General features: G+C 69.5%; 93 protein-coding genes and 11 pseudogenes (1 of these 104 only partly in view). 56 read left to right on the forward strand and 48 right to left on the reverse strand.

The genetic code is table 11. From position 1 onward, the window contains the following. Both OO62_RS00985 and OO62_RS00990 read left to right on the forward strand, forming a co-directional pair. Nucleotides 1-389, forward strand: the end of a protein-coding gene (locus OO62_RS00985) for an alpha/beta hydrolase (protein WP_033265275.1). The gene continues 526 nt to the left of window position 1, outside the view; only the last 389 of its 915 coding nucleotides appear in the window; the start codon falls outside the window, past its left edge; its stop codon occupies nt 387-389. Between the two features lie 37 nt (nt 390-426). Continuing rightward, the gene (locus OO62_RS00990; protein WP_033265134.1) at nt 427-1188 is read left to right on the forward strand and encodes a MerR family transcriptional regulator; all 762 of its coding nucleotides are present in this window, start codon (nt 427-429) and stop codon (nt 1186-1188) included. 71 nt (nt 1189-1259) lie between these two features. Here the strand turns inward: OO62_RS00990 and OO62_RS00995 are convergent, their stop codons facing one another. Next, a complete protein-coding gene (locus OO62_RS00995) occupies nt 1260-1829 on the reverse strand; it encodes an SRPBCC domain-containing protein (RefSeq protein WP_078616974.1) in 570 nt (189 codons plus the stop codon). 140 nt (nt 1830-1969) lie between these two features. Between OO62_RS00995 and OO62_RS01000 the strand changes: the two genes are divergently transcribed. Beyond that, nucleotides 1970-2377, forward strand: a complete 408-nt coding sequence (locus tag OO62_RS01000) for a winged helix-turn-helix transcriptional regulator (RefSeq protein WP_078616955.1) — start codon at nt 1970-1972, stop codon at nt 2375-2377. 35 nt (nt 2378-2412) lie between these two features. Here OO62_RS01000 and OO62_RS01005 read toward each other — a convergent pair whose 3' ends face one another. Then, the gene (locus OO62_RS01005; protein ID WP_033265135.1) at nt 2413-2997 is read right to left on the reverse strand and encodes a helix-turn-helix domain-containing protein; all 585 of its coding nucleotides are present in this window, start codon (nt 2995-2997) and stop codon (nt 2413-2415) included. A gap of 122 nt (nt 2998-3119) precedes the next feature. Between OO62_RS01005 and OO62_RS01010 the strand changes: the two genes are divergently transcribed. Together OO62_RS01010 and OO62_RS01015 are read left to right on the forward strand one after the other, a co-directional pair. Further along, nucleotides 3120-3956: an EamA family transporter gene (locus OO62_RS01010; protein ID WP_033265278.1), complete on the forward strand. Its 837-nt coding sequence runs from the start codon at nt 3120-3122 to the stop codon at nt 3954-3956. A gap of 18 nt (nt 3957-3974) precedes the next feature. Next, nucleotides 3975-4472 (forward strand): hypothetical protein, encoded by a 498-nt coding sequence (locus tag OO62_RS01015; RefSeq protein WP_129322933.1) that lies wholly within the window; start codon nt 3975-3977, stop codon nt 4470-4472. Nucleotides 4473-4723: 251 nt separating this feature from the next. On the opposite strand, the gene OO62_RS01020 is transcribed toward OO62_RS01015, so the two are convergent. Beyond that, complete coding sequence (locus OO62_RS01020; RefSeq protein WP_033265137.1) at nt 4724-5182, reverse strand: winged helix-turn-helix transcriptional regulator; 459 nt, start codon at nt 5180-5182, stop codon at nt 4724-4726. A 121-nt stretch (nt 5183-5303) separates the two neighbouring features. On the opposite strand from OO62_RS01020, the gene OO62_RS01025 reads away from it, so the two are divergent. After that, a complete protein-coding gene (locus tag OO62_RS01025; RefSeq protein WP_051732458.1) occupies nt 5304-6533 on the forward strand; it encodes an MFS transporter in 1230 nt (409 codons plus the stop codon). A 28-nt stretch (nt 6534-6561) separates the two neighbouring features. Here OO62_RS01025 and OO62_RS01030 read toward each other — a convergent pair whose 3' ends face one another. Then, nucleotides 6562-7509 (reverse strand): LysR family transcriptional regulator, encoded by a 948-nt coding sequence (locus OO62_RS01030; RefSeq protein ID WP_078616956.1) that lies wholly within the window; start codon nt 7507-7509, stop codon nt 6562-6564. Between the two features lie 173 nt (nt 7510-7682). On the opposite strand from OO62_RS01030, the gene OO62_RS01035 reads away from it, so the two are divergent. The 4 genes from OO62_RS01035 (at nt 7683) to OO62_RS01050 (ending at nt 11373) form a co-directional block, all read left to right on the forward strand. Beyond that, complete coding sequence (locus OO62_RS01035; RefSeq protein ID WP_033265138.1) at nt 7683-8582, forward strand: oxidoreductase; 900 nt, start codon at nt 7683-7685, stop codon at nt 8580-8582. A 149-nt stretch (nt 8583-8731) separates the two neighbouring features. Further along, a complete protein-coding gene (locus OO62_RS01040) occupies nt 8732-10222 on the forward strand; it encodes an MFS transporter (protein WP_063738950.1) in 1491 nt (496 codons plus the stop codon). 236 nt (nt 10223-10458) lie between these two features. Continuing rightward, nucleotides 10459-10812, forward strand: coding sequence for a hypothetical protein (locus tag OO62_RS39405; protein WP_033265139.1), 354 nt, complete (start codon nt 10459-10461; stop codon nt 10810-10812). 114 nt (nt 10813-10926) lie between these two features. After that, on the forward strand, nt 10927-11373 hold the full coding sequence (locus OO62_RS01050) for a MarR family winged helix-turn-helix transcriptional regulator (protein WP_033265140.1): 447 nt from the start codon (nt 10927-10929) through the stop codon (nt 11371-11373). 556 nt (nt 11374-11929) lie between these two features. Here the strand turns inward: OO62_RS01050 and OO62_RS01060 are convergent. From OO62_RS01060 to glyA, 11 genes and pseudogenes are all read right to left on the reverse strand, one after another. Next, on the reverse strand, nt 11930-12148 hold the full coding sequence (locus tag OO62_RS01060) for an EF-hand domain-containing protein (protein ID WP_033265142.1): 219 nt from the start codon (nt 12146-12148) through the stop codon (nt 11930-11932). 143 nt (nt 12149-12291) lie between these two features. After that, nucleotides 12292-12684, reverse strand: coding sequence for a hypothetical protein (locus tag OO62_RS01065; RefSeq protein ID WP_033265143.1), 393 nt, complete (start codon nt 12682-12684; stop codon nt 12292-12294). Then, nucleotides 12681-14990 (reverse strand): M56 family metallopeptidase, encoded by a 2310-nt coding sequence (locus OO62_RS01070; protein WP_033265144.1) that lies wholly within the window; start codon nt 14988-14990, stop codon nt 12681-12683. The genes OO62_RS01065 and OO62_RS01070 overlap by 4 nt, the downstream gene beginning before the upstream one ends. Nucleotides 14991-14998: 8 nt before the next feature. Continuing rightward, nucleotides 14999-15460, reverse strand: coding sequence for a hypothetical protein (locus OO62_RS01075; RefSeq protein ID WP_033265145.1), 462 nt, complete (start codon nt 15458-15460; stop codon nt 14999-15001). A gap of 296 nt (nt 15461-15756) precedes the next feature. After that, a complete protein-coding gene (locus tag OO62_RS01080; protein WP_033265146.1) occupies nt 15757-16500 on the reverse strand; it encodes an SDR family oxidoreductase in 744 nt (247 codons plus the stop codon). A gap of 321 nt (nt 16501-16821) precedes the next feature. Next, nucleotides 16822-17703 (reverse strand): annotated as a pseudogene (purU, locus tag OO62_RS36290) (formyltetrahydrofolate deformylase). Between the two features lie 4 nt (nt 17704-17707). Then, nucleotides 17708-18346 (reverse strand): sarcosine oxidase subunit gamma, encoded by a 639-nt coding sequence (locus tag OO62_RS01090; RefSeq protein WP_033265147.1) that lies wholly within the window; start codon nt 18344-18346, stop codon nt 17708-17710. Continuing rightward, entirely contained in the window at nt 18339-21281 is a 2943-nt protein-coding gene (locus OO62_RS01095; protein WP_033265148.1) for a sarcosine oxidase subunit alpha family protein, read from the reverse strand. The genes OO62_RS01090 and OO62_RS01095 overlap by 8 nt, the downstream gene beginning before the upstream one ends. After that, a complete protein-coding gene (locus OO62_RS01100) occupies nt 21278-21604 on the reverse strand; it encodes a sarcosine oxidase subunit delta (protein ID WP_033265149.1) in 327 nt (108 codons plus the stop codon). The genes OO62_RS01095 and OO62_RS01100 overlap by 4 nt, the downstream gene beginning before the upstream one ends. Nucleotides 21605-21627: 23 nt before the next feature. Further along, nucleotides 21628-22848 carry a sarcosine oxidase subunit beta family protein gene (locus OO62_RS01105; protein WP_033265150.1) on the reverse strand — a complete coding sequence of 407 codons (1221 nt, stop codon included), beginning with the start codon at nt 22846-22848 and terminating at the stop codon, nt 21628-21630. Further along, entirely contained in the window at nt 22845-24158 is a 1314-nt protein-coding gene (glyA, locus tag OO62_RS01110) for a serine hydroxymethyltransferase (RefSeq protein ID WP_033265151.1), read from the reverse strand. Before glyA ends, OO62_RS01105 begins: the two co-directional genes overlap by 4 nt. Nucleotides 24159-24252: 94 nt before the next feature. Between glyA and OO62_RS01115 the strand changes: the two genes are divergently transcribed. Then, nucleotides 24253-24918 (forward strand): GntR family transcriptional regulator, encoded by a 666-nt coding sequence (locus OO62_RS01115; RefSeq protein WP_033265152.1) that lies wholly within the window; start codon nt 24253-24255, stop codon nt 24916-24918. A 40-nt stretch (nt 24919-24958) separates the two neighbouring features. On the opposite strand, the gene OO62_RS01120 is transcribed toward OO62_RS01115, so the two are convergent. Further along, entirely contained in the window at nt 24959-25918 is a 960-nt protein-coding gene (locus OO62_RS01120) for an EamA family transporter (RefSeq protein ID WP_033265153.1), read from the reverse strand. 69 nt (nt 25919-25987) lie between these two features. Between OO62_RS01120 and OO62_RS01125 the strand changes: the two genes are divergently transcribed. Next, nucleotides 25988-26848, forward strand: a complete 861-nt coding sequence (locus OO62_RS01125; RefSeq protein WP_033265154.1) for a LysR family transcriptional regulator — start codon at nt 25988-25990, stop codon at nt 26846-26848. A gap of 81 nt (nt 26849-26929) precedes the next feature. On the opposite strand, the gene OO62_RS01130 is transcribed toward OO62_RS01125, so the two are convergent. Both OO62_RS01130 and OO62_RS01135 read right to left on the reverse strand, forming a co-directional pair. Next, nucleotides 26930-28051 (reverse strand): serine hydrolase domain-containing protein, encoded by a 1122-nt coding sequence (locus OO62_RS01130; RefSeq protein WP_033265155.1) that lies wholly within the window; start codon nt 28049-28051, stop codon nt 26930-26932. Nucleotides 28052-28203: 152 nt separating this feature from the next. After that, a complete protein-coding gene (locus tag OO62_RS01135; RefSeq protein WP_033265156.1) occupies nt 28204-28875 on the reverse strand; it encodes a DUF4097 family beta strand repeat-containing protein in 672 nt (223 codons plus the stop codon). A gap of 568 nt (nt 28876-29443) precedes the next feature. Between OO62_RS01135 and OO62_RS39410 the strand changes: the two genes are divergently transcribed. Then, nucleotides 29444-29614 carry a hypothetical protein gene (locus tag OO62_RS39410; RefSeq protein WP_157850123.1) on the forward strand — a complete coding sequence of 57 codons (171 nt, stop codon included), beginning with the start codon at nt 29444-29446 and terminating at the stop codon, nt 29612-29614. 189 nt (nt 29615-29803) lie between these two features. On the opposite strand, the gene OO62_RS40375 is transcribed toward OO62_RS39410, so the two are convergent. From OO62_RS40375 to OO62_RS01145, 3 genes and pseudogenes are all read right to left on the reverse strand, one after another. Further along, entirely contained in the window at nt 29804-30148 is a 345-nt protein-coding gene (locus OO62_RS40375; RefSeq protein ID WP_228332697.1) for a hypothetical protein, read from the reverse strand. A 110-nt stretch (nt 30149-30258) separates the two neighbouring features. Beyond that, nucleotides 30259-30714 (reverse strand): annotated as a pseudogene (locus OO62_RS41485) (baeRF2 domain-containing protein); the annotation flags it as partial. A gap of 323 nt (nt 30715-31037) precedes the next feature. After that, the gene (locus tag OO62_RS01145) at nt 31038-32270 is read right to left on the reverse strand and encodes a GNAT family N-acetyltransferase (RefSeq protein WP_033265157.1); all 1233 of its coding nucleotides are present in this window, start codon (nt 32268-32270) and stop codon (nt 31038-31040) included. 455 nt (nt 32271-32725) lie between these two features. Between OO62_RS01145 and OO62_RS39415 the strand changes: the two genes are divergently transcribed. Then, nucleotides 32726-33061, forward strand: a complete 336-nt coding sequence (locus OO62_RS39415) for a hypothetical protein (protein ID WP_129322931.1) — start codon at nt 32726-32728, stop codon at nt 33059-33061. 226 nt (nt 33062-33287) lie between these two features. Here OO62_RS39415 and OO62_RS01150 read toward each other — a convergent pair whose 3' ends face one another. Then, a complete protein-coding gene (locus OO62_RS01150) occupies nt 33288-33623 on the reverse strand; it encodes a helix-turn-helix transcriptional regulator (protein ID WP_033265158.1) in 336 nt (111 codons plus the stop codon). Nucleotides 33624-33842: 219 nt separating this feature from the next. Between OO62_RS01150 and OO62_RS41615 the strand changes: the two genes are divergently transcribed. Then, a complete protein-coding gene (locus tag OO62_RS41615; protein ID WP_078616957.1) occupies nt 33843-34322 on the forward strand; it encodes an STAS domain-containing protein in 480 nt (159 codons plus the stop codon). 325 nt (nt 34323-34647) lie between these two features. On the opposite strand, the gene OO62_RS01165 is transcribed toward OO62_RS41615, so the two are convergent. Beyond that, the gene (locus OO62_RS01165) at nt 34648-35316 is read right to left on the reverse strand and encodes an HAD family hydrolase (RefSeq protein WP_033265161.1); all 669 of its coding nucleotides are present in this window, start codon (nt 35314-35316) and stop codon (nt 34648-34650) included. 98 nt (nt 35317-35414) lie between these two features. Here OO62_RS01165 and OO62_RS01170 point away from each other — a divergent pair, with 98 nt between their 5' ends. After that, nucleotides 35415-35966, forward strand: a complete 552-nt coding sequence (locus OO62_RS01170; RefSeq protein WP_033265162.1) for a YciI family protein — start codon at nt 35415-35417, stop codon at nt 35964-35966. A gap of 215 nt (nt 35967-36181) precedes the next feature. Here OO62_RS01170 and OO62_RS01175 read toward each other — a convergent pair whose 3' ends face one another. Together OO62_RS01175 and OO62_RS01180 are read right to left on the reverse strand one after the other, a co-directional pair. Then, the gene (locus OO62_RS01175) at nt 36182-36595 is read right to left on the reverse strand and encodes a hypothetical protein (RefSeq protein WP_033265282.1); all 414 of its coding nucleotides are present in this window, start codon (nt 36593-36595) and stop codon (nt 36182-36184) included. Nucleotides 36596-36770: 175 nt separating this feature from the next. Beyond that, a complete protein-coding gene (locus tag OO62_RS01180) occupies nt 36771-37493 on the reverse strand; it encodes a helix-turn-helix transcriptional regulator (RefSeq protein WP_051732464.1) in 723 nt (240 codons plus the stop codon). 126 nt (nt 37494-37619) lie between these two features. Between OO62_RS01180 and OO62_RS01185 the strand changes: the two genes are divergently transcribed. The 8 genes from OO62_RS01185 (at nt 37620) to OO62_RS01220 (ending at nt 42434) form a co-directional block, all read left to right on the forward strand. Next, nucleotides 37620-38162, forward strand: coding sequence for a DUF2231 domain-containing protein (locus tag OO62_RS01185; protein ID WP_033265163.1), 543 nt, complete (start codon nt 37620-37622; stop codon nt 38160-38162). Nucleotides 38163-38232: 70 nt separating this feature from the next. Beyond that, complete coding sequence (locus OO62_RS01190) at nt 38233-38658, forward strand: hypothetical protein (protein ID WP_033265164.1); 426 nt, start codon at nt 38233-38235, stop codon at nt 38656-38658. A gap of 1 nt (nt 38659) precedes the next feature. Then, on the forward strand, nt 38660-39310 hold the full coding sequence (folE, locus tag OO62_RS01195) for a GTP cyclohydrolase I FolE (RefSeq protein ID WP_078616958.1): 651 nt from the start codon (nt 38660-38662) through the stop codon (nt 39308-39310). A 59-nt stretch (nt 39311-39369) separates the two neighbouring features. After that, the gene (locus tag OO62_RS01200) at nt 39370-39726 is read left to right on the forward strand and encodes an ArsC/Spx/MgsR family protein (protein ID WP_033265165.1); all 357 of its coding nucleotides are present in this window, start codon (nt 39370-39372) and stop codon (nt 39724-39726) included. Between the two features lie 135 nt (nt 39727-39861). After that, entirely contained in the window at nt 39862-40434 is a 573-nt protein-coding gene (locus OO62_RS01205) for a GNAT family N-acetyltransferase (protein WP_078616959.1), read from the forward strand. A 43-nt stretch (nt 40435-40477) separates the two neighbouring features. Further along, nucleotides 40478-40942, forward strand: coding sequence for a DUF5959 family protein (locus OO62_RS01210; RefSeq protein ID WP_033265166.1), 465 nt, complete (start codon nt 40478-40480; stop codon nt 40940-40942). Nucleotides 40943-41011: 69 nt separating this feature from the next. After that, nucleotides 41012-41707, forward strand: coding sequence for a GNAT family N-acetyltransferase (locus OO62_RS01215; RefSeq protein WP_033265167.1), 696 nt, complete (start codon nt 41012-41014; stop codon nt 41705-41707). Between the two features lie 76 nt (nt 41708-41783). Then, the gene (locus tag OO62_RS01220; protein WP_033265168.1) at nt 41784-42434 is read left to right on the forward strand and encodes a DUF1963 domain-containing protein; all 651 of its coding nucleotides are present in this window, start codon (nt 41784-41786) and stop codon (nt 42432-42434) included. Between the two features lie 207 nt (nt 42435-42641). Here the strand turns inward: OO62_RS01220 and OO62_RS01225 are convergent, their stop codons facing one another. Further along, nucleotides 42642-43076 carry a hypothetical protein gene (locus OO62_RS01225; RefSeq protein WP_033265169.1) on the reverse strand — a complete coding sequence of 145 codons (435 nt, stop codon included), beginning with the start codon at nt 43074-43076 and terminating at the stop codon, nt 42642-42644. Nucleotides 43077-43411: 335 nt separating this feature from the next. Between OO62_RS01225 and OO62_RS40385 the strand changes: the two genes are divergently transcribed. Continuing rightward, nucleotides 43412-43669 (forward strand): hypothetical protein, encoded by a 258-nt coding sequence (locus OO62_RS40385; protein WP_033265170.1) that lies wholly within the window; start codon nt 43412-43414, stop codon nt 43667-43669. A gap of 342 nt (nt 43670-44011) precedes the next feature. Then, the gene (locus OO62_RS01235; RefSeq protein ID WP_078616960.1) at nt 44012-46879 is read left to right on the forward strand and encodes a helix-turn-helix transcriptional regulator; all 2868 of its coding nucleotides are present in this window, start codon (nt 44012-44014) and stop codon (nt 46877-46879) included. A 24-nt stretch (nt 46880-46903) separates the two neighbouring features. Here OO62_RS01235 and OO62_RS01240 read toward each other — a convergent pair whose 3' ends face one another. From OO62_RS01240 to OO62_RS01275, 8 genes are all read right to left on the reverse strand, one after another. Then, nucleotides 46904-48091 carry a thiopeptide maturation pyridine synthase gene (locus OO62_RS01240; protein WP_033265171.1) on the reverse strand — a complete coding sequence of 396 codons (1188 nt, stop codon included), beginning with the start codon at nt 48089-48091 and terminating at the stop codon, nt 46904-46906. Next, nucleotides 48088-49119, reverse strand: coding sequence for a thiopeptide-type bacteriocin biosynthesis protein (locus tag OO62_RS01245; protein WP_033265172.1), 1032 nt, complete (start codon nt 49117-49119; stop codon nt 48088-48090). The genes OO62_RS01240 and OO62_RS01245 overlap by 4 nt, the downstream gene beginning before the upstream one ends. Then, nucleotides 49116-51734, reverse strand: coding sequence for a lantibiotic dehydratase (locus OO62_RS01250; RefSeq protein WP_033265173.1), 2619 nt, complete (start codon nt 51732-51734; stop codon nt 49116-49118). The genes OO62_RS01245 and OO62_RS01250 overlap by 4 nt, the downstream gene beginning before the upstream one ends. A 53-nt stretch (nt 51735-51787) precedes the next feature. Continuing rightward, entirely contained in the window at nt 51788-53809 is a 2022-nt protein-coding gene (locus OO62_RS01255; RefSeq protein ID WP_228332365.1) for a TOMM precursor leader peptide-binding protein, read from the reverse strand. A 78-nt stretch (nt 53810-53887) separates the two neighbouring features. Beyond that, the gene (locus OO62_RS01260; protein WP_033265174.1) at nt 53888-54070 is read right to left on the reverse strand and encodes a hypothetical protein; all 183 of its coding nucleotides are present in this window, start codon (nt 54068-54070) and stop codon (nt 53888-53890) included. A 179-nt stretch (nt 54071-54249) separates the two neighbouring features. Next, entirely contained in the window at nt 54250-55878 is a 1629-nt protein-coding gene (locus tag OO62_RS01265) for a SagB family peptide dehydrogenase (RefSeq protein WP_033265175.1), read from the reverse strand. Beyond that, nucleotides 55871-57844 (reverse strand): hypothetical protein, encoded by a 1974-nt coding sequence (locus OO62_RS01270; RefSeq protein ID WP_228332364.1) that lies wholly within the window; start codon nt 57842-57844, stop codon nt 55871-55873. Before OO62_RS01270 ends, OO62_RS01265 begins: the two co-directional genes overlap by 8 nt. Nucleotides 57845-58075: 231 nt before the next feature. Then, complete coding sequence (locus tag OO62_RS01275) at nt 58076-59959, reverse strand: ABC transporter ATP-binding protein (protein WP_033265289.1); 1884 nt, start codon at nt 59957-59959, stop codon at nt 58076-58078. Between the two features lie 386 nt (nt 59960-60345). Between OO62_RS01275 and OO62_RS01280 the strand changes: the two genes are divergently transcribed. Both OO62_RS01280 and OO62_RS01285 read left to right on the forward strand, forming a co-directional pair. After that, nucleotides 60346-61023 (forward strand): SGNH/GDSL hydrolase family protein, encoded by a 678-nt coding sequence (locus tag OO62_RS01280; RefSeq protein ID WP_033265290.1) that lies wholly within the window; start codon nt 60346-60348, stop codon nt 61021-61023. Between the two features lie 164 nt (nt 61024-61187). Next, nucleotides 61188-62576 (forward strand): MFS transporter, encoded by a 1389-nt coding sequence (locus tag OO62_RS01285; protein ID WP_033265176.1) that lies wholly within the window; start codon nt 61188-61190, stop codon nt 62574-62576. Between the two features lie 194 nt (nt 62577-62770). Here the strand turns inward: OO62_RS01285 and OO62_RS01290 are convergent, their stop codons facing one another. After that, nucleotides 62771-63388 (reverse strand): TetR/AcrR family transcriptional regulator, encoded by a 618-nt coding sequence (locus tag OO62_RS01290; protein ID WP_051732466.1) that lies wholly within the window; start codon nt 63386-63388, stop codon nt 62771-62773. 590 nt (nt 63389-63978) lie between these two features. Here OO62_RS01290 and OO62_RS01295 point away from each other — a divergent pair. After that, on the forward strand, nt 63979-64245 hold the full coding sequence (locus tag OO62_RS01295; protein WP_129322929.1) for a hypothetical protein: 267 nt from the start codon (nt 63979-63981) through the stop codon (nt 64243-64245). Nucleotides 64246-64784: 539 nt separating this feature from the next. Here the strand turns inward: OO62_RS01295 and OO62_RS36855 are convergent. Further along, entirely contained in the window at nt 64785-65162 is a 378-nt protein-coding gene (locus tag OO62_RS36855) for an N-acetyltransferase (protein ID WP_248782270.1), read from the reverse strand. Between the two features lie 440 nt (nt 65163-65602). Between OO62_RS36855 and OO62_RS01305 the strand changes: the two genes are divergently transcribed. Both OO62_RS01305 and OO62_RS38775 read left to right on the forward strand, forming a co-directional pair. After that, complete coding sequence (locus OO62_RS01305) at nt 65603-65911, forward strand: hypothetical protein (protein WP_033265179.1); 309 nt, start codon at nt 65603-65605, stop codon at nt 65909-65911. 87 nt (nt 65912-65998) lie between these two features. After that, nucleotides 65999-66126 (forward strand): annotated as a pseudogene (locus OO62_RS38775) (IS5/IS1182 family transposase); the annotation flags it as partial. 118 nt (nt 66127-66244) lie between these two features. Here the strand turns inward: OO62_RS38775 and OO62_RS36300 are convergent. Beyond that, nucleotides 66245-66719, reverse strand: a pseudogene (locus OO62_RS36300) (aldehyde dehydrogenase); the annotation flags it as partial. A gap of 450 nt (nt 66720-67169) precedes the next feature. Here OO62_RS36300 and katG point away from each other — a divergent pair. From katG to OO62_RS01335, 7 genes and pseudogenes are all read left to right on the forward strand, one after another. Continuing rightward, nucleotides 67170-69359 carry a catalase/peroxidase HPI gene (gene katG, locus OO62_RS01315; RefSeq protein WP_033265180.1) on the forward strand — a complete coding sequence of 730 codons (2190 nt, stop codon included), beginning with the start codon at nt 67170-67172 and terminating at the stop codon, nt 69357-69359. Nucleotides 69360-69644: 285 nt separating this feature from the next. Then, on the forward strand, nt 69645-69806 hold the full coding sequence (locus OO62_RS41620) for a putative leader peptide (RefSeq protein ID WP_358244851.1): 162 nt from the start codon (nt 69645-69647) through the stop codon (nt 69804-69806). Nucleotides 69807-70204: 398 nt separating this feature from the next. After that, nucleotides 70205-71269 (forward strand): ABC transporter substrate-binding protein, encoded by a 1065-nt coding sequence (locus tag OO62_RS01320; RefSeq protein ID WP_033265181.1) that lies wholly within the window; start codon nt 70205-70207, stop codon nt 71267-71269. Nucleotides 71270-71272: 3 nt separating this feature from the next. Continuing rightward, nucleotides 71273-72124 carry an ABC transporter ATP-binding protein gene (locus OO62_RS01325; protein WP_033265182.1) on the forward strand — a complete coding sequence of 284 codons (852 nt, stop codon included), beginning with the start codon at nt 71273-71275 and terminating at the stop codon, nt 72122-72124. Then, nucleotides 72121-73095 carry an ABC transporter permease gene (locus OO62_RS01330; protein WP_033265183.1) on the forward strand — a complete coding sequence of 325 codons (975 nt, stop codon included), beginning with the start codon at nt 72121-72123 and terminating at the stop codon, nt 73093-73095. The genes OO62_RS01325 and OO62_RS01330 overlap by 4 nt, the downstream gene beginning before the upstream one ends. 50 nt (nt 73096-73145) lie before the next feature. Next, nucleotides 73146-73372 (forward strand): annotated as a pseudogene (locus OO62_RS40390) (LLM class flavin-dependent oxidoreductase); the annotation flags it as partial. Nucleotides 73373-73402: 30 nt separating this feature from the next. Further along, entirely contained in the window at nt 73403-74302 is a 900-nt protein-coding gene (locus OO62_RS01335; RefSeq protein ID WP_033265184.1) for a TauD/TfdA dioxygenase family protein, read from the forward strand. 338 nt (nt 74303-74640) lie between these two features. Here the strand turns inward: OO62_RS01335 and OO62_RS01340 are convergent, their stop codons facing one another. After that, nucleotides 74641-75174 (reverse strand): DUF1648 domain-containing protein, encoded by a 534-nt coding sequence (locus OO62_RS01340; protein WP_033265185.1) that lies wholly within the window; start codon nt 75172-75174, stop codon nt 74641-74643. Nucleotides 75175-75182: 8 nt separating this feature from the next. Here OO62_RS01340 and OO62_RS38780 point away from each other — a divergent pair, with 8 nt between their 5' ends. The 7 genes and pseudogenes from OO62_RS38780 (at nt 75183) to OO62_RS01370 (ending at nt 79401) form a co-directional block, all read left to right on the forward strand. Then, nucleotides 75183-75635 carry a TfuA-like protein gene (locus tag OO62_RS38780; protein ID WP_206738455.1) on the forward strand — a complete coding sequence of 151 codons (453 nt, stop codon included), beginning with the start codon at nt 75183-75185 and terminating at the stop codon, nt 75633-75635. A gap of 259 nt (nt 75636-75894) precedes the next feature. Further along, nucleotides 75895-76116: a DUF7489 domain-containing protein gene (locus tag OO62_RS39420; protein WP_033265187.1), complete on the forward strand. Its 222-nt coding sequence runs from the start codon at nt 75895-75897 to the stop codon at nt 76114-76116. 289 nt (nt 76117-76405) lie between these two features. Next, nucleotides 76406-76879, forward strand: a pseudogene (locus OO62_RS01355) (PucR family transcriptional regulator); the annotation flags it as partial. A gap of 508 nt (nt 76880-77387) precedes the next feature. Further along, nucleotides 77388-77600 (forward strand): annotated as a pseudogene (locus OO62_RS01360) (ABC transporter permease); the annotation flags it as partial. Nucleotides 77601-77799: 199 nt separating this feature from the next. Further along, nucleotides 77800-78021, forward strand: a pseudogene (locus tag OO62_RS40395) (ATP-binding cassette domain-containing protein); the annotation flags it as partial. Between the two features lie 106 nt (nt 78022-78127). Further along, a complete protein-coding gene (locus OO62_RS39875; protein WP_169748604.1) occupies nt 78128-78412 on the forward strand; it encodes a hypothetical protein in 285 nt (94 codons plus the stop codon). Further along, a complete protein-coding gene (locus OO62_RS01370; RefSeq protein ID WP_033265189.1) occupies nt 78412-79401 on the forward strand; it encodes a glycine betaine ABC transporter substrate-binding protein in 990 nt (329 codons plus the stop codon). Before OO62_RS39875 ends, OO62_RS01370 begins: the two co-directional genes overlap by 1 nt. A gap of 84 nt (nt 79402-79485) precedes the next feature. On the opposite strand, the gene OO62_RS01375 is transcribed toward OO62_RS01370, so the two are convergent. Beyond that, nucleotides 79486-80448, reverse strand: coding sequence for an alpha/beta hydrolase (locus tag OO62_RS01375; RefSeq protein WP_033265190.1), 963 nt, complete (start codon nt 80446-80448; stop codon nt 79486-79488). Nucleotides 80449-80591: 143 nt separating this feature from the next. Between OO62_RS01375 and OO62_RS01380 the strand changes: the two genes are divergently transcribed. Continuing rightward, nucleotides 80592-81245 (forward strand): TetR/AcrR family transcriptional regulator, encoded by a 654-nt coding sequence (locus OO62_RS01380; protein ID WP_033265191.1) that lies wholly within the window; start codon nt 80592-80594, stop codon nt 81243-81245. A 787-nt stretch (nt 81246-82032) separates the two neighbouring features. Here the strand turns inward: OO62_RS01380 and OO62_RS01390 are convergent. Then, nucleotides 82033-82602, reverse strand: coding sequence for a YrhB domain-containing protein (locus OO62_RS01390; protein WP_033265193.1), 570 nt, complete (start codon nt 82600-82602; stop codon nt 82033-82035). A gap of 341 nt (nt 82603-82943) precedes the next feature. Between OO62_RS01390 and OO62_RS01395 the strand changes: the two genes are divergently transcribed. Beyond that, complete coding sequence (locus OO62_RS01395; RefSeq protein ID WP_033265194.1) at nt 82944-83735, forward strand: phytanoyl-CoA dioxygenase family protein; 792 nt, start codon at nt 82944-82946, stop codon at nt 83733-83735. A 651-nt stretch (nt 83736-84386) separates the two neighbouring features. Continuing rightward, a complete protein-coding gene (locus tag OO62_RS01405; RefSeq protein WP_033265196.1) occupies nt 84387-84776 on the forward strand; it encodes a VOC family protein in 390 nt (129 codons plus the stop codon). Nucleotides 84777-85546: 770 nt separating this feature from the next. On the opposite strand, the gene OO62_RS01410 is transcribed toward OO62_RS01405, so the two are convergent. Then, complete coding sequence (locus OO62_RS01410) at nt 85547-85891, reverse strand: ArsR/SmtB family transcription factor (protein WP_033265197.1); 345 nt, start codon at nt 85889-85891, stop codon at nt 85547-85549. Between the two features lie 91 nt (nt 85892-85982). On the opposite strand from OO62_RS01410, the gene OO62_RS01415 reads away from it, so the two are divergent. Then, nucleotides 85983-86960 carry a quinone oxidoreductase family protein gene (locus OO62_RS01415; RefSeq protein ID WP_033265198.1) on the forward strand — a complete coding sequence of 326 codons (978 nt, stop codon included), beginning with the start codon at nt 85983-85985 and terminating at the stop codon, nt 86958-86960. Between the two features lie 70 nt (nt 86961-87030). Here OO62_RS01415 and OO62_RS41625 read toward each other — a convergent pair. Further along, nucleotides 87031-87228 (reverse strand): annotated as a pseudogene (locus tag OO62_RS41625) (hypothetical protein); the annotation flags it as partial. On the opposite strand from OO62_RS41625, the pseudogene OO62_RS01425 reads away from it, so the two are divergent. Next, nucleotides 87189-87377: pseudogene (locus OO62_RS01425) on the forward strand (hypothetical protein); the annotation flags it as partial. The pseudogenes OO62_RS41625 and OO62_RS01425 overlap by 40 nt on opposite strands. A 181-nt stretch (nt 87378-87558) precedes the next feature. Then, nucleotides 87559-88014, forward strand: a complete 456-nt coding sequence (locus OO62_RS36860) for an SMI1/KNR4 family protein (RefSeq protein ID WP_106974784.1) — start codon at nt 87559-87561, stop codon at nt 88012-88014. A gap of 241 nt (nt 88015-88255) precedes the next feature. Here OO62_RS36860 and OO62_RS01435 read toward each other — a convergent pair whose 3' ends face one another. Continuing rightward, nucleotides 88256-89152 (reverse strand): NAD-dependent epimerase/dehydratase family protein, encoded by an 897-nt coding sequence (locus OO62_RS01435; RefSeq protein ID WP_033265201.1) that lies wholly within the window; start codon nt 89150-89152, stop codon nt 88256-88258. 145 nt (nt 89153-89297) lie between these two features. Here OO62_RS01435 and OO62_RS01440 point away from each other — a divergent pair, with 145 nt between their 5' ends. Beyond that, a complete protein-coding gene (locus OO62_RS01440) occupies nt 89298-90260 on the forward strand; it encodes a GlxA family transcriptional regulator (RefSeq protein WP_033265202.1) in 963 nt (320 codons plus the stop codon). Between the two features lie 258 nt (nt 90261-90518). Here the strand turns inward: OO62_RS01440 and eno are convergent, their stop codons facing one another. Further along, nucleotides 90519-91796 (reverse strand): phosphopyruvate hydratase, encoded by a 1278-nt coding sequence (gene eno, locus OO62_RS01445; protein WP_033265203.1) that lies wholly within the window; start codon nt 91794-91796, stop codon nt 90519-90521. A 170-nt stretch (nt 91797-91966) separates the two neighbouring features. Between eno and OO62_RS01450 the strand changes: the two genes are divergently transcribed. Next, nucleotides 91967-92389: a MarR family winged helix-turn-helix transcriptional regulator gene (locus OO62_RS01450; protein WP_033265204.1), complete on the forward strand. Its 423-nt coding sequence runs from the start codon at nt 91967-91969 to the stop codon at nt 92387-92389. On the opposite strand, the pseudogene OO62_RS41630 reads toward OO62_RS01450, so the two are convergent. Together OO62_RS41630 and OO62_RS01465 are read right to left on the reverse strand one after the other, a co-directional pair. Then, a pseudogene (locus tag OO62_RS41630) lies at nt 92386-93428 on the reverse strand (IS5 family transposase). The gene OO62_RS01450 and the pseudogene OO62_RS41630 sit on opposite strands and share 4 nt — an antisense overlap. A 108-nt stretch (nt 93429-93536) precedes the next feature. Then, entirely contained in the window at nt 93537-94457 is a 921-nt protein-coding gene (locus OO62_RS01465) for an NADP-dependent oxidoreductase (protein ID WP_033265206.1), read from the reverse strand. An 83-nt stretch (nt 94458-94540) separates the two neighbouring features. Here OO62_RS01465 and OO62_RS01470 point away from each other — a divergent pair, with 83 nt between their 5' ends. Both OO62_RS01470 and OO62_RS01475 read left to right on the forward strand, forming a co-directional pair. After that, a complete protein-coding gene (locus tag OO62_RS01470) occupies nt 94541-95110 on the forward strand; it encodes a TetR/AcrR family transcriptional regulator (protein ID WP_033265207.1) in 570 nt (189 codons plus the stop codon). A gap of 261 nt (nt 95111-95371) precedes the next feature. Continuing rightward, nucleotides 95372-95665, forward strand: a complete 294-nt coding sequence (locus OO62_RS01475; RefSeq protein ID WP_033265208.1) for a hypothetical protein — start codon at nt 95372-95374, stop codon at nt 95663-95665. Between the two features lie 175 nt (nt 95666-95840). Here the strand turns inward: OO62_RS01475 and OO62_RS01480 are convergent, their stop codons facing one another. After that, the gene (locus OO62_RS01480; RefSeq protein ID WP_033265209.1) at nt 95841-97013 is read right to left on the reverse strand and encodes an epoxide hydrolase family protein; all 1173 of its coding nucleotides are present in this window, start codon (nt 97011-97013) and stop codon (nt 95841-95843) included. A 103-nt stretch (nt 97014-97116) separates the two neighbouring features. On the opposite strand from OO62_RS01480, the gene OO62_RS37580 reads away from it, so the two are divergent. Next, complete coding sequence (locus OO62_RS37580) at nt 97117-97692, forward strand: CGNR zinc finger domain-containing protein (protein WP_077191378.1); 576 nt, start codon at nt 97117-97119, stop codon at nt 97690-97692. Nucleotides 97693-97808: 116 nt separating this feature from the next. Here the strand turns inward: OO62_RS37580 and OO62_RS39425 are convergent, their stop codons facing one another. Then, on the reverse strand, nt 97809-98036 hold the full coding sequence (locus OO62_RS39425) for a hypothetical protein (RefSeq protein WP_129322927.1): 228 nt from the start codon (nt 98034-98036) through the stop codon (nt 97809-97811). Between the last annotated feature and the right edge of the window lie 873 nt (nt 98037-98909).

Below are 98909 nucleotides of genomic sequence, written 5' to 3' on the forward strand. Positions count from 1 at the left end.
AGTTGCTCGTCGACTACCCGGAGCACATGCGGCAGGCGCTGCTCGACCTCAAGGTGAGTGACAGAGGGATCCGCGTCGGTATCGCCGAGCGCACCAAGTTGGCCGGACTCGCCACCGAATTGCAGGTCGGGCCGAGCACTCCCGACGTCCCGGTGATCGCGCTCACCGTGGTGGGCACCGATCCCGGCCAGCAGGCGCTGATGTCGGAGCAGACGGCGCAGGAGATGTATGACGGCAGGACAAGAATGGACGCGGCCCGGGTGAGCGCGGTCTCGCACGGGGAACAACGCATCCTCACCGACACCAGCCACCACCGGCTCTGCTTCGACCGCCCCGATGCCGTGGTCCAGGCTATCCGCGACGTCGTCGACCGGGCGGCTCGTCCCTAGACTCGGCCCGACCATGCCCGACGATCAGAGGTGACCGGTGCTTACGATCAGTCAACTCGCGGCGACTGCCGGCGTGACCGTGCGCACCGTTCGCCACTACCACCACTTCGGCCTGTTGCCCGAGCCCGAGCGCGATTCCTCCGGCTACCGCTGTTACGACGCGCAAGCGGCGGTGGATCTCATCCGGATCAGGACCCTTGCTGACGCCGGGGTTCCGTTGGCTCGTATCGACGCGCTGCTGCACGCACAGCCGACTGAATTCGCCTCGGCCATCACGGATATCGACGCCGCCTTGCAGCGCAAGATCGACCAGCTCGCCGCATACCGCCGCCGGATCGCCGAACTGGCAAGCGGCGAAAGGCTTGTGCTGCCACCCGAGGTGGTCGCCATTCTGGACCGGATGCGCAGTCTCGGGGTCAGCGAACGGCGGGTACGACTTGAGCGCGACTCGTGGATCCTGATACAGGCACTGGACCCCAGCTCCATGCCGCAACGGATACGGGACAAGAACGCCAGATTCGACGACCCCGAGACGACGCGCCTGTATCTCGTCTGTGATCAATCGGTCGACTGGGATCCGCACGATCCACGCCTGGACCGTCTCATCGACGATCTGGACGCATGGGAGATCAAGCACGCACGAGACAGCAGCGGCGGGTCAGGGAACCTGAAGCTGGTCTTCTCCCGGATCTTCGCCGAGGCGTCACCGGCATGGCAACGCATCCTTGAAGCGCTGGCCCACCGCGCCGAGCAACGCCGAACCGCCGAGCAGCGCCGAACCGCCGGGCACAACAGCTGAAGCCGGCACCCTGGTCTCGTCCGACGGTCGGGCGGAGGGCGCGGTGCCGCGGGCTTTCTTGGGGCAACTCCTCACCTATGGACGGGCGTCGTGCTGCTTCCCTGCGGCTGTCCCAGCGCCGCCACAAGGCCGTTCAATCGCAGGCGGGTGGCGCCGCGCAGGTGAGGGAAGTCGTGTTCGGGTTCCGCGGAAGGGGTGAGGAAGGCTGCTTGCTCGGTCCACCGCAGCTGGGTGCCGTCGAGGTGCGGTTGCAGTTCGACGGTCACCAGCGAGGCCCAGCGCGGCACGTCGTCCACGCGGGCGGTGTACGCGTAGACGATCCTCGACCCCGGCCTGATGTCGAGGTACCGGGATGCATACGCAAGCCGTTCGGGCGCGGCGCCGGGAACCGTGAAGACGCTGGACGCCGTCTCGCCACCGTTCACCGTGAAGTCGTGGTGGTAGGACACGTGACGGCCCGGCAGTTTGAACCACCGACGCCGGACCGGAGTATCGGCGAAGGCTTCGAACACCGCGCTCGGAGGCGCGGCGAGGTGGTAGTCGACCGTAAAGGTCTCGTGCCGTGCCGCCGGTACCGTCCCGTTGCTCTTCCCCTCAACTGGTGCGTCCGGTGTGATGGTTTCGACGGCGTCGGCGGTCATGGTTCCCTCCCAGGGCATCGCGGCGGATCGGGCGAGCGCCCATTGGTTACGATCCGTATGTAACGGGGTGCGGTCGCTGTGATCAAGGCTTCGCGCTTACGCACTTTCACGTCAGCTACGCACTCGGAGGGAACGGACACATGGATTCCGCACTGCGGTCCCAACTGGCGGCCGCCGGGGTCACGCCGGAGTGCGCGGCGACCATCGCACTCGTGCGGGACGTGCTCGCCCGTGTCGGAGACAAGTGGACCGTCCTGGTCGTCACCACGCTCGCCGACGGACCGCTGCGCTTCACGACCCTGCACGGGCGGATTGCCGGGGTGTCCCAGCGGATGCTGAGCCAGACGCTCCGCTCGCTGACCCGCGACGGCCTGATCACACGGACGGCATACGCCGAAGTCCCGCCTCGCGTCGAATACGCGCTCACCCCACTGGGGCGCTCGCTGAGTGACACCGTCAGCCACGTAGTGCGCTGGGTCCAGGAAAACCAGGGCGAGATCGTTCGTCACCGCGAGCTGTTCGACGGAGCCGATCCCGCGGCACCGTGAATCATCCGCCGGGTGCCGTTGTCCGTCTATGCGGGTCAGGTGGTGGCCGTGGGGCCGGGCGGAAGGTGGACGGTCATGATCAGGTGGCAGGTTTTGGTGCCGGCGCCGCGGTAGGTGTGGGGGGCGTCGGCATCGAAGGTGGCGGTCTGTCCGGCTTCGACGGGGTGTTCCGTGCCGTCGACGACGAGGGTCATCCGGCCGGCGGTGACGCTGACGGTTTCGACGACTCCGGCCTGGTGGGGGTGGCTGGGGTATTCCTCGCCCGGCTGGAGTTTCCAGCGCCAGACCTCGACCGGGGCCGGGCCCGAGGTCGTCAGCATGAGGCGGGCTTCGCTACCCTCGGCGCCGGTCCACAGAGGCATCACGGCCTCCGCGGTGACGACACGGACCCGGCCTTCGGCCGGTCCTTCCATCAGGGCGGAGACGGAGACGCCGAGGGTGTCGGCCAGCCGGACCAGGGTGGCGAAGTTCGGGTTGCCCTGCGCCTTCTCCAGCCCGACGAGGGCGCCCTTGCTGACCTTGGCGCGCCGCCCGAGTTCGTCCAGGGACAGACCCGCTCGGGTACGGGCCGTCCGGACGTTGTGGGCGAGCGTCCGCAGGGCTGCCTCTGTCTCGGCCATCCGAGCACCTTCCTCGCAGGTGGACCACTTCAATGCACCGTCCGGTCGTTTGGTTGACACTGCCCGGTCGGTTCGCTGTACGGTTCAGTCGTTCCATTGAAATGTTAAGGGATGTGCGTACCGTGCTCGCTCTGCTGCTGGCCCTGGGCAGCTCTCTCGCCTACGGCTGTGCCGACTTCCTCGGCGGCCTCGGCGCCCGCAAGGCTCACGTGCTGCGCACCGTGATGATCGCGGCTCCGTCCTCGCTCGCGGTCGAGCTGCTGCTGTGGCCGGTGCTCGGTGCCTCGTTCAGCCCGGGCGCGATCGGCTGGGGCGCTGCGTCCGGTGTCGCTTCGGCCGCCGCTTTCGTGCTGCTCTACCGCACCCTGGCGATCGGCCCGATGAACGTGCTCTCGCCCGTCACCGCGCTGGTGTCCGCCATGCTGCCCGTCGGTGTGGGCCTGCTGCAGGGCGAGCACCTGGGCACCGCCGGGCTGGTGGGGCTGCCGCTCGCACTGGCCGCGGTGGTGCTGGTCAGCGCCGGACACGGCGCCGGGTCGGCGCGCCCGTCGCGTACCGCGCTGCTGCTGGCCTTCGGCGCCGGCGCGGCCATCGCCATGCAGCTGGTCTTTCTGCACCAGGCGCCGTCCGACAGCGGGGTCGCTCCGCTGATCGTGGGCCGCGCGGTGTCCTCGGCCGTCACCCTGGCCGCGGCCGGGCTGCTGCACCGCAGGCTCGGGGCGGAGAAGCCCGCGTACGCGATGTCGGCCGCCGCGGGCGTGCTGGACTCGGTGGCGAACGTGCTGTTCCTGCTCGCCGCCCGCAGCGGGGACCTCGCCGTCGTCGCCGTGATCACCGCCCTCTACCCGGCCGGCACCGTCCTGCTCGCCCGCAGCGTCCTTGCCGAACGCATCCACCGCGGCCAACTCGTCGGCCTCGGCGCCGCCGCCGTCGCCGTCAGCCTCCTCGCCCTCACCTGATCCGCTTAGAGTGCTCGGGTGAGCAGTGCGATATCGCGTGAGGCGAGCAGGAACACCAGCCGGCAGAAGAAGCCGAAGCCGGCATGGGGATGGCGAGCCACCGGGCTGCTGCTCGGTCTCGTGCTCACCCTTGTCGGGGCCGGAGCGGTCTTCGTCAACGCTGTCCAGGGTGTGCAGGCAACTGGCCTGGTGGGCACAAGGGGCACCTTCACGGTCCACTACTGCACCGATATCAACCCCAGCAGGAAGAATTCCGACTACGAATGTGGTGGCGCTTTCACCCCCCACGAGGGCGCTGCCGGCGACAAGCGGAGCGGAACGCTGGAGAACGCGGAAGACTATCCCGCCGGTAAGAAGCTGGACGTGGTCGAGGGGTGGCCGGGCAGCGACATGCGCTTCCGGGAGACCGGTATCGGGGCGACTTCGAGTTCCGTGATGTGGCTCTGCTTTGGACTGGCGATCCTGGCGATGGGTGCTTTCCAAGTCCGCAAATGGGCCAAGAGCTTCAAGAAGTAGGCCCGGGGCAGGGTAGCAGTACCAGATAGCCGGCGACGGGCAGCTGGTTGCCTGGCGCCAGATCGTGCAGTAAGGCGTGCGTCATCACCGGGTTCCCGGCGGCACGGCGATCAACCTGGCATGTCAATAAGTCGATTGCCTCCCCCCCAGCGCCGGCCTCCCTTCGAACGCGACGAACGCCCCCTGCTCTTCGCCGAATTGACGAGCCACTCGCACGAGCTCGGGGCAGCCATTGTGCTGAAGTCTGCTTTCTATCGGGTCTTCTGCACGTGGGTGCTGTCGATGCCGAGGAGGGTGCCGTCGGCGCCGGTCGGTGCGATTTCCGGCACAGGGGTGCCGTGCCGGTCGACAAGGGTGGAGTGAGTCTCGCCGGAAGCGAAGGCATGGCGTTCTCCCCACTGCCGCAAGGTGAGGATGACGGGGAAGAGATTGCGGCCGGCGTCGGTGAGTACGTATTCCTGGCGGCGGCCCGTTGGCGCGGTGCGCTGGGCGAGGAGCCCGTGAGCGGTGAGCTTGCGGAGGCGGTCGGTGAGGATGTTGCGGGCGATGCCGGTACGTCGCTGGAACTCGGTGAACGATCGCGCCCCGTCCATCGCGTCGCGGACGACGAGCAGGCTCCACCTGTCGCCGACGAGGTCGAGCGTGCGGGCGACGGGGCAGTCGGGGTCGGTCCAGACGGGGTTCGGGGCGCGCACGGTGGTGTGCGACATGACACCTCCCGGTGGGTTGCGGATTGAAACCATCATGCCGTGCAAGCAAAACGGTTGCAATCTGCTACTGGAGCGCCGTACGGTCCAATCGGTTGCAAACTGCTACCGATTGGGGAGTGTGATGAACGTGTGGCGGCGGTTGCTGCTCGCGGTGGTGTGTGGTGTCGCTGTGGCGAGCGTCTACGCCGCGCAGCCGGTCCTGGAGGTGATGGGACGCGATCTCGGTTTACCGGCAGAACTCGCTGGGTGGATCGTCGCGACCGGCCAATTCGGCTATCTGGCAGGGCTGGTGCTGCTGGTGCCGCTTGGCGATGTGGTCGACCGGCGCCGACTCATCGCCGTTCATCTGGCGATCACCGCAGTGGGCGTGACCCTCACGGCCTCGGCGTCAGTGGCGTGGATGGCGTTTGCGGGGCTCGCGGCGGCTGGGGCGTTCGCGGTCGTGGTGCAGACCACGGTGGCCTATGCCGCGTCGGTGTCGCTGCCTGCCGAACGCGGACGGAACATCGGGGTCGTGACCTCGGGTGTTGTGGTCGGCATCCTGGGGGCGCGGGTCGCCACCGGCACGCTCGCCGAGGTGTGGGGCTGGCGAAGCGTCTATGCCGTGCTCGCGGTGCTGTCACTCGGGCTCGCGGCCGTCGTCCTCGTCGCACTGCCGCCCGAGGAACGCCCCAACCGACCGGCGAGGTACGGGCAGGCGGTCGTCGCACTCGGCGGGCTGTTCAGGCAGCGCCTCTTCCTGACGCGCGGGCTCATCGCGTTCTTCTTGTTCGCATCGTTCGGAACCCTGTGGAGCGGACTGTCCCTGCCGCTGGCAGGCGCGCCGTGGCAGCTGAACGAGAGCCAGATCGGGCTGTTCGGCATCGCCGGACTCGCCGGCGCCCTCGGCGCGGGACGCGCGGGACGGTGGGCGGATGCAGGACGGGCAATCCCGGTCACCGGCCTCGCGCTCACCCTGCTCGTCCTCTCGTGGGCGGCGATCGCACAACTGCCGTGGACACTCTGGCTTCTCATCGTCGGAATCGTGGCTCTCGACTTCGCGGTTCAGGCCGTGCATGTGAGCAACCAGCACCTGCTCACCGCCGCACACCCGGATCGCACCAGCAGCGTCATCGGCGGCTACATGATCTTCTACTCACTCGGCTCCGCCCTCGGCGCGGCCGCAACCACCGCCATCTTCACCGCCCACGGGTGGGCGGGTTCCAGTCTCCTCGGAGCCGGATTCGCCGCCTGCGCGCTGGCCGTCTGGGCGACCAACAGGCAACTGCCCCTTGATGGCGCGGAGCTCCGGTTCGAGAAGGCAGGCACGTGCCGGGCGGAGAGCAAGAGGCGGACCAAGGCGGACAGGTGATGAACAGATCCAAGTCCCTTTCCCGCCCTCACCCCGTGGCCGGGCCTGCGCCGCCCCCGCGTGCTCCGCCCGGCCCGTCGGCCCCGTCCTCCCGCAGCGCGGCAGCGAGTTCGCGCACTACCTCGGCAAAGCCCCCAACGAGGGGGCTGGGCGCACCCTCGTACCAGGCCAGGGCGACCCTCAGGGGTTCCACGTCGGTGAGCGGGACCCAGGACAGATCGGGGCGGGCGTAGTACAGAGCCATGCTCGACGGGGCGAAGCAGACCGCGGTGCCCTCGGCGACCTGTTCCAGCATCTCCTCGACGTTGTCGTTCTTCGGGCCCCAGCGCGGTGCGGAGCCGTCCGGTCGGGGGTTCACCGCCCACCAGTCGACCCAGTCGCGTGGCGCCCGCTCCGTCCACAGCAGCGGCTCGTCCTTGACGTCCAGGATGCCGATGCCCGTACGTCCCGCCAGCGGGTGTCCGATGGGCAGGCCGACGACCCGGGGTTCGGTGTGGACCACCTCGGCGTGCAGGTCGGTGAGGTCGGCGGGCAGCCAGACGAAGGCGACGTCCACCCGGCCGTCGCGCAGGGCGGCCGCCTCCTGGCCCCAGTCGAAGCGCTTCGGTTCGACCCGGACGTCCGGATTGCGGCGGGCGAACTCGGCCCGGGCCCTGGTGGTCAACTCGCCCGCGCCGCTTGCCTCGAAGCCGACCCGGAGCACCGCCTGCTGCAAGCACCGGTGGCGTTCCGCCGCGGCGAGGACACGGTCCGCCTGGCGTACGGTCCGGCGTGCCTCGGCCACCACATCGCGCCCGGCAGGGGTCTGGGTCACGCCGCCGGGGTGCCGCTCGAAGAGGGGGACGCCGAGTTCCGCCTCCAGCTTCCGCAGCGCGTACGACAGGGCCGGCTGGCTCACGTACAGCCGCGCCGCCGCCCGGCCGAGGTTGCCCTCCTCGGCGATCGCCACGAGATAGTTCAACTGCCGCAACTCCATGGGGAGATCGTAACCAGCGGCGATAAGCGCTCTTTATGGGCCGTGTTGATCTCTGTCTTGGACGGCGGGGCCGGGCAGCGGCCGTAATGGAGACGCACGCCGGGACAACCGCCCCGGCCGCGTTCGCGGAAGCCGGCGCCCGGTCGGCTTCCGGAACCACCTTGGAGACCCCCATGAGCGACAAGACCCGCACCGTCACTGCCCCCGCCGCCACCCCCACCCCCACCCGCTCCGCGACCGGCAAGGTCTGGCTGATCACCGGTGCCAACTCCGGTTTCGGGCAGGCGATCACGCGGGTGGCCCTCGCTGCCGGTGACACCGTGGTGGCTGCCGTCCGCCGCCCCGAATCCCTCGACGAACTCGCCGCCGCGCACCCCGGCCGCGTCGTCCCCGTCGCCCTCGACGTCACCGACCCGGCCCGCATCACCGCCGTCGTCGCCGAAGTGATCCTCTGGTACGGACGGATCGACGTACTGGTCAACAACGCCGGCCGCGGACAGATCGGCGCCGTCGAGGAGACCACCGACCGTGAACTGCGCGACCTGATGGACCTGCACTTCTTCGGCCCGGCCGCGCTCACCCGCGCCGTACTCCCGCACATGCGCCGCCAGGGCTCGGGCGCCGTCGTGCAGATGAGCAGCATGGGCGGCCGGTTCTCCTTCCCCGGCGTCGGCGCCTACTCGGCCACCAAGTTCGCCCTGGAGGGGCTGTCCGAGGCGCTGGCCCTGGAAGTCGCCCCGCACGGGATCAAGGTGCTGGTCGTGGAGCCGGGGGCGTTCCGGACCGGGTTCGCCGGCGGCGGTGCGCTGCGGCAGTCGGCGCCCATGGACGCGTACGAGGAGACGGTCGGCCCGGTCCGCGCCGGGCTCCCGAACAGCGACGGCAGGCAGCCGGGGGACCCCGAGAAGGCCGCCGCGGCGATTCTGACCGCGTTGGCCGCCGAGCAGACCCCGCTGCGGCTGGCCCTCGGCAACGACGCCGCCGACGCCATCGCCGCCCAGCTGAAGTCCGCAGGCCAGGAGGCGGTCGCCTGGGAGGCGGTCAGCCGGGGCACCGACTTCGACGAGGAGTGAGGGGAGCAGGCGTCAGGCCGTCGGGACCGTGCCGTATTCGTCGACTGCCGTGCATGGCAGGCGAGTTGAACGTCATTCAGTCATCGGTCGTTCCGGCTGCGCGGGATTCGCAGCACACCGAACACCGGCAAGACCGGGAAGGAAGATCCATGGACCGCAACGGTGAGGACGTGCGGGGTGGCGCCCCGTCCGGCCACGAGGCAGCCGGCACCCGGTCGCGGCTGGGCCTCCGGTCCACGGTGCTGGTTGCCTGTCTGGCCTTTTTCGTCATCACGCTGGACACCACCGTGGTCAACGTCGCCCTGCCGAGTATCGGTCAGCAGTGGGACGGCCAAGTCTCCGCACTGCAGTGGGTGGTCACCGCGTACACCCTGCTCTTCGCTGCCCTGCTCCTGTCGGCCGGGGCCATCTCCGACCGGATCGGGGCGAGCCGCGCCTTCACGATCGGGCTGTCCGTCTTCACCCTGATGTCCGCAGTGTGCGGGCTGGCACCCAACCTCACCGTCCTCATCGTTGCGCGGGCGATCCAGGGCGCCGGAGCCGCGGTGATGATGCCTGCCTCGCTCGCCCTGGTGCGCCAGGCGTACGACTCCCCGGCCCGGCGTGCTCGCGGCATCGCACTGTGGACCGCCGGTGGTGGTGCGGCGGTCGCGGCCGGCCCGGTTGTCGGCGGCGCACTCACCACCGGGCTCGGCTGGCGGTGGATCTTCTTCGTGAACCTGCCGGTCGGTGTCTTGGCGCTCGTCGGCATGCTCCGGGCGCCCCGCTCCCCACGAGGACACTCCCCGATGGACCCGGCCGGCCAGATCACCGCTGTACTCGCGCTGGCGGCGCTGGTGTTCGCGGTCATCACCGGAGGGTCGGGCGGGTGGACGAGCCCGACGACGATCGGCGGCTTCCTGGTCGCCGTACTCGCCGGAACCGCGTTCCTGCTGGTCGAGTCCCGGCAGAGCGATCCTGCAGTTCCGCTGACGCTGTTCCGTATTCCCTCGGTGGCCGTCTGCACCAGCGCGGGTTTCGCCCTGAACTTCGGCTACTACGGCCTGGTCTTCGTCTTCACGATCTTCTTCCAGGAGCACCGCGGAGCCTCGGCGCTCACCGCGGGACTGATGTTCATTCCGATGACGGCCTTCACCACCCTCGTCAACCTGCTGGCCGGCAAGCTGACCAACCGGTACGGGCCGCGCCTCCCGCTGATCCTCGGCCAGGTCATCCAGTCGGTCGGCATCCTGGGCCTGCTCCTCGTCCGCCGGGACACCTCCACTCCCTTGCTGCTGACCCTGCTGGTGCCGCTCGGCATCGGCGGCGGACTCGCGATCCCGCCGTTGACGTCGGCCATGCTGGAGTCGGTACCGCACGAGCGGGCCGGCCTCGCATCCGGAGTACTCAGCGCCGCCCGGCAGTTCGGCGGCGCGATCGGGGTCGCCCTGCTCGGTGCGCTGATCGCTGACTCCGCCCACTTCATGACCGGGATGCGGATCAGCCTGGTGGTCGGGGCGGCCGTACTGGTCGCCACCACACTCGGCGTGGCGCTCTTCCTGCCCGGCAGCCCGAAGCCCGCGGCTCCCTCAACGCCCGTGCCGGGAACCGAGGAACCTGCCACGCTCTCCTCGCACCCTGACGGCTTGGATGCGCGATGACAGGTGGGAGGGACGGTCGGGGTCGCGTCGGCCTTGATCGATGACTGACCCTGCCCGACCTCGTCGGTTGCGGCAGCCGGTGCGGTCGCACCGCTTCCCGCCTCATATCTGCACGAAATGAACGCCATGCCTGACTCGGCAGCCTAGGCGTGCCCGGGTCCCCGCAGCGCCCACGCTTCCGGTACGGCGAGGTCTTGCGTACTCCCACGGTGCCGGCATCGCGACCGTCTCTTCGCGTGCAGGTGCGCCAGGTATGCACTGAGCACCTCGTTCAGCGCGAGGTGCAGCGCGTGTTGGGCGTCGGCAAGGGTGTCGACGGGGCGCGCGGGCAGTGCACGCGCCAGGTCGTCCAGCGCGACGAAGGCCGCGTCGAGACGGACGTGCTCCGCCTCCAGTGCATCGGCAGCCCGAGGCGCCCGCTCCCGCAGGAGCTGGTGAATGAAGGTGTCTTCATGGTCGGCGTGTTCGCGCAGCTCCTCGTCAAGGCCAGGCAGCGTTCCGCTTGGTCGGCGGCGGTGCCGGGGCGGGAGATGTCCGCGGCACCCAGTTCGACGGCAAGGGCGAACAGGCGCGCACGCTGCCCCATGTGAACATTCCGGTAAAGGTCGATCTGGGGCATGGCTTGTCCCCGGTGTGGTCGCTCCGTATATAATGACAACATGTTGCGCTTATGGCAACATGTTGTCAAGCGTGAAGGTGTGCGGATGCCCGACGAAACAGCCCTGCTCATTGCCGATGTATTCGAGGCTGCCGGGGCCCTGCGCCGCTTGGGCGAGCGCACCGCCAGCGCTGAGGGGCTCACTCAGGCCCGCTGGCAGGTGCTGAGCGTGGTGTCCGACGACGCCCTCAGCGTTCCCCAAGCCGCGCGGAGGCTCGGCGTCAGCCGTCAGAACGTCCAGCGAGTCGCCAACGATCTCGTGAGCCTCGGTCTCGCCACCTACGAGTCCAACCCGGACCATCGCAGCTCGCCTCTGCTGACGCTGACGCCTCGGGGACAGGAGTCGCTCGCCCGCGTCACCGACAGGGCCGCAGCAGCGCACCACACCCTCTTCGCGGACATCCCCGATGAGGAGATCCGTACCACCCGAGCCTCCCTGCGTCGGCTACTGACCGCCCTTGACCGCGAGGAGGGACCGACGGGCAAGCGGTAGCCGCAGGGGGACATCGATCACGTCCGTTCCTGAGGTGCCACGGCTCACCGGGCAGGTCTGAACCCGCTGATTCCGGACTGCCCGGTCGTTTGAGTAGCAGGACTCATACGTCCGGGGGCGGGGCAGGGTTGGCTGTCGAGCATGGAACAGATGCCCTACCCGTACAGGGTTGAGCCGAGACACCTGACGGGCGACGATCGCGATCCTCGGGTGATCGCCGCCCCGGCCATTTCGACTGTCGTGACTCTGGCCGGCGGATTCGTGCTCGGGACGAGGCCCCAGCCGCAGACCGCAACGATCACAGCCTCGACGGGGTCGTTGTGTCTGGCTCGCCCTCTCCTGAGGTCCCGACACACCGACGAGGTTCTCACAGATGGTTCGCCAGAGTTCGCAGATGCCCTGATGACGGCACTGCGGGAGACCGGCGCTGACGCCGAAGCGAGGCAGCGGCCTGCCTGACCCGTAGTGAGTGCGCGGCTTTACCTGCGCAGCAGATTACGGGGATCGGGAGATGACGAACCGGGTCCGGCAGGTTCAAGTGCCGGACCCGGAAGTGTCAGCCATTCATGGCCGCCCAGAACTCCTCGAAGGACATCTGGCGGTCGCCGTTGGTGTCGAGCGAGTCGATCAGTTCCTGGGCCTGCGACTCGGTGATCTCCGAGCCCTCCAACTCCGCCACGACCTGCCGGTATTCCTCCGCGGTGACCTGGCCGTCCCCGTCGACGTCGTAACGCTCGAAGACCTTGCGCGCCGCCGTCTCCACGATGTCTGCCATGTGCTCCGCCCTTCTGTGATCTTCGCTGACGGGCCCAGGCTATCCCTCCGTTCGGAGCAACACGGGCGCGCCCCACCTGCCTAAGACCTGGCCCGTAACGATCGCAGGACGGAGTCCCAGCCGGCTGTCCACCGGCTGCTGAGTCAGTCAAGGCCAGTTGCCCATGACGTCAGAGTGCCGAAGTCGTCGATGGCGACCTCGGCGACATCCGGAAGGCGCAAGCCCGTATCGCTGACGGCCTCGCCCTGCTCCCGCCCGCCCGCGACAAGACGCGAGGGGTCTTCCTGGCCTCGCAAGCCAGGGGAGCACTGGATGCTCAAGAAATCGAACACGCCGCCCACCTGGCGGGACAATCCCTCGATATCGCCTCCCGAATCGGTGCCGAACGTTGCATCACGCAGGTACGTGAGCTGACGCGCCGCTTCGCCGAACACCAGGAAATCGAAGGCGTCGACAGGATCCTTGACCGGCTGCGTGCCGCATGACTGCCACCGGCGGCAGAACACGTCCCTGACGAGCGCGTCGCGGCATCTCACCGGCCGAGAGGGGGGCGACGACCATGCTCTCCGCACGCGATCGGCCGGACAATGCCCAGGCGCAGCCGGCGATCGCGCAACGCGGTCCAGGCCGGGATGAACAGCAGGGCCAGGGCCGTGGTCCAGGCCGTGATGGTCGGCGTCGCCGACACCGCGAACGCCACATCGGGCGTCACACGGCAGGCCGCGTGGCCGGTGCCCCACCGCATGCAGGCGAAATGGTCGCGTGCGGTGATGGCGGCCAGTGGCAGCAGCAGCCCCGCGCCCAGGGCGCCGAGAATTCCGTGCAGAGCGCGCAGTTCGCCGCGTGCGTGTCGCCACGCGACAACGAAGCCCACTGCAAGCTGCAGCAATGCCGCCAGCGCCAGCTGATAAAAGGTGAAGACGGCACCGACCCATTCGATCGGCCGGGGGAAGACCAGGGCGCAGAACAGGTGCCACAGCCACAGTCCGAGCCCGGCGGCGGCGCCGAAGACCGCGCCCTGTGCCAGAGCCTTTAGGGGGCGAACCTGCGGCGGGTCGAGGAGGGCCGCCGAGTCCTCGGCCGATACGGCCTGGAGCAGGAAGCGTTCGGGCCCTGCGGTGGATGCCCCGGCGCGGCGCTGCCCGGAGAGCCGTACGCCGAGCCGCGCGGCAAGCGGAAATCCGACCGCGACCACGACCAGAGCGATCACCCACTGCGGCGGCGTGAGCACGAAGGCCGTGGAGAACACGAACCCCAGGTAGTCCAGTGGCGTCGGCAGAAGGTTCAGAGGGCGGGGCAGCGGCAACAGCTGGAACCCCGGAGCTCCGGCGGCGTAGGCGTGCCCCAAACAGATGCTCAGCAGCGCGACGCCGACCGCGCACCCGCCGCCGACAAGCAGCAACGGGCGCCGACCGGCCAGCACCACGGGTGCCCACACCCGGGCAGTCGCCGCGTTCCACCGGACGAATCCGTAGCCGACGGCCCCGAGGATCAGCCACCACGACAGCTGGACCGGTAACGCGTCCGCGACGCCGAGGGACAGCGCCGTGCCGTGCATTTTGTCCCCGAAGGTCCCCACGATGAGCCCAGCCGCCGTGGCGAGCCCCGTGCGATGGGCGTCTTCCCACCGACCACGGTTCAGCCGTGCGGCCAGCACCGCATGCCAGATGCCCATCGCCACGCCACCGCCGAGCACAACGGAAGGGGCGACGGCGGACAGCGGGCTGCCTTCGTCCGTGAGACGGGCGGCCTCCTCGGTCCACTGCGACATCTGCTGGTAGACGAGTGAGCAGGTCAGAGCCAGCCCGAATGCTTCCCAGGGACCGAAGGCGAACAGCAGCCGCGGGTCGCTCAGGGCCGCCAGCCGCTTTGCAGCCGGGGGATGCGGGCGCAGCAAGGGAGAACGACGGCGGCCGGTCCGCTCGCGGCCGCACTGAGCGGCGAGCAGGCGTCGAAGGGAGGGGGCTCCGCGGGTCCAGACGGCGACCCGGGCGTCCGCGTACAACTCACGGCTGCGCAGCACCGCGGAGCTCGTGAGGGCGACGGTGGCCGCGAGTGCGCACATGGCGAGGATGAACTGCAGCTGGAAGAGCAGACTCGACGGCAGCAACAGCCATGCGACCAGCAGCGCGAAGGGCGCGCTGACGGCGAGCGGAATCGCGACGGCGACTACGAACAACCGGTAGCAGATGATCGTGAGGAAGGCGATGTCCACATCCCGGTTGCGCAGGTGCGCCAGTTCGTGCAGCACGATCGCGCGGAATGCCTCGGGGTCCCGCCGGTGCAGTTGCAACAGTCCGGCACTGAGCATCACATGGCGCCGCCCGACCCGACCGAAGGCGAGCCCGCTGGGTGCCCGCTGGCGCCAGTCGACGACGAAGCGCACCCGGCAGCGCAACCCGGCGACGGCGACCAGCTCATCGAGCGTTCGCCGGAGATCGGCAAGTCCGGTGGTCGGCAATGGCCGCAGGCGGCGCCGGCGGATCCGGTAGGCCGGCAGCAGCCAGTAGACAATGCCGACGGCCAGCCACAGTGCCCCAAGAGCCGCCAGTCCCAGGGCGGTCTGATTGCCGAGGCTCGGCTGCGGGCATGTGCTGGCGAACTTGTCGGGGTCGGTCGCTGTGTCATGGATGGTCGCGGCCGCGCAGGTCAGGGTTCCGGCGATGTCGTCGATATCGCCGCCAAGCCCGAAGTACGACGCCGTGCCGACCGCCCCGCCGAGCGTCGTCGCCATGGCCGTCGACGTGCTCAAGATGAGCAGCGCGAACCGCAGCGACGTCCCCGACGGCATCCGAAACGGATGCGGCATGCCCACAGCAGCACCGGCCGGCGCGCTGCTCATGAGGTGGCCTACTCCTCGTCCGGAGCCGACGGGGCCTGCATCCCGCCGACGATGGCGTCCGCCAGCAGCCTTGCCTGCGCCGGCGGCAGTCCCAGCGCCGTGGCCCGGTCGTAGGCGATCCGCCGCAGCCGCTCCAGCTCCTCGCCGCGGGCGGGCACCCCACCGTTCTGCTCGACGGCGCGTGTGGTGCCGGGCGCGGCGAACGGATTGGCCGCACCGCCGTCACCGCTACCGCTCCGCCGACCCGGTCGCCACCAGCTCCGCCGCCGTTCCCGGCGCAGCGCGTCGGTGGCGATGTTTCCCGCAACGGCCGACGCGACCGGCAGCGCGAACTGCGTCAAGGTCCCGATGACGACGGCGTCGATGCCGATCCCCAGCGGCTCCTGCCGGGTCTTCCGGTCGTCCCGCCTCGGATCGTCGAAGTACGCCTCGGCCGTTTCCTCGAAGAGGGCCGACTCCTCCGGCGCCAACCGCCGAACGGCCTCCCGCGCCAAGTCCCAGGCTCGTTGTGTCTCCCCGTCCCTCAACGCACCCACCGGCAGCCCCCCGCCTCCCGCTCGAATGTCCCTCCGCCCGAGTATCGTTCCCCAACTCGTGGCCGCCCAGTGGATGGCGGCATTTGGTCCTGGATCGGTTCGGTCAGCCATGACCGAAGCGCGGACACAGGTCTCCCCAGTGATCACAGAGCGGCGCACATCCGTGATCACCGGGGCCTGTGCCCGTACCGTTGCCGACGTCCCCCGCCGCGCCTACCCCGCGCGACCGTCTAGTTCGGCTGGCCGATCGGCCGGACCACCAGCGTGTTCACGTCCACGCCAGGTGGCTGGGAGATCGCCCACACGACGGTGTCCACCAGGTGCTCGGCGGAGATCATCGGGCCCGCCGCGTCGGCGCCGCCGGGGCGCTCGTCCCAGAACGGCGTCCGCACCCGACCGGGCGCGATCAACGTCGTGCCGACCCCGTACTCGGTCGTCAGCATGCGGACGTTCTCCGCCAGCCCGGTCACCGCGAACTTCGTCATCGAGTACAGGTTGCCGGGCGTGTTCTTGAAACCGGCGACGCTCCCGATCAGCACGACCCGGCCCTGCGCCGCCTTCAGCGCCGGGAGGGCCGCCCGCACCAGCAGCGCCGGACCCAGGACGTTGGTGAGCACCATGCCCCGCCACTCCTCGGGGTCGCCGGTCTCGACGGTGCCGTTGGTCGCGTAACCGGCGTTGGCGACCGCGTAGTCCAGCCGCCCGAACGCACGCACGGTCTCCTCGACCGCCGACGACACATGACCCCAGTCCCCGGCATCCCCCTCGAAGGTCAGCAGTCGGTCGCCCGCCCCCGCTTCCGCCGCGGCCTCGGTCAGGGAGGCCAGCTTCTTCGCGCTGCGCCCGGTCGCTGCGACCCGGTGGCCGAGGCCGAGCAGGCGGCGCACGGTCTCCGCCCCGATCCCGCTCGACCCGCCGGTGATGAAAGTGACGGGCGCTTCGGTGCGCTCGATGGACACGTTCCCGTTGGACATGGTCTCCCCGTGTGCCGGTGCGGTGCGCGCGGAAGTGCGGCGCCGTCGCTGCCCCGACGCTAGATCGTCCCGGCCCGCGCGTCCACGCCATTGCCGGTCAGGGACATTGGAGGCGTCTCCCAGCGCTTCACCCGCCAGGAGGCCGAGCGCTGGGAGTGAGTGGCAGGCACGGACGACGAGCGCGACGGTGGCGGGGACGCGCCGACGTGACGCCGCCGGGCGCCCCACCTGGACCTTGTCCACCGCTACGCACGTCGTTTCCACCGCCGTCATAGCGCCACCGCGGCGTGCGGCACGCGTTTCGCGGCAGGCGTCCGGCCGTCAGCGGAGCACCACCGTGCGCCTGCCCTGGACGAACACCCGGCCCTCGCAGTGCCACCGGACGGCTCGGGCCAGGGCTGCCGATTCCGCGTCGCGGCCGATGGCGGCGAGGTCGTCGGGGGTGTGGCTGTGGTCGACGCTGATGACCTCCTGGGCGATGATCGGGCCTTCGTCGAGGTCGGCGGTGACGTAGTGGGCGGTCGCGCCGACGAGCTTGACGCCGCGCTCGTGGGCCTGGTGGTAGGGCTTGGCGCCCTTGAAGCTCGGCAGGAACGAGTGATGGATGTTGATCGTCCGGCCGGCCAGCCGGGTGCACAGGTCGTTGGAGAGGACCTGCATGTAGCGGGCCAGTACGACCAGGTCGACGGCGAACTCGTCGACGATCTGCAGGAGTTGGGCCTCTGCCTCGGGCTTGGTCGCGGAAGTGACCGGCACGTGGAAGAACGGGATGCCGTGCCAGCTGACGAGTGCCTCGTGGTCGGGGTGGTTGGAGACCACGGCGACCACGTCGAGGGGCAGGTCCCCGCTGCGGGTGCGGAAGAGCAGGTCGTTGAGGCAGTGGCCGTGGCGGGACACCATCACCAGCACGCGGCGCCGGGTGCCGGCCGGTTCGAGGTGCCACCGCATCGCGAACGGGGCGGCCACGGCGGCGAAGTTCCGGCGCAGCAGCTCGGTGCTGTTCTCGTTGCCGGAGGTGGCGAAGCGCACCCGCATGAAGAAGTGGCCGTCGCGACGGTCACCGAACTGATGGTTGTCGATGATGTCGCTGCCGTGTTCCAGGAGGAACCGCGAGACGGCGTGCACGATGCCGGGGGCCTCGGGTCAGTCGACGGTGAGCACGTGCTCGACGGTGGCCGTGGCGGAAGCTGCGAGATCAGTCATGGTGTCAGCACTCGATTACGTTGACGGGGCCGCGGTACTCGCTCATCGCATCGAGGAGCCAGCGCGCCAGGTAGTCGGCGAACGAGGACCGCGGGAACAGCCGGTACGTGGGCGTGTCGTCGACCTGCCAGAGCAGCACCGCGACGGGGCCCACCGTGGTCGACACGGCCCGGCCGGGTGCGAAGGACCGGGGATGCAGGTCCAGCGGGCAGCCCTTCTCCAGGACCTGCCGGGCGGCCGGGCCGCTCAGCTCCAGCGTGGTGCGGTTCGCCGAGACGTCCACGACCGAGCCCGGGTCGCCTCCGAGCGCCGCCCGCAACTCGGCGGTCACAGCAGTCGATTCGGCCTGGGACAGCACGAGCCACTCGTCGGGACCGAGCCAGGCGACCGTGTGCGGGCCGGATGTGGTGGTGCGGCCGCACTCGCGGGGGAGTGGCGTACGCAGGGTCTTCTCGATGCGGGCGGCCGCTTCGGAAGCGGGGGCGACGCGCAGGTTCACCATGGTGAGGAACGGCCACTCGGTCAGCGTGACGCCGCGGGCGCCGGTGACGGCGGCGGCGCGCATCCGCTCCGCCAGATGTGCCAGGGGGCTCCTGCGCAGTGCGACGGGACCTGCGCCCGCGTCGATCGTCGGCTCAGCCATCTCGCTTGGTCCCTTCGGGGTCGTAGAGGACGGGTTCGGTGACCTGCACGGGTACGAGGGCGTCGCCGACGGGGGCGAAGAGGGTGTCGCCGACGCGGTCCCGGCCGGCGGCGACCAGGGCGAGGGCGAACGGGCGGCCCAGCGCCTCGCTGTGGTAACTGGAGGTGACGTGGCCGAGCATCGGCACCGGTCCGGCCTCGGGGGTGAGGGGCACGTCCGGCGCGATGAGCTGGGTGCCCTCGGGCAGCCGGGTCGTGCGGTCGCTGGGCAGCAGGCCGACCAGGTGCTTGCGGTCGGTACGGGAGGTGTCGGCGCGGGAGTAGGACCGCTTTCCGACGAAGTCCTTCTGCTTGGAGACCACCCAGGACATGCCCGCGTCCTGCGGGGTGACGGTGCCGTCGGTGTCCTGACCGACGATGATGTAGCCCTTCTCGGCCCGCAGGACGTGCATGGTCTCGGTGCCGTACGGCGTGATGTCGTACGGGCGGCCGATCGCATCCACCTCCTCCCAGACCGCCAGGCCGTACCACGCGGAGACGTTGATCTCGTAGGCGAGTTCGCCGGAGAAGGAGATCCGGCAGATGCGGGCCGGGACCCCGGAGGCCAGGGTGGTCTCGCGGAAGGCCATGAACGGGAACGCTTCGGCGGACAGGTCGACGTCGGGCGCGAGCTGGGCGACGACCTCGCGGGAGCGGGGGCCGACGACGGCGATCGTCGTCCACTGCTCGGTCACCGACGTGCAGTGGACGTCGAGGTCGGGCCACTCGGTCTGCAGCCACTCCTCCAGCCAGTCCAGGACCCCGGCGGCGCCGCCGGTCGTGGTGGTCATGAAGTAGCGGTTGTCGTCGAGGCGCAGCGTCACGCCGTCGTCGAAGATCATGCCGTCGGGCTTGCACATGACGCCGTAGCGGGCCATGCCGGGCTTCAGCTTCTTGAAGGCGTTGGTGTAGATGCGGTTGAGGAACTCGCCGGCGTCCGCGCCCCAGATCTCGATCTTGCCGAGGGTGGAGGCGTCCATGAACGCCACGCCGTCACGGGCCGCGCGGCACTCGCGGGCCACGGCCGTGTCCATGTCCTCACCGGGCAGCGGGTAGTACCGGGGGCGCTTCCACTGCCCGACATCCTCGAACTCCGCGCCGTGCGCGAGGTGCCAGCTGTGGAGAGACGTGGTCCGCTCCGGGTCGAACAGCTCGCCGCGCTCACGCCCGGCGAGGGCGGCGAAGGCCACCGGCGTGTAGGGCGCGCGGTAGGCCGTGGTGCCGATCTCCCCGGGTGACGCGCCCGCGCCGAGGGCCTCGGCGATCACCCCGATCGCGTTGACGCCGGACGTCTTGCCCTGGTCGTTGGCCGTGCCGAGCGAGGTGTAGCGCTTGACGTGCTCGACGCCGCGCATGCCGGCGCCGGTGGAGCGCCAGACGTCGGCGACGGTGACATCGCGCTGCAGATCGACGAAGTGGGTGTCCCACGTACCGGGGTCGCCGTCCGCACCGCTGCCGGAGCCGTCGTCGGAGCCGTTGTGGGGGGCAGGCACCAGCCACAGTTCGCGCACCGGGCCCGCGCCGGCCCCGGGCCGCGCCGCGCCGGACGGCGGCGCGGGCACCGGGACCGGGAAGCCGGCGTCCGTCGCGGCGCGCGCACCGGCCACCGCCCCTTCGGCCAGACAGCCGTCGAGGTCGTACGTCCCGCGGCCCGCACCGACGACGTGCTGGTCCCGTACGGTGCCGTCGGGGACGAAGGCGACCAGGTCCTCGTCCCAGCGCAGCCGGCCCTGGCGCTGACTGTGCAGGTGCACGACCGGGCTCCAGCCGCCCGAGACGGCGAGCAGGTCGCAGTCGAACGACTGCGGGGCACCGGTGAGTTGACCGTTCTCGTCGAGCGCCTGGGCGGTGACGCCGGTGAGCCGGCCGTCGCCCGCGGTGTCGACCACCGCGCTGCCCGTCAGTACCCGCACGCCGGTCGCCTCGGCGACCTCGGCGGCCCGGTGGGACAGTTCGGGGCGCGCGTCCACGACGGCGGCGATGTCGATCCCGGCGGCGTGGAGGTCGGCGACCGTGTCGTAGGCGCTGTCGTTGGTCGTGCTGACCACGGCCCGCGAACCCGCAGCCACGCCGTAGCGGTTGAGGTACGAGCGCACCGCCGCGGCGAGCATGACGCCGGGCCGGTCGTTGCCGGCGAAGACCAGCGGACGCTCGTGCGCGCCGGTCGCCAGGACCACCTGGCGGGCGCGGATGTGCCACAGCCGCTGGCGGGAGACGCCTTCGGACGGCGCGGGGGCCCCGGCTCCGAGGTGGTCGGTGCGCGCCTGAAGGGCCAGCACGTAGTTGTCGTCGTACGCACCGAACGCCGTGGTGCGCGGCAGGACGGTGACCTCGGGAGCGGCGTCGAGCGCCGCGCGGATGTCGGCGACCCAGGCGAGAGCGGGCTGCGCGCCGATCGTCTCGGTGCGTCCGGAGAGCAGCGCACCGCCGGGCTCGGGCTGGGCGTCGACGAGGATCACGCGGGCGCCGGAGTCGGCGGCAGCAGCGGCGGCCGCGAGCCCGGCCGGTCCCGCGCCGACGACCAGGACGTCGGTGTGGACGTACTTCTTGTCGTAGACGGCGGGATCGGGGGCCGGGTCGAGCCGGCCCATCCCGGACAAGGTCGTCGCGGCCAGCCCGTCGGACAGCTCGACAGCGGTGGCCGGCAGCATCCCTTCCGAGCACGGTCCGGCGATCTGGAGCAGTGCGTTGGGCTCCTCGACGCCGGCGGCGACGATGCCGCGCGGGCGGCCGCGGTAGAGGGACGGCGCGACCTCGGCGATGCCGTTGGCGAGCATCGCGGAGGCGACGGTGTCACCGGGGTGGCCGGTCAGCTCGCGGCCGTCGACGGTGAAGCGCAGGGTGGTGGCGCGGTCGACGCGGCCGGCGTGCGGCAGCCGGTGGGTCTGGTCGGTCATCGGTTCCCTCCGGCCGCTTCGGCGGTCTGGTGGAGATCACGCAGGGTGGGGAGCTCGGGGCGGGGCTCGTCGAGCCGGTAGACGGCGAGGACGTCGTAACTGACGGTGTCGCGCAGCACGTTGAACCAGCGGCGGCAGCCGAGGCTGTGCATCCATCGCTCGGCGAAGTGGCCCTTGGGGTTGTCGCGGTAGAAGACGTACTCGGCCCACTGCTCGTCGGTGAGGTCCGCGGGCGTCTCGGGGTACGGCACGTGGGCCTGTCCTCCGTAGTGGTACTCGGTCTCGTCACGCGGACCGCACCAGGGGCAGCTGATCAGCAGCACGGTGTCCTTCTCTCAACAGGCTTTCAGTGGGCCACGGCCGCGGCGCCGTGTTCGTCGACCAGTGCGCCCGTGGTGAAGCGCTCAAGGGCGAAGGGGGCGTTCAGCGGATGGGGTGCGCCGGTGGCGATGGTGTGCGCGAAGGTCAGGCCGGCGGCCGGGGTGGCCTTGAAGCCGCCGGTGCCCCAGCCGCAGTTGACGTAGAGGTTCTCGATCGGCGTGGTGCCGATGACGGGGGACGCGTCGGGCGTGACGTCGACGATGCCGCCCCAGGTGCGCAGCACGTGGGCGCGGGCGAAGACCGGGAAGAGCTCGACGGCGGCCGCCATCTGGTGCTCGATCACATGGAAGGAGCCGCGCTGGCCGTACCCGTTGTACGCGTCGACGCCCGCGCCCATCACCAGCTCGCCCTTGTGCGCCTGGGAGACGTAGACGTGCACGTGGTTGGACATCACCACGGTGGGGTGCACCGGCTCGTGCAGTTCGGAGACCAGCGCCTGGAGGGGGTGGGACTGCACCGGCAGCCGGAAGCCCGCGCGCTGTGCCAGCACGCTGCTGTGCCCGGCGGCCGCGAGGCCGACCCGGCCGGCGAGGATGCGGCCGCGGCTGGTCTCGACGCCGACGACCCGGTCACCGTCCTTGAGGAAGCCGGTGACCTCGCACCCCTGGATCAGGTCGACGCCCATCTCGTCGGCCCGGCGGGCGAGCGCCCAGGCGACGTGGTCGTGCTTGGCGATGCCGGCCCGCGGTTGGTAGGTGCCGCCGAGGACCGGGTACCGGGTGTCGGCCGAGACGTTGAGGATCGGGCAGACCTTGGCGACCTCGTCCGGTTCGAGCCATTCGGCGTCGACACCGTTGAGGCGGTTGGCGTTGACCCGGCGTACGCCTTCGCGGACGTCCTGCAGGGTGTGCGCGAGGTTGAGCACGCCGCGCTGGCTGAACAGGAAGTCGTAATCCAGCTCCTCCGGCAGCTGTTCCCACAGCTTGAGCGCGTGCTCGTAGATCGCGGCGCTCTCGTCCCACAGGTAGTTGGAGCGGATGATCGTGGTGTTCCGCGCCATGTTGCCGCCGGCCAGCCAGCCCTTCTCCAGGACGGCGACATTGGTGATGCCGTGGTGCTTGGCGAGGTAGTAGGCGGTGGCCAGACCGTGACCGCCACCGCCGATGATGACGACGTCGTACGAGGAGCGCGGCTCGGGGTTGCGCCAGAGCCAGTCGGGGTGCTCCGGGAGGGGCGTGGTGGTCATCCGGCGAATCCGTTCCGGTCGGCGTAGAGGGGGAACTTCTCGGCGAGCGTGGTGACGCGGCCGCGCAGCTCATCGGTGTGTGCGTCGGTGAGTTCCTCCCTGAGGGCGAGCGCGATGATGTCGGCGACCTCGCGGAACTCCCCGGCCCCGAAGCCCCGGGTGGCCAGGGCCGGGGTGCCGATCCGCAGCCCGGAGGAGATCATCGGCGGGCGCGGGTCGAACGGCACCGCGTTGCGGTTGACGGTGATGCCGATGCGGTGCAGCCGATCCTCGGCCTGCTGCCCGTCGAGAGCGGAGTTCCGCAGGTCGACGAGGACCAGGTGAACTTCGGTGCCGCCCGTCAGCACCGTGATCCCGGCCTCGGCCACATCGTCGGCCAGCAACCGTCCGGCCAGGATCCGGGCGCCGTCGAGGGTGCGCTGCTGGCGCTCCTTGAACGCCTCGCCCGCCGCCACCTTGAAGGCCACCGCCTTCGCCGCGATGACGTGCTCCAGCGGACCGCCCTGCTGACCGGGGAAGACCGCCGAGTTGATCTTCTTGGCGAGGTCGGCGCGGCTGAGGATGACACCGCCGCGCGGGCCGCCGAGGGTCTTGTGCGTGGTGGTCGTGACGACGTCGGCGTACGGCACCGGGCTCGGGTGCAGGCCCGCGGCCACCAGGCCGGCGAAGTGCGCCATGTCCACCATCAGATACGCGCCCACCGCGTCGGCGATCCGCCGGAACGCGGCGAAGTCCAGCCGGCGGGGGTAGGCCGACCACCCGGCGACGATCATCTTGGGCCGGTGCGCGAGGGCGAGCTGCTCGACCTCGTCCATGTCGATGCGCATGTCGGACTCGCGCACGTGGTACGGCACGACGTTGTACAGCTTGCCGGAGTAGTTGAGGCGCATGCCGTGGGTCAGGTGACCGCCGTGCGCCAGGTCGAGGCCGAGGATCGTGTCACCGGGCTTGAGCAGCGCGAACATCGCGGCCGCGTTGGCCTGGGCGCCCGAGTGCGGCTGCACGTTCGCGGCCTCGGCGCCGAACAGGTCCTTCACCCGGTCGATGGCCAGTTGCTCGGTGACGTCGACGTGCTCGCAGCCGCCGTAGTAGCGGCGGCCCGGGTAGCCCTCGGCGTACTTGTTGGTCAGTACCGAGCCCTGGGCCTCCATGACGGCGGCCGGGGCGAAGTTCTCCGAGGCGATCATTTCGAGGGTCGACTGCTGACGGTGAAGCTCTGCGGCCACCGCGGCGGCGACATCCGGGTCGACCTTGCTCAGCGGGAGGGAGAGGGGAGAGGTGACCGTGGTGATCGACGGGTTCGTTGCCATCTGCGCACCATTCTGAGAGCCAACTAATGAGCAACTGATATATCAGACTGTGCGTTAAGGTATGGGAGCTTGCCGAACACGTCAAGGGGGCCTCATGCAGCACGTGGCGACCGAGCCCAGGGGCGAGGAGCTCTCCCTCGCCGAGCGCGCCTACCGCGCCATCCGCGACCGCCTCGTCATGCTCGAGATCCGCCCGGGCGCGCCGATCAACGAGGACCAGCTGGCACAGTCCCTGGGCGTCGGACGGACGCCGGTGCGCGAGGCGCTCAAGCGGCTCCAGTACGAGCGGCTGATCACGACCTACCCCCGGCGCGGCACCTTCGCCACCGACGTCAACATCACCGACCTGGCCCACATCTCCGAGGTGCGCCAGGAGCTGGAGCCCCTGGCCGCCGCCCAGGCCGCGCGCCGCGCCACCGCCACGGACCGGGCGACCCTGACGGCCGTACGGCGGGAGCTGGAGAGCGTGGATTCCCGCCGGCGCGACGCCGACGAGCTCATGCGCCTGGACCTTCAGGTGCACCGCGCCATCTACGCCGCCACGCACAACCCGTACCTGGAGGACACCCTCGTCCGCCACGACAACCTGGCCACCCGCATCTGGTGCCTGTTCGTCGAGCGCATGTCAGACATGGCCGGCCATGTCGAGGAGCACGGACCGTTGATCGAGGCGATCATTGCCGGGGACCCCGACAAGGCGGCCCAGCTCGCCCGCGATCACGTCGAGGGCTTCGAGCGGGCCATCCGCGAAGCCATCTGAGCCCCCCGGGCGGACCCGCGGTCAGCGCGCGGCGGCCTGGTCAGTCCGCAATGGCCCGGAGCGCCGCAGCCCGCCGCCGCTCCTTTGGCGAGGTGAATCCCCGTGCGGAGATCAGGACGTTGCTGATGACGATCAACCCGATCCCGATCCCTTCGTTGAGGTCGAGCGCTTGGTGGAGCAGGCCCCAGCCGGCCAGGGCCGCCCAGACGGGGTTGATGCTGGCGAAGGTGCCGAACATCTGGGCCGGTACCCGGCGCAGGGCGAGCAGGTCGGTGACGTAGGGGACGATCGAGGACAGCAGTCCGCAGGCGACGGCGAGGGCCAGGGCCGCGGCCGTGGGGGAGTGGAGGGCGAACCAGGTCAGGGCGATCGGGGTCCAGGCGGCGGCGGTGACGAGGCTGGCCACAGCGGTTCCTTGCAGCCCGGGAAGGCGCCGGCCGAGGGTGCGGTTGAGCAGGATGTAGGAGCCCCAGGCCGTCGCCGCGAGCAGTGCCAGGGTGACGCCGATGATGTCGGTGGTAGGGCCGGGGTTGGTGAGCACCACCACGCCGACACCGGCCAGGACGGCGCAGGCGATGTCGAGCACCCGTCGTGAGCTGGCGACGGCGACGGTGAGCGGGCCGAGGAACTCGAGGGTGACGGCCAGGCCGAGCCCGACTCGCTCGATCGCGGCATACAGGCTGAGGTTCATCACACTGAACACGACCACCAGACCGAGGATCGGCCACCACTGGTCCTTGCGCAGTCCACGGAGCCTCGGGCGCACGATCGGTGTCAGCACGATGGCGGTGACGAACTGACGGACCGCGACCACGCCGACCGGACCGATGGCCGGGAACGCCGACGCACCCAGGGCGGCGCCGGTCTGGTTCGACGCCGAGCTGGCGAGCATCATCACGATGCCGGTAGCGCGCTGACGCGACATCGTCTTACCGGCAGAGTGCTGCTGCCCGCCGGCAGGCGCGTCGTGCATGCGATCTGTGGCCTCAAGGGTGTCCATACGCTCACGCTAGGAGCGCGGCACCGCATAAACCCAGTGCATGTTTTGGCACTGCCATACGCTTGAGTTATGGAGTGGAGTCTTCGAGAGCTGCGGTTCTTCGTCACCGCCGCCGAAGCGGGGTCGTTCACCGATGCCGCCGCGCAGTTGTACGTCTCGCAGGCGGCGGTCTCGCGCACGATCGCGGGCCTGGAGAAGACCGTCGGGGACCGGCTCCTGCGGCGGGTGCCGCGAGGGTGCGAACTCACCATTACCGGACAACAGGTGCTGCCTCATGCGCGCAGGGTGCTGTCCGAGGCCGAGAGGTTCACCGAGTTCCTGACCTCGCGCCACGGCGTCCTCCGCCTGGGGTACGCATGGGCGGCTCTCGGACGGCACACCGCGCGCCTGCAGAGGGAGTGGGCGCAGCGCCACGACGCCATCGAGCTGCAGCTGGTCCGGCACAACTCGCCCACCGCCGGCCTGGCCGAGGGCCTGTGCGATGTGGCGATCGTGCGCCGACCGGTCGATGAGAAGCGTTTCGACTCCCTGGTGGTGGGGCTGGAACGCCGGCTGGTCGCCTTCGCGTCCGACGACCCGCAGTGGTCGCGCCGGCGCCGGCTGAGCATGGCCGAGATCGCCGACCGCACCGTGATCATCGATCCCCGGGTCGGGACCACCAGCAGCCAGCTGTGGAGCGGCGCCGACCACCCACCCCGGTTCATCGAATCCACCGATGTCGACAGCTGGCTCGACGCCATCGCGGCGGGGCGCGGCGTGGGGACCACCGCTGAGGCCACCGCGCACCACCACCCGCGCCCCGGCGTGACCTACCGGCCCATCAAGGACGGCCCCCGCATCCCCGTCACCCTCGCCTGGTGGCACGACCACCACCCCAACGGCCTGGGCGACCTGGTCGATGCCATCACCCAGCTCTACGCGGCCGCCTAGCTTCCGGGTGCGACGCGCCCCCTTCGACGGCTTCGCCCAGCGAGCCCGCGATCGGCCCGTCGACTGAGCCGGCTCAGCCCGTCACCCCGCGGCTTTCCCGCCGCTGAACACCGCCTTGATGAGCCTGTCCAACGCCTTCGGGAACTCCTGTGCCGGGTCGGTCGCGGCGTCGCCGGTGGTCAGCCCTGCGGTCAGGGTCCTCCTGCCGTCGGGCGTGCTGATCATCAGCGCCCCGTAGCCCCCCGGGGCGCCGCCGTTGTGGTGGACGATGGTGCCGCCGCTGTCCGGGCCCAAGTCCTGCACGAACAGCCCCAGGCCGTAGCCGAGCGGCCCGTGCGGCGTGCGCATCTCGGCCAGCAGCGGGGCCGGCAGGAGCTTGCCGCCCAGCAGCGCGGAGAAGAACGTGTGCAGGTCCTGGGTGGTCGAGATCATGTCACCGGCGCCGACCAGGAGGGAGAGGTTCTGGCGGGAGACGTCGACCACCTTCCACTGGTCGGCGTCCTGGTAGCGGTAGTAGCCGTGGGCGTGCGGCCCGGGGAGCTCCGGTGAGGTGCCCGGCACCGCGGTGCCCCGCAGCCCGAGCGGCCGCAGGATCCGCCGCTGCATCTCCTCGGCGTACGAGCGGCCGGTGACCTGCTCGATCAGCAGCGCGGCCAGCGTGTAGTTGGTGTTGGAGTAACTCTGGTCCGTCCCCGGCTCGAACCGCGCCGGCTTGGACAACGCGAACCGCACGAGCTCCTCCGGCCGGTAGGTGCGGAACCGGTTGTCCACCCACTCCTTGCCCACCGCGGGGATCCCGGGCACGAACGTCCCGTCGGGGTCGAGCTCGCCCGTGTAGCTGTACAACCCGGTGGTGTGCTGCAGCAGCCTCCGCACCGTTATCCGCTTGTCCAGTCCGAACTGGGGCACGTGGTCGGCCACCGGGGCGTCCAGCCCGATCGCGCCGTCGGCCACCAGTTGGAGCACCAGCGTCGCGGTGAAGGTCTTGGTGGAACTGCCCACCCAGAACTGCCCGTTCGTCGGCGGCCTGTCGGTGTCGCCCAGCTTGCGCACCCCGGCGCTGCCGACCCACGCGCCCTGCTCGTCATGCACGCGCATCTGCATCCCGGCGAAACCCGAATCGACGAACTCCTGGATGGCCTTCTGCAGTTCCGGGCGATCCTGCCCGGCGTTGTTCCTGACGGCGTGGAGGGATTCACTCATGGTCATTCCTTGTCTGGCGTATGGACGTGTTCGGCGCGGCTCGGATGCGCAACGGCGGCCGGCCCTGGCGGCTCCCCACGACTTTGTCGCCGCAGGACGTGCGCAGCCTGTTCGCCGCGAGGGCCGGGTTGGTCGGTCATGCGGGGTGCTTCTCAGAGGCTGCGCGCGGTGATGTCGCCGTAGGCGGTGGTCGCGTGGATGTTCAGGACGGCGGCGGCGCCCTCGGTGTTCTTCAGCGAGTTGTGGATCCGGCCGTAGCTTGTGCCGGCGTCCAGGGAGGCGGAGACCTCGCGGGCGGCGCCGACCGAGATCTCGCCGGCCTCGGTCCGCAGCGTGACCGTGCCGCGCACGGCCTCGGCGATGCGGATGTCGCCCTTGGCGGTGGTGATCTCCGCGGGGCCGCCCAGGCGGCCGACCGAGACGTCGCCGGCGAGGAGGGCGAGGCGGGCGCTTTCGGTCTCGTCGAGCTCGACCGACCCGTGCGCGCCTTCGAAGACGACGTCCCCGAGCCGCCCGACGGCCCGGAACTCGGCGCTGGCCGCCTTCGCCTCGACGCGGGAGCCGACGGGCAGTTGGACGGTCACCTCGACGAATCCGGAAGGACCGAGGATCCGGTTCTTCGCCGCCGGGGTCTCGATCCGCAGCACGCCGTCTCCGTATGCGACCTCGACCTGCTCCGCCGCCTTCACGTCGCGGCTCTTGGAGGCATCCGCGGGCCGGACATCGACCGTGGTGTCGGCCCGGTCGGCGGCGATGAACCGGATGTGTCCCGCAGGGATGTCGAGGACGGCGGTCACCGGGGCGGGGGTGTGGAACTTCTGCATCGTGCGCTCCTTCGGCTCGTTGTTTCCGATGATGGAAACGCTACGTTGCATTCTGGAATCAGGCAACATGCACGTTGCGCGGAATCGCCATATATGCAGCTCACGGCCCTGCATTCATTGCAATGATCTAACGCCTAATGCAACAACCCGGGCCTTCTTCGTTGCAATAAAATGAAGGTGAACGCTCTTCTGGAGACGCTCGGGGCGAAGATAGGGGCCACGGAGGACGCGCCCATGTGGGACCGGACGCTGCTGCTGGCACAGGGGCCGCCACCACGGTGCAGAGGCCCGCCGGCACTGGCTCCTGGGGCCGGTGCGACGCCCGACAGTGGTGCGGCGGCAGGCGTGAAACATAAACGAGGTGCCCAACACAGCGTTTTCCTGACAAGATCTACTGAGCTTGCACGTGGTGCGACACCACAACACCACCACGGCAGCTGAACCTCTCCGGACCCCCGTTGACCTCAGTTGTGCCGGCTCCAGCGATAATCAGAGCTCATCGACGCTGGCCGCACTCTGCTGGCCATGGCGGCCCACCACTTGCTTCCGTAAAACACCAAGGAACCTCATGCCCACCTCGACACCGCAGCCGCACAGCGAGATCGCTGCCAACCTCCCGCGTCCTGCGAAGCCGGACTACAGCAACGTCTTCCTCGAGCCGGCCTACGCGAACAGCTTCCTCGAAGTCGACCTGGAGGACGACGTCAGCGCGCCTGCCCCCTCCCGCTCCGCATACTGAGGCCCCGGGGGAGCAGAGCGACGGCTCCCGGCCGGCCAACGCTGCGCGAAGAGCACTGCGACTACACCGAGGACTGGCAGCGCGTCACCTCCGCCTGTGCGGAGAGCACTCGTCGTGCTGGCAGTGCTCGGAATCCAGGTGAGGTAGGGAAAGGGATCCGCCGTGGGCGGCCGCCGCGAACTCCTTGTGTCAGTAGCGCGGCAGGGCGGCGACGCCGTCCGTGCAGCGAGTCGGAGGAAGGATCTCGGTGAACGAGGCGCCCCCAAGGACTGCTGAACGCAGCAGGAGCGGCGCCGCCGAGGCGCTGAAAGCCGTCGAGTCCTCGCCCAACGCCGCTGGGTCGGTGCCCAGGGCACGTGGGTCACGGCGGGAGGCGAACAGGACCGGGTCCGCGCCGCGGTCGGCGGCCAGCAGCAGCGGCTCCACCCGGCCCTCGGCCAGTGCCTCCTTGACCGTTGGAATGCCCTGGAGCGCCCTGCCGCCGGCCAGCTCCGCCTCCAGACGCTCCAGCACGGCGCGGTGACGGCTGGCCATGACTTCGTGCATGGCGGCGTCCACGCTTGCCCGTAGGGCCTCCCGGGCGAGTCGTCGGTGCGGCCGCCCTCGATGTACACCACCTCCGCGTCCGACTGACGTGCAGCCAGGTGCTCGCGCAGCAGTCCCACTGCCTTGGGGTCCCCGGCGACCAGCACCACGGCGGCCTCGACGCTGGCCACGGCGGCCCGCACGTCGTCAGCCGCCTGTTCGGTGTTCTCGGTCCACAGGTTGACGGTGCGGCGGTGGTAGGAGCCCATTGCCTCAGCGCCCGCCCGCACCCGGCTGATGTGGAGGGTGCTGCCGTTGAACGTGCGACGCGAAGCGGGCTCGTGTGCGGCGGCCGGGTATGCCTCCACGTCCGCCCCCTCCCGGTCCACGGCCACGACCACATGCGGCAGCTGGTGGTCGCGATCGATCGCCACACCCAGCGGATCGGGCACCGGCAGCACCTGCGCACTGTCCGCCGCGGGCGGCTCCGCGAGGGTGAAGGCTCCCAGCAGCCGACCGCCCGAGACGAACAGCGCCTCACCCTGCGGGCCGGGCAGGTCCGGGGCGCCTCCCACGACGTCGTCCAATACCGCCAGGTCAGCCTCCGCTGCGCCCTGCTCACTCAAGGACCGCCGCGCCGCCCGCCAGCGAAGCTTGCTTGCTGAGGACGCGCGACCCGCCTTGCCCGGCTCGCCCCGTAACCGGCCCCACCTGCCGGCCGGACCCCACTTCGCACTACTCCCACCCCGGGGAAGGGCTGATGTTTGTGCGAGGTGCGGCGGCGCGGTCAGCGCACCAGGCGGAGAAAGACCGTGTCGACGATCTCTTCGAGGGCGTGGCCGCCGGCGACTACCTTGTCCCGACTAACGAGACCTGTGCAGGGACTGCTTGCGCGCGGTCAGAACCAGTGCAGGCAGTGCGGGGGGCGGTCGGCGCGGAAGAGGGCGTCGGCGAGGGTGGCCGCGCCCGGGTGGTGAGCCCGGATGTGTCCGGCACGTACGAGCGTGCTCGGGGCGGTGCCGCCGAGGTAGATCGAGCCCAGGTCACTCACGTCCAGGGACAGGTCGGGCTCCCGGTCCGTCGGGACACAGTCGGCCTTACTGTCCCGGGCGGTCAGCAGGTAGCGACCGTGTTCGCCGAGGAACGGGTCGTCGACGTCGAGGACGAGCTCGCCGTCCGTGAACCAGCCGCGCGCGGTCAGCGCACGCGGGACGTCCAGCAGCCGCACCCAGAGCCAGTCGGTGTCGTCGCTCACCTGGCCGGCGCGGAAGTCCGCAAGCTGCCGGCGCAGCGGATGCTCGGGTGGGACGTGCTTGAACACGACCTTTGTGACCAGGTCGTGTCCGAGCACGAACCGGGCCAGGGACGTGAAGACGGCGTCGTCGGTGGCGATGGTCTCGTCGACCGTCAGGGTGCCGGACTCGACCGAGTAGCTGGCGTACCCGTCCGGGACGCCGTCGGCGTCCCGGTGGACGGCGACGTAGCGCGGCGCCGGCGAGACCGGGGGCTGCCCGGCGCCCAAGGCCCACCAGCGGTGCGGCCGGGACAGCGCGCCGGGCTGTGCGCGGCGGTACCGGTCGTAGACCTCTTCCAGGATCTCGCCGCACTCGGCACGCCGCAGCAGCTCGACCGAGCCCGTGTCCGCTCCGGTCGCCGGGGCGCCGGCCGTTCCGCGCGCCCGGGGGAGGGCGAAGGCGGCCTGGTGGCGCGGCACAGTCAGCCGCTGCGTGTAGGTCGCCGGTCCGTAGCCGAACCTGCCGTAGATCGGGAACTCGGAGGCCATCAGTACGGAGAGGAACTCTCCTCGGGCCCGCAGCTCGGCGAGCTGATGGCGCATCATCGCACTGAGCACGCCCTGGCGTCGGTGCGAGGGCAGCACGCCGACGAAGCTCACCCCGGCGGCCGGGACGAGGATCTCACCGGGCAGGGTGAGCTCGAAGGAGTACGCACCGGCGGTGCCGACAGGCCGCCCGTCCGCAGCCATGGCGAACAGGCTGCGGTCCATTTCGATCGCCGACCACCAGCCCCCGCTGCCGCTCTCGGCCGGGGTTTCCGGGAAGAGCCCGAACGCGGCATGGAGTGTGTCGACGAAGACCTCGAGGTCCTGGTCGGTCGTAGGACGGATCTCCATTGCTGCCGCTGCCTCCCCGGGAAACCGGCACCACGATGCATGGTGTCCCGCCACAGTGCAGCGTCGATGCGTGGCCAGGGCAAGCGAATTACGGCCGGGCGGGTGGCCGGTCACAGCACAGCCGAAGGGGCAGCAGGCTGCCGCTCCAGCGCAGAACGCTCAGCGACGCCGGCCTCGTGCTTGTGGCGGCGCCACCGACGCTCTGTCTGGGCACGAGCCTTCGAGCAGAACCGCGTCTCGCTGCGCACGTGGGCCCGCAGGTTTTCGCCGTGTCCCAGAACCGCTTCATGTGTAGCGCTGTCCGTGCAGGTCAGCGGGCGGGCCGGCTCACGAACGGTCCCATCACCCGCGGTTGCTGGTCACCGACGGTGGCTGGCCGCCAGTCTCGGTGACGCAAGCCGGGCGGCGCGGTCCACCCGCGCCGCCCTCGTTACCCCACAGCGGAGGAGGACCTCGTGAACATTCGACGCAGCGTCGTGCTGGCGGTTGCCGGCGCGGCAGTGGCAGGAGGGCTGAGCATCGCCCCCACCGCCGCCGCTACGCAAGCAACACCGACGACGAGCCAGAGCACGCGGGACATGAGGACCAAGCAGGTGAACGGGGACTGTGTGCTCTGGCACGATGCCCGGACACAGGGTGCTGCCTGTGCAGGAGGGCCGTACCAAGCCTGGGCCAAATGTGACAACGGCAAGTACGTATTCGGGAAGGCCGTGAGCAACTACTCGTGGTCTTACGCGTATTGCTCGTCTGTCGGCGCCTACCGCGGCACGGGTGACGTGAACTTCCTGTGAGTGCCCGAAAGTAGGGAAACAAGGGCAAGGGTGCGGCGGAGGGCGGCTCGTACCTTACGAGCCGCCCTCCGGCATGCAGCGCCGCCGGGCCTCGGTGAGATCGCGGGCCCGGCCGCGGGAGAGGTTCGGATCCGTCGAGCAGGTGGCGGCCCGAGGCAGGGGACGGGCAGTGGTGGCCCGCTCCCGGGACGGGACGCGCAGGGCAGCCGCGACGCGGTGGCCGCTGCTACGTCTCGGTCACCGGGGCCGGCTCGCCACTGCGGCGGGCTTCGTCCTGGACGAGCAGCGAGAGGAGGGAGGCGACGGTGAGACCAGCCTCAGCCGGGTGCCGCAGGACCTTCCCGGGCTCGATCCGGTACGTGTTCGCGCGTCCTTCGCGCTTGTGCGACAAGTACCCCTCTTGCTCAAGGTCCACGATGATGCGCTGCACGGCGCGCTCGGTGAGCCGGCAGTAGGCAGCGATGTCGCGGATGCGCGCGTTGGGGTCGTCCGCGATGGCGGCCAGTACGCGCGCATGGTTGGTGATGAACGTCCATCCGTTGTGAGGGTTAGGCACTCCCATGCGGCAATCTTAAGACGCTCTTGGACGACACCTAATACATGACATATATTTCGTGTACCGCGTTACGCGTGTTGATGTTCTGGGGTCGGCAGGTGTCCAGGGAGGGCGAGTGGGGTGGATGCTCGGAAAAGGGTGGTTGCGACACGACGCGTCTTGGGGGCGCAGTCGGCCGTGCAACCCGAGGAGACAGCCGGCTGGGTGGTAGGTCCGCCCTGCTTGATGAGGATTCACAGTGACCCCCGCACGGAAGGGATCGTCGTGGTGGTCCTCCGCGGCGAGATCGACTACGGCTGCGAGGAGATGCTTCTACGCAGCCTCACCAGCGCTTTGAACTCCTCTGCCCGCGGCATCGCGATCGACCTCAGCAAGGTCTCCTTCTGGGCATGCTCCAGCGTGGCGGTCCTCCTCGCCACACGCGAGCTGGCACAGCGACACGGCAAGACCATGTCCCTACGAGCCCTCAGCCCCATAGTGCGCCGGGTGCTTGAACTGTCCGAGTCCCTGCACCTGTTCACCACCGAAGCAGCCCCTGACTCTCCCCACCCCGGCCGGAGGCCCGCCACCGTAGCGCCCTCTCAAACGCCCGCGCCGGCACCACCACCGGCACCGGGTGGGAGGGCATCGGCATACTCGTCAGCAGGATCCGCAGGGACGTCTTTTCCCTCCGACTCCACCGGCGTTCCTGTGGGACCCGCCTGACACGGGTCGCGTCATCGTGGACGGAGGGGGACGCCCGGCCGTTCCTGCGGACGCTGATGAGGGGATGCCGTTCACGACGATCCGGGTCGTAGTGGCCGACGACGAAGAACTGCTGCGCACCGGCTTCCGTCCGGTGGTCGATTCCTGGGATGACCTGGCGGTGGTGGGGGAGGCGGGTGACGGGCGGCAAGCGGTGCAGTTGATCGAGCGCACGCGGCCGGACGTGGCGTTGACGGACATCCCGATGGTGCACGACGCCGCCCGCGCTGAGCAGCCTGTCCGCACGCGAGACAGAAATCAGCACTCCCGCTGCGGGCGGACGGGTTCAGGCTGCGGCATCCCCATGAGAGTCGGCTGCGTAGGCCAGGATGTGTGGGACCGCTTCGCGCAGGCTGACGAAGTGGCGGTGCACGCCGTCCACCGCGGCGGCGGTGTTCACGCCCCACACCGTCATCCCGGCGCGCAGGCCGGACTGCACTCCGGACGGGGCGTCCTCGATGACGAGGCAGTCTCCCGGCGCGGCTCCCAGATGCGCGGCGGCCTGCAGATACGGGACGGGTGAGGGCTTGCCCTCCTCGACGGCGGCCGCGTCCACGATCACGCCCGGCAGCGGCAAGCCCGTCCGCAGGAAGCGGCCGCGCACCCGGTGCTCGTAGTTCGAGGTCACCAGCGCCCAGGACCCCGGCGGCAGGCCGTGCAGCAATTCCGACGCGCCGGCGTAGGCCGCATAGACGCCGGACCGCACGTCCTCGTCCTCCAGCTCGTGCAGCGCGGCCAGGCACTCGCGAGGATCGCGGTCCGCAGCGACCCGCGCGAACGTCTCCATCGGCCGCGTCCGCAGAGCCACCCGGTAGACCTCGGCCGCATCCAGCCCGTACCGCTCCGCCCAGGTTTCCCAGACCCGACGCTGGTTGCTCACCGCATCGATCAAGGTGCCATCGACATCGAACAAGACGTACTTCGCACGGCCGGACCGCGCAGGTTCACTCGTCACTCATCGATCATGTCAGGAACCATGCCCATGCCAACGGGCCGAAGTCATCGCAGTGAAACCCGCTCGACCTGGCTACCCCCTGCCAGAGATTCTTGAGCATGGAATTTCTCTGCTATCACCGCGACCGGCCCGGCTCCCTGCCGCTGCGCGACGAACTACTGGAAGAGCATTGGTCTTATATGGACCGGTATGCGGAGGAGCTGATCGCCCGGGGCCCGACCTTCGCCGACGACGGCGACATGCCCACCGGCAGCGTGCACATCGTCGACCTGCCCGATCCCGCCGCGGCCCGCGCGTTCGCCTTCGACGAGCCGAACTACCAGGCCGGCGTCTATCGGGACGTGTTGCTGCGGCGGTGGCGCAACACGCTGGGGCGCACCATGTGGGACTTCCCCGGCGGACCGGACGGCGGCAATCGATACCTGGTGCTCGGCCTCGGGACGGGCCCGGCCGCCGACCTCGCCGTGCCGCCCGACCGGGACGAACTGATCGCCTACGGGCCGCTGCTGTCCGACAACGGCGAGCTCTGGCTCGGCACGGCGGCGTTGCTCCGGGCACCGGACCCGGAGACGGCGCGCGCCATTCTGGCCCCGGACCGGTACGCCGACATCGAGGTGCACCACTGGCAGTTCGGCGGGCGCCCGTCGTAGCCGAGGACGTCCGGCCGACATCGCCGTCGAAGCGGGCACGAGTCAGCCACGGTTGACCCCGTTCGGAGGGAGCGAGGCGGGTCACCAGGCAGGCGGGTACCGGCCCACCGGACGAGGGCGAGGACGACCCCCCGGCGCTGTGGGAAGTATCGCGCCGGGGGCGCTCCGGTCGCAGAACGTCGTCGTCGGCGCCGCGGCGGGTGGGGCGGGAAGGTTCAAAGACTGAGGGTGATCGCGGCGGCGATGCCGCCCAGGCCGAGGGCGAAGGCGGCCTGGGGCCACCCGCCCGTGCCCCAGCGGAAGAATCGGTCTACCGCCAGCCGCCCGGGGCCGGTGGCGGTGATGCCGAGGGCGACCACGGCGATGCAGACGCTGTACTCCACTCCGCCGTCCGTCTCCCAGAGGCCGTGGGCTCCGGCGAATCCCCTACCGGTCTCCGCCAGGCCCTTGCCTCCGAAGATCCCGAACAGCTTTTGCGTGCCGTGCCCGGCCATCAGCAGCCCGAATGTCAGCCTGATCAGCAGAAGCCCCCAGTCGGAGGCGGACGATGTCGCCGTGACGGTGCCTGGTGCTGCCGATGCCGTCGTGGCCGAGGGGCGGCGGTGGTACGTCATGAGTTTGGTAACCATGGGAATGCTCCGGTCGAAGGACGCCGGGCCGCTCCCGTGGTCGTCGCCCACGCGCACCTCGGCGCTGCGACCGTGCCTTGATCCTGCTGGCCGGCTCAGTGGTGGCGCCAGGCGGCGTCGGTGACGTCCTCGGTCGGGAGCTCGACGACGTCGCTGTGGTGGAGAGGGCTGTGCATCACCCCTTGGTAGGGCCCAGCTGGACGCAGCATTCCCCGGGGCGTGGGGCGAGCGTCGCCTCTACGCCGCTGACCTTCAGGCCCTCCAGATAGCCGGTGATGAAGGCGTGGTTCATGCCGCACACCAGCTCGGGGGCCTTGGCGGCCAGGGGGTGGAACGGGCAGTTGCGCAGCCGCAGTTGGGTGGGGGTTTCGCGGACCGGCTCGAAACCGTGCTGGTCGAGCATCCGCTCGCAGACGCTCAGTCCACGTTCTGCGCCGAGCCGGCCGGGACGTGTCTGTTCCCGTTCGCTCGCGCCCAGTTCCCGGCCGCGCCGGCGGGCTGAGCGCAGGGCGGCCTCGGCCGCGGATTCGCCGTCGTCCTCGGTCAGGACGGCCTCCAGCAGGAGGTCGGCCAGCAGTTCGTGACGGCGGTCCGGGATGCTGACGTGGATGTGGCTGTCGGTGGGTTCGTAGACCTTGGGCTGACGGCCGACCTTCCGGATCCCGCCGGGTGATTCGTACCGGGCGCGCAGCAGGCCGGCGTCGACGAGCTTGTCGAGGTGGAAGGCCGCGAGCTTGCGTGAGATGCCCACGCTGGCGGCTGCCTCGTCGCGGGTCACGGGGCGGCGCTGGCGCCGGATGAACGCGAACATCTGCCGTCGGGAGTCCTCGCCGAGGACGCTGACGGACTCGATCGCGGCGTCACCTGCAGGAGGCTGCGGCGTTGCGTCAGAGGTCACGTCTTCACAGTAACGCGTACACCGATAGGTGCAACCGGCAAACCTCCGTGCGATGCGGTGTGGAGCTGGGCATCTTGACGGCCCTCACAAATAAGACCAAGATTTGTTGGTGAAACTGGAGGCGTCATGGTGGATCCGTCGCATGAGCAAGCCAAGCGGCCGGTGAGTGCTGCGCTGGCCGGACCGTACGGGCACCCGTTCCACCCGATCCTGGTCACCGTTCCCATCGGGGCCTGGGTGGGCAGTCTGGTCTTCGACATCGCCTCGCATCTCGCGCGTGATCCGGACTTCCTCGTCCGGGGGGCGATGTGGCTGATCGCGCTCGGGGTGATCGGCGCGCTGGCCGCGGCCCTGGTCGGGTTCCTGGACCTGTTCGCCATCCCGCCGGGCACCCGGGCGTTCCGCGTCGGCCTCGTCCACATGACGCTGAACCTGCTGGTGACCGCCGCCTACGCCGCCAATTTCCTGTGGCGGCACGCCGGCCACCGGCCCGATAGCGGCGTGGGCGACGGAATGCTCGCGCTGAGCGCCGTGAGCCTCGCGGCCCTGGGCGTCTCGGGGTACCTGGGCGGCAAGCTCGCCTACCGCTGGGGCGTGCGGGTCGCCGACGAGGGCACCCAGGCCGAGGGCTTCGTGCCCACCCACCGTCCGCCGGGCTCTGCCGGCTGACCACCTCCACCAGCGTGTCCGCGCGCAGACGCGGCCGCGGTGGGTTCCCCCTTCACCACGAGGAGTCCTCATGGACATCGCCGCACTGATCACCTGGGTGATCACCGCTCTCGGCGGCTTCTACATGCTCGGCACCTGGCTCGCCCGCGGAGGCGCCAAGGCCGGCAACAGCCGCCTGCCCGTCCCCGTCATCTTCGGGCACTTCGCACTCGCCGCGGTCGGCCTGGTCGCCTGGATCATCTACGTGATCACCGACAAGGACGCCCTGGCCTGGACCGCCTTCGGCCTCCTGGTGCCCGTCGCCCTGCTCGGCTTCGCGATGCTGGCGCGTTGGATCCCGGTCTACCGGGCCCGTTCCGCCGCGGCCGCCGCGGGACAGCAGTCCGAGCCCGCCGAGCGGTACTTCCCCGTACCGGTGGTGGCAGGGCACGGCCTCTTCGCCGTCGTCACCGTGGTCCTGGTCCTGCTCACCGCTCTCGGGATCGGTGGCAGCTGACATGACCCAGCATCCCCCTACCGCCCTGCACCTGGCACCCGGCGACCCGGACGCTCCGATACCCGCGCAGGCCGCACTGCGCGTCGTCCAGGAAAATGACGGCATCGACCTGGTCGCAGCCGAACGCGCCGCCGGACAGTTCCTGCAGGCACTCGGCATCAGCACCGCATCCGAGAGCCTGCACGGAACGCCGGGGCGCATGGCCCGCGCCTACGCCGAGCTGTTCAGCCCCCGACCGTTCGACCTGACCACCTTCCCCAACGACGAGGGCTATGACGAACTCGTCCTGGCCCGCAGCATCCCCGTGCGCTCGGTGTGCGAACACCATCTGCTGCCGTTCGTCGGCACCGCCCACGTCGGGTACCTGCCCGGCCGACGCATCCTCGGCCTGTCGAAACTCGCCCGCGTCGTCGAACACTTCGCCTGCCGCCCGCAGGTCCAGGAACGCCTCACCAAACAGGTCGCCGACTGGCTGCAGACCCAACTCGAGCCCAAGGGCGTGGGTGTCGTGATCGAGGCCGAACACACCTGCATGACCCTGCGCGGCGTCCAGGCCACCGGCTCCAGCACCCTCACCTCCACCCTCCTGGGCACCCTGCGCAGCGATGCGCGCTCACGCAGCGAATTCCTGGCCCTGGCCGGCCTCACCTGACCTGACCGCACCATGCGGGGCACCGCTTCGCCCGGACACCAACGAAAGACACCCACCCGATGGAAATCTGGATCAACCCGGCCTGCTCCAAGTGCCGGTCCGCGCTGTCGCTGCTCGACGCAGAAGAGGCGCAGTACACAGTGCGGCACTACTTGGAAGAGCCGCCGACCGCAGACGAACTCGACGCGGTCCTGCGGCGCCTGGCCCTGGAACCGTGGGACATCACCCGCCTCGGCGAACCCATCGCCGCCGAACTGGGCCTGGCGGCGTGGCCGCGCGAAGCGGCGGACCGCACCCGGTGGATCGAGACGTTGACCGCCCACCCCACGTTGATCCAGCGGCCGATCATCACCGCCGACGACGGGACGACAGTGCTGGGCCGGTCACCGGAGGCGGTGCGCTCCGTCCTGCCGTAGCGCCGCAGACTGGATTCCGCCGCTCTCACCGCTGGCATCGTCGACGTACGAATGACCAGCAGCCGGTGGCGGGGCGATGCCCGGGTGCGAAACCCGCGTGCGGTCCAGCGCTCGCGCGTGATAGTCCACCCTGCCATGGACGATCTTGTGACAGCGCGGCTCGTACTTCATCCGCTGAGCATCAGCGAAGCCGAGCGAGTGCTGACCGGAGAACCGGATGACACCGCCCGATGGGCGCCCGACTACCCCGCGGAGGGCGACGTTTCCGCGGCCAGACGATTCCTCAATACCTGTGCGAACACCGGTGATCCCCGACCGTTCGGCACGTACGAAATCCGTCGCAGCGAGGACGGGCGCACCATCGGCGGCGTGGACTTCCACGGAACTCCGGACGAAAACGGCAGTGTCACGATCGGCTACGGCCTCATCCCGTCAGCGCAGGGCAAGGGATACGCCTCCGAAGCCCTCCGCGCCCTGCTGGCGTTCGCGCGCGCCCACGGCGTCACCAGCGTGGAAGGCGACACCGACCGCGACAACACCGCCTCCCAACACGTCATGGCCGCGGTCGGCATGCGACTGGTCGCCGAAGACGAACGACTGAAGTACTACAAGATCACCTGGAACGGGACAACGGAGATTGCTGAGCCGAAACACCAACCACACCAAGCTCACCTCACCCGTGACCAGCAGTTGCGGGCAAGCTTTTGAGGAAGGATGGCCACGTGACCAGTGCGAGGAAACGAGGCCAGCTGTGACGGAGCCGAAGGCAGTGGACCTGATCCACTTGGAGGACGGGGACGGCAACCGCTGCACAGTGCGCGTCACCGGCCGCTTCCGGCCCGGAGTCCTGACCGGCCACGACATCCTGTGCGCTGACGTCCTGGTATCCGCGAGCTTCGTCGACGCGCGTTTGGAGATGTGTCTCTCCCCGCAGGACCTCTCGTCCTGGCAGCAGTCGCTGGCCGAACTCACCCCGGGCGGCAACGCGAGCCTCGGTGGAGACCGGGGCCTGCATCTCGGTATCCACGTGAATGACGAGCGATCGGTCTCTGTCTGGGTCGAGGATCCAGACCGTCTCACCACAGCGTTGACGATCCGGCCGCCGGCCGGCTGGCTCGACGAACACCACGACCGACTCCAGCAGGTTCGGCAAGCCTGGCCCAGAGAGGTCGTGGAAACGGCTCCCATGGCGTACGAGTGGGCACTCCGCCCCTGACAAGCACGGACTCCGCGGAGACACTCACCGGCGACCCGCAGCGTGAGCCACGAAAGGCACGAGACAACAGTGAACGGTCACACCACGGCACTCGACGACCCGGTGGGGGAGTCGCTTCGCGGTCGGCACGCCCACCTCGCCCGCCGGCGCGGCCGTGCCGCCACCTACCTTCCCGACGTCGCGACCTTCGCCGCGGTGTCCGCTGCCCCTGACGAGGCGGAGTGGGCCGACCTGGCCCGGCTTCTGGGCCGGGGCGAGCTCGCCGACATGTTCAGTTCCCCGGCGACGCCGCCGACGAGCTGGGCGCCGGTCTTTGCCCTTGACGGCCGTCAGATGACCTGGTCCGCAAGCAGCCCTCCGCGCGTTCCGCATGCCGGCCCAGACATCGAGGAACTGACCGCGCAAGACATCCCCGACATGCTCGACCTCGTCGCACGTACCCGACCGGGACCCTTCTGGCCGCGCACCAACGAACTCGGCACCTACCTGGGCATCCGCGTGCACGGCGCGCTGGTGGCGATGGCCGGCGAGCGGCTCCGCCCTCCGGGATGGACCGAGATCAGCACCGTCTGCACCGCTCCCGAGGCCCGCGGACAAGGCCACGCCGCCCGCCTGATCAGCACCCTTGCCGCGCGTATCGCGGCGCGGAACGAGCGTCCCTTCCTGCACGTGGCCGAGACGAACACCGGCGCGATCGCACTCTACGAGCGGCTCGGCTTCCGGACCCGCAGGCACGTGACGTTCCGCGGGTTCCGCGTGGCTTGACAACCCCGAGCGGGACGCAGGTGACCAGCGCGCTTGCTAGAAGGGGATGTCACCGGTGTGACCTAGAGTCCCGGCCATGACGACTCTGATGATCGAAAATGGTCCTTCTGCGCCGGATGCGCTGGTGACCCGGACAGGCGGAGTGCCCCTGGCTGGGGTCGGCACCGAATGGCCATGCTGCTCCTCATGTGAGGGCCCGATGCAGTTCCTTGCCCAGGTTGTCCTGGATGACCTCGGAGAAGAGGAGGGGGAGAGCAAGGGAAAGGGAGGAGTCCTTGCCCTGTTCGCCTGCCAGAACGACCCGGGCATGTGCGACGACTGGGAGCCGCGCTCCGGAGGCAACCGGGCCTTGCTCTTCCCACTGGATGGCCTTGGGCCGATACCCCTCCCTGAGGGGGACGAGGAGGCGCCGCTCGTGCTCGGCGACGTTCGGGCCGTCGTCCTGGAGCGCGAGTCCGAGGACGACTACGATCTGGCGCGCGCAGCGTGGGCAGCGAGAAGTGAACGACCCGAGTCGTCTGTGCTGGGGCAGCTTGGGGGACGTCCTGCCTGGATTCAGGCAGACGAGACACCCTCCTGCCCCTCATGCGCCCGTACGATGCCGTTCATCGTCCAGCTGGAGGAAGGCCCGGATCACAGCACCTCGATGAACTTCGGTGGTGCGGGCAGTGCCTACGCATTCGCCTGCGAGCCGTGTGGCCGCGCGTTGTTCCTGTGGCAGTGCTGAAGCCGACCCGGCGATCTGGGACCTTCACGTGCATGCCGTCAGTGGACGGTCGCGGGTTCTCCTCGGCGAGCTCGTTGTTGGGCTCGGCCAGTTCGTGATGGGCCAGCTGCTCGACTCTACGTGTCCCGCACGTGGGGGTTGACGTCCGGTCGCGGACGAGGCGGCCCCGGTGCGCCGCACCGGGGCCCGCAGGGGAGCTATGCGGCTTCAGAACGTCCAGGTGGTGTACCACGTGGCCTGACTGGAGGGATGTGCCAGGTCGGAGGTGACTCCACTGAGGCGGCCGTCAGTGCCTCGGGAGCCTATGTAGCGGCCCTTCGAGCCGTCGCTCCAGGCGATGACGAAGTAGATGTAGGAACCGTCCACGAACCCCTGCTCGATGGTGCCCGTTGTCGTACTTCCCGTCCTGGCTATACCGGTGAGCTTGCCCTGGGCGTCCTGGGTCACGGAGAGCGTGGCGTTGGACGAATTGCTCTGGTACACGGTCCAGATCCCTCCGACGTTGAAGCCGGCTGAGGCTGCCTTGGCCACCGGTGCCACGGAGGGCCGGTGCGCCGCGGCCTGAGCGGCGGGTGCGGCGAGGACGGTGCCACCCAGTGCGACGGAGAGAGCCACGGCGGCCGTGACGAGTCTGACGCGCATGCGGATTCCTTTCCCAAAAAGGCAATTTATGCGGCATAGGGCCTTCTGCGGAGACCTGAGCCTCGCAGGAGCAGCTGTTCCCGCCCAGGCGAGAACCGGTCATTGGCGGACATGCGGTCGACCGGAATGTGACGTGACGGCACCGAGCCCGGTAAGGAATCCGCCGGCAAAGTCCGTCTGGGGCTGGGGCGGGCCGCCGTCCTCGCCCTCGATGAACGCGTCCCGCGCCGAAACCCCGATTACCCGACGGCAGATCTTCGGGGAGCCCGCATGGGCACATCCGATGCCGTGTGCCTGTCCCACGGCTGGTGGCACAGGCGCTTAAATATCGGAGTGTGACTACAGAGCCGCAGCGCTTCAAGATCTTGTTGGTGCCCGAACACGTTGAGGGCAGAGGCGGTGCCTCCGCGGAGGACTCAGCCGTGCGATCGGCGGTCGTCGAGGCCACAGGCGAGACGGGCGCCTCTGGCTACCCCCGCTACGCCGGGAACGGAATCGTGGCCGACATCGACCCCAGCACGCGTACGGTCGAGGCGGTACTCGTCGATGGCGCAGAGCTGGACTATGGGCTTACCGCGAGGGTCACTTCCTGATCGTGAAGCGGGGAAGCGGCCTGCACACGCGCGATGTGTGGCTTGTTGGCCTGCAGGTGTGCGCGCATGCTCAGGCTGCTTGAGAGCGCTCCCGAGGAGCGGGCGCCGGAACAGGGGGTGCCGCGCGATCCGGCCCGTCCAGCGGTGTGGCGGCGGGCAGTGGCACGGTGCGCGTCTACGCCGCATATCGGGTGCGAGGACACCTAAAGGCATTCTGCCAGAAGGCGCTTCTTTCGAGACAATTGCGGAAGTATCCCCTTCATGGCTATCGCGAGTCCTGTGGACTGATCGTCGTTTTTGTACTGCGAGAAGTGTGGGACGGCCGGTGATCGGGAGGGGCTCATGGCGCTCGGGGAGATCGGCCGCGGGAGCGAGACGGCGCGGCTCCGTGCCCTGCTTGACCAGTCCCGTAGGGGCCGCGGGGCGGTGGATCTGACGGTCGTCCGTGGCGAGCCAGGAGCGGGGAAGTCGGCGCTGCTGGACGCTTTCGGAGAGGAAGCCTCCGCAGCTGGGTTCCGCGTGGCCGCGGTACGGGGGACAGGACTGGGGGAGCGCCCGTATGCGGCGGTCCATCGGCTCATCGCCCAGTTACGGCCCGGTGACGGCCAATTCTTGGCGGACCAGTACTGCACACCGGATGGCGACCCTGTCCAGGGGTGGGCTGCCGTGGTGCAGACAGGGAGGAAGACCCCCATTGCCCTGTGTGTGGACGACGTGGCCCGTGTCGACAACTGGTCGCTCCGATGGCTGCTGGATCTGTCCCGGACAGTGCCGCCGATGCCGCTGGCCATCGTGCTCACGGCCACGATCTGCGGCGCCGGGGCCTGGGCCGCCGCCACGAATGGCACCTCCCACGCGCCCGTCTCCGTACTCCTCACCGCGGCCGAGCCCATCGACATGCCGGGGCTGCGCACGGAGGATCTGCCCGAAGCTGCCGCCGCACGATGTGGCGTCGTTCTCGACGCTCGGACCGCCGCGGTGTGTGGCGACCTCACCGGAGGTAATCCCGCACTCCTGCATGCCCTGCTGGCGCCGCACTCCGACAGCGCGCCCACGGAGGACGCGCTCCGCGCCACCGCGGCATCAGGTGCTCTGACGGGAGCCGACCGGTGGCTGGCGCCGCTCGGCACGCCCGCCCTGGCCCTGGCGCGGGCAGTCGCCGTGCTCGGTGGCGGCGCCGAGGTCGCGGTCAGCGCTGAACTGGCTCACCTCACGGTCGAGGAGGCGCTCGCGGCCGTCGACCAACTCGTCGACGCCTGTGTGCTCGCCAACCGCACCCCGTTGGCCTTTCGCCACCCGCTCCTGGAGGCGATGGTCCTCGGCAGCATCGCCGCCGGCACCCGGACTGCGCTGCATCTGCGGGCAGCTGCCCTGCTGCGCGACCGGCAGGCTGAAGCCACCTCCGTCGCCCACCACCTGCTCGCCACCGGCCCCGTGGGAGAGGAATGGGCGAAGCGCTGCCTGCGGCTGGCTGCACGTCAGCTGGAGCAGGAGGGCAGGCCCCACGACGCAGCACGGTATCGGCGCTGCGTCCTCCGCGAGCCCCTCCGTCCCCAGGAAAAGTTGGCCATTCGCCGGGAACTCGCCGAGCTGTACGCCGTCATCGACCCCGAGCGTGCCGTTCACCTCTTGGACGCCGCCCGCTGCGAGTCCCATCCCCCTGGCATCGTCGTGGAGTACGCGCTGGCGCTGGCCGCCGTGCTGGACGGGTGTGGCCGGTCCGAGGACGCCGTCACCGTCCTCGACGACGCTGCCGCCCGGCTCGGACGAACACCGGGCGACAACTCCTGGCAACTGCGGCTACGCCTGCACAAGGCTTTCATCTGCCGGCGCGCCCCGCTGTGGCTGGCGCGGGCCGCCGATCCGCTGGGCAAGCTGACCTGCCAGGCGCCACGCCGGGGCGTCGCCGGCCGGGAACTCGCGGCCCTGCGCTCCGTCCATGCGGTCGATGCCGGCGCCGACCGGGGGGCGGCCGCCCGGTACGCCCGGCAGGGCTTGCCCCGGGGGGAGGGGTGCGGTTCGGCCACCCTGCTGTGGCACGCCTGCGGCGCGCTGGTGGCGGCCGGTGAAGTCGCCGAGGCGTGGACCCATTGCAGCCGCGGGCGCCAGGTCTCCGGTCTCCGAGCCGGCCGCTTGGACCACATCACGTTGGCATTGGTGCGCGCGACGGTGTTGCGGGCCCGAGGTGACCTCTCTACCGCCGACGCCACCCTGACCCCCATGACTGACCGCCTGCTTTCCTTCGCAGCCGCCGGGCACCCCTTGGCCGTGATCGGCGTGGCGGCCCTGGCCGAGGTGCGGGCCCTGCGGGGAGCGACGGACTCGGCGCGCTCCCTGCTCGCCGAGAGCGGGCTGGACCGGCACCAGCTGCCGTGGCGGCGGGACTCGGCGTACGCCCTGGCCGCGCGGGCCGCGGTCCACGAGAGCGACGATCCCGGCCGCGCTGTGGAGGACCTGCTCGCGGCGGGGCGCCTCCTGGACGAGGCCGGCGTGCGCAACCCCGCGGTGCTCCCTTGGCGCTCCCGTGCCGCTCGGGTCCTCGCGGCGTGCGGGGAACGCGACGAGGCCGCCACACTCGCGGGAGCCGAACTGGAGGACGCCCGCCGCTGGGGCACCCCGGAATCCGTCGGCACCGCGTTGCACGCCCTGGCACTCGGCGAGTCCGGGGAGCAGCGCATCAGTGTGCTGGCAGAGGCGTCCACGACGCTCGCCCGGTCCCCGGACCGCATGCAACATGCCCTGGTGCAGGCGGTCTTGGGGGCGGAGCTTGCCGGGTCCGGCCGGACGGAGGCGGCACGCGTCGAGTTGCTCTCGGCCCTCCAGCTCGCCCATGCCTGTGGTGCCGATCCGCTGGCGCACCGCATCCAGAGAGCCCTGGGGCCACTCCAGGCAAGGTGCCTGGAACCTTTCGCCCCCTCCGGGGCGCTCTCGGCCACTCCCCGCCTCCGCTCGGCCGGTGAGGTGGTGCCCGCTGCGACCCCGGAGCCCGAAGGTCACGCCGCCGCGCACGCCGCCCATCCGCTCCTGGACAGCCTGACGCCCCAGGAACGGAAGATCCTTCACCTGGCCCGGGACGGATACTCCAACCGTGACATCGCGGGCCGGCTGTTCGTTGCCGTCCGCACCGTCGAATTCCACCTCTCCGGTGCGTACCGCAAATTGGGCATCGCCGGACGCCGCCAGCTCGCCGAGGTGTTCAGCGGCGGTTGACGACCGGCCGGTGCAGCGCGGGCCTCATCGCGTTCCCTCCGCCCACTCAGCGCCGATCCGCCGCCAGCCGGGCTCCTCCCGCCCGTCCGGCGCGGCCACGTACCTCTCGAAGCTGGCGATGGCCGACGTGCCGTGCACCGACTCCACGGTCCGCGCCGCCAGATGGCACAGCAGACCGCGTTCCACGGGCGCGAGACCCAGCCGGTTGAGGTGGAGGTAGAGGTAGTTCATCACCAGGCGGAACGAGGCGAACCACGCGTCGTCGACGAGGAATTCCTGGTGCCCATGGTCGGACAACAAGAGCGTGTGGAACTCGCTGAGCTGCCGCGTCGGCATACGCGGAGCCAGCGCCGCCCCGCCCATCGACACCTCGCCCGAGGCGAGCAGCGGCTGCGCGATGCGTTGGTGACGACGCACGGCCCGCGCCCACTCCGGTACGAATGCCACCCCGGAGCCGGTGGCATCGGTGCCCTCCGGCTCCGCGAGGGCCGCTTCCACCTCCCGCAGCCGTGCGCTCAAGGCGGCTTCCTGGCGGCGGAACCGCTCGTCGAAGCGGGTGCGGTAGGCCACCGGATCGTTCGTGCGGGACAGAAAGGCGTCCGCGTGCGAGCGCAGTGACAGCACCCCCCGCTCGATCGGGGCCCCGCCGTCCTCGAACGGGATCGCCGCCGCGGCCGCCGTGGTCCACATCAGGTCCAGGGCCAGCACGGACAAGGGAGCGGTGCGCAGCTGCTCGTACATCCGGAACGCGAGGTCGGTCGTATCGGAGAGGAAGTCCGCCATCAGCTCGCTGGCGCGGAGCGAGCCGAGCACCTGCAGCCGATGGTCGTACGGGCGCTCCACGACCGTGTTGTCCGGCACCCACGGACGGAGCGGCCCGGGCTCCATCTCCAGCTCCGCGAGCCGCTCGTGCACGGGTGCCAGCGCGGCCTCGTCCAGCCGCGCGGTGGAGGGGCACGCCCGTAGGTAGTCCGTGACCACGCTCCGCACCACCGGGCGAACCCGCGCACACCACGCCGTCTCGTCTGTAAGGAAGTTGAGGCGCAGGTGGGGGCCGCGCAGCCAGTGCCGGCCGAACCAGCAGCCGCGCACCCAGGGCCGCACGCCGGCGAACGCGGGGCGTACCGCCTCACGGATCAGCTCCGGCTCCGCGGCCTCGTCGTGATGGTGGACGTGCAGACTGTGCCAGGACGCCTCGACGCCCCCGGTCATGCGACGTCCTGTGCCTCGGGCAGTTCGGCCAGCACTCGCCCCACCAGGAACCGCAACTGGTTCTCCTGCCACAGGGTGAGCCCGAGCCGGTTGTTCACCAGGTGGGCGCAGCGCAACAGCACCAGGCTGGTGGCCGGGTGCGCGGTCGCCGGCAGGTCCAGCGGCTCCGCCAGCGGAGAGGCCGCCCAGTCGGCGACGAACTCGCCGGACTCCTCCATGCGGTGCAGCTCGTCGCGCAGTTGCCGTACCGATGCGAGCCAGTATCCGCGCTGACCGGTTCCGGCCGGTTCGGCGGCGAGCGCCCAGGTGCGCCGGGCGCGCGCGTGCAGTTGCTCCCGCTGGAGTCGGTAGCGCGGTTCCACGTCGGCCGCCTCGGGGCCGCTCCCGAACGGCAGCGGCGGACCACCGTGCTGCGCCCACCGCTCGCGGACCTCGTCGCACAGCGCGAACACGCCCACCACCAGGTCGAACGCCAGCAAGGCCCGCTGCTCCACGGTGGTGCCCGCCGTGATCACCGACAGCGCCAGCCGGCTCGACTCGCAGAAGTGCCGTTCCACGGCAGCGATGGCGGCGCCGTGGCCGTAGTCGTCGTGCTCGCGTGCGTACGGAAGGAACTCCACGGTGTTGTTGGCCCGCACCACGACGTCGTGGCCGGCGCGGCCCTCCAGCCCGGCCAGCCCCTGCGCGACCTGCGCGAAGCGGGAGCGGTCCACCACATCAGGAGCGGGTGAAAGTGCGAGGAACGCGCTCAGGCCACGCTCCATCGCCTCGGTGACTTCGGCGCGGTCGGTGGCGTGCGAGGGGAGCAGGCGCAGGCGGACATGGGGGCCGCCCTCCCAGTAGCGCAGAAAGAAGTACCGCTGGATCAGTCCGTGTTTCTCCAGCTCCGACACCAACGGCTGCACGCAGCGGCTCATGAGTGCGTCCTGGTCGGTGTCGTAGAAGACGTGGGCGCACACCCAGTCCTGCGACCGTGCGGTCGCCGGATCCAGGCGAGGGCCCGCGCCATGTCCGTTCGTCGTACTCATCGTGTCCGTCCTTCGTTGATCTCGATGAGGTATTCGGTCACCCGAGGCCCGCTGTCGCCGTATTCCGGCATCTGCGAGGGGCCGGGCCTGGCCTCTTGGAGGAACAGCACCTGACCTGCACCGGAGGCGAGCAGCCGCTCGAAGACCCCGACCAGCAGCAGATTGGCGAAGTCCACGTAGAGCGGCTTGCGGGACTTGATCCGCCACACGTCTCCGCTGACCACCGACTGAGGGTCCAAGGCACGGACGAAGCAGCGCTGCGGCATCCCGTGTTCTGCCAGCCACCCGGCGAGCCGCAACAGCAGGGACCGGTCGCTCTCACCCTTGCCCCGCCGCGGTACGGCGTCGGGTGGCAGCACCCACTGCCGGCGGCTGACCGTCGTACGGCCCACGACCACCCGCGGTTCCGCCAGGACCTCCCGCACCTCGGCGAGGGAGGGGTCGCCGAACATCCGTCGTCCGGGGATCAGCAGATTGGACGTGGCGCCGAAGGTCTGCATCAGCAGGCGCAGCGCCGGCGGCAGCCACAGCTCCGCGATCAGGTTCGGGTGGACCGGCCGCAGCTCGCCGGCGTGCCCGCGGGCGTGCAGGGCCAGCAGGCCGAGTGCGGGATCGTGCCGCACATAGAGGTCCCCCAGGGGGATGCGGTGTTCCGGGCCCCGCAGGCTGCGCCCTCCGGGGTACTCGATCTCTGCGGCCACGGCGGACGCTCGCAGCCCCACGTTGCTTCCGAAGTGGCGGCAGGTGTCGGCATGGATGACGCCGGCAGGCGGGAGGGCGGTGTCCACGGCCGCGTCCCGCGCCGCGTCGATGCCGGCCTGGGTGAGCAGCCGTCCGATACGGTCACGCCCCCGGCCGTGCCCGGAGTTAACGGCGTTGACCACGAACTGGGGCACAGAGCCGGTGCCGAGGGGCTGGCCGTAGTAGGCCACGGAGTCCGGCACCCGCATCCACGCGGGCCGGCGCCCGGTCACCGCGAGGAGCCGTTCGGGGGCGATCCGTGCCACTCCGTGCGCATCGGCCGGCGCCGCGCGGACCACCTCGCACAATGCGTCCCGCAGTGACGCCAGCTCGCCCAGCCGTGTGAGCCGATGCTCGTGCATCGTCCGGTAGCCGTGCACGGCGACGGAAAGCAGGGCGAGCAGCGCGGGGTCCTCGCGCAGCCACGTCTGGACCTGCCGGTGAAAGGTCAGGAACGGCACGGTCTCCCCGGCCCCGACCCGCTCGGCGAACAGGTCGGCGAGCGTGACCCGGCCGGGCAGGGCCGGGTCGAGCACGGCGTAGCAGTGTCGCAGCGCGTCCAGATCTCTCAGGATCGGTTCCCACGCGCTTCGGTCCGGTGCGGGAAGGGGCGCCGCCAGCAGGGCGTTCTCGATGACGCTGTTCTTGGCGGGCAGACTGAGGTGATCGGCGCCGAGCAAGTCCCTGATCCGTCGTAGCGCCTCCTCGACGGTCTCGATGGCGTGCACTCGTTGCGCCGGATCCGTCATCTCCGGGTAGTCCGACAGCTTTGCGGCGATCACGGCGAGTTCCCGCTCGACCCCGACGAGCTCCGGACTCGTCGCACCGGCCAGCCATGAACGCAGGTCGGCGACGTGATCGAGGGTCTGGTCGGCGAAGGGCCGCTCGGCCTCCAGCAGTCCCAGCTCCTCCAGTCGCGCCAGGTACGCGCCGGCTGCGGCCGGGTCGCCGCCGGTGCGGCGCGCGACGGTCCGGGCCGCCTCCTCGCGGGTGGGGCGGCCCTCGCGCACCACCTCCACGCACACCCGTACCGCAGCCGCCTCGGGCAGGGTCCGGAGCGGCTCCTCGGCCCCGGCCCCCAGGAACTGCCAGCCACCCTCGGTGAACGTGGCGCTGGGGTTGAGTCGCAGTCTGCAGCGCCCGGCGAGGTCAGGATGGCTTCCGAGTCTGCGGACGACCTGTTGGACGACCCATACGTTCAGCTCGGCGACCGTACGCACTTCCGGGCCGGTGGACGCGTGGCCCTGTTCACGGTCGCTCCACGTACCCAGGCCGCTCGCGGTGAACGTGCTGAACGGGCTGGTCTTCATGGTTACCCGCCCGAGGTACTTTGCGAGCCGCAGCGCCAGCGAGCGTTCCGGTGCCCGCTCGTCGGGGTGCGCGAGCCATTTGCGCACCTCGGCGAGGAGCACCGGACTGCTCAGCACGAGACCGTGCTGGAACCCGGGATCGGCTGCCGCCTTGCGCAGCAGCGTGGGGTGGGTGCGCAGGTGGTGGCCGATCAGCTCGTCGAGTCGGGCCAGCGCCTCCTGATGGCCGGCCCGCAGCCGCGCCCAGGTGTCCACCTGGGCGACGAGGGCGTGGGGTAACAGCGCACGAACGGCGTCGTTCCAGTGGCGCTCGGCGAGCGGGCGGCGATTGTGGATGGCTCGCCGTACGGCCACCAGGAGCGGCTTGCCGGAACCGGCCCGTCCGATCTGCTGGTAGAGACGGTCGGACAACTCGGCTGCCAGGTGGTCCAGTCGGCGTTCGGTGCCGCGTACGGTCTCGACCTGGTCCCACAACTCCGGCGAGCGCAAGTCATCCAGCGTGGTCGCGGGCAGCCCGCCGATCCGTACGCCGAAGGCGTCCGATGGTGAGAACTCATCGGTCATGGCGGACTCCAGTCACGGAAGGTGCGGAAATGCGGGGAGTGGGCACGGCGACGTCACGGGAAGGGGTGCGGGTGCGGATTGATCTCCTCCTCGGCCAGGGGCGCCGCACGATGGCCGAGTTCCGATGGAAGCCGCAGCAGCCGGGGCAGCCCGTGTGTGCGACGCATCCGGTGCCCGAACGTCATCGGCAGCAGTCCCGGCACGATCACCTTCGCGCAGGCCAGACCGCCTGCCCGGTGCTCGTCGGTGGTCTGGTCGACCACGACCACGTCCAGGCCCCGATCGATGAACCGGGCCACCGCCTCGGCCAGGTCGTCGCGCATGTCCTGGTGACGCGGCCGGCAGGTGGCGTGCGCGAACGCCTCCTCGACGGGCAGGCCGCCCGTTTCGGCGTCACCGCCGTTGCCGAGCAGGAAACCGAAGCGGCCGAACGCGGCCGGGTGGCAGTACAGCAGCGCGTGGTCCCGCATCTCGCGCACCAGGCCGGGATCGTCGATCATCGCCGCGATGCGGTCCCGCTCCTCACGGAAGGCCGACCGGTTCCATCCCAGGTTCGCCGTGAGCTCCAACAGCCCGTTCATCAGGGCGCGTTCGGGATCGAAGTGCGCGCCTGCTGCGCAGACCGCGGCGGGTTCGTCGTGCCGGCCCGATGCGCTGGGACGCACGGCCATCACCCAGGCCGTCGGGATGCCGTGGTCCGGGGTGGTGGCGAAGGCCAGCACCCGGTGGCCGCTGTCCTGGCGGATGCGCTCGATGAGCGCACCGATGCAGGGGTCCGACACCGACCGCAGGTCCACCCGCGGTACAGGGAGGCGGGCGTACCAGGTCAGCAGGAACGCGTCCCGCTCGGCGAGCTCCACCAGTCCGTGCAGCGCCGCCTCTTCCAGGCAGCCGCCCAGCGCACACCCGTTGGACACCTCGTACGCCAGGGGCCTGGCCGCCGGGTTGTCGTGCCGGGTCCGGTAGTACGCGTAGTCCTCCGGTACGAGGACGGGGGCGTCGCGGCCGAAGGAGTGTCCCCACACCCAGTTGAGCATCAGGTCCGGATCGTACGGCGGATAGGGGAAGTCCGGCTCGGCGTACCGCTCCGGCGGGTACAGCCCCAGGTCGGGCGGGCACAGCGCCCGGTCGGCCACCTCGGCGTAACCGGCCCGCACCGTCGTGCGACGCCCCCCGGGCCGGGCCCCGCCCAGCCGCTCCAGGGCCTCCGCCAGCGCGGTACGGGCGCAGGCTCCGTAGCCCAGATCGCGTCCGAACCCGGCCTCCTGCTCACCGCTCGGCAGGAGCAACGGGGCGGAAACCATGGGGTACGGGTAGTCGGTGCGCACGTCGAGCTGCCGGATCAGCCCGGTGCGTCCGTCGACGTACCGGGCGACCAACCCGTCCCAGTCGGCCCGGAGGTCGCGCACGCGGGGCACGTCCCGGTCGGGCTTGGGGCGGGGCCGTGCCATGAGGACGGGCGGGCGGTCCTCGGGGAGCCCGCCGCACCAGGGACACCCCGGGTCGGGCAGAAAAGGGTGCACGTCGACGGCGAGGGTCGTCAGCGACACGAAGACGAGGGCTCTGTCGGTCAACCCCCCAGTGACAGCGCCCAGTTCGCTCGCCACGAAGGCAGCGGCCGTTTCGCACGACCAGCTGGTGAGGACCGGCGACGCACGCTCTGCGAGCCGTTCGCCGTGGCGCCGCAGGAGTGCCGAGCGCGGGCTGTCCTTGCCCAGGGCCCGATGCCGGCGCGTCCGGGCACATCGAGCACATCCGGTCCGGCCCGGAACGGTGGTCGGGCCGACCACGATCTGGCCGAGCTCGACCCGGACCGGCAGCCAGCGGATGTCGGCGCGCGGCGGCTCGGTCGCGGTCACCCAGCGATCCTCGGCCGTGACGACCGCCTCGCAGGCGAGATCCTCCTCCGGTACCAGCCGGCTCGTACGGGACAGCGCGGTGCGGATCGTCGCGGCGAGGACGTTTTTGCCGATGACGGCGACGCGGGCTTCGGGGGCCGTCGCGGCGTCACTGGAGCGAGCCGGGAGCGGTCCGGGAAGCCGGCCGGTGCGGGGGACGGTCACTGCGTCGGTCAACGTCACTTCCTCGTCGTCGCCGGGATGCCGTGTTCGGCGGTCCAGGGACCGCCGAACACGGCTGTGCTGGTGCTCGATTCAGCAGCAGCAGCAGGAACAGCAGCTCGCCGGGGTACCCGTGGAGGTGCAGTTGGATGCGCCGATCTCGACCATGGCGTGGCCCACGTTCACGGTCTCCAGGCTCGCGCCCGGCGATGCCGGCAGGATGTCCAGGTCGTCCACACTGAGGTCGGCGAGGTCGAGGACGAGGTCGTCGTTCATCGCATCCCCCCTTCTTCTTGGGATAGGTGAGAGTTGGCCAGTCACTGGTCCCTCCGCATCCTGCGGCGCGCGGGCGTCCGATGTCTTCACGGTCCGACCGCAGGACGGCCGTAGCTTGACCCGCGGTCGCAGCCGTAGGTCGCCCGTAGGAACGGCCCACCGGGCACCGCAGGGGCGGTTCACCAGATCAGCTGCGGTTCGTACTGGGCGGTGGGTCGACGTCGGCCCATGACGAGCGTGAATACGGGCACGTGGGCGGCGTTCACTCCGATCAGGTCCCTGACCATCGCGTCGTGGTAGCCGTTGGTGACCCGTACGGACAGCCCGGCCGCGGCGGCGAGCACACTGACCCGCTGGGCGACGATCCCCGCCTCCTGGTGCAGGATGCGGTACCCCCGAGCCCCGAACCACCGTTCCCCGGCCAGCCGGTGGGCGGTGAGAAAGACGATGGCGTCCGCCTTCGCCGAGTTCACCGCCGGCGTGCGGTCGCACAGCATGTCGACCACGGCGCGCCAGTCCCGCTCCGGCAGCCGCACCAGCGCGGATGATCCCGCGCCGGCCTCCAGCCGGTACAGCCCGGGGGAGATCCCGTCCACACCGAGGATCAGCACGTAGGCGTCCACCAGGGGGCGGCACGGCGCCTCGGTGTGGTCCGAGGACACGGGCTCCAGCGCGTACCGCACGGCGGACATCAGCCGGCCGGCGGCCAAGGGGCGGACGGCCGGCAGGAACATCCGCCCTCCCGAGTCACGGGCACGCAGCGCCGCGGACAGCTCCACGCCACCGGGACCGGACTCCGGCACCGCGAGGGAGAGGGCACCGTCCGGGCCCGGTGCCCCGGCAGGCAGGTGAAAGCTCTCGGGGGCGATGGCCGCGCCGGGGCCGGTGAGCCGGGCGGCCAGATCGAGCGTGGTCAACCCGGACCATGTGCGGGAGGGGGAGCGGTTGGTCCGTACGTGACGAGGGTCAATGGCGGGCAAGGCACAAGCAGAAAGGGGACGTTGACGCTCCGCGGCGTGCAGGGGCAGTGGCTCCGCCTCTCCGGCCGGGGCCAGGTCGATCACAGCGAACGCCGTCTCCTCCCTGCCGTCCAGCCCCAGCGCACGGTTGACCACCGTGTCGTCGAAGCGGTGGTGCACCCTTCCGCGCAGCCCGAGCGCGGCTCCGGTCAACAGTGCGTTCCCGACCGTCATCCCGGTTTCCTGTGCGCACAGCCGATACGCGTAGTCCCGGTAGCGGAAAGCGGTCTTGCGGAACCACGCGGACACCACCAGGAGTCCGATGTCCGCCCGCACCCCCGCGGCAGCGCGCACGGCATCCGGTACGCCACCCTCCCGCAACCGAGTCAGCGAGTGGTGCGCCGGGTGGTAGTGATAGCACCCGGCGGGCAGATCGCCCGCCCGATGAGCCAGCCACACATACAGCTCCACGGGGTGGAAGCATCGCGCGGACGCGACCATCCGGTGGTACGGCCACACGGCCTGCGGACCGAGTTCGATCCGGCCGACCCCGTACGTCCAGTACAGCAGGGCGGAGAGCGTGCGGGGGTCCAGGGCGTCGAGGCTGGGGGCCGCGGGTGGGTGAGCGGCGCGGAACGCCTCGAAAGACCAGCGTGCGTCCCCGATCCGTGGCGCAGGCTCCAGCAGGACGTGGCGGGGCAACCCGCGGTACGTCTTGACCGGCAGTGGGTCGTCCGCGCCGCCCTCTTCGCCGTGCCCCTCGGCGAAGAGGGCCTGGACCCCTTCGAACGTCCGCCACCAGAACCGCAGGCCGACAGAGGTCTGCAGGCCGTCGGCGACACTAGGCAAGGGCCCGCACCTCCGCCCGCGGCCCGGCTGCCGCCGCTGCCTCACCCGTCTCGTCGGCGATGACGACACGCACCAGGAAGGGCAGCAGTTCGTGGACCGCCGGATCGTGGTCCAGCGGGACCACGAGCGGACGCATCCCTCGCGAGCGCAAGGCCCCGATCATGCGTTCACGCCCCGCCGGCTCTGCCAACCCGATGCGTCGCCCGCCCGACACAGGGGCGCGCAACATACCCAACTGGGCCGGTGCGTAGGCTGGTTCGTGCGTCATTGCCGACTGCCGGTCGAGCAGCGCCGCACGGAGCCCCTCGGCAACCGACGCACACCCGCACGTCACGGCAACCGGGCGGTCTCCCTGCCACCAGGCGAGGACGGGCAGGCCCAGGGCCCCGCCGATGTCGGCCACCTCGGCCGAGCCGCGGGAGGCTTGCAGCAGGTCGAGGAAGCGCCGCGCCCCTGGGGGCAGGGCCTCGGGATCCAGACGCACGGGCAGTGGGCGCGCCCGTCCCTGCGCCACATCGCGCAGGGCCAGGCGTACACAGTGCTGGGCGAGGCCGTCCGCCACGGCGTCGTCCCAGCTCAAGCGGGCGGCCACCCCGACCTCGTGGTCCGTCGCGAACGCCTGGCCCGCCGTCACCGCCTCGGCGCGCCGCTCGTCCAGCGCCCACCCCCACACGGTGTCCCCGGGCCCCAGCCGGCGGTCGTCGACCTGGCGCACCGCGTACGAGGCGAGCCCGCGCAATGCGGCGTTCCGTCGCGCCTCGGCGAAGCCCGTACCCGCCCCGTACACCGGTACGGCGCCCCACGTGTGCGGCACCGCCTCGGTCACGTTGAGCGGCACCTGCGTGAACTCCCGTTCGTCGAGGGCGCGCAGGACACCGACGTACGGATCGAAGCAGTGGGCCGCGCGCCGGGAGAAGGTGTCCACGTCCAGCGGCGGTGTGGCGCCGAGCCGTTCGAGCCGCCGGGTGAAATCCTTCCGTGTCTCCGGACGGGCGGGAACCGCGGTGGGGTGGGGCAGGAAGGCGTGCGTGGAGGTGCGCAGGGTCTCCAGATCGATGCGCGTGATCTCCTCTCGTCCGCCGACTGCGGCTTCCTGACCGGCGGCGATCCCGGTGAGTGCGGTGAATGCCGCGAGTCCGAGGTGCGCCGCGACCACCGCGGCGGCCGGCCCGGTGAGGAAGGCGTTGGGCCGGAACGGGCCGCGGGCGCCGAGCCGCCGCCACGCCGAACGCCAGGCGGACCCGGGTGGCCCCAGCCACGCGATGTCATCCAGGACCAGCCCCTGCACCAGCAGCGTGCCCGACTCCCGGCACAACGCATCGAGCCGGACGGCCCGATCGACGCCTGCACCGTCCGCGACATGGAGCACGGCATCCGCCTGCTCGACCAACCGACTCAACGTGCCGTCTTCCAACGGAGTGTGGTGCACGATCTGCTGCTGATCGCGCCCTGTGGCCTCAGCGGTGAGCTCCGCCATGCGCTCCATGTTGGTGCCGGGTGCGTCCGTGCACACCGCTCGCAGGCTGCGCACCCCCGAGCGCAGCGCCGAGCACACCAGAGAGACGAACACCGGACCCGAGCCCACCACCACCATCTCGCTGTGGCGGTAGGTCTCGAACCGCCGCGCGGCGGAGTCGGCGTGGTACTCGATGAACGCGATCTCGGACGCATACGTCTCCAGCTCCCGCCGCGTGAGCCCGTGCGGCAGGTCCTCCCCGGCGTCGACCAGGCAGCCGGCGGCGCGCAGTTGGCCCACGAGCGTGTGCACCACCTGCCGCTTGTCGTTCGGCAGTCGCCCGACCAGCTCGTCAAGGTCGACCGAACCGTCGAGATGCGGGGCGAGCCGGTCCAGCCACTGGTAGGCGGATCTGCCACGCAGGGCCAGGTCGACCCCGGCACCGAAGACATGGACACCGTCGCCGGTCGGGACGTACAGGACATCGGACTTGAGTCGGGGGCGCATCATCCGCCTTCCGGGTCGGGTATCCACCGGTCCGGCATCCGATGTGCCATCGAGTCCGGCGTCGGCACCTGCAGTCGGTTGGAGCCCAGCCGAGTATCACGGCAGTCCACGACCGTGTCTTCACGGTCGGGCCACAGGGTGGACCACAGGTTGCGGTCGGCACCGGGTCTCGCTACACCCGCCGGCGGCCGCACCTCAGCCGGCCGCGTCACCCACCTCTCCGATCAGCGCACTTCATCGGTCCTTGGCCAGGGCGACGAGTTCTGCGAACAGGCCGTCAGCGTGGAGCAGATCGTCGTAGGTTCCGTCCTCGATCACGCGCCCGTCCTCCATGACGATGATCCGGTCAGCGAGGCGCGTGTTCTCCAGCTGATGGGTCACGACGATCGTCATGCAGTCGGCGGCCATGCGCTTGATCTCCAGGAAGATCTGGTGCTCTCCTCGGGCGTCCATCTGCGAGGTCGGTTCGTCCAGGATCAGCAGCGGTGTTTGTCGGTACAGCGCGCGTCCGCACACCAGTCGCTGCCACTGTCCGCCGGAGAGTTCCACGCCGCCGAACAACTCACGGGCCAAGAGGGTGTCGAGCTGGTTCGGCAGTTTCTCCACGGCGTTGCGCATGCCGACAGCGTCGATGGCCTGCCACACCAGGTCGTCGTCCCAGGTCTTGGGCTGGCCGAGGGTGATGTTCTCGCGGACCCGCAGCGGCCAGGTGGCGAAATTCTGTGGGACGAGCGCGGTCCGCTTCCACACGGCGTCGACGTCGGCTGCCGAAAGGTCGATCCCGTCCCACAGGACGCGGCCCTTATCGGCGAGGAGGATGCCGGTGATGAGCTTGGTGAGCGTGGACTTGCCGGAGCCGTTCTCCCCGACGACGGCCAGGATCTCGCCCCGGCGCAGGCTCAGGGAGACGCCATTGACGGCAGGTTCCTCCTTGCCCGGGTACCTGTAGACGACTTCGTCGAGCCGGATCTCGTTCACTTGCCGCGGGATCGTCAGTTCTCCTCGCTTGGGGGCGCGTGCGTCGGCCATGGCGAGGAAGGCGCGCATGTCGGAGAGGTAGAGCGAGGTGTGGAACATGGCGGCGCCCTGGATGACCACCTGGGAGAGCGCGCCGAGGGCGGTCTGCACGGCGACGAGGGCGGTAGCCGCTACCGGCAGGGGGACGCGGCCGGTGGTGGCCAGCCAGCCGAGCGTGCCCCAGGTGCCCAGCAGGAAGATGCCGCCGAGGGCACTGGAGAACAGGTCGATGCGCAGGCGGCGTGGCGCGGAGCCCAGGGTTCGCCGGTCGATGCGCTCGGACAGGGCGCGGTACCAGTACAGGAGATAGGCGGTCATGCCGTTGGCGCGGACCTCGTCGCCATGGCGAGGGAGCGTGGCCCACCAGCGCATCATGCCCCGCACGTTGCGGTCGCCGATGTTGAGGAAGTGCGTCTCGTAGTCCACCCGGGCCCGCAGGACCGCACCGATGCCGGCCGGGAGTACAGCGAGCAGCAGGACCGGGAGCAGCATCCAGTGCAGCACGGTGATGACGCCGCCCGCGGCCACCATACGGACGACGGCGGCCATGAGCCGCTGGGCGTCGTCGACCATGGTGGCGGTGCGAATCGTGCCGATCTCCGCGGCCTCCTGCCGGTCGGAGAACCCGTCCTCGCTGTAGGCCGATGCCTCGACCCGGCAGGTGGCCTCGACCAGCGCCACGTCGGCCTCGGTCATCAGTCGGGGAGTGATCCGGTTGGAGGCGTAGGAGGCGAGCGCCGTGCTGATACGTCCGGTGCCGGCTGCGACGGTGACCACGATCAGAGCAGGCAGAGCACTGTGCAGGCGTTCCGGGACGGGGCCGGATGAGAGCAGATGCGTCATGGCCTTCGCGGTGAACGCGAGCGTGACGGAGGCTGCCGCACCGGTGAGGATCTGGCAGAGCACGAGAATCAGTACGGCGGGCCGGTCTACGGTCCATGCCATGCGGAGGGTGTGCCCGAGGACGGCGGGCAGACGGCTGCTCATCTTGAGAAAGCCGACCTCTGCCAGCGGGTTCTTGCCGAACTCGCCCTCGAATTCGATGGTTGCCGGAGGCGGAGGGGGAGGGGTCTCCTCGTTGGCAGTGGCGGCGTCGGTCACGGTCACCTGTGTCCCTCCTGGGGTCGGTCCCGAACCTGGATGGCTCGGCAGTGCACGGCATAACGACGTGCCGCCGGATTCGAACGCGCTCGATTCCGGACGCATGTGAGCCCGGGCGCGGCAAGGGCCCGAACGCGTGGGCGCCGTACCTGTGCGGCCAGCGGACGGGGGCGCTTGGCCGAATCGCCGCTACCCGAAACACCTGGTGCGCATGAGGTCTACGGCCCATCCGCCGAGCCGTCGCCGTCGGCTCCTTGAGCTTCGCGCCCTTCGCTACCGGCCTGCGGATGTCAGGGGCTGGGAGGCGCCGCTCGCGGCCAACAGCCCGCGTGGGCTGCCCTGGTGAAGGCTTGAGAATGCATACGGTCGACTGTACGCTTTTCTGCATGGAGCAACTCGTCTTCACTGAAGCGACCGACCCGTTCTGTCTGGACCAGGCAGATGCCGTGGCATTGCTGACCGGAGCCCCGTGGGGCAGGTATGCCGTTATCGGCGACAGACTTTCGGCGGGAACCGGCGATCCCACCCCGGGCTACCAGGATCAAGGCTGGTCAGACCGGGTCGCTGGTGTCTTGCGGTCCGTCCGGCCGGATCTGCAATACCTCAATGTCTCTGAGGTCGGGGCAACAACCGCCCAGACGCTCGAGAACCAGGTGGCCCGCATGGCTGAGTTCTCCCCGGACCTGCTCCACCTGCCATGCGGAGCCAACGACATCGTGCGACGCTGGCCGGACTTCGGCGAGATAGAACGAACCCTTCGGCAGATGTACAGCCTGGCGAAGGGGACGGGCGCCTTGCTGACCACTTTCACGCTCGGCAGGGCGTATGACGTCCCGGTATTCCCTGACTGGCCGGAGCGGATTGCCGCGGTCAACGAGATCGTGCGCGGGCTGGCTTCCGAATACGACGCCCTCGTGGTGGACATGTGGGATCACCCGGTCAACGACCGCGGCAATTTGCTCAGTGAAGACCGTATCCACTTCTCGACCTCGGGTCAGGCCGTTATGGCGACCGAGGTGGTCAAGATGCTGGCCAGTTCCCTGGGACGTGCCGCATCGGCGTAATCATCGCCCCGGGCCTGACCCCCGCCTGGCGAAACCGCCAGCCGAGCTTCCGGAATTCATGCAGTGCCGAACCCCAACAATTAAAGAGGTCTCTTATCGTGGCAAGTAGTCAGCAATCAGTTAGCCGGCCGGTAGCGACCGCGAAAGCTGACGCCATTCCGTGGATGACGATGTCGATCGTCTTGGCCGCCCTGTTCATGGCGGTCCTCGACTCGTTCATCGTCGTGGTCGCCGACCCCTCGATCGTGGCGGACCTGCATGCCTCCGACAGCGATGTTCAGTGGGTTCTGGCGGGGTATCAACTGAGTTACGCGGTCTTCATCATCACCGCTACTCGCCTGGCTGACCTGTACGGCCGCAAGCGAACGTTCCTTTTCGGGGTCGCCCTCTTCACGCTGGCATCAGTCGCTTGTGCACTGTCACCGAACGCAGGCAGCCTTATCGCCGCGCGTGTCATCCAGGGCCTGGGAGCCGCCCTGATGGTTCCTCAGGTGTTCGCGTTCGTCACGGTGCTGGTGCCGGCGGCGAGGCGGCACAGCGTCTACGGCGTGGTCGGCATTGTCATGGGTATGGCCACCATCGGCGGACAGGTCGTCGGCGGACTGCTCATCGGCGCCAACCTGTTCGACTCCGGCTGGCGCATGGTGTTCTGGGTGAACGTGCCGATCGGAATCGTCCTGTTCCTGCTCGCCGTGCGTTTCGTGCCGGAGACTGGCCGAGCCGCTACCCGCAAGCTGGACATGCCCGGCGTCCTGGTGCTCAGCGTGGCCCTCTTCCTGCTGGTGCTCCCGCTGATCCAGGGGCAGGAGGCAGGCTGGCCAGGGTGGGTCTGGGCTTGCTTCGCGGGCAGCGCGGTCGCGTTCGGCTTGTTCGTCGCGATCGAGCGGCGCCTGGAACGGCGGGGCGGGGATCCGCTGGTCCCGCTGACGCTGTTCAAGCAGCGCTCGTTCTCGCTCGGCATCATTCTCGTCCTCGCCCTGTACGCGCTGATCTACTCGTACTACCTGGCCTTGTCGGTAACGATGCAGCAGGGCCTCAACATGTCGGCGCTCGGCGCGGGCCTGGTCCAGGCGCCGGCAGCCACGGCATTCTTCGTGTTCAGCATGGTAGCGAGCCGGATCATTCCGAAATACGGACGACGTGTCCTAGAGGTAGGGGCGGTCATTCTGGCGATCGGTTACCTGGCGACCGGCGTCTTGCTGGTGTCCGGCCCGCGGATCACTCCGCTGCTCGTGATTCCCACCCTCATTCTGCAGAGCGTCGGCGGCGGACTGGTCATCACGCCGGCGCTCAACACGGTGCTGAGCCGCGTCAAGCCGGAGTCGGCCGGTGTCGCTTCAGGGGTCTTGTCCACGGCTCAGCAGGTGGGCGGAGCGCTGGGCGTTGCCGCTATCGGAGCGGTCTTCTTCAGCTCGTTCCATCCCGCGGAAGTCGGCAGGGTCGCCGCCGCCGGTCACGCCTTTGCTGTCGCGTCCTTCGGGGTGTTGGCCTTCGCTGTCATAGCGGGAATCGTCGTCTTCCTTCTGCCGAAGCGGCCGGCAACTCAGGCATGAGGGCGAGTATCACCAGCCATGGCCAGGGCCGAGGATGAAGCGGGCCCAGCCGTAGCGACGTCCGGGCAGCTCAATTGCCCGGACGTCCACCCTTCGGAGAGCCCGGCTCTCGGATGAGGGTGAAGAACGGCAAGCGACGAGGTGGTGGACCTCGGTCCACCCCCTCGTCGCGTCATTGTCGCGTCATCGCCGCGTTATTGCGGGGCGGTCAGCAGGCCCTCGACAATGCGGCGGACCTTGTCCACCGCGCTGTCGTCCCCGAGCCGAAGAGCCGTGTTTGCGGCGCACAGCACCGCGTCGATCTGGAAGACGGCGAGTTCGACGTCCAAGTCCGCGATCTCACCGGCGTCAATGGCGTGCCGCAGTTCGCCGGCGATGACGTCGAGCCACTGCTGCTGGTCGCGGAAGAGCGCGTCATGGACGGGCCCGGTCCTGCCGTCGAACTCCGCGAGATTCGCGGCTCGGAAGCAGCCGCCTGCGAACAGCGGGGTCGAGGCGTAGACGACCCACGCGTCGATAAGCGCGCGCAGACGTGCGACGCCGCGCGGCGCGGACCTGGCCGGCCGGACGACATGGTCGATGAACATCTCGCGGGCGAAGTCGATGGCCGCCAGCTGCAGCGCTTCCTTCGTCTTGAAGAGCGTCTGGATGCCCGCCTTGCTGTGTCCGGTGTCCGTGGCCAGGCGGCCGAAACTGACCCCTTCGAGACCGTCGAGCGAGGCGATGTCGACCGCCCGCTCCAGTACGACCTTCCGGGTCCGGGCACCGCGCAGGAGGCGCTTGTCGGTGACATCTGCCGCGGCACTACACATACGGTCGATCGTACCCCAGCTCGGCGGGCCTGGTCAGTGAGCGGTATGCGGTATCGGAACGAGGTGTCGTTCTGGCGGTAGATCCTGGCGAACGGCCCCCAGCGCAAGCGCTGCCTGGTGTCTTCGGCTTCTTCGAGGTGCCGGTCCACGCCGGCTTTGAGGCGGAGGCGGGCGGAGGACCGCGCCACCGGCAGCGCCACTCGGTGGCCTGTTGCTGACGGAACCTTTCGAGCAGATCCAGGGTCTTCATGTGCAGTTCCTTACGCTGGTGCCTGACGAAGGCCGCCAGGAGGAACGCCAGGAGGAACAGGGAACGGCCCTCGGCTGCCGGCACCGTGAGACCCAGGGAGTCGCGGCGTGAACAGACGCAGGAGAAGTGGACCGCACTCGCGACGCAGCACCCGATGATGAGCTGACGGTCTGCGGGGAGCAGTTGGGTGCGCCGCCGGCAATGCCCCCGACTGCTTCGCTAGCGCGGTGCTCGTCCCAACTGGCCGACAGGCCCCCGCGCTTTCAGCGCTTTCAATGGAAAACGAGGTGGCGAGATGTGGTCAGGCCGGCACGACGATTACTTCGAACAGACCGCACGGATGATTGCCGAGCAGCTACAGCAAAACCGCTCCAGAGAGCGCGCCAAGGCCGTCAAGTTCAGCAGAGAGCAAGTGGAACAGAGCCGCAAGATCGTCCATGACGTCCAAGCACTTGAACTGGAACGTCTCGCGGCCCTAGGGCAGATCCCACCGGCCGAATACAAGGCCCGCATAGTCGCTTTGGAAGAAGACGCCGACGAGGGAACCCGACATGACAATCCGTACCAGGGGTGGTACGGGTCAGTGGACCGGGCCGAGCGGCGATGAGTCAGTGACCTGAGGCGTTTGCGTGGTGAGCCTGGCAGAGGCTCCGTACGCTCGCGTTGCAGGCCGGCAGACGACTACGCCGTCAGACCATGCCCGGGTCCGGGCAGACCGATGCGAGCCGGCGTAGTCGTCCAACGCCCCACCCGCGCGCTGCCGTCGGGGGCGTGGTCGCTGACCTGTGACACTGCCGTCGGCAAGGGGCCGGGTCCATGAGCGGGGTGCGTCAAGTCAGCCGGACAGTGGTGCAAGCCAGGCCCTCCAGTCGTCGGGGCGATGACCAGCGGCATGCGAGGGACATAGCCGTACGCGAGAAGGCATCGGGCGATCGTGAGCCGACACATGGGTAGTTGCCACCTCCGCCGCAGGGTGAGCCAGCCGCTAGCAAAGAGGGAAGCGAGACAAGTGTAGGCAGACTGCTTGTCACCACGGGCGAATGTGTCACCCCACTGTCAGCGAGGGCAACGAGTTGCGCACCGTCACCCTCCCGGGAGGCAAACCATGCTCGCGTCCAGCCCTGGATGGATGTGCCCTGAGGGGTATCAGTGCCGTGCGGACCTTGATGTACCGCGGTTCTCGGAGGCACCGTGTGGGAGGTGTGGACACGACAGGCCAGCGCGATCATTCGGCAGGCGCATGCGATGGGCCAGGTCACGCGTCATGCGCTGGGCAAGGCAACTGCGCCAGGAGACGTCGGGATAGCAGGCGCGCAGGTGGGAGACGGCGCGCGTGCCCAAGCCGCTGTCCTGCAAGGGCGCAGCGACGTCAACCTGCGTGATCACACCGCTCGCACAGTGTTCGCAGACTTCGTAGGTGACCTCGCCGACGACGCGACGGATGTACACCAGCAGCAGACTCTGCGCTCGTTCACTCGCCGGCGCCGGGGAGTGGAAGATCACCACGTCCCGGTAGGCGAGCACCCTTCGATGGAGCTTGCCGCGTCGGCGGCCCGGGCGCGTGTGCCGCGGCCGCCGGCGGTTTTGGAGGCCCCGCAGGAGGGCTCCCGGCACAAAGCTACGTGTGGCAACCATGCACCCCGCCTACCCTCGCCGAAAGCGGACAGTCACCTTGTTCTGCCACTTGCCGACTACGTCTCGCGTCCCGGCAGCAAACCGAGCGGCAACCCGAGGGTGGGTACGGCCAGGAGCAAGCTCACCGGATCGCTCTGAACAGCTGCTGTGTACGGGGCTGCGGTGGCCGTGGCAGCACTTCATCCAGCCGGAGCGGATGCGACGCTGAGCGCCCTCCCCAGGCGGGGCATCGCCTTGGTGGCGAACGCCGTATCTATTTCGTTTAGTGATCGTTTATCGAGGCTCGGCAGGCTGTGAAGTGTCGAGAAGGATCCTTCACAGGGGACGGTATGGCCAAGCTCTATCTGGAGAAGCTCAAGTGCGTCACGACTGAGGGCTGGAGCGGCTCCGACGAGCCGAGGCTTGTTGTCCAGAACCGTGGCACTGTGTGGAACGGGACGGTGCTGGGGGACCGGATGTACACCGTCAAGTACGACTGCCACTTCACTGGGACGATTGCCGTCTCTCTCGGGGAGGCCGGCGGAGCAGTCGGGGACGGCAAGCTCGGCGAGCAGTGGATCACGGATACGCCTGGTGAGCGCAGCCTGCGCTTCAGGGCGGACGGTGCTGAGTACAACCTGCTGTATGCGGTGGAGTAAGGATTTTCGCGTAACTGCTGGTCAAAGATGAGATGATCTTGTGGTGGCCGGTGCGACATGGCGTCGGAGCCGTCCTGGACAACGTGCAAGCCGGCCGCTGACCGCATCATCGACCACCTCGGCGACCTCGGCCGTCGCTCGCGCTCCAGCTCCGTAAGCGATGCCGCAAGGACGCCGTGCTGATCGTCGACGGCACCCTGGTCCCCACGCGGGATCTGGACAGACCCGCCGACTGGACGAACTGCTCGGCCGGGAGCACGCCTGCGGGGACGGGGCTCCGTAGGGCCGGCCCCGCCTTCCCGGCGGCCCGTGGGGGCGGCGCGGTCGCCAGGGCTACGGATGCAGGTCGACCTTCGTGCGGCCCTCGATCCGCTTGTCGCACTTCTCGTATGCCGAGGGGGCCTGGTCCAGGGGTAGTTCGTGCGAGACGACGATGCTCGGCTTCGCCCGGCCCGCGATGATCATGTCGCGCAGCTGCCGCTCGTAGCGCTTCACGTTGCACTGCTCCTTCCCCCCTCGGCAGGCCCTTCTCGAAGAGCTTGCCGCTCGATACGAGGCGCATGGCCCGCTTGGCCTCCTCGTCAGGGCCTCCCGGGTCCGCCGGTCCGCCGGGGCATACCGACCCGGCACGCCCGGGGCGCCAGTGGGCCGGACCAGGGGGCCGGACCGTGTCGACGAGCGAGTTCAGGCGGTCGCCGGTTCCTCGTGGGCTTCGCCGTGCGCGATCGCCTGACAGCCGACGGTGTCCACACCCTTCCCCCGTGCTGGTGCCTTCCGTCTGATCACACTTGCGCGCCGCCGAAGTGCCCAGGCCGGGCCAGGTACGAGCCGTGCGCCGTTGGCCGCCCCGCCGGCGGTGTCGACGAGCGGGACCCGGCGCCCGGTCGCCAGTACTACCGGCTGGGTCGCAGCAGGTCAGGGCGCCTTTGCCGGCGACGGTGCCGCCAAGGCGACCGGATGGTCTCTGGACTTTAGGCTTGTTACGCGGCGGCGCCCTGCGTGTTCTCGTGGCCGTGCGGTCTGCGGTGCGCGACCATACGGACGCCGACCCAGGCTTGATCATCGGCGTCGTGCATCAGGGAAGGTTCTCGCCAGCTGCTGGCCCGCGTGATTGCCGCGGGCCTGGTAGGCGTTTTTAGCCGGCGGGCGCCATGGCGCGCCACGCGCGCGGGTCGCGGTGCTCGACACCAGCAAAGCAACTGACGGCAAAGGAAACCAGACAGCAGAAGGAATCACCGAGACAGGAAGAAGGACGGACGTGTCCGGCAGCGAAAGCGAGAACCCAGTAATCCCCTCCCCGGCCCCCATGCCGACCCGGCCCCGGACGAACCGGGACTGGTGGCCGAATCAGCTGGACCTCCAGGTTCTCCACCAGCACTCATCTCGGTCCAATCCGATGGAAGAAGACTTCAACTATGCGGAAGAGTTCGCGACCCTCGACCTCGACGCGCTGAAGCAGGACGTCCTCGATGTCATGACGACATCGCAGGATTGGTGGCCTGCCGACTACGGCCACTACGGGCCGCTCTTCATCAGGATGAGTTGGCATGCCGCGGGAACGTACCGCATCGCTGATGGCCGGGGCGGTGGCGGCGCCGGCGCTCAGCGTTTCGCCCCCCTCAACAGTTGGCCGGACAACGCAAGCCTGGACAAGGCGCGCCGTTTGCTCTGGCCGGTCAAGCAGAAGTACGGCCGGAAAATCTCCTGGGCCGATCTTCTGGTCTATGCCGGAAACTGCGCCATGGAATCGATGGGGTTCAAGACGTTCGGGTTCGGCTTCGGCCGAGAGGACATCTGGGAACCCGAGGAAATCTTCTGGGGGCCCGAGGACACCTGGCTCGGAGATGAGCGCTACAGCGGCGACAGGGAACTCGCCACTCCTTTCGGTGCCGTGCAGATGGGCCTGATCTACGTCAATCCGGAGGGGCCCAACGGCAACCCGGATCCGATGGCTGCCGGCAGGGACATCCGCGAGACATTCGGGCGGATGGCGATGAACGACAAGGAGACGGTTGCGCTCATCATCGGCGGCCACACGTTCGGGAAGTGTCATGGCGCGGTCGATCCCTCGTACATCGGCCCGGAACCCGAGGCGAGCCCCCTCGAGCAGCAGGGTCTCGGCTGGCGGAACACCCACGGCAGCGGCAAGGGCTCCGACGCGCTCACCAGTGGACTCGAGGGCGCATGGACGACAGAGCCCACGAAGTGGGACCACGGGTACCTGGACAACCTGTTCCGCTACGACTGGGAGCTGACGACGAGCCCGGCCGGCGCGAAGCAGTGGACTCCCACGGACGCCTCGGCCAAGGACGCAGTGCCCGATGCCCATGATCCGTCGAAGAGGCACGCTCCCATGATGCTGACGACGGACCTCGCGCTGAAGCTGGATCCGATCTACGCGCCGATCACGAAGAGCTTCCACGAGAACCCGGACAAGCTCGCGGTGGCGTTCGCCAAGGCTTGGTACAAGCTGCTGCACCGCGACATGGGCCCCCGCTCGCGCTACCTCGGTCCGTGGGTTCCCGAGCCGCAGCTCTGGCAGGACCCCGTCCCTGACGTTGATCACGAACTGATCGCGGACGAGGACATCGCTGCTCTCAAGGGCACGATCCTCTCCTCGGGACTGTCCGTCTCCCAGTTGGTCGCCACCGCTTGGGCGTCGGCGGCAAGCTTCCGCGGCACCGACAAGCGTGGCGGGGCCAACGGGGCACGGATTCGCCTGGCGCCGCAAAAGGACTGGGAAGTCAATGACCTGCCCGAGGTAGCCGAGGTGCTGCAGACCCTCGAGCAGATCCAGCAGGATTTCAACGGCTCGCAGACCGGCGGAAAGAAGGTGTCCCTCGCCGACCTGATCGTCCTGGGCGGATGCGCGGCCGTCGAGCAGGCCGCGAAGAATGCCGGGCACGACATCACCGTCCCGTTCGCACCGGGGCGCACGGACGCCTCGCAGGAGCAGACCGACGTGGAGTCGTTCGCCGTACTCGAACCCAGGGCAGACGGGTTCCGCAACTACCTCCGGGCGGGAGAGAAATTGTCGCCGGAGACGCTCCTGCTGGACCGCGCCAGCCTGTTGACGCTGACCGCACCCGAGATGACGGTTCTGATCGGCGGAATGCGCGTCCTGAACGCCGGCTTCGCGGGCTCCCCGCACGGCGTCTTCACGCACCGGCCGGAGGCGTTGACCACCGACTTCTTCGTCAACCTGCTCGACATGGGCACGGAGTGGAAGGCGTCGGCCTCGTCGGAGAACGTATTCGACGGCCGGGATCGCGCCACGGGCGAGGCCAAGTGGACGGCCACCGCCGTCGACCTCATCTTCGGTTCGCACTCCCAGCTCCGGGCCGTCTCGGAGGTCTACGCGTCCAGGGACGCGGGAGAGAAGTTCGTGCGTGACTTCGTGGCAGCGTGGGACAAGGTGATGAACCTCGATCGGTTCGACCTGGTCTGAGCTCGATGTCCCGGTCGGCCACTCATCGGCCGACCGGGACATCCTTGCGAGCACGTCGGGGCGGTGACGAGCGATCCGCGAGGGCACCATCCACCAGCACTTGGGCAACCGCGAGCCCCTCAACCCGGAAAGCCGCGTCCCCCCAGCGTCGGATTCGGGCCGGGATGCCATGACGCACCCTGCCGGCCACTTGCGAGGCTGACCCCGGGCGGCGTGACGTTGTCCGGCGCGATGCTGTGAGGGGGCTGCGTGCGGCTGCGATTGTGAACGAAATGCTGCGCGCGTATGGCGGGAAAATCAGAAGGTGAGTCAAGCGCTGTCGCCGCATTGACTTGGCTGAATTTCACTGCCAACCTCCCGAGTGTGAGTCACTCGGAGAAGTTCACCGCACGCCTGCACGTCGATCTTCGACGCCAGGCCAGTGCCATCTGTGCCGCTGGCTGCTAGAGCTGCCGACCGGCGTCAGCTGCTGAGCGACCCATGATCCGGGTGCACTTTCCGGCCTGGAATTTCCTCGTCGCCTGGTGATTCTCCCCGCATGCCTACCCGGAATCTTCCGGGTTCGGTGCGTGTGCCGGCTTCTTTCACCTCATCATCATTCGCCTTTCCCTTTCGCCTTTTCGTACCTCGGGGTCTGGGCTTTCGTTACGCCCGCCGGCGGCGGAACTGCGGCTGATGCAGGCCACGGAGGGCTTCACCGGGCAATCGGCCACCACGCACCGGTCGTCGCCACCGCCGCCCCGTAGCCCACCCGGCTCCTCGTACCCATCCCTTCGCCCCGCGCCCGTAACAAACGCCGCACGCGTCCCACCGCGCTCCACCTACCACTCGGACAGGACCTTGCCATGAGCACGCTGATAACCCCGTCGAGCCGACGACAGTTCCTCACCCTGCTGGGCCTCTCGGCGGTCGCGGTCAGCTGCGGCTCCGGGGGTGGCGGCGCGGCCAAGGATCAGACCAAGACCCTGCGATATCAGGGTTGGGCGGGGTCCGTCATCCTGCCCGAACTGGCCGCGGACCTCGGCTTCCTGGAGGACGTGAAGCTGAAGTGGGTCGGCAACACGATCAGCGGGCCGCAGGACATCCAGTCGGCGGCCACCGGGCAGGTCGACTTCGGCGGCGCGTTCAACGGAGCGGTCGTCAAACTCGCTGCGAGAAAGGCTCCCATCACTGCGGTCATCAGCTACTACGGCGTCGACAAGGCTGCCTACAACGGCTTCTACGTCCTCAAGGACAGCCCGATCCACTCGGCCCGTGACCTGATTGGCCAGAAGGTCGGGATGAACACGCTCGGCGCGCACTCCGAGGCGATGCTCGACATCTATCTGCAACGCCACGGTCTGTCGCAGGCGGACGTCAAGAAGGTCGAGCCGTTGGTGGTACCGCCGGTCAACACCGAGCAGTCGCTGCGGCAGAAGCAGATCCAGGTGGGCGTCCTCGGCGACATCCTGCGCGACAAGGCCCTGCAGACCGGAGGCATCAGGCCGCTGTTCACCGACCACCAGCTGCTCGGCAACTTTTCCGCCGGTACGTATGTGGTGAACGACCGGTTCCTGAAGGAGAACCCTGACACCGCGCGCACCTTCGTCACGGGCGTCGCGCGTGCCATCGAGTGGGCCCGCGCCACACCACGCGACGAGGTCATCGCCCGGCAGGTCGAGATCGTCAAGAAGCGTGGCCGGAACGAGGGCACCGCCCCGCTGAAGTACTGGAAGTCCTTCGGCGTCGCCGAGACCGCCGGGCGCATCACCGACAAGGAGCTCCAGCTATGGATCGACTGGCTCGCCAAACGCGGTGACATCGAGAAGGGCCAGGTCAAGGCGTCGGATCTGTACACCAACGAGTTCAACGCGTATGGCAGGCCGGGCAAGTCGCCCGCGGCCGAGCCGACTTCCAAGAGCGGGAGCTGACCCATGCCCGAATCCACCACACCCAAGATCGAGTTCGAGCAGGTGCGCAAGACCTTTCCCGTCAGGCGGGGGAGGGCCCAGGGCCGTGGTTCGACGCACGGGGACGACGAGTTCACCGCTCTGGACGGCGTCGACCTGCGGATCGACGCCGGGGAGTTCGTTGTCGTGGTCGGCCCCAGTGGATGCGGCAAGTCCACCCTCCTGGACCTGCTGGGAGGGCTCGCCCGACCGAGTGCCGGACGGATCCTGCTGGACGGGGAACCGGTGACCGGCCCCGGCCTGGATCGCGGCATCGTCTTCCAGCAGTACGCGCTGCTGCCCTGGCGCACGGCCCTGGGCAACGTCGAGTTCGGCCTGGAGGCGACCGGCGTGCCACGACGTGAGCGCGCCGCCCGTGCCCGCGAGTACCTGGACCTGGTCGGGCTCTCCGGATTCGAGAACCGTCACCCGCACGAGCTGTCCGGTGGCATGCGCCAGCGCGTGGCCATCGCCCGCTCCCTCGCCTACGACCCGGACGTCCTGCTGATGGACGAGCCGTTCGCCGCACTGGACGCCCAGACCAGGGAGCTGCTCCAGGACGAACTGCTGCGCATCTGGCAGCGCACCGGAAAGACCGTCGTCTTCATCACCCACGGCATCGAGGAGGCCGTCTACCTGGGGCAGCGGGTTGCTGTCATGACCTCCAGGCCCGGTCGCATCAAGCAGGTCGTGCCGATCGGCCTCGACGTCCGCACGGCAACGGACGACCTGCGCTCCAGCCCTGAGTTCGCACGGTACCGACACGAGATCTGGACGCTTCTGCACGACGAGGTGACCAGGACCCAACTGCTGGAGAAGGAGGAGGTCTCCGCATGAGCCTTGCAAGCAGTTCGAGCACCCGACGCAAGAACCCAGAGGGACTCAAGCCCCCGGAGGAACGCGGCACACCGACCACCGGCACCCCGACCACCGGCCCACCGCCCACCATCACACCGCCGGCGTCCACCGAGGAGCCCGCGGCCGTCCTGCCGATCAGGCCGGGCAGGCCGCGGCCCCAGCGTGCTCCCGTGCTGCCCCGCGTCCTGCGCGCGGCACTGACCGGCGCCACCAAGTCGGTGGCGATCGTCGCCCTGCTGCTCGCGTGGGAGCTGGCGCCCCGCTTCGGCCTGGTGGACCGGACCTTCCTGCCGCCGTTCAGCGAGGTCGCCCAGGCATGGTGGGAACTTGTCGCCAACGGTCAGCTTGCCGACAACGCCCAGGCGAGCCTGGTGCGTTCGTTCAGCGGCTTCGGCGCAGCCGTCGCCGTGTCCGTACCGCTTGGCCTGCTCATCGGCTGGTACCGGCCCGTCGCCGATCTCCTCAACCCGTTGCTCCAGGTCTTCCTCAACACTGCCGCCCTGGCCCTGCTGCCGGTGTTCGTCCTGCTCCTCGGAATCGGCGAGACGTCGAAGATCTCCATCGTGGTGTACGCGTGCGCCTGGCCGATCCTGTTCAACACCATCAGCGCGGTGCGCACCGTCGACCCCACCCTGCTGCGGCTGGCGAAGTCCATGAACCTGTCCGCGCCGCGGCTGTTCCAGAAGGTGATCCTGCCGGCCTCGGTACCGACGATCTTCACCGGCATCCGGCTGGCCGGTGCGGTGTCCATCGTTGTCCTGGTCGCCGCCGAGATGATCGGAGCCAAGGCCGGTCTCGGCTATCTGATCAACGCCTCCCAGTACAACTTCGCCATTCCGCAGATGTACGCGGGCATCGTCACGATCTCCGTCATCGGCGTGGCCTTCAACCAGCTGCTGGTGGCCGTGGAGAAGCGGCTCAGCTCGTGGCGCGTCCCCGCGACGAGCTGACGCCCGCACCGCCCCCTGCGCAAGGAGCCCGGAGGAGTTTCCATGCCCGCCACCGGGTCTTTGCCGGGGCTCCGGAGCAGAGAGCCGACCAGCTGGAGGAGTGGTTCACGCAGGGGCCGCCGACGGATTCAACGTCATGCCGCCGCATCTGCCGGGCGGCCTGGAGGACTGCGTCGACCACGTGAGGCCCCTCCTCCAGGAGTGGGGCCTGCTCCGGACCGAGTACAGCGGACGCACCCTGCGCGGACCCTCAAACCCCCGAAACTCCGGCACCTGAACTGCCGAAACCCCTGAAAGGAAACCGGATATGAGCACCAGCACGCGCTTCGACATCCGTCGGATCGGCGGACGCATCGGCGCCGAGATCGTCGGCGTCGACCTCTCCGCCGACCTCGACCCGGCGATCGTCGCCGAGATCAACTCGGCACTGCTGGAACACAAGGCGCTGGTCTTCCGTGGCCAGCAGCTGGACGACGCCGGGCAGCTGCGCTTCGCCTCCCTCTTCGGCGAGCTCACCACCGCCCACCCCACCGTCCCGTCCGTGGACGGGCAGCCCAACATCCTGCCCGTAGACGGGGACGAGGGCATCCGCGCCAATCACTGGCACACCGATGTCACCTTCGTCCGCACACCCCCGAAGGCGTCCACCCTGCGCAGCATCGTCGTCCCGCCCTACGGCGGCAACACCCTGATCGCCAACTCGGCCGGGGCCTACCAGGACCTGCCCGAGCCGCTGCGCGAGCTGGCGGACAAGCTGTGGGCCGTCCACACCAACGACTACGACTACGCCGCCCCGAAGAACAACAAGGCGGCCGAGCACCGCAAGCAGTTCGTCTCGCGCACGTACCGCACCGCCCACCCGTTGGTGCGCGTGCACCCCGAGACGGGGGAGCGCGGCCTGTTCATCGGCGGCTTCGCGCAGACCATCGAGGGCCTCGGCCCCTCCGAGTCCCGGGACCTGCTGCGCATCTTCCAGTCGTACGTGACGCGGCCGGAGAACATCGTCCGGGTGGCCTGGACACCTGGCGACCTCGTCCTGTTCGACAACCGCATCACCCAGCACTACGCCCCCGACGACTACGGCGACCTGCCCCGCCTGCTGCACCGGGTGACCGTCGCGGGGGACGCCCCGATAGGCATCGACGGCACTTCCAGCCGCGCCCTCGAAGGCGGTGACGCGGGGCACTACACGCCCGCCGCGGCCTGAGGGGCCCGTCGGCCGCCGAGTTCATTGGGAGCACCTCCTGGGGACACTCCCCAGGAGGTGCTCGGCCGCGTCGCCCGCCACTTGGATTTCCGGTAGTTGCAGCGCGGCCCGCACGAAGAGATTCAGGGCGGCTGCGGTTGTTCGTGCTGACGGCTTCGCGTACCTGCTTCTTGGACACCTCCACCCCCGGGGTTCCCGGATGATCTGCCGGCCTCAACGACCACGTGGTCGCCAACCGGAGTTCGGTGGATCCGCAACCGTCCACGTCACCGCGCGCTGCCCGGCAGTGCACCTGCCGCAGCCGCCCGTTCCACTGTGCGCCCGCGGGTGCCCTGCGCTCAGTTCACGGGCGTCCGCCGGTCGCGTACCGCGGCCAGCACCGTCAGAGCGGTCCCGGCGAGGAGGGGGAGGAGCATCGCGGGGAACATCCAGCCGGGCACCTCCGGATCGGCGGTGGAGCGCCACAGCACTCCGGAGCCGATCAGGAGCGAGACACCGGTGCAGGCGTTGAGCACCAGCAGGGCCCGGGCGGTACGGAGTGCCGAGGCGCGGGTGCGGGGCCGGTTGAAGGAGGACCTCACCAGCCCGTTGCCGAACGGCGCGGCCTCTTCCGACAGCTCGGCCTGCGGGGTGACCCGCAGGGTCAGCTCGGCGGCGGCGGTCAGCAGCACCGTCACTCCCACGTACACGAACACCAGCGCAAACGCGCTGCCGATCGATCGGTCCGTCCAGGCGTCCACCCCGTCGGAGCCGATGTGCTGAGGTATCCGGGCCGGCAGGTGCGGATAGCGGACGATGCCCCAGAGTGCCAGGGCGGCGAGCAGCGCGGCATTGGGAAGCAGCCACAGCCGTACGGGAGCTGAGAAGACCATGGGATCAATTGTCCGATGATGACGTGCCTTTGGCGGCCGCGCCTGCCGTATGGATCACGCCAATACGGGCCTGGGAGCTCAGCGGCGATTCGGCCGTGTCGCTGTTCCGTTCGCCGCTCGACGGCGATGGGCGAGGGCGACGGCCTTGGCACCCTTCGCCGACGCCCACGGCCACGTGTTTGATCGACTGGGCGCGGACCTCGCCGTCGCCAGCCGGGCCGTACTTCCCCCATCCCTCGCCGGCAACGGCGGGAGACCTCCGACTCACGGCTGACGACGAGGTGCCCCTCCTGCACGGGCCGGCAGATGAACGCTACCCATCCCTTTCCGAAGCACTCGTCAACATCCGGGCGACTCTGCGGCTGCGCATACAGGACAGGCTGCTCGAAGCCGCCGCCGCCGGCCACCTCAACCCGGACCTCATGGACCTGCGGATCGGCCACTCGAACGGGAACCCGTAGCCACCCGCTTGAGCCCGCCCCTCCGGGGGTCCCCGGTACCTGACGTTCCCCTCTTCACCGGGGCCTCGAAGCCCTCGCGTGCCGGGGTGGCGGTCGCTGTTCCGCATGGCTCACCGGAGCATCGGCTCACGCCGGTGTGTCCGCCGCTCCGTGTCCGGCACTGAAGCCGTTCCGAAGCCCCGGTAGGACATATGTCATCGCCAGGATCGCGACTCAAGGCCCTGCCGGGTCGGCTGCCAATCCTCGTAGACTCCACAACATGTTCAAATCTCACAAAAACGGACGAGATGATGCCTGGGAAGGCATCGTCATCAAGAGGTCGCGGGGCATGCTCGACGGCTCGAACATGTACCACTTCGTCGAGGTCCGCCTTGCCGACGGCGAATCCGTACAGGTCCGGATCAGCCGCCGGCTCTGGAAGTCGATCGAGGTCGGCGATCGGATCGTCAAGCGGCCCGGCGCGGACCCGGCCAAGGAGTAGCCCGCTACGCGAAGCATCTCCCTCGGGGCGGCCTGCTTCGGCTTTCGACGGTGGTGGCACCACCCATCGCCTGCGTGTCCACCATCTCGGCGGAGGGAACGCACAACCTCGCCCCGGACCCCGCCGGATGAAGACCCCGCTGAGGGCCCGGGGGAATGGTGAGGAGAAGCCCAGCCGGCTCGCGCGCTGTGATCCGTCAGGTGTCGAAGATGCGGCGAAGCACGCCGCGGGCGAGCTCCGCGGCGTCGATGCTCGGGTACTCGAACCGCATTTTGTCGAAGCTGACGTCAAGCAGGCGTACGCGGCCACGGACGGCTGCCGGGTCGCCATCGGCCGCCCCCCCCAGCCGGGCCCCGGCGGCGTGGTCCAGTCGTACGAGGAAGCGCTGAACACCCTGGATCTCGCCGACCGCATGGAACTCGACGCCCCCGTGCTGCGCGCCGCCGACCTCCTCGTCTACCCCGTCCTCACCCGCGACCGGCAGGCCATGGCCGACCTGGTCCGCAGCGCGCTCGGCCCCCTCACCTCCGCCCGAGGCGGGCCCCAGCCCCTGCTCGACACCCTCACCGTGTACTTCAACTCCGGTTGCGTGGCCGCCGGAGCCGCTCGCCGGCTCTCCCTGAGCGTGCGCGCGCTGACCTACCGCCTCGAACGCATCCACACGCTGACCGGGGCCTACCCCGCCGACCCTGACCATCGCTACATGCTTCAGGCCGCGGTGATCGGCGCCCGCCTGCTCGACTGGCCGGCCAAGGACCTCTGAAGGAACAGGGCCGGCCGGCAGTCCCCTCGCGGGGAGTTTGAACCTCTAGCGGAGTCGCTTGTGACCTTGAGGCGGTCGCGGAGGTTCGCCAGAACCAGGCCGCAGTAGAGCGGGCACGTCGTGCTTCCTGTGCATGGGAAGGTGGCCTAGGCGGGCGAGTTCGGCGGTCCGGAATGCATGGTGGTCTGGGAAGCCTCGGTGAGGCACGTCGGCCCAGGCCCAGCCTCTCGTCGCTTTCGCTCAATCAACAAGCGCGGATGAGGGCTGGGCACCGCAGCTCACAGGCCGGACGCAAGGGCTCGACGACGTCGGAAGCACCCGAACAAAAAGAGAGACCGGCCATACCCGCAGCCGTGAGGGCGCAGGATTTGAGCGCTCAACTCGTCGGATGAGATGGGGAAATGGCTGATCTCACGAACCGGTTAAGAATCTCTTGCGCGTCGGCGGTCAACCCCCACCAGGACATCGACGGTTCCTGCTCGCGCAAGCCCCTAGGTAGTTTCGATGACAGATGCTGATGGGTATCGAGGCGATCGCGGCCTTTGCCTCAGGGCCCGGGCTCGGCAACCAGATCTTCCGCGGGCTCTCCAGCCTGGGCAGTGCGAACACGCTCAACGAAGTACTGTCGAGGACGCTCGGAATCGTCGTCCCAGCCCTGCCGTTCGACGCCGGGTACGTGCTGATCGGACGGCTCACCATCTCACGGGGGACCCGTGGCTGACTCTGCCGAAATCGTCGAACCGACCTCTCCCACGTCCGGCGCCGCGGGCCCCGGCGGATCCGCCCGATCCGCCGGGCCCGACCGGCCGGCCGCCGCCAGCGCGAGTATCCGGCTGGACAACCTCACCAAGCGCTGTCCGGACAGCCAAGCCCCGGCCCTGGAGGACGTGACCCGGGACGAAGCGGCCGGCGAAACCGTGATGCATGTGGAGCCCTCGGGCTGCGGCAAGAGCACCACCCTCAAGATGATCAACCGGCTGATCGAGCCGTCTTCGGGGCAGATCACCATCGGCGGCGAGGACGTCACCGGCATCGTCCCCGTGGCGCTCCGCCGCACCATCGGCTACGCCATCCAGGCCACGGGTCTCTTCCCGCACATGACCGTCACCGAGAACATCGGGCTCGTACCGAAGATGGCCGGCCGACCCCGCGCGAGGGTGCGGGACCGGGTCGAGGAGATGAGCAGCACCGTGGCCAGCTCAAGGGCCACCGATCCGGCACTCGTGGGGGCCGGCGCGCGGCATCGGGATGTCGCCGCTGCTGATGCTGTTCCGGGCCGAACCGCCCCTGGCCCTCCCACTGATCCTGGCGGTCCTACGGACCGCGCTCGTGCTGAACGTCGGCACCGCGACGCCGGCCACCTTCGGCGTAGGTGGAGGACTCGGGGGCCTGGGCTCCTCCGGCATCACCAACCAGCGCATGCCGGTGCTGGTGCTCGGCTCCGTACTGACGGTCGCCATGGCGCGGATCATGGACTGGCTGGGGACGCTCGTCGGGTTGCTGCAACGCCCACGCGGCTTGGAGGTGGACTGATGCGCCTGGCCCAGGTACGGACGGCCGTCGCGGGCGCGGGCGCCCTGCTGCTCGCCGTCGCAGGGCTGAGCGGCTGTGGACTGACCAGCGGCAGCCCGCTGGCCGACTCGGTGCAGCCCGGCTCCATCGGGAAGGGGAGACCGCTGGAGGGCGCCCAACTGACCGTGACCTCAAAGGAGTTCACCGAGCAAATCATCCTGGGTCAGATCATGGGGCTGGTCTTCAAAGCGGCCGGCGCGGAAGTCCTGGACCGGACGAACATCCAGGGCTCGATCGGTGCCCGCGAAGCGGTCAAGTCCGGTGCGGCGGACGGGATGTACGAGTACACCGGCACGGCCTGGATCACCTACCTCGGTCACACCAAGCGGGTCGTCGACCCGCACGAGCAGTGGGAGGCCGTACGCGAGGAGGACCGCCGCAACGGCATCACCTGGCTGACCGCCGCCCCGCTCAACAACACCTACGCGCTGGTCGCGAACCAGGCGAATGCGCAGAAGTACCGGCTGCGCACACTCTCCGACGTGGCACGTCTGACGAAGAAAGACCCGGGCGCGGCGACGATCTGCGGCGGAAGCGAGTTCTCGGTGCGCGAGGACGGCCTGCCGGGCGTGGCAAAGACGTACGGATTCGCCCTCCGGAGCGGGAACTTCAAAAAGATGGACGACGGCGTCGTCTACACCCAGGTCGCCGAGGGCGCGGCCTGCGCCCTCGGCGTGGCGGCCACCACCGACGGCCGCATTCCCGAACTCAAGCTGAAGGTGCTGGAGGACGACCGGCACTTCTTCCCCAACTACAACGCGGCACCCGAGATGAACAGCGCCACAATGAGGAAGTACCCCGCCATCGCCGACCTCCTCGCCCCGATCACCAAGCGGCTGACGGGGGCGGAGGCCCAGCGGCTGAACGCGCGGGTGGACGTGGACGGGGAGGACCCGCACGAGGTGGCGAAGGACTGGCTGGTGCGGGAGGGCTTCATCCGGGAAGGCTGACGGACGGATTCGCGCGACCGTCCAACGAGCAGACGACGACCGGGCCGCCGGGTCCAAGGGTGGGGTGCGTTCCTCGCTCCTCCGTCACTTTGCCAGGGCCGCGCGGAGAAACTGGAGGATCTCCGCCTGGGCCGCCTCGGCCTGTGGTTCCACGCCGGGCAGGGTGAGGAACGCGTGCTTCGCGCCCGGGTATGCGGAAAGCCGCACGGGCGTTCCTGCCTCGCGCAGCCGCTCGGCGTAGCGGCGACCGTGGTCGGCGACCGGGTCCTGGGTGGGCACCACCACGAGCGCCGGCGCCAGCCCGCTCAGATCGTCCGCGTGCAGCGGCGACAATGCGCGGGCGTCGGTTCCCGGCGGGACGGCGAGCCGCTGGACGAGCCGCAGTTGCGGCAGGGCCAGGGTCGGGCTGTGGGCGTACTCGGCCATCGAAGCGTGGTCGAACATCGTCTCGCTCACGTCGACCGCGGGGTTGACCAGCACCTGCGCCTTGAGCTCCAGGCCGGCCTCCCGGGCCCGGATGGCCGTCAGGGCGCTGATCAGCGCGCCGCAGCTCTCGCCGAATACGGCCGCGCGCGCCGGGTCGGCACCCCACTGCGCGGCGTGCCGCACCACATGGTCGAGCACGTCCCAGCCGTCGTCGGCGGCGTTCGCGAGCGGGCTGTCCGGGGCGAGGAGGCGGTGCTCGACCGAGATGACGAGCGCGGGCAGCGCCGCGGCGAGGTGGCTGTTGGTCCAGTCGCACTGCACCGCGGTGCCCACGAAGCCGCCTCCGTGGACATGGACCACGAGTGGCAGGTCGGTCCGGGCTGCGGCTTCGTCGTCTCCCGTCGGTGCCGGCCGGTACACCCGGACCGGGAGGTCGCGGCCGGGCAGCGCGATCTCCTGCCAGTCGATCGCGGCGCCGGGGTCCGGCTCTCCGAGGATCGCCCGCGCCGTACTGGAGGCCCGGAAGCGGTTCTCCGCGTCGCGGTAGGCGATCAGTTGCTCGGTCGTGATCGCCGAGAAGTCCGGCTCCGGCGGCCGCGTGGCCGTAGTGGTCTCGCTCATGTCTCCGTCTCCCCTCCCGGCCGGATGCCGGGTGTGTCGTTGCGGTCGGACAGTGGGTTGCCCTGATTATGCACGCACTGCGTGCAGCGGCAAGTGCATCCCCAAGTGCATCGGTTAGGCTGAGTCCGGACGAGAGGGGCGAGATGACTGGCCGAAGGCGATGGTCGACCGAGGAGATCCTGGACACGGCGGCGGAATTGCTGCGCACGGGCGACGCCGAGTCGTTCAGCGTGCGCAAACTCGCCGCAGCGCTCGGGACCGACTCCTCCAGCCTCTACAGGCACTTCCGTAACAAGACCGAACTGCTGCGCGCGGTCGCCGACCAGATCCTGCTGGCCGCCATGGACGGCTACCGCCCCGAGGGCGACTGGAAGCAGCGCATCACCGCCCTGGCCCTGCGCCTGCGCGAGGCTTTCGGCGAGCAACCCCAACTCTCTGCGATCTGGGGACGCTATGGGTCCGGCGGCACCGGATCCCGGCTGGTCATGGAAGAGGTGCTACAGGCCCTGCGGGCTGCCGGCCTGCCCGACCAGGAGATCCCGGGGTGCTACCACCGGATAGTGGTCCTCCTCGCCGCGCTGATCTCCTCCGAGGCCGGCATCAGCACCCTCGCGCCCGAGGAGTACGAACAGGGCATGGAGCAGTTCCGTGTCGCGGTGCTCGGCGCCGACCCCGAACGCTTTCCCGCCCTGGCTCACTTCGCCCGCGACATCCGCCCCCTCGGCGCAGACCGCCGCGCCGCGCTCGAGGAGATCCTCGCGGCCCAACTCGCCGACATCGAGGCCCGGATCCCCTGACGCGCCGGATCACGAGTCCGAGGTGGTCGGATCGCGCGGCTGCCGGAGGCCGGTGCGGTGTAGGAGTACGGCCAAGGAAGTTGATGTGGTCAGACTGGAGCGGGGAGAGGCGGGCGGCCGTTCAGGCCGGGGCTGTCCAGCCGTCCGCCGACTGGACGGTTGGCACTCCAGGCGCGGGGCGGGGACCGGGAACCCTGGCCGCCGCCGCGGCATGCCGCCCGCCGCGGGGACGGGCAGGTACGGCTCGGGGGAGGCCAGTTACAGCCACACGCCGAGCGGCAGCGGCACCGGGCATGCGGCGGCGGCCGGGCTGGCGGCCAGGTCTCCCTCGTCTGCGGATTTGGCCGGCACGAGGAGGATGTCGGCGTCCGCGTCGGGGGCGGGCTGTCCCGGCGCGCCCAGGACACGTGTGAGCGGCGGGAACGTCGCGGCGACGTTCGGATGGATGGCGGCCGCGCACCGCGGACCAAACCTCGGCAGGAGCCTCCCGGGACCCTGCATTGCTCGGTGTCCCATCTCAAATGATTTGGTCCATGGTTATGGCTGTGACCTGCGGCGACCGGATGATTTGAGACGCTGGACCGGCGGATCTCTCAGTTGATCTGGTCCGGGCCCGGCGCCGGGCAGTGCCTCCGACCTGTTCGGTGCTGCTGTCCGTCAGCGGCCGAGGCCGGCAGTCGTAGCGCCTTCGGAACTCGTCGAGAAACGCTGCTCTTCGACGTCGACAGAGCCAGCACTGATGCCCGAGACGGTCGGGCTGGGGTGTCGCTGCAGGTGCACGAGGTGCTCAGCCGGAGGAGGTGTCCTGTGCGCGTGACCAGTTCGCCGGTTCAGGATTGGGTCTGCTGTACGTGGTTATGGCTAGGTACCGCGTGTCCGGCTGCGGCAGTCGGGACATCAGGTCAGCAGGCGGTTCAACTCCAGAGCCGATCGCGTCGACGAAGCGCAAGGCATCGGCGGGGCTCAGCCCGCCCCCAGCGTGGCGCACCGCCTTGAACGCGTCGAGACGGCGCCCAAGACCTATCAGACGCCGCACTTCAACATCGAGCTCTCGTGGCGGGATCTCGCCCCGGACCTTCTCCCGGTACTGGTGCTCCCATTCCAGACCGTCGCTGCAGAACTGGCGGTGCACCATGTGCAGGCTGCCGTCCAGAGCGTCGACGAGGAACGGGCCGTGGCCGACCAAAGCGTCGCGCAGGTCGCGAGTCCGCGCGAACTGCGGCGACTGGCAGATGATCAGCCATCCCAACGCGTGCCGCTCCACGCTGATGACCACCATCGGCGGCAGGGACCGCTCGGCCTCTTCGCCGAGCAGGTGCCGCTCCACCAGCTCGATCGCCCACTCACGCGAAATCACGCAACCACCGTACGTGGCCAGCCCACACACCCACACACCAATTTGCCGACCACCGAGCTGGCCGACACGCCCCAAGCGGGACGGCCACCAACGGGCCCCTCGCCTGAGACGGCCAACGGATCGGACCAGATCACCTGAGACAGGGACCAGATCGGCTGACACGGGACACTCGGCACGACATCACGCTGGCCCGTCGTGGATGACCTCGCGCAGTGAAGTTTGAGCGATTCTCACTGAAGGTTGCCGTCTCCGAAGGGCCAAGAGGGGCGCGGTGAACACCCGACAAAGGTGGTGCGGAGATTGTCGGGTGACCGGGACCGGTGCCGCCGCACGATGGGGGCATGGATGACACGACCTTGGTATCCCGCTTCCTCCGCGACGGCTTCGTGAAGTTGGAGGGCGCCGTCGCGCCGCGCGTGGCCGCGGACTGCGCGCGGTTGCTGTGGCGAGAGACGGGCTGCGACCCGGACGATCCAGCGACGTGGACGCAACCCGTGCACTGGGTGGCCGGCATGGCGCAGGGGCCGTTCGCCGCCGCACCCAACTCCCCGTCCCTGCAGCGCGCGTACGACCTGCTCGTCGACGCGGGACGCTGGGAGCCGCGCTACTCGCTGGGCACGTTCCCGCTGCGCTTCCCGCACGAGGAAGAGCCGGACGACGCGGGCTGGCACATCGAGGGGAGCTATCTTCCGCAGGGCGAGAGCTGGTACTTCACAAATCTGCGCTCCCGGGGCCGGGCGCTGCTGATGCTGTTCCTGTTCAGCGAGGTCGGTGAGGAGGACGCCCCGACCCGGATCCGGGTCGGCTCACACCTCGACGTGCCGAAGGTGCTGGAGAAGTACGGGGAAGACGGGGCGAGCGGGCTGGCCCTTGCGCCCGATCTGGTGGCGGCGTCCGACCACCGGCCACTCGCCCTCGCCACCGGGTCCCCGGGCGACGTCTTCCTGTGCCATCCGTTCCTGGTGCACGCGGCGCAACCGCACCATGGGATGCGACCGCGCTTCATGGCCCAGCCGCCGCTGATGCCGGCCGCGCCGTACGAACTGGAGCGGGCCGACGGCGCGTACTCACCCGTGGAGATCGCGATCCGCCGGGGACTGGGACAGGACACCCCGGTCACCGGCCTTCGCTGAGAAACGCTCAATCTTCACCTTGAGGGATCACTGGAGGCCGTTGTCCCCACCGCTGCGCACGGCCCACACGGGATCTGAGCGCCGCGAACGTTTCATGAAGCTATCCACCGCGGGATGGGGACAGGGCTGGATGAAGGTGCCCCCTTGGCCCCCTCAAGACCAGCTGTCCACCGCGGTCGACGCGCTACTGGAGCACGTCGACCAAGACGCTCTGCCGCCGCCTGCAGAGCGAAAAAGGCTGCGCGAGGCCGCCGGTCAGAGCCAGGCCCAGATCGCTACCGCACTGAGCGCGGCCGATGGTCGGTGCGCCCACGGCCCGCTCGGTGGTATGGACGGCGACGGGCCGCTGAATTGCGTCGGCGGCCTGGCCCGCCAAGAGCGTCCCCGCGCTTATCGATTGGACAATGGCCCACGCTTGGGCGACCGCCTGCTCGTCTCGCCTCAGCCAGCGGAAGGCCGTGGGCCCTGCTTCTCGTCGGGCACCCAGCGCAGTGCGATGCCCTCGGGGCGGCTCGGATCGCCCAGCGTTGGCGAAGGTGCTTCGAGGTGGAGCCCGTGAATCCTCAGGTGCGCATCTTCCTGGGGCCACCTGTGAACCTGCGTCCGCTGGTCTTCAGCCGTTCACGGCCTTGACTCTGAGAGGATCAGGCCATGACGGCCTCACCTATGCGCATCAATGCCCTCATCATCGATGCCACCGACCCCGAGGGGCTTGCCGCGTTCTGGTCCGAGCTGCTCGGCAGGCCAGTCGTGGGTCGTACCGGACCCTACGTATGGCTGCGGCGCGAGAACGGCCTGGGCCTGGGCTTCCAGCAGACCGCCGAACCCAAGTCAGGCAAGAACCGCATGCACTTCGACATTACCTCGGCCGAGCCGGCCGCCGAGCAGCAGAGGGTCGAGGCGCTCGGCGGGCGCAGGCTGGAGCAGTACGCCGACGGCGGGTTCCTGGTCATGGCCGACCCCGAGGGCAATGAGTTCTGCATCCTCCCCGAGGGACCCTTCGAGCTCGACGACGAGGGACGCGCGAGCTACCTCGGCTGACCGACATCCGAGGATCCGGCAGCGAGGCGATCAGCCGCGGCAGGGTCTTCCGGCTGACCGGAGTCCCGAAGACGTCCGACATCCGGGATCCGGCTGGCCCGCGAGCGCGAGGCCGACCGAGACCAGAGTCGATCGCAGCCGCTCGGTCCGCCGGCCGAACCGGCGGGTAAGCCCGGACACTTGCTCGGCAGAGGTCTTCCGCGGGCAGGAAGTCTCTGCACGAACAACCGACGCAACCCAACCTCAACGACACCACGCGAACTTGCCGACCGCTGGCAGGTCACGGGGAGACCGCAGGTAGGAGCCGTGTATTCGGCTCGGCCAGCACCCGCATCCCGGCAGGCCGCCCAGCTGGCAGTCGTCCGAGCCTCGACCCGGACGACGGTATCGGTCACCTCGACCGATTCCACGGACCACGCCCTCCACGAAAGGGACAACGCCCTCCATAGAGGAGAACAACAGTTCATCCAGCTGCGGCCGTACATCGTTCACGGCGCAGCACCGTCACTGTCGGCGGGGTACTGGAGGGCACGGGCTGGGATGTGCACGAGTGGCGGCATTCCAGGGCTCACCCACCTCGGCGAGGCCGGTGCGAGCCTGCCGATGCTCATAACGAACTCGCGGCGCAGGGCGCCGGAGAACATGAGGCGCTCCCTCCATCCCTCGGTGGAGGCGAGCGCCAAGGTTGCGAGTCTGCTGGCGCCCGGCGGCAGCAGACGGTGAGGCCGGCCCCGGTGGCGGCCGGCCACGCGACGAGGAGCCAGCCGCTGTTACTCGGTGACGTCGGGGCGGAGGGTCAGGTCGAGGAGGCCGGGGAAACGGGCGTCGAACTCCTCGCGGCGCAGCCGGTTGAGCCGTTTGGCGCCCTGGTCGCGCTGTTCGACCAGGCCGGCGTCGCGCAGGACCGAGAAGTGGTGGCTCTTCGCGGCCCGGCCGACCGGTACATCGAAGTTGCTGCAGCTGAGTGCCCAGTCGGGGCGGCTGGCCAGGTCGCGAATCAGCTGAATGCGCACGGGATCCGCGAGCGCGGACAGGGCGGTGAGAAGCGGGACGTCGTCGGGGTGCGTGTGCACGGGCGGCGGACGGTGACTTGCGCCTTCAACCTGGTCTGTCATTTTGATGTCCTCCTCCACTCAGTGTTCGATGGCCATCGTACAGTGCTAGTGTTCGCTTCTGGTTGAACACTCATGGGAGGGTGATGTGCGTATGCGTGCGGTCGAGTTCCAGGAGTACGGCGGTCCCGAGGTGCTGCGGATAGTGCAGACCGCGGCACCCGAGCCGGGCCCTGGCCAGGTGGCCGTCGAGGCCGTCTGGGCGGGGGTGAACTTCGCGGACGTGAAGGCGCGTGCCGAGGGGTACCGGGTGGCGTCGCTGCCCTACCGTCCGGGACTGGAGGTCTCCGGGCGCATCCGGGCGGTCGGGGAGGGCGTCGAGGGTCTGCGGGTGGGGCAGGAGGTCGCCGCGCTCGTCGACGGCGGCGGCTACGCCGAGGTCGTGCTCGCGGAGGCCGCGAGGGTCTTCCCGTTGCCCGACGGGCTGGACCTGCGGACTGCGGCCACGCTGCCGACCGTGCTGCCGACCGCGCACGCCTTGATCCACGAGGTGGGGCGGCTGCGGGCCGGGGAGAGCGTGCTGGTGCACGGCGCGGCGGGAGGCATCGGCACGGCGGTCGGGCAACTGGCCCGGGCAGCGGGGGCCGGTGCGGTGTACGGGGTGGCTTCCAGCGACACCAAGGCCGACTACGCACGCAAGCACGGCTACGACGAGGTGTTCCGACCCGACACCTTCGAGACGGACGTCCGCGCGGCGACCGGCGGCAGGGGCGTCGACCTGGTCCTGGACCCGGTGGGTGGTGACACGCTGCGCCGCGGCCTGGAGGCACTGGCCGTTTTCGGGCGCCTGGTGTCTTTCGGCAACGCCAGCGGCGCGGAGCCCTGGCGGGCCGGTCAGGGCGAGCTGTACGCGCAGGGCCGCTCCGTCGCGGGCTTCTCCGTTCTCGCCCTCGCCCAGTCCGCACCCGACGCCCTGCGTGTGCTTACCGAACGCGCCCTTCGATCGGTTTGCGACGGAACGGTCGTCCTTCCCGTCACCGCCGAGTTCCCCCTGTCGGACGTGGCCGCCGCACACCAGCTCCTCGGCGGACGCACTTCTACGGGCAAGCTACTGCTGCGCATCACCGACTGACCGCGGACTCCCGCACCCGACGGGCCCGCCAGGCGCGACCATCCCGCCGCGTACCCACCAGGAGCAACAGGCCCGTGGCGCATGCGTAATCGACGTTGCACGCGTGGGCGACCAGCAGCGTGGCGATGGTGAGGTGCAGGTCCTTGAGCCTTGCCTCGCCGCAGGTGACCCAGGTGGCCGCCTGGTCGGCACCGGTCCTGGAGAACACCTCAAGCAGGTCGACGCGGTCGTCGTCGCGTGGCAGGACGTACGGCGGTCGCTCGCGGAGGCGTGGTGGTCGCCGAGCTCCTGGACCCCGACGAGGCCCACTGGCTCCAGGAGCGGGCCCGCAATGTCCGTCAAGGCTTCATGGATCCGAAACAGAAGGCGGCGTTCGCGGAGTTCCTCGCCCGACAGCCATCCCTCGATGAGCAGTGACGCGCCGACTCATGCTTCGGTGTGCGATAGCTGGCGATCTTGACGTGAGTGACGAGAGGGGTGGGGGCCATCGGAACGAAGGCCGGTGCTAAAAGATTGTTTATGTGGGTTCAGCGAATGATCGAACTGACCGGGTGGGAGCCGCTCGGGATCTCCGTCGACTGGGCGGCGATCGAGGGAGCTGGGGGTTCCGCTGCCGGCGGACTACAAGGAGCTCTACGAGGTGTTCGGTGGCGGCGTCTTCAGTGATTCCGTCTACTATCTGGGGCGCGACGAGGGCGTCTCGTTCGACTTCCTGACACAGTGGCGGGTCTCCCTGTCGGTCGACCAGGACAGCAAGTTCGGAGACGTCTCCGCCGTCGATCCCTATGCGGTCTACGCGCCGGGCGGCAAAGGGCTGGTGGAGTGGGGCTCCACCGAATGGGCCGACGAGTACTGCTGGCTGATCGATGCCGAGCGGCCGGGCGATTACCCCGTCCTCGCGCGGGCCCACGACGTCGGCGGATGGCACCGGTACGACATGTCCACCTCTGAGTTCCTCTACCGCGTCCTTGCCGATGCCGATTTTCAACCTTTCGGAATCGCGCAGTACGACCTCGGCACGACATTCACGCCCGGCTCCGGCGACGATGAGTGACGGTGTGTTGCGTCTGGTGCCGGACTGCGAGCGCGCGCCCTCATAGCTGCAGATAACGGGCGGCCATTATCCGGAGCGGACTGGCACGAAGGGACAAGCCCCGGTCTTCGCTCTGCTGCCCTCGGAACTACTCGGGCGTTCGCACGGACGGCGGAGCCACCGCCTTGAGATGATTGCCCGTTACTAGGACCTCATGTCCAGCCGTCGGCGGGCCGGGAGCTCCGGCCCGCCCGCCGCGGCATCAGGTCGCCAGCGCTTCGCGGAGCGTTGAGGGCTTGAGGCCGAAGGTGTCGCGGATATCCCTGTCGTCCACGAGGAACGGACGCTCGGACATGTAGCTCATCTCGGCGAACTCCCGCCACAGCGGATCGGTGAAGGACAGCAGCGTCAGATCCCGTTCGGTGAGCGGCTCCAACCGCGGTTTGGGCGCTCCGTGGAGTTCGGCGAGGTCGGTTGCGGCCTGGCGCAGGGTCGTGGTGATGACCGGGGCGTGCCAGGCCCGTCCCCATGCCCGCTCGTCGCCGCTGACCGCCACCAGCGCCGAGGCGACATCCTCGGTGTACGAAAACGAATGCGCCGCATCGGGGTCGCCATGGACGAGCGCCAGTTCACCCTCGCGGACCCGGGGCGCGACCAGCAGCGTGAACCCTGAGACTGCGCCTGGGCCCAGGTACTGGCCGGCTCGCACTTCGGTGGCCCGCAGCCGTCCTTCGTCATGGGCATTCTTGGCCTGCCGCCACAGCTCGGCCCTCACCCGGCCCTTTCGGGTGTGCGGGGTCATCGGGGTGCGCTCGGTGATCGGCCCGGTGGTCTGCTGATAGCCGTAGTGGTTGCCGAGCATCACGTAATCGGCCCCGGCCCGCTCGGTCGCGGCGAGGATCGAGGCGAACAACGGCGGCATGGTCTCCGGCCAGGTCTGGTAGGTGGTCATGGCAGCGTTGAAGACCGTGGTCGCTCCGGCCAGTGCCTCGGCCAGTTCGTCGGTGCGGCCCGCGTCCAGGGCGATCCGTTCGATGCAGGGGTGGTCGGGGCCACTGCCACTGCGGGTGATGAGGCGGACGTGCTTGCCGCTGTCGGCCAGTTGCCTGGCAGTAGCGACCCCGGTCGCGCCTGCCCCGATGACGACTGATGCAGCCATGACGTTGTCTCCGTTTTTCTCGAAGATGGAACGTTTCCCTGAAGAGAAACGTGGTTCGCGGGGGCCCGACCGCTCGCCCAACTCTGCCGTCCGGCCGCAGAGTAGGGTCAGTGGCCTGAAAGCCACGAGACCCAAGGATCTAGCCATGCATCGTGTTGCCGTCCTGGCCGTTCCCGCGGTCAAGCCCTTCGACCTGTCCATGCCGTCGGTGCTGCTCGGGGCCGTCGAACTCGGCGGACGCCCCGGCTATGAGGTGACGGTGTGCACCGCCACGCCCGGTACGCTCGCCGCCTCCGGTGGCATCGAGGTGGTGATCCGGCACGGCCTTCAGGCGGTCGCGGCGGCGGACACGGTGATCGTCCCCTCAACCGCCAGTCGGCACGACGCGGAGCCAGCCGTGCTGGACGCCTTGCGAGAGGCAGCCGCCGCGGGCAAGCGCGTTGCCTCGATCTGCAGCGGCGCCTTCGTCCTCGCCCAGGCCGGGCTCCTCGACGGTCGTGCTGCCACCACCCACTGGGCCCTGGCCGAGGAACTGCAGCGCGCCTTCCCCGCGGTGCGCGTGGACGCCGGCCGGCTGTTCGCCGAGGACGGACGGATCGTCACCGGTGCCGGCTCGGCCGCCGGGATCGACCTGTGCCTGCACCTGATCAGCTCCGACTACGGCGCGGCCGCGGCCAACGCGGCGGCCCGCGCCGCCGTCGTCACCCCGGTGCGCCACGGTGGGCAAGCGCAGTTCGTGCAGACCCCACTGCCGACCAAGACCGACTCCTCATTGGACGCGGCCCGCATCTGGGCACTGCAACATTTGGACCAGCCGATCTCCCTGCGCGACCTGGCCGGTCAGGCCAAGGTCAGCGTGCGGACCCTGACCCGCCGCTTCACCACCGAGACCGGTGTGACCCCGTTCCAATGGCTGCTCCAGCAGCGGCTGCTGCGGGCTCGCGAACTGCTGGAGACCACCGATCTCACCGTCGACCATGTGGCCAGCCGCAGCGGCCTCGGCTCCGGTGAGTCGCTCCGCCAGCACCTGAGCCGCCAGATCGGCATGACCCCGGCCGCCTACCGGAGCGCCTTCACCCACCGTCCGAGTGTGAAGACTGGTCAGTGACCGCGCGTGACTCGGCCCGGACGTGACCATTCATAGGCCGAGCAGCGCCCGGAACGCGTCCCACTACTTTCAGCCGGTGTACCCGTCGACGGCGTTCCGCGGCCGGAGGTCGGCCTCGTGCCGGGCGGAGCGCTGCTGCAGCTCGGCGAGGTGGAGTGCGGGTGGCCCGAGCCCGAGTGGGGTTGGGGGAAGATGGAGGACGACGCCGCAGAGGGGCGTGCCAGCCCCCCGGCCCAGGCGTGATCCGCCGGACGGGCCCTAGCGGCGCAGCGCTTCCGCGCCTGCGTACTGGGCGCTGTCGCCCAACTGCTCCTCGATTCGGATGAGTTGGTTGTACTTGGCGGTGCGGTCGGAGCGGGACAGCGATCCGGTCTTGATCTGACCGCAGCCCGTGGCAACCGCCAGATCCGCGATCGTCGTGTCCTCCGTCTCTCCCGAGCGGTGCGACATGACGACGGTGTAGCCCGCCCGGTGGGCGGCGTTGACGGTGGCCAGGGACTCCGTCAGGGTGCCGATCTGGTTGACCTTCACCAGGACCGAGTTGGCGACGCCCGAGCCGATGCCCTCGCGCAGAAGAGTCTCGTTCGTACAGAACACGTCGTCACCGGTGAGCTGGCAGCGCGCACCGACCCGTGCGGTCAGGTCCCGCCACCCCGTCAGGTCGTCCTCGGCCATCGGGTCCTCGATCGACACGATGGGGTAGGCGTCGATCAACTTGACGAGGTAGTCGGCGTGTTCGGCGGGGGTGCGCCGTACTCCTTCCCCGGCGTAGTCGTAGACGCCGTCGCGGAAGAACTCGGACGACGCCGGGTCCATGACCAGGCCGATGTCCGTGCCCGGCCGGTAACCCGTGCGCTCGACGGCGGTCACCACGAAGTCGAGGGCCTCCTCGGCGGTGCGTAGGGCGGGTGCGAAGCCACCCTCGTCACCCACGCCCGTGGAGTGCCCGGCGGCGAGGAGGTCGCGGCGCAGGGTGTGGAAGATCTCGGAACCCATCCGCACGGCCTCGGCGAAGGTCTCCGCACCGATCGGGGCGATCATGAACTCCTGGAAGTCCAGGGGGTTGTCGGCGTGCGCGCCCCCGTTGACGATGTTCATCATCGGTACGGGAAGCAGCCGGGCGTCGGAGCCGCCGAGGTAGCGGTAGAGCGGCAGGCGATGGGCGGCGGCTGCGGCCTTGGCGGTGGCCAGGGAGACCCCGAGGATCGCGTTGGCGCCGAGCCTGGACTTGGTGGGGGTGCCGTCCGTGGCGACGAGGGCGGCGTCGAGGCCCGCCTGGTCCTCGGCCTCGCGACCGGTGGCGGCGGCTGCGAGTTCGGTGTTGACGTGGCGTACCGCGTGGTCGACGCCCTTGCCGTGCCAGCGGGTCGGGTCGCCGTCGCGGAGTTCGACGGCCTCGCGGGCACCGGTCGAAGCGCCGGAGGGGACTGCGGCCCGGCCGATGGATCCGTCCGCCAGTTCCACGTCCACTTCGACGGTGGGGTTACCCCTGCTGTCGAGGACGCGGCGGCCGGTGACGGAAGTGATGGCGGTCATGGGAGCCCTTCCCGTTGTCGCATGCGTGCCGGGGTTCGGCTGCGGCGACGGTGGCGCTGGACCCGGCACAGGAGACTCTACAGCAATGCTGTGCAGTTGAACTGTTCAGTTTGGCTGTTCAGTTCTGCTGCGCAGTCCCGCTGTGCAGCTACGCTGCGTTAAAATTCGGTATGCCCCTTCCGGAATCCGCCGCTGTCGCGGCCGAACTGCGCACCGCGATGGGAAAGCTCACGCGGCGCGTGAAACTCGAGGACCAGATGCCGCACGGCCAGGTGGCCGTCCTCGGTGCGCTGGACCGCAGCGGCGCGATGACGACCAGCGAACTGGCGGCCGATCAGCGGGTGCGCCCGCAGTCCATGGCCCGAGCGGTTGGACTCCTCATGGAGCAGGGGCTGATCACGCGCCGGGCGCATCCGACCGACGGCCGCAAGAGCCTGGTCGAGCTCTCCGCTGCGGGGCAGGCACTGCTGGAGGAGGAGCGGGGGCGCAGGGCGGATTGGCTCGCGCGGGCGATTGAGGCGGAATTGACGGGCGAGGAGCGGGAGTTGCTGGCGCGGGGGATCGGGCTGGTGGAGAGGCTCGCGGCGCACTAGGGCGCGTATCGAGGCGTGATCAGTGGACAGCTCCGGGTGAGGTCTTTGATCCAGATCATCGAGGCGCGAAGGTGGAGGCCGGCGAGGTAGCTCGCGGGGGTCTTGTCGTACCGCGTGGCGATGCCGCTCCATACCTTGAGCTTGTTGATCAGGCGCTCGACGGTGTTCCGCTCCTTGTAGAGCTCGGCGTCGCGGCTGACGGGCCTGCCGCCTCTGTTGCCCTTCTTCTTCCGGTTCGCGGCCTGGTCCCTCTTCTCCGGGATGGCCGCCTTGATGCCGCGTCCGCGCAGGTAGGCACGGTTACCGCGGGAAGAATAGGCATTGTCCCCGGCGACGGCGACGGCGACGGCGTCGGGCCGGGTGCGGGGACGGCCGACGGGCCCGCGGACCCTGATCTTCCCGAGCACGGGGGTGAACTGCGGGCTGCCGGCTGCCTGTCCGGCGGCCAGGACGAGCGCCAGCGGGCGGCACTTGCAGTCGGCAGCGAGGTGAACCTTGCTGGTCTGTCCACCTCGCGAGCGCCCCAGGAGGGCGGCCTTCAGCCGGAGCTTTCGACGCCGGCGGACGCGTCGTCGCTCTTCGCGTCCGGGGCCCGCTTCGCCAGCGTCAGGTCCACTTGGTTCTTCAGAGTCGCCCTCGTGACCTGACCTTCTCCTCCACAGGAGCAGCCTTCTCCAGGGCAGTGAGCACGTCCTCGCCCCATGTGCATCCCGGCGGCGTCATGGTGAGCGCGCGCGGTGGTGGAGTCGATGCTGACCAGCGACAGATCCACCTCACGCCGCTTCGCGGCTTGCGCGATCAGCCCCTCCAACAGCGCCTCGAACACGCCGGCATCACGCCACCGCCGGAAGCAGTTGGAGCCGGTCGACCAGGCACCGAACTCCTGCGGCATCTCCCGCCACTGCCCGCCGGACTTGAACCGCCAGATCGCGCCGTCGAACTGCTGCCGCAGGCGCTCGGGATACGGGCCGTACTCGCCGATCGGCAGGTGCGGCCCGATGAACTCCCACTCATCGTCGGTCAGCTGTACTCGCGTCACGCACAGCGGTCTAACGGATCAGGCATCGGAGCGCAGGCAAACCCCCAGAACGAATCACAACGCGATACGCGCCCTCATCCTGGTCGCTGAGTCCACCTTCTGCCCGGTTCACAGTGCGACCACGATTTTTCCGTGAACATGCCTCTCGGCCTGGGTCGTCACGGCTTCCCAAATCTGCTCGACCGGGAAGGTCGCCGCGATCGGCACCGTGATCTCGCCAGAATGGATCGCGTCGGCGATCCGTTCCAGGGCGCCCGGACCCGCATCGAGGGCGCCCGTCTTGCGCACACCGGGCGGCGGGGCGGGGCCGTCGGCCACGACGGAGATCCGCTCGGGTGCCACGCCGAGCGCGAGTGCGGTCTCGGCCGCCTCCCTTCCGAACAGGTCGGTTGCGGCGGTGATCCCCTCGGGCGCCAGGGCCCGCACCCGGTCCGCCAGGCCGGGGCCGTACGCCACGGGTTCGGCGCCGAGAGCGCGCAGGAATCCGAACGTGCCCTCGGAGGCGGTGCCGAGCACCCGGGCGCCCGCAAGCTTCGCCAGCTGCACGGCGAAGATACCCACGCCGCCCGCCGCCCCACCGATCAGGACGGTGTCCCCGGTGCGGAGCCCGATCGCGGCGAGCGCGGCGGAGGCCGTCAGACCGGACACCGGAAGCGTGCCCGCCACCTCGTCGCCGATACCCTCCGGAGTGGGCCATAACGTTGTCGCAGGCGTCTTGACCAGCACGAAATCGGCGACTGACCGGCCGATCGCAGCCCCGTACACCCGGTCGCCGGTCGCGAATCCGGTGGCGTCGGCGCCCACCTCGTCCACCACTCCGGCGAAGTCGCTGCCGAACCCGGCCGGCAAGGTGATGCCGAACCGCGCCGCCATGTCGGGCTGCGTGGTGATCTGCCAATCCATCGGATTCAGCCCGGCGGCCGTGACCCGGACGCGAACCTCGTCCGGTGCGGCGTGCGGCTCGGGTATCTCCTGCAGTTCGAGTACTTCGGGGCCGCCAAATCGCCGGTAACGGACAGCTTTACTCATCGGTGCCCTCTCCTGGCCAGTGATGGGACTTGGTCTCATCGACCCTACAGCAGTGATGGGACCAAGTCCCGTACACTGCTCCCATGGCTCGCTGGCAACCCGACGCACCAGAACGACTCGCCGCCGCCGCCCTCGACCTCTTCGAGGAGCACGGCTACGAGAACACGACCGTGATCGAGATCGCGGAGCGCGCGGGGCTCACAAAGAGCACGTTCTTCCGGTACTTCCCGGACAAGCGCGAGGTGCTCTTCGGCGCGGGCACGGTGACCGGCCTGCTCGTCGAAGGGATCGCCTCGGCGCCGTCGGTGGCCGACCCGCTCGATGCGGTGGCGGACGCCCTCGATGCGCTCGGCCGGACGTTCTTCACCGCCGACCGCCGCGAGTTCAGCGGCCGGCGCCAAGCCGTACTGAACGCCAATACGGAACTGCGTGAACGCGAAGCCCTGAAAAGGGTCGACCTCACCGCCTCAATGGGCGAGGCCCTCAACCGCCGCGGAGTCCCGAGCCTGACCGCGCGCGTGGCCGCGAAACTGGGCACGCTCGTCTGGGAGATCGCCTTTGATCAGTGGATTGACACCAACAACAGCGAGGACTTCGGCCCACTGGCACGGCAAGCGCTCGCCGAAGTACGCGCGGCCGCAGCCGTGCGCTAAGGCGCGTATCGCGTCGCGATCGCTCTGTGGGATTGCCTGCGTTTCGAGGCATGATCCGGTAGACCGCTGTGCGTGACACGAGTACGACAAGACCCCCGCGAGCTACCTCGCCGGCCCCCACCTTCACGCCTCGATGATCTGGATCAAAGACCTCACCCAAGCTGTCCACTGATCACGGCTCGATACGCGCCCTAGCTGGACCTCTGGCGCAACCGCGCTCCAGGGACTGTCCGGCGGAGCTTGGGGCCGTAGGCTCTGACGGTGATTAATCTCCAGGTCCGTAGTGAGAGCGGCGCGATCCAGGCTCGTGCCGAGCACGGTGTGGTCTGGGGGCCGGAGCTGGCAAGGCTCGACCACTCGGTGTTTCCGATGTTGGGGCACCTGTTGCCGTACGCGGACACCGCTTTCAACAGTCGGCAGGTGTCCAGCTTGCTGGGGGAAGTACCGCGACTGCCGCCGGGTGTGGTCACCGATGAGTTCGCGAGCGAGCTTCTGGAGCTGGGGCAGAAGGTTCTCGACGGACAACACCTGTATCTGTGGTTCGTCGGGGACTGAGACGGCTGGTCCGCTCAGCCCCGGAGCCGTAGCGTGGCGGCTGCGACGACCGCAGTGCCATGAAAGACGTAGGCACTGCACGTTCTGTCGTCTGGATGAACTCGCTCTGGAAGCCGTCGGGCAACGCCTTGAGCCGGATCAGGCGATGATCGAGTGCCGGCACCCAGAGCCGCGTTCACCGATTTGCGGCCAGCACTGCCGCGAGGCCCTCTTGTAGATCCTTGACGAAATACTCGGGAACCTCCAGCGACGGGAAATGCCCCCCGATTTCCGGCGACCTCCATCGGACGATTTGCCGGTACCGTTCCTGTGCCCAGGGGCGCGGACACTTCTCGATGTCGCGGGGATACATACTGATTGCTGACGGGACGTCGACCCGAAGTTCGGGATCGAGCGAGTTGTGGCTTTCGTAGTAGATGCGGGCTGCCGATGCGCCGGTCCGCGTCAGCCAATACAGGGTGACGTCATCAAGAACCCTGTCCATGGAAATCGTCTCGAACGGGCTGTCTTCGGTGTCTGACCACTCGGCGAACTTGTCAAGGATCCAGGCAAGAAGCCCGACCGGTGAGTCGACGAGCGAGTAGCCGATGGTCTGCGGTCGGGTCGCCTGCTGCTTCGCGTACGCCGCGCGGTGGCGCCAGAAATGGCGGGTTTCCTCGGCCCACTTGCGCTCGACCGCCGTGAGCCCGTCCGTCGTCAACCCGGGCGGTCCCTCCGCGAACGTTGTGTGGATGCCGAGGACCTGCGCCGGGAACCTGCCGCCGAGAACCGTGGTGATATTGCCTCCCCAGTCGCCGCCGTGGGCGACGAATTTGCTGTAGCCGAGCCTTCCCATCAGTTCCACCCATGCGGCCGCGATCTTTTCGGTCCCCCACCCGGTGGTGGCCGGTTTGTCGCTGTAACCGAAGCCGGGCAGCGACGGGGCCACGACGTGGAACGCCGGCGCATCGGCATCGTTCGGATCTGCCAGCTCGTCCACTACGTCGATGAACTCGGCAATGCTGCCCGGCCACCCGTGCGTCAAGATCAGAGGAGTGGCATCTGCGCGCGCGGATCGGCGGTGCAGGAAGTGGATTCCCAGATCATCGATCGTCGTGCGGAACTGGCCGATCCGGTTGAGGCGCGCTTCGAACGCCCGCCAGTTGTACCCCGTGCGCCAGTAGTTCACGACGTCGACGAGGTCGGCGAGAGGAACGCCCTGCCCCCATCGGCGAGGGCCGGGCGCGGCGCCGTGGACCGTCTCAACCTCCGGCAGCCGCGCCGCATCCAGTCGCGCGCGCAGATCGTCGAGGTCAGCGTCAGTTGCGTGGGCTTCAAATGCTTGCACGTCGCTGGTCGGACGGGGCATGAGACCTCCTGGCCATCGCGGAACCGGCTACGACCTGTCGTGAACCGGCTAAGACGGTTCTAGCAGTTCCCCGAGCCACGCTGCAACCGGCTAAGGTGGTTCCATGCGTGCTGAGTTCCCTGACTTCCGCCTCGGTAATGTGCTGGCGACCAGCTTCACGGGGACTCTGTCGGAGCGTCGCGGCAACCCTGTGGAGCGCATTCCCACGCCGCAGCGACTCGTCGACTGGCTGGCAGTGAGCGGCCTCGCCGTGGACTCCTGCACCACTGCCCAGCTCGACCTCGCTCGGGAACTGAGGGAGTCGATTCACGCCGCCGCGACAGCGGCCGCGATCCGGGACGCTCTCCCTGCATCTGCTGTCCAAGTCATCAATGACTGCAGCGCTCAGGGTCGGGCCGCGGCCATCCTGACGCCCGAGGGTAAGCGGCGATGGCGGCTCAGCTCGGCTTCCTGTGTGGAAGATGCCCTCAGTGTGATCGCCGCCGACGCGATCAGCATCATCGCGGGCGAACGAGACGGAAAATTGGCCTTGTGTGCATCACCAACCTGCCAAGCCGCCTTCTTCGACACCAGCCAAAGTCGCACCCGCAAATGGTGTGACATGAACACGTGCGGGAATCGTCAGAAGAAAGCACGCTTCAATGCCAACCAGCGCAAAAACCCTGGATCAGCGAAGTGATCGTTACCTCGGTACATCCACGTGGGCCCCACGCCTTGACGTGCTTCGACGACACCTGAGTTCCATGGTTGTGTGAGGCCGGCCATGACGGCGCCGAGGTCGCGTGGCTGGCTTCGTCAGGTCCCTGCGAGGGCTTCCGCCGCCTGCTTGGTGCCTTCGACGCGGGCCCGTACCTTGGCGAACGCATTCTGGCGGCTGGTGGACTGGTCGTTTGCGAAGGGGGAGAAGTCGGCGTCGTCGCAGGTGCCCAGCTGGTCGGCCGGGGATGTTGCGGGCCGCGCGAAGGACGCGGTCGCGGACTTCCTCCGCAGTTTCCACGCGCGGGTCGCAAGGGTCGGTGACACCGACGAACACGCGGATGTCCGGCCGCAGCTGGTCGGCCGTCATCTTCAGAGCGTGTTCCGGGTCTGACTCGCTGGCCAGGGACAGGCTGAGGCTGCCGGCCTGGAGGCGGAACAGCTGCGGCAGCAGGTCCCCGTAGTCGACGTCGAGGCTGTGCGTGGAATTCTGGTCGGCGCCCGGGCCGCAGTAGACGCCGATCCGGGTGAGGCGTTGCAGTAGCTGGTTGTTGAGGTCAACGAACCCCTTCAGGACTCCGCCCCTGGGGTCCAGCTTGAGCGAGAGGCGGGCCTCTTCGAAGTCCAGCTCGACCTTGTGTGCGCCGACGTCCACAGCTGCGGATGTCCTTCTCCGCCTCGTCCAGCACGTCTTGGACGACCACCTCACGTGCGTATCCGGCGATGCCGGGCGGCGGGCACAGCAGGCTCATCATGGACGGGGCGACCACGGCTTGCTTCACCGGGACCCTCGCGTACTGCTTCGCGGTTTGCAGGTACTGCCCGGTGGTGGTCCGGTACCGGAACGGAGACTCGCGACCAACCAAAGACCTGGCACCAGACAAGTCGGATATTGCCGTTCGATTCCGAGGCGCCGCAGAGTTGTCGGCCGGGAGCCAGCCCGTATTCGGGGGTGTCGCGGTGCGGGGGTGCGATCGGCTCCGCCGCCGGACGTGGCGGCCGGGCCCGGCGCTCGTCGCCGGGCCCGTGTCCTGGGCTGCTTTGGCTCAGGACAGCACGTCCATCAGGGCGGTGACATAGGCATTCAGCCGCTGCTCCACGGTTCGCGTCGTCAGCTCTGGTCTCCCTGCCTCACGCCATGACTTCGCCACCTGCTGCACCTCTTCTGAGCAGGCCAGCCCGTCCCGCACCTGCCAGTAC

The organism is Streptomyces lydicus (assembly GCF_000717345.1).
Taxonomy (GTDB): domain Bacteria; phylum Actinomycetota; class Actinomycetes; order Streptomycetales; family Streptomycetaceae; genus Streptomyces; species Streptomyces lydicus.

Bases quoted from the DNA above. Each gene is read 5' to 3' on its own strand.
- OO62_RS00995 (WP_078616974.1), bottom strand. From the start codon at position 1,829: ATGACCGCCGACGCCGTCGAAACCATCACACCGGACGCACCAGTTGAG.
- OO62_RS01000 (WP_078616955.1), top strand. From the start codon at position 1,970: ATGGATTCCGCACTGCGGTCCCAACTGGCGGCCGCCGGGGTCACGCCG.
- OO62_RS01005 (WP_033265135.1), bottom strand. From the start codon at position 2,997: ATGGCCGAGACAGAGGCAGCCCTGCGGACGCTCGCCCACAACGTCCGG.
- OO62_RS01020 (WP_033265137.1), bottom strand. From the start codon at position 5,182: ATGTCGCACACCACCGTGCGCGCCCCGAACCCCGTCTGGACCGACCCC.
- OO62_RS01025 (WP_051732458.1), top strand. From the start codon at position 5,304: ATGAACGTGTGGCGGCGGTTGCTGCTCGCGGTGGTGTGTGGTGTCGCT.
- OO62_RS01030 (WP_078616956.1), bottom strand. From the start codon at position 7,509: ATGGAGTTGCGGCAGTTGAACTATCTCGTGGCGATCGCCGAGGAGGGC.
- OO62_RS01035 (WP_033265138.1), top strand. From the start codon at position 7,683: ATGAGCGACAAGACCCGCACCGTCACTGCCCCCGCCGCCACCCCCACC.
- OO62_RS01040 (WP_063738950.1), top strand. From the start codon at position 8,732: ATGGACCGCAACGGTGAGGACGTGCGGGGTGGCGCCCCGTCCGGCCAC.
- OO62_RS01050 (WP_033265140.1), top strand. From the start codon at position 10,927: ATGCCCGACGAAACAGCCCTGCTCATTGCCGATGTATTCGAGGCTGCC.
- OO62_RS01060 (WP_033265142.1), bottom strand. From the start codon at position 12,148: ATGGCAGACATCGTGGAGACGGCGGCGCGCAAGGTCTTCGAGCGTTAC.
- OO62_RS01070 (WP_033265144.1), bottom strand. From the start codon at position 14,990: ATGAGCAGCGCGCCGGCCGGTGCTGCTGTGGGCATGCCGCATCCGTTT.
- OO62_RS01080 (WP_033265146.1), bottom strand. From the start codon at position 16,500: ATGTCCAACGGGAACGTGTCCATCGAGCGCACCGAAGCGCCCGTCACT.
- OO62_RS01090 (WP_033265147.1), bottom strand. From the start codon at position 18,346: ATGGCTGAGCCGACGATCGACGCGGGCGCAGGTCCCGTCGCACTGCGC.
- OO62_RS01095 (WP_033265148.1), bottom strand. From the start codon at position 21,281: ATGACCGACCAGACCCACCGGCTGCCGCACGCCGGCCGCGTCGACCGC.
- OO62_RS01105 (WP_033265150.1), bottom strand. From the start codon at position 22,848: ATGACCACCACGCCCCTCCCGGAGCACCCCGACTGGCTCTGGCGCAAC.
- glyA (WP_033265151.1), bottom strand. From the start codon at position 24,158: ATGGCAACGAACCCGTCGATCACCACGGTCACCTCTCCCCTCTCCCTC.
- OO62_RS01115 (WP_033265152.1), top strand. From the start codon at position 24,253: ATGCAGCACGTGGCGACCGAGCCCAGGGGCGAGGAGCTCTCCCTCGCC.
- OO62_RS01120 (WP_033265153.1), bottom strand. From the start codon at position 25,918: ATGGACACCCTTGAGGCCACAGATCGCATGCACGACGCGCCTGCCGGC.
- OO62_RS01125 (WP_033265154.1), top strand. From the start codon at position 25,988: ATGGAGTGGAGTCTTCGAGAGCTGCGGTTCTTCGTCACCGCCGCCGAA.
- OO62_RS01130 (WP_033265155.1), bottom strand. From the start codon at position 28,051: ATGAGTGAATCCCTCCACGCCGTCAGGAACAACGCCGGGCAGGATCGC.
- OO62_RS01135 (WP_033265156.1), bottom strand. From the start codon at position 28,875: ATGCAGAAGTTCCACACCCCCGCCCCGGTGACCGCCGTCCTCGACATC.
- OO62_RS39410 (WP_157850123.1), top strand. From the start codon at position 29,444: ATGCCCACCTCGACACCGCAGCCGCACAGCGAGATCGCTGCCAACCTC.
- OO62_RS40375 (WP_228332697.1), bottom strand. From the start codon at position 30,148: ATGGCCAGCCGTCACCGCGCCGTGCTGGAGCGTCTGGAGGCGGAGCTG.
- OO62_RS01145 (WP_033265157.1), bottom strand. From the start codon at position 32,270: ATGGAGATCCGTCCTACGACCGACCAGGACCTCGAGGTCTTCGTCGAC.
- OO62_RS01150 (WP_033265158.1), bottom strand. From the start codon at position 33,623: ATGGGAGTGCCTAACCCTCACAACGGATGGACGTTCATCACCAACCAT.
- OO62_RS41615 (WP_078616957.1), top strand. From the start codon at position 33,843: ATGAGGATTCACAGTGACCCCCGCACGGAAGGGATCGTCGTGGTGGTC.
- OO62_RS01170 (WP_033265162.1), top strand. From the start codon at position 35,415: ATGGAATTTCTCTGCTATCACCGCGACCGGCCCGGCTCCCTGCCGCTG.
- OO62_RS01175 (WP_033265282.1), bottom strand. From the start codon at position 36,595: ATGGTTACCAAACTCATGACGTACCACCGCCGCCCCTCGGCCACGACG.
- OO62_RS01185 (WP_033265163.1), top strand. From the start codon at position 37,620: ATGGTGGATCCGTCGCATGAGCAAGCCAAGCGGCCGGTGAGTGCTGCG.
- OO62_RS01190 (WP_033265164.1), top strand. From the start codon at position 38,233: ATGGACATCGCCGCACTGATCACCTGGGTGATCACCGCTCTCGGCGGC.
- folE (WP_078616958.1), top strand. From the start codon at position 38,660: ATGACCCAGCATCCCCCTACCGCCCTGCACCTGGCACCCGGCGACCCG.
- OO62_RS01200 (WP_033265165.1), top strand. From the start codon at position 39,370: ATGGAAATCTGGATCAACCCGGCCTGCTCCAAGTGCCGGTCCGCGCTG.
- OO62_RS01205 (WP_078616959.1), top strand. From the start codon at position 39,862: ATGGACGATCTTGTGACAGCGCGGCTCGTACTTCATCCGCTGAGCATC.
- OO62_RS01220 (WP_033265168.1), top strand. From the start codon at position 41,784: ATGACGACTCTGATGATCGAAAATGGTCCTTCTGCGCCGGATGCGCTG.
- OO62_RS01225 (WP_033265169.1), bottom strand. From the start codon at position 43,076: ATGCGCGTCAGACTCGTCACGGCCGCCGTGGCTCTCTCCGTCGCACTG.
- OO62_RS01235 (WP_078616960.1), top strand. From the start codon at position 44,012: ATGGCGCTCGGGGAGATCGGCCGCGGGAGCGAGACGGCGCGGCTCCGT.
- OO62_RS01240 (WP_033265171.1), bottom strand. From the start codon at position 48,091: ATGACCGGGGGCGTCGAGGCGTCCTGGCACAGTCTGCACGTCCACCAT.
- OO62_RS01245 (WP_033265172.1), bottom strand. From the start codon at position 49,119: ATGAGTACGACGAACGGACATGGCGCGGGCCCTCGCCTGGATCCGGCG.
- OO62_RS01250 (WP_033265173.1), bottom strand. From the start codon at position 51,734: ATGACCGATGAGTTCTCACCATCGGACGCCTTCGGCGTACGGATCGGC.
- OO62_RS01260 (WP_033265174.1), bottom strand. From the start codon at position 54,070: ATGAACGACGACCTCGTCCTCGACCTCGCCGACCTCAGTGTGGACGAC.
- OO62_RS01270 (WP_228332364.1), bottom strand. From the start codon at position 57,844: ATGATGCGCCCCCGACTCAAGTCCGATGTCCTGTACGTCCCGACCGGC.
- OO62_RS01280 (WP_033265290.1), top strand. From the start codon at position 60,346: ATGGAGCAACTCGTCTTCACTGAAGCGACCGACCCGTTCTGTCTGGAC.
- OO62_RS01285 (WP_033265176.1), top strand. From the start codon at position 61,188: ATGACGATGTCGATCGTCTTGGCCGCCCTGTTCATGGCGGTCCTCGAC.
- OO62_RS01290 (WP_051732466.1), bottom strand. From the start codon at position 63,388: ATGTGTAGTGCCGCGGCAGATGTCACCGACAAGCGCCTCCTGCGCGGT.
- OO62_RS01295 (WP_129322929.1), top strand. From the start codon at position 63,979: ATGATTGCCGAGCAGCTACAGCAAAACCGCTCCAGAGAGCGCGCCAAG.
- OO62_RS01305 (WP_033265179.1), top strand. From the start codon at position 65,603: ATGGCCAAGCTCTATCTGGAGAAGCTCAAGTGCGTCACGACTGAGGGC.
- OO62_RS41620 (WP_358244851.1), top strand. From the start codon at position 69,645: ATGGCGGGAAAATCAGAAGGTGAGTCAAGCGCTGTCGCCGCATTGACT.
- OO62_RS01320 (WP_033265181.1), top strand. From the start codon at position 70,205: ATGAGCACGCTGATAACCCCGTCGAGCCGACGACAGTTCCTCACCCTG.
- OO62_RS01325 (WP_033265182.1), top strand. From the start codon at position 71,273: ATGCCCGAATCCACCACACCCAAGATCGAGTTCGAGCAGGTGCGCAAG.
- OO62_RS01330 (WP_033265183.1), top strand. From the start codon at position 72,121: ATGAGCCTTGCAAGCAGTTCGAGCACCCGACGCAAGAACCCAGAGGGA.
- OO62_RS01335 (WP_033265184.1), top strand. From the start codon at position 73,403: ATGAGCACCAGCACGCGCTTCGACATCCGTCGGATCGGCGGACGCATC.
- OO62_RS01340 (WP_033265185.1), bottom strand. From the start codon at position 75,174: ATGGTCTTCTCAGCTCCCGTACGGCTGTGGCTGCTTCCCAATGCCGCG.
- OO62_RS39420 (WP_033265187.1), top strand. From the start codon at position 75,895: ATGTTCAAATCTCACAAAAACGGACGAGATGATGCCTGGGAAGGCATC.
- OO62_RS39875 (WP_169748604.1), top strand. From the start codon at position 78,128: ATGTCGCCGCTGCTGATGCTGTTCCGGGCCGAACCGCCCCTGGCCCTC.
- OO62_RS01370 (WP_033265189.1), top strand. From the start codon at position 78,412: ATGCGCCTGGCCCAGGTACGGACGGCCGTCGCGGGCGCGGGCGCCCTG.
- OO62_RS01375 (WP_033265190.1), bottom strand. From the start codon at position 80,448: ATGAGCGAGACCACTACGGCCACGCGGCCGCCGGAGCCGGACTTCTCG.
- OO62_RS01380 (WP_033265191.1), top strand. From the start codon at position 80,592: ATGACTGGCCGAAGGCGATGGTCGACCGAGGAGATCCTGGACACGGCG.
- OO62_RS01395 (WP_033265194.1), top strand. From the start codon at position 82,944: ATGGATGACACGACCTTGGTATCCCGCTTCCTCCGCGACGGCTTCGTG.
- OO62_RS01405 (WP_033265196.1), top strand. From the start codon at position 84,387: ATGACGGCCTCACCTATGCGCATCAATGCCCTCATCATCGATGCCACC.
- OO62_RS01410 (WP_033265197.1), bottom strand. From the start codon at position 85,891: ATGACAGACCAGGTTGAAGGCGCAAGTCACCGTCCGCCGCCCGTGCAC.
- OO62_RS01415 (WP_033265198.1), top strand. From the start codon at position 85,983: ATGCGTGCGGTCGAGTTCCAGGAGTACGGCGGTCCCGAGGTGCTGCGG.
- OO62_RS01435 (WP_033265201.1), bottom strand. From the start codon at position 89,152: ATGGCTGCATCAGTCGTCATCGGGGCAGGCGCGACCGGGGTCGCTACT.
- OO62_RS01440 (WP_033265202.1), top strand. From the start codon at position 89,298: ATGCATCGTGTTGCCGTCCTGGCCGTTCCCGCGGTCAAGCCCTTCGAC.
- eno (WP_033265203.1), bottom strand. From the start codon at position 91,796: ATGACCGCCATCACTTCCGTCACCGGCCGCCGCGTCCTCGACAGCAGG.
- OO62_RS01450 (WP_033265204.1), top strand. From the start codon at position 91,967: ATGCCCCTTCCGGAATCCGCCGCTGTCGCGGCCGAACTGCGCACCGCG.
- OO62_RS01465 (WP_033265206.1), bottom strand. From the start codon at position 94,457: ATGAGTAAAGCTGTCCGTTACCGGCGATTTGGCGGCCCCGAAGTACTC.
- OO62_RS01470 (WP_033265207.1), top strand. From the start codon at position 94,541: ATGGCTCGCTGGCAACCCGACGCACCAGAACGACTCGCCGCCGCCGCC.
- OO62_RS01480 (WP_033265209.1), bottom strand. From the start codon at position 97,013: ATGCCCCGTCCGACCAGCGACGTGCAAGCATTTGAAGCCCACGCAACT.
- OO62_RS37580 (WP_077191378.1), top strand. From the start codon at position 97,117: ATGCGTGCTGAGTTCCCTGACTTCCGCCTCGGTAATGTGCTGGCGACC.